Annotated in this window: 115 protein-coding genes (2 of these 115 running past the window's edge); 26 read left to right on the plus strand and 89 right to left on the minus strand. The window is 66.6% G+C overall.

The features are described from left to right. The 7 genes in view from rimI to glmS are tightly spaced (at most 44 nt apart) and all read right to left on the minus strand, a layout consistent with a single transcriptional unit that may run on beyond the window. A protein-coding gene (gene rimI, locus ASE64_RS06795; RefSeq protein WP_055778001.1) for a ribosomal protein S18-alanine N-acetyltransferase crosses the window boundary here: on the minus strand, positions 1–274 show its 5' portion. It extends 248 nt beyond the left edge of the window; the window shows 274 of its 522 coding nt (coding positions 1–274); it begins with the start codon at positions 272–274; the stop codon falls past the left edge of the window. Then, positions 271–888, minus strand: a complete 618-nt coding sequence (gene tsaB / locus ASE64_RS06800; RefSeq protein ID WP_055778003.1) for a tRNA (adenosine(37)-N6)-threonylcarbamoyltransferase complex dimerization subunit type 1 TsaB — start codon at positions 886–888, stop codon at positions 271–273. The genes rimI and tsaB overlap by 4 nt, the downstream gene beginning before the upstream one ends. 44 nt (positions 889–932) lie before the next feature. Then, on the minus strand, positions 933–1,427 hold the full coding sequence (tsaE, locus tag ASE64_RS06805) for a tRNA (adenosine(37)-N6)-threonylcarbamoyltransferase complex ATPase subunit type 1 TsaE (protein ID WP_055778005.1): 495 nt from the start codon (positions 1,425–1,427) through the stop codon (positions 933–935). Continuing rightward, complete coding sequence (locus ASE64_RS06810) at positions 1,424–2,200, minus strand: alanine racemase (RefSeq protein WP_055778009.1); 777 nt, start codon at positions 2,198–2,200, stop codon at positions 1,424–1,426. The genes tsaE and ASE64_RS06810 overlap by 4 nt, the downstream gene beginning before the upstream one ends. Further along, the gene (alr, locus tag ASE64_RS06815) at positions 2,197–3,309 is read right to left on the minus strand and encodes an alanine racemase (RefSeq protein WP_055778011.1); all 1,113 of its coding nucleotides are present in this window, start codon (positions 3,307–3,309) and stop codon (positions 2,197–2,199) included. The genes ASE64_RS06810 and alr overlap by 4 nt, the downstream gene beginning before the upstream one ends. Next, a complete protein-coding gene (locus ASE64_RS06820) occupies positions 3,306–3,692 on the minus strand; it encodes a holo-ACP synthase (protein WP_055778014.1) in 387 nt (128 codons plus the stop codon). Before ASE64_RS06820 ends, alr begins: the two co-directional genes overlap by 4 nt. Positions 3,693–3,701: 9 nt before the next feature. Beyond that, on the minus strand, positions 3,702–5,552 hold the full coding sequence (glmS, locus tag ASE64_RS06825; protein WP_055778017.1) for a glutamine--fructose-6-phosphate transaminase (isomerizing): 1,851 nt from the start codon (positions 5,550–5,552) through the stop codon (positions 3,702–3,704). A gap of 48 nt (positions 5,553–5,600) precedes the next feature. Between glmS and coaA the strand changes: the two genes are divergently transcribed. Then, positions 5,601–6,557: a type I pantothenate kinase gene (coaA, locus tag ASE64_RS06830; RefSeq protein WP_055778020.1), complete on the plus strand. Its 957-nt coding sequence runs from the start codon at positions 5,601–5,603 to the stop codon at positions 6,555–6,557. 12 nt (positions 6,558–6,569) lie between these two features. Here coaA and ASE64_RS06835 read toward each other — a convergent pair whose 3' ends face one another. The 11 genes from ASE64_RS06835 to infA all read right to left on the minus strand — a co-directional run bounded on the left by ASE64_RS06835 (position 6,570) and on the right by infA (position 14,165). Continuing rightward, entirely contained in the window at positions 6,570–7,436 is an 867-nt protein-coding gene (locus ASE64_RS06835) for an SDR family oxidoreductase (protein WP_055778023.1), read from the minus strand. Positions 7,437–7,473: 37 nt separating this feature from the next. Further along, on the minus strand, positions 7,474–8,838 hold the full coding sequence (gene glmM / locus ASE64_RS06840; protein WP_055778026.1) for a phosphoglucosamine mutase: 1,365 nt from the start codon (positions 8,836–8,838) through the stop codon (positions 7,474–7,476). A gap of 40 nt (positions 8,839–8,878) precedes the next feature. After that, entirely contained in the window at positions 8,879–9,379 is a 501-nt protein-coding gene (rpsI, locus tag ASE64_RS06845) for a 30S ribosomal protein S9 (RefSeq protein ID WP_044440056.1), read from the minus strand. A gap of 50 nt (positions 9,380–9,429) precedes the next feature. Continuing rightward, entirely contained in the window at positions 9,430–9,876 is a 447-nt protein-coding gene (rplM, locus tag ASE64_RS06850) for a 50S ribosomal protein L13 (RefSeq protein WP_044440054.1), read from the minus strand. Positions 9,877–10,083: 207 nt separating this feature from the next. Further along, positions 10,084–10,929 (minus strand): tRNA pseudouridine(38-40) synthase TruA, encoded by an 846-nt coding sequence (truA, locus tag ASE64_RS06855; protein WP_055779709.1) that lies wholly within the window; start codon positions 10,927–10,929, stop codon positions 10,084–10,086. A 92-nt stretch (positions 10,930–11,021) separates the two neighbouring features. After that, the gene (rplQ, locus tag ASE64_RS06860) at positions 11,022–11,570 is read right to left on the minus strand and encodes a 50S ribosomal protein L17 (RefSeq protein WP_055778029.1); all 549 of its coding nucleotides are present in this window, start codon (positions 11,568–11,570) and stop codon (positions 11,022–11,024) included. 57 nt (positions 11,571–11,627) lie between these two features. After that, positions 11,628–12,617: a DNA-directed RNA polymerase subunit alpha gene (locus ASE64_RS06865; protein WP_044440049.1), complete on the minus strand. Its 990-nt coding sequence runs from the start codon at positions 12,615–12,617 to the stop codon at positions 11,628–11,630. Between the two features lie 154 nt (positions 12,618–12,771). Further along, positions 12,772–13,170 (minus strand): 30S ribosomal protein S11, encoded by a 399-nt coding sequence (gene rpsK / locus ASE64_RS06870; RefSeq protein ID WP_044440047.1) that lies wholly within the window; start codon positions 13,168–13,170, stop codon positions 12,772–12,774. A 51-nt stretch (positions 13,171–13,221) separates the two neighbouring features. Then, on the minus strand, positions 13,222–13,596 hold the full coding sequence (gene rpsM, locus ASE64_RS06875; RefSeq protein ID WP_055778034.1) for a 30S ribosomal protein S13: 375 nt from the start codon (positions 13,594–13,596) through the stop codon (positions 13,222–13,224). Between the two features lie 145 nt (positions 13,597–13,741). Beyond that, positions 13,742–13,858, minus strand: coding sequence for a 50S ribosomal protein L36 (rpmJ, locus tag ASE64_RS06880; protein WP_044440044.1), 117 nt, complete (start codon positions 13,856–13,858; stop codon positions 13,742–13,744). Between the two features lie 85 nt (positions 13,859–13,943). Continuing rightward, positions 13,944–14,165: a translation initiation factor IF-1 gene (gene infA, locus ASE64_RS06885; protein ID WP_022883252.1), complete on the minus strand. Its 222-nt coding sequence runs from the start codon at positions 14,163–14,165 to the stop codon at positions 13,944–13,946. A 165-nt stretch (positions 14,166–14,330) separates the two neighbouring features. On the opposite strand from infA, the gene ASE64_RS06890 reads away from it, so the two are divergent. Further along, positions 14,331–14,894 (plus strand): CDP-archaeol synthase, encoded by a 564-nt coding sequence (locus ASE64_RS06890; protein WP_055778037.1) that lies wholly within the window; start codon positions 14,331–14,333, stop codon positions 14,892–14,894. Between the two features lie 29 nt (positions 14,895–14,923). Here ASE64_RS06890 and ASE64_RS06895 read toward each other — a convergent pair whose 3' ends face one another. Genes ASE64_RS06895 through ASE64_RS06915 form a run of 5 tightly spaced genes read right to left on the minus strand, consistent with a single transcriptional unit; the run spans position 14,924 to position 19,892 of the window. Next, positions 14,924–15,532 carry a hypothetical protein gene (locus tag ASE64_RS06895; protein ID WP_055778040.1) on the minus strand — a complete coding sequence of 203 codons (609 nt, stop codon included), beginning with the start codon at positions 15,530–15,532 and terminating at the stop codon, positions 14,924–14,926. Continuing rightward, the gene (locus ASE64_RS06900) at positions 15,529–16,035 is read right to left on the minus strand and encodes a hypothetical protein (RefSeq protein WP_055778043.1); all 507 of its coding nucleotides are present in this window, start codon (positions 16,033–16,035) and stop codon (positions 15,529–15,531) included. The genes ASE64_RS06895 and ASE64_RS06900 overlap by 4 nt, the downstream gene beginning before the upstream one ends. Beyond that, positions 16,023–16,637, minus strand: a complete 615-nt coding sequence (locus ASE64_RS06905; protein WP_055778046.1) for a CDP-alcohol phosphatidyltransferase family protein — start codon at positions 16,635–16,637, stop codon at positions 16,023–16,025. The genes ASE64_RS06900 and ASE64_RS06905 overlap by 13 nt, the downstream gene beginning before the upstream one ends. After that, positions 16,624–19,056 carry a PEP/pyruvate-binding domain-containing protein gene (locus ASE64_RS06910; RefSeq protein ID WP_055778049.1) on the minus strand — a complete coding sequence of 811 codons (2,433 nt, stop codon included), beginning with the start codon at positions 19,054–19,056 and terminating at the stop codon, positions 16,624–16,626. Before ASE64_RS06910 ends, ASE64_RS06905 begins: the two co-directional genes overlap by 14 nt. Continuing rightward, complete coding sequence (locus ASE64_RS06915; protein WP_156351688.1) at positions 19,053–19,892, minus strand: hypothetical protein; 840 nt, start codon at positions 19,890–19,892, stop codon at positions 19,053–19,055. Before ASE64_RS06915 ends, ASE64_RS06910 begins: the two co-directional genes overlap by 4 nt. A 12-nt stretch (positions 19,893–19,904) precedes the next feature. On the opposite strand from ASE64_RS06915, the gene ASE64_RS06920 reads away from it, so the two are divergent. Continuing rightward, on the plus strand, positions 19,905–20,393 hold the full coding sequence (locus ASE64_RS06920; RefSeq protein WP_055778054.1) for a hypothetical protein: 489 nt from the start codon (positions 19,905–19,907) through the stop codon (positions 20,391–20,393). 24 nt (positions 20,394–20,417) lie between these two features. Continuing rightward, positions 20,418–20,864 carry an SRPBCC family protein gene (locus ASE64_RS06925; protein WP_055778057.1) on the plus strand — a complete coding sequence of 149 codons (447 nt, stop codon included), beginning with the start codon at positions 20,418–20,420 and terminating at the stop codon, positions 20,862–20,864. Positions 20,865–20,869: 5 nt separating this feature from the next. Here ASE64_RS06925 and ASE64_RS06930 read toward each other — a convergent pair whose 3' ends face one another. The 6 genes from ASE64_RS06930 to ASE64_RS06955 all read right to left on the minus strand — a co-directional run bounded on the left by ASE64_RS06930 (position 20,870) and on the right by ASE64_RS06955 (position 26,474). Beyond that, complete coding sequence (locus ASE64_RS06930; protein ID WP_055778060.1) at positions 20,870–22,018, minus strand: mannitol-1-phosphate 5-dehydrogenase; 1,149 nt, start codon at positions 22,016–22,018, stop codon at positions 20,870–20,872. Further along, positions 22,015–22,452 carry a PTS sugar transporter subunit IIA gene (locus ASE64_RS06935; RefSeq protein WP_055778063.1) on the minus strand — a complete coding sequence of 146 codons (438 nt, stop codon included), beginning with the start codon at positions 22,450–22,452 and terminating at the stop codon, positions 22,015–22,017. Before ASE64_RS06935 ends, ASE64_RS06930 begins: the two co-directional genes overlap by 4 nt. Before the next feature lie 104 nt (positions 22,453–22,556). Next, complete coding sequence (locus tag ASE64_RS06940; RefSeq protein ID WP_055778066.1) at positions 22,557–24,125, minus strand: PTS mannitol transporter subunit IICB; 1,569 nt, start codon at positions 24,123–24,125, stop codon at positions 22,557–22,559. 65 nt (positions 24,126–24,190) lie between these two features. Further along, positions 24,191–25,843, minus strand: coding sequence for a phosphoenolpyruvate--protein phosphotransferase (gene ptsP, locus ASE64_RS06945; RefSeq protein WP_055779712.1), 1,653 nt, complete (start codon positions 25,841–25,843; stop codon positions 24,191–24,193). Positions 25,844–25,848: 5 nt separating this feature from the next. Continuing rightward, complete coding sequence (locus ASE64_RS06950) at positions 25,849–26,115, minus strand: HPr family phosphocarrier protein (protein WP_055778069.1); 267 nt, start codon at positions 26,113–26,115, stop codon at positions 25,849–25,851. 35 nt (positions 26,116–26,150) lie between these two features. Beyond that, entirely contained in the window at positions 26,151–26,474 is a 324-nt protein-coding gene (locus ASE64_RS06955; protein WP_055778072.1) for a PTS sugar transporter subunit IIB, read from the minus strand. A 159-nt stretch (positions 26,475–26,633) separates the two neighbouring features. Between ASE64_RS06955 and ASE64_RS06960 the strand changes: the two genes are divergently transcribed. Further along, entirely contained in the window at positions 26,634–28,544 is a 1,911-nt protein-coding gene (locus tag ASE64_RS06960) for a BglG family transcription antiterminator (RefSeq protein WP_055778074.1), read from the plus strand. Positions 28,545–28,615: 71 nt separating this feature from the next. On the opposite strand, the gene ASE64_RS06965 is transcribed toward ASE64_RS06960, so the two are convergent. The 42 genes from ASE64_RS06965 to ASE64_RS07170 form a co-directional block, all read right to left on the minus strand. Further along, positions 28,616–28,903 (minus strand): GIY-YIG nuclease family protein, encoded by a 288-nt coding sequence (locus ASE64_RS06965; protein ID WP_055779716.1) that lies wholly within the window; start codon positions 28,901–28,903, stop codon positions 28,616–28,618. 168 nt (positions 28,904–29,071) lie between these two features. After that, positions 29,072–29,902 (minus strand): type I methionyl aminopeptidase, encoded by an 831-nt coding sequence (map, locus tag ASE64_RS06970; protein ID WP_055778076.1) that lies wholly within the window; start codon positions 29,900–29,902, stop codon positions 29,072–29,074. Beyond that, positions 29,899–30,495 carry an adenylate kinase gene (locus ASE64_RS06975; RefSeq protein WP_181035740.1) on the minus strand — a complete coding sequence of 199 codons (597 nt, stop codon included), beginning with the start codon at positions 30,493–30,495 and terminating at the stop codon, positions 29,899–29,901. Before ASE64_RS06975 ends, map begins: the two co-directional genes overlap by 4 nt. Then, positions 30,492–31,814 (minus strand): preprotein translocase subunit SecY, encoded by a 1,323-nt coding sequence (secY, locus tag ASE64_RS06980; protein ID WP_055778078.1) that lies wholly within the window; start codon positions 31,812–31,814, stop codon positions 30,492–30,494. Before secY ends, ASE64_RS06975 begins: the two co-directional genes overlap by 4 nt. A 129-nt stretch (positions 31,815–31,943) precedes the next feature. Continuing rightward, entirely contained in the window at positions 31,944–32,633 is a 690-nt protein-coding gene (gene rplO / locus ASE64_RS06985) for a 50S ribosomal protein L15 (protein WP_055778079.1), read from the minus strand. Beyond that, entirely contained in the window at positions 32,633–32,818 is a 186-nt protein-coding gene (gene rpmD / locus ASE64_RS06990) for a 50S ribosomal protein L30 (protein WP_044440029.1), read from the minus strand. The genes rplO and rpmD overlap by 1 nt, the downstream gene beginning before the upstream one ends. Further along, positions 32,818–33,489: a 30S ribosomal protein S5 gene (gene rpsE / locus ASE64_RS06995; RefSeq protein ID WP_268750572.1), complete on the minus strand. Its 672-nt coding sequence runs from the start codon at positions 33,487–33,489 to the stop codon at positions 32,818–32,820. Before rpsE ends, rpmD begins: the two co-directional genes overlap by 1 nt. A 29-nt stretch (positions 33,490–33,518) precedes the next feature. After that, a complete protein-coding gene (gene rplR / locus ASE64_RS07000; RefSeq protein WP_055778086.1) occupies positions 33,519–33,890 on the minus strand; it encodes a 50S ribosomal protein L18 in 372 nt (123 codons plus the stop codon). Positions 33,891–33,892: 2 nt separating this feature from the next. Then, positions 33,893–34,429 (minus strand): 50S ribosomal protein L6, encoded by a 537-nt coding sequence (rplF, locus tag ASE64_RS07005; RefSeq protein ID WP_055778089.1) that lies wholly within the window; start codon positions 34,427–34,429, stop codon positions 33,893–33,895. A 6-nt stretch (positions 34,430–34,435) separates the two neighbouring features. After that, positions 34,436–34,834, minus strand: coding sequence for a 30S ribosomal protein S8 (gene rpsH / locus ASE64_RS07010; protein ID WP_044440024.1), 399 nt, complete (start codon positions 34,832–34,834; stop codon positions 34,436–34,438). Between the two features lie 183 nt (positions 34,835–35,017). Continuing rightward, complete coding sequence (rplE, locus tag ASE64_RS07015) at positions 35,018–35,608, minus strand: 50S ribosomal protein L5 (protein WP_055778093.1); 591 nt, start codon at positions 35,606–35,608, stop codon at positions 35,018–35,020. Next, positions 35,608–35,967: a 50S ribosomal protein L24 gene (gene rplX / locus ASE64_RS07020; RefSeq protein WP_044440022.1), complete on the minus strand. Its 360-nt coding sequence runs from the start codon at positions 35,965–35,967 to the stop codon at positions 35,608–35,610. The genes rplE and rplX overlap by 1 nt, the downstream gene beginning before the upstream one ends. Positions 35,968–35,970: 3 nt before the next feature. Beyond that, positions 35,971–36,339 carry a 50S ribosomal protein L14 gene (gene rplN / locus ASE64_RS07025; protein ID WP_044440021.1) on the minus strand — a complete coding sequence of 123 codons (369 nt, stop codon included), beginning with the start codon at positions 36,337–36,339 and terminating at the stop codon, positions 35,971–35,973. Between the two features lie 35 nt (positions 36,340–36,374). Beyond that, entirely contained in the window at positions 36,375–36,680 is a 306-nt protein-coding gene (gene rpsQ / locus ASE64_RS07030) for a 30S ribosomal protein S17 (protein ID WP_055778097.1), read from the minus strand. After that, the gene (gene rpmC, locus ASE64_RS07035) at positions 36,680–37,009 is read right to left on the minus strand and encodes a 50S ribosomal protein L29 (protein WP_055778099.1); all 330 of its coding nucleotides are present in this window, start codon (positions 37,007–37,009) and stop codon (positions 36,680–36,682) included. Before rpmC ends, rpsQ begins: the two co-directional genes overlap by 1 nt. Then, positions 37,009–37,428 (minus strand): 50S ribosomal protein L16, encoded by a 420-nt coding sequence (rplP, locus tag ASE64_RS07040; RefSeq protein WP_044440018.1) that lies wholly within the window; start codon positions 37,426–37,428, stop codon positions 37,009–37,011. The genes rpmC and rplP overlap by 1 nt, the downstream gene beginning before the upstream one ends. Positions 37,429–37,430: 2 nt before the next feature. Beyond that, positions 37,431–38,240 (minus strand): 30S ribosomal protein S3, encoded by an 810-nt coding sequence (gene rpsC, locus ASE64_RS07045; RefSeq protein WP_044440017.1) that lies wholly within the window; start codon positions 38,238–38,240, stop codon positions 37,431–37,433. Next, entirely contained in the window at positions 38,240–38,635 is a 396-nt protein-coding gene (rplV, locus tag ASE64_RS07050; RefSeq protein ID WP_055778102.1) for a 50S ribosomal protein L22, read from the minus strand. The genes rpsC and rplV overlap by 1 nt, the downstream gene beginning before the upstream one ends. Before the next feature lie 24 nt (positions 38,636–38,659). Continuing rightward, positions 38,660–38,941, minus strand: a complete 282-nt coding sequence (gene rpsS / locus ASE64_RS07055; RefSeq protein WP_044440015.1) for a 30S ribosomal protein S19 — start codon at positions 38,939–38,941, stop codon at positions 38,660–38,662. A gap of 12 nt (positions 38,942–38,953) precedes the next feature. Beyond that, the gene (gene rplB, locus ASE64_RS07060) at positions 38,954–39,793 is read right to left on the minus strand and encodes a 50S ribosomal protein L2 (RefSeq protein WP_055778105.1); all 840 of its coding nucleotides are present in this window, start codon (positions 39,791–39,793) and stop codon (positions 38,954–38,956) included. 18 nt (positions 39,794–39,811) lie between these two features. Next, a complete protein-coding gene (gene rplW / locus ASE64_RS07065; protein ID WP_044440011.1) occupies positions 39,812–40,117 on the minus strand; it encodes a 50S ribosomal protein L23 in 306 nt (101 codons plus the stop codon). 2 nt (positions 40,118–40,119) lie between these two features. Next, entirely contained in the window at positions 40,120–40,782 is a 663-nt protein-coding gene (gene rplD / locus ASE64_RS07070) for a 50S ribosomal protein L4 (RefSeq protein WP_055778108.1), read from the minus strand. A gap of 3 nt (positions 40,783–40,785) precedes the next feature. Continuing rightward, the gene (gene rplC / locus ASE64_RS07075) at positions 40,786–41,457 is read right to left on the minus strand and encodes a 50S ribosomal protein L3 (protein WP_044440007.1); all 672 of its coding nucleotides are present in this window, start codon (positions 41,455–41,457) and stop codon (positions 40,786–40,788) included. 17 nt (positions 41,458–41,474) lie between these two features. After that, on the minus strand, positions 41,475–41,783 hold the full coding sequence (gene rpsJ / locus ASE64_RS07080; RefSeq protein WP_018171443.1) for a 30S ribosomal protein S10: 309 nt from the start codon (positions 41,781–41,783) through the stop codon (positions 41,475–41,477). Between the two features lie 408 nt (positions 41,784–42,191). Then, positions 42,192–43,163, minus strand: a complete 972-nt coding sequence (locus ASE64_RS07085) for a DNA topoisomerase IB (RefSeq protein ID WP_082465972.1) — start codon at positions 43,161–43,163, stop codon at positions 42,192–42,194. Between the two features lie 67 nt (positions 43,164–43,230). Next, positions 43,231–43,440 carry an Rv0909 family putative TA system antitoxin gene (locus tag ASE64_RS07090; protein ID WP_326939243.1) on the minus strand — a complete coding sequence of 70 codons (210 nt, stop codon included), beginning with the start codon at positions 43,438–43,440 and terminating at the stop codon, positions 43,231–43,233. A gap of 58 nt (positions 43,441–43,498) precedes the next feature. Next, positions 43,499–44,266, minus strand: a complete 768-nt coding sequence (locus ASE64_RS07095) for a fructosamine kinase family protein (protein WP_055778110.1) — start codon at positions 44,264–44,266, stop codon at positions 43,499–43,501. Between the two features lie 81 nt (positions 44,267–44,347). Beyond that, complete coding sequence (gene tuf, locus ASE64_RS07100; protein WP_044440003.1) at positions 44,348–45,541, minus strand: elongation factor Tu; 1,194 nt, start codon at positions 45,539–45,541, stop codon at positions 44,348–44,350. A gap of 133 nt (positions 45,542–45,674) precedes the next feature. Beyond that, a complete protein-coding gene (gene fusA / locus ASE64_RS07105; RefSeq protein ID WP_055778113.1) occupies positions 45,675–47,789 on the minus strand; it encodes an elongation factor G in 2,115 nt (704 codons plus the stop codon). A 102-nt stretch (positions 47,790–47,891) separates the two neighbouring features. Beyond that, positions 47,892–48,362 carry a 30S ribosomal protein S7 gene (rpsG, locus tag ASE64_RS07110; protein WP_044440000.1) on the minus strand — a complete coding sequence of 157 codons (471 nt, stop codon included), beginning with the start codon at positions 48,360–48,362 and terminating at the stop codon, positions 47,892–47,894. Next, positions 48,362–48,736 (minus strand): 30S ribosomal protein S12, encoded by a 375-nt coding sequence (gene rpsL, locus ASE64_RS07115; protein ID WP_044439998.1) that lies wholly within the window; start codon positions 48,734–48,736, stop codon positions 48,362–48,364. Before rpsL ends, rpsG begins: the two co-directional genes overlap by 1 nt. Positions 48,737–49,044: 308 nt before the next feature. Then, the gene (locus tag ASE64_RS07120) at positions 49,045–50,262 is read right to left on the minus strand and encodes a hypothetical protein (RefSeq protein ID WP_055778116.1); all 1,218 of its coding nucleotides are present in this window, start codon (positions 50,260–50,262) and stop codon (positions 49,045–49,047) included. Between the two features lie 87 nt (positions 50,263–50,349). Further along, positions 50,350–50,826, minus strand: a complete 477-nt coding sequence (locus ASE64_RS07125) for a hypothetical protein (protein ID WP_055778119.1) — start codon at positions 50,824–50,826, stop codon at positions 50,350–50,352. Positions 50,827–50,831: 5 nt separating this feature from the next. Beyond that, positions 50,832–51,800, minus strand: coding sequence for a hypothetical protein (locus ASE64_RS07130; RefSeq protein WP_055778122.1), 969 nt, complete (start codon positions 51,798–51,800; stop codon positions 50,832–50,834). 85 nt (positions 51,801–51,885) lie between these two features. Continuing rightward, complete coding sequence (locus tag ASE64_RS07135; RefSeq protein ID WP_055778125.1) at positions 51,886–52,344, minus strand: FHA domain-containing protein; 459 nt, start codon at positions 52,342–52,344, stop codon at positions 51,886–51,888. After that, positions 52,337–54,652: a transglutaminase-like domain-containing protein gene (locus ASE64_RS07140; RefSeq protein ID WP_156351689.1), complete on the minus strand. Its 2,316-nt coding sequence runs from the start codon at positions 54,650–54,652 to the stop codon at positions 52,337–52,339. Before ASE64_RS07140 ends, ASE64_RS07135 begins: the two co-directional genes overlap by 8 nt. Next, complete coding sequence (locus ASE64_RS07145; protein ID WP_156351690.1) at positions 54,649–56,139, minus strand: DUF58 domain-containing protein; 1,491 nt, start codon at positions 56,137–56,139, stop codon at positions 54,649–54,651. The genes ASE64_RS07140 and ASE64_RS07145 overlap by 4 nt, the downstream gene beginning before the upstream one ends. Continuing rightward, a complete protein-coding gene (locus tag ASE64_RS07150) occupies positions 56,136–57,110 on the minus strand; it encodes an AAA family ATPase (RefSeq protein WP_055778131.1) in 975 nt (324 codons plus the stop codon). The genes ASE64_RS07145 and ASE64_RS07150 overlap by 4 nt, the downstream gene beginning before the upstream one ends. 33 nt (positions 57,111–57,143) lie before the next feature. Then, the gene (locus ASE64_RS07155) at positions 57,144–63,020 is read right to left on the minus strand and encodes an Ig-like domain-containing protein (protein ID WP_055778133.1); all 5,877 of its coding nucleotides are present in this window, start codon (positions 63,018–63,020) and stop codon (positions 57,144–57,146) included. After that, on the minus strand, positions 62,996–64,417 hold the full coding sequence (locus ASE64_RS07160) for a serine/threonine-protein kinase (RefSeq protein ID WP_055778136.1): 1,422 nt from the start codon (positions 64,415–64,417) through the stop codon (positions 62,996–62,998). Before ASE64_RS07160 ends, ASE64_RS07155 begins: the two co-directional genes overlap by 25 nt. 148 nt (positions 64,418–64,565) lie before the next feature. Next, on the minus strand, positions 64,566–65,393 hold the full coding sequence (locus ASE64_RS07165) for a PP2C family protein-serine/threonine phosphatase (RefSeq protein ID WP_235480528.1): 828 nt from the start codon (positions 65,391–65,393) through the stop codon (positions 64,566–64,568). Next, positions 65,387–66,391, minus strand: coding sequence for an FHA domain-containing protein (locus tag ASE64_RS07170; protein WP_162234550.1), 1,005 nt, complete (start codon positions 66,389–66,391; stop codon positions 65,387–65,389). The genes ASE64_RS07165 and ASE64_RS07170 overlap by 7 nt, the downstream gene beginning before the upstream one ends. Positions 66,392–66,534: 143 nt before the next feature. On the opposite strand from ASE64_RS07170, the gene ASE64_RS07175 reads away from it, so the two are divergent. Then, on the plus strand, positions 66,535–67,308 hold the full coding sequence (locus tag ASE64_RS07175; protein ID WP_055778142.1) for a spermidine synthase: 774 nt from the start codon (positions 66,535–66,537) through the stop codon (positions 67,306–67,308). Positions 67,309–67,402: 94 nt separating this feature from the next. After that, entirely contained in the window at positions 67,403–67,906 is a 504-nt protein-coding gene (locus tag ASE64_RS07180; protein ID WP_055778145.1) for a TetR/AcrR family transcriptional regulator, read from the plus strand. 10 nt (positions 67,907–67,916) lie between these two features. On the opposite strand, the gene ASE64_RS07185 is transcribed toward ASE64_RS07180, so the two are convergent. The 3 genes from ASE64_RS07185 to rpoB all read right to left on the minus strand — a co-directional run bounded on the left by ASE64_RS07185 (position 67,917) and on the right by rpoB (position 77,355). Continuing rightward, positions 67,917–69,767 carry a dienelactone hydrolase family protein gene (locus tag ASE64_RS07185; RefSeq protein WP_156351691.1) on the minus strand — a complete coding sequence of 617 codons (1,851 nt, stop codon included), beginning with the start codon at positions 69,765–69,767 and terminating at the stop codon, positions 67,917–67,919. A gap of 172 nt (positions 69,768–69,939) precedes the next feature. Continuing rightward, positions 69,940–73,818, minus strand: coding sequence for a DNA-directed RNA polymerase subunit beta' (locus tag ASE64_RS07190; protein WP_055778148.1), 3,879 nt, complete (start codon positions 73,816–73,818; stop codon positions 69,940–69,942). A 48-nt stretch (positions 73,819–73,866) separates the two neighbouring features. Continuing rightward, positions 73,867–77,355 carry a DNA-directed RNA polymerase subunit beta gene (gene rpoB, locus ASE64_RS07195; RefSeq protein ID WP_055778151.1) on the minus strand — a complete coding sequence of 1,163 codons (3,489 nt, stop codon included), beginning with the start codon at positions 77,353–77,355 and terminating at the stop codon, positions 73,867–73,869. Between the two features lie 287 nt (positions 77,356–77,642). Here rpoB and ASE64_RS07200 point away from each other — a divergent pair, with 287 nt between their 5' ends. From ASE64_RS07200 to ASE64_RS07215, 4 genes are all read left to right on the plus strand, one after another. Next, positions 77,643–78,533 carry a spermidine synthase gene (locus tag ASE64_RS07200; RefSeq protein ID WP_055778154.1) on the plus strand — a complete coding sequence of 297 codons (891 nt, stop codon included), beginning with the start codon at positions 77,643–77,645 and terminating at the stop codon, positions 78,531–78,533. A gap of 25 nt (positions 78,534–78,558) precedes the next feature. Then, positions 78,559–79,725: a PQQ-dependent sugar dehydrogenase gene (locus tag ASE64_RS07205; RefSeq protein ID WP_055778157.1), complete on the plus strand. Its 1,167-nt coding sequence runs from the start codon at positions 78,559–78,561 to the stop codon at positions 79,723–79,725. Positions 79,726–79,802: 77 nt separating this feature from the next. Beyond that, the gene (locus tag ASE64_RS07210) at positions 79,803–80,318 is read left to right on the plus strand and encodes a hypothetical protein (RefSeq protein ID WP_235480529.1); all 516 of its coding nucleotides are present in this window, start codon (positions 79,803–79,805) and stop codon (positions 80,316–80,318) included. Positions 80,319–80,374: 56 nt separating this feature from the next. Further along, positions 80,375–80,866 carry a SprT-like domain-containing protein gene (locus ASE64_RS07215; RefSeq protein WP_055778160.1) on the plus strand — a complete coding sequence of 164 codons (492 nt, stop codon included), beginning with the start codon at positions 80,375–80,377 and terminating at the stop codon, positions 80,864–80,866. Positions 80,867–80,874: 8 nt separating this feature from the next. Here the strand turns inward: ASE64_RS07215 and ASE64_RS07220 are convergent, their stop codons facing one another. From ASE64_RS07220 to ASE64_RS07240, 5 genes are all read right to left on the minus strand, one after another. Then, positions 80,875–81,465: a DJ-1/PfpI family protein gene (locus ASE64_RS07220; protein WP_055778163.1), complete on the minus strand. Its 591-nt coding sequence runs from the start codon at positions 81,463–81,465 to the stop codon at positions 80,875–80,877. Positions 81,466–81,511: 46 nt separating this feature from the next. Beyond that, a complete protein-coding gene (locus tag ASE64_RS07225) occupies positions 81,512–82,123 on the minus strand; it encodes an HD domain-containing protein (RefSeq protein WP_055778165.1) in 612 nt (203 codons plus the stop codon). A gap of 140 nt (positions 82,124–82,263) precedes the next feature. Further along, the gene (locus tag ASE64_RS07230) at positions 82,264–82,566 is read right to left on the minus strand and encodes a DUF427 domain-containing protein (protein WP_055778169.1); all 303 of its coding nucleotides are present in this window, start codon (positions 82,564–82,566) and stop codon (positions 82,264–82,266) included. Positions 82,567–82,602: 36 nt separating this feature from the next. Beyond that, positions 82,603–83,691 (minus strand): AI-2E family transporter, encoded by a 1,089-nt coding sequence (locus ASE64_RS07235; protein ID WP_162234551.1) that lies wholly within the window; start codon positions 83,689–83,691, stop codon positions 82,603–82,605. Between the two features lie 126 nt (positions 83,692–83,817). Further along, complete coding sequence (locus ASE64_RS07240; RefSeq protein ID WP_235480574.1) at positions 83,818–84,825, minus strand: isopenicillin N synthase family dioxygenase; 1,008 nt, start codon at positions 84,823–84,825, stop codon at positions 83,818–83,820. A 126-nt stretch (positions 84,826–84,951) separates the two neighbouring features. Here ASE64_RS07240 and ASE64_RS07245 point away from each other — a divergent pair, with 126 nt between their 5' ends. The 3 genes from ASE64_RS07245 to ASE64_RS07255 are packed head-to-tail and all read left to right on the plus strand — an operon-like array spanning position 84,952 to position 86,840. Then, positions 84,952–85,485 carry a hypothetical protein gene (locus ASE64_RS07245; RefSeq protein ID WP_055778177.1) on the plus strand — a complete coding sequence of 178 codons (534 nt, stop codon included), beginning with the start codon at positions 84,952–84,954 and terminating at the stop codon, positions 85,483–85,485. 9 nt (positions 85,486–85,494) lie between these two features. After that, the gene (locus ASE64_RS07250; RefSeq protein WP_055778179.1) at positions 85,495–86,130 is read left to right on the plus strand and encodes a DUF1684 domain-containing protein; all 636 of its coding nucleotides are present in this window, start codon (positions 85,495–85,497) and stop codon (positions 86,128–86,130) included. 20 nt (positions 86,131–86,150) lie between these two features. Continuing rightward, positions 86,151–86,840, plus strand: coding sequence for a GntR family transcriptional regulator (locus ASE64_RS07255; protein WP_055778182.1), 690 nt, complete (start codon positions 86,151–86,153; stop codon positions 86,838–86,840). Here ASE64_RS07255 and ASE64_RS07260 read toward each other — a convergent pair. Together ASE64_RS07260 and ASE64_RS07265 are read right to left on the minus strand one after the other, a co-directional pair. Continuing rightward, positions 86,825–87,508, minus strand: coding sequence for an aspartate/glutamate racemase family protein (locus ASE64_RS07260; RefSeq protein WP_156351692.1), 684 nt, complete (start codon positions 87,506–87,508; stop codon positions 86,825–86,827). The genes ASE64_RS07255 and ASE64_RS07260 overlap by 16 nt on opposite strands. Before the next feature lie 3 nt (positions 87,509–87,511). Next, entirely contained in the window at positions 87,512–88,897 is a 1,386-nt protein-coding gene (locus ASE64_RS07265) for an MFS transporter (RefSeq protein WP_055778188.1), read from the minus strand. Between the two features lie 438 nt (positions 88,898–89,335). Here ASE64_RS07265 and ASE64_RS07270 point away from each other — a divergent pair, with 438 nt between their 5' ends. Then, positions 89,336–90,877 carry a DEAD/DEAH box helicase gene (locus tag ASE64_RS07270; RefSeq protein WP_055778191.1) on the plus strand — a complete coding sequence of 514 codons (1,542 nt, stop codon included), beginning with the start codon at positions 89,336–89,338 and terminating at the stop codon, positions 90,875–90,877. Between the two features lie 96 nt (positions 90,878–90,973). Here ASE64_RS07270 and ASE64_RS07275 read toward each other — a convergent pair whose 3' ends face one another. Further along, positions 90,974–91,570, minus strand: a complete 597-nt coding sequence (locus tag ASE64_RS07275; RefSeq protein WP_055778194.1) for an NUDIX hydrolase family protein — start codon at positions 91,568–91,570, stop codon at positions 90,974–90,976. Between the two features lie 77 nt (positions 91,571–91,647). On the opposite strand from ASE64_RS07275, the gene ASE64_RS07280 reads away from it, so the two are divergent. Next, positions 91,648–96,405, plus strand: a complete 4,758-nt coding sequence (locus ASE64_RS07280; protein WP_055778197.1) for an ATP-dependent helicase — start codon at positions 91,648–91,650, stop codon at positions 96,403–96,405. 63 nt (positions 96,406–96,468) lie between these two features. Here the strand turns inward: ASE64_RS07280 and ASE64_RS07285 are convergent, their stop codons facing one another. Beyond that, on the minus strand, positions 96,469–101,385 hold the full coding sequence (locus tag ASE64_RS07285; protein ID WP_055778200.1) for a DUF5979 domain-containing protein: 4,917 nt from the start codon (positions 101,383–101,385) through the stop codon (positions 96,469–96,471). Between the two features lie 214 nt (positions 101,386–101,599). Here ASE64_RS07285 and ASE64_RS07290 point away from each other — a divergent pair, with 214 nt between their 5' ends. The 4 genes from ASE64_RS07290 to ybaK are packed head-to-tail and all read left to right on the plus strand — an operon-like array spanning position 101,600 to position 103,957. Beyond that, positions 101,600–102,385 (plus strand): DNA-formamidopyrimidine glycosylase family protein, encoded by a 786-nt coding sequence (locus tag ASE64_RS07290; protein WP_055778203.1) that lies wholly within the window; start codon positions 101,600–101,602, stop codon positions 102,383–102,385. 52 nt (positions 102,386–102,437) lie between these two features. Continuing rightward, positions 102,438–102,716 (plus strand): metal-sensitive transcriptional regulator, encoded by a 279-nt coding sequence (locus tag ASE64_RS07295; protein WP_044439959.1) that lies wholly within the window; start codon positions 102,438–102,440, stop codon positions 102,714–102,716. Between the two features lie 39 nt (positions 102,717–102,755). Next, entirely contained in the window at positions 102,756–103,454 is a 699-nt protein-coding gene (locus ASE64_RS07300) for an alpha/beta hydrolase (protein WP_055778205.1), read from the plus strand. A gap of 5 nt (positions 103,455–103,459) precedes the next feature. Continuing rightward, positions 103,460–103,957 (plus strand): Cys-tRNA(Pro) deacylase, encoded by a 498-nt coding sequence (gene ybaK, locus ASE64_RS07305; protein ID WP_055778208.1) that lies wholly within the window; start codon positions 103,460–103,462, stop codon positions 103,955–103,957. A gap of 12 nt (positions 103,958–103,969) precedes the next feature. On the opposite strand, the gene ASE64_RS07310 is transcribed toward ybaK, so the two are convergent. Further along, positions 103,970–104,869: a hypothetical protein gene (locus ASE64_RS07310; protein ID WP_156351693.1), complete on the minus strand. Its 900-nt coding sequence runs from the start codon at positions 104,867–104,869 to the stop codon at positions 103,970–103,972. Between the two features lie 38 nt (positions 104,870–104,907). Beyond that, positions 104,908–105,981 (minus strand): LysR family transcriptional regulator, encoded by a 1,074-nt coding sequence (locus ASE64_RS07315; protein WP_055778214.1) that lies wholly within the window; start codon positions 105,979–105,981, stop codon positions 104,908–104,910. A 60-nt stretch (positions 105,982–106,041) separates the two neighbouring features. Between ASE64_RS07315 and ASE64_RS07320 the strand changes: the two genes are divergently transcribed. The 4 genes from ASE64_RS07320 to ASE64_RS07335 all read left to right on the plus strand — a co-directional run bounded on the left by ASE64_RS07320 (position 106,042) and on the right by ASE64_RS07335 (position 110,180). Continuing rightward, the gene (locus ASE64_RS07320; protein ID WP_055779739.1) at positions 106,042–106,479 is read left to right on the plus strand and encodes a DUF5997 family protein; all 438 of its coding nucleotides are present in this window, start codon (positions 106,042–106,044) and stop codon (positions 106,477–106,479) included. Positions 106,480–106,485: 6 nt separating this feature from the next. Further along, positions 106,486–107,604 (plus strand): VIT1/CCC1 transporter family protein, encoded by a 1,119-nt coding sequence (locus ASE64_RS07325; protein ID WP_082465976.1) that lies wholly within the window; start codon positions 106,486–106,488, stop codon positions 107,602–107,604. A gap of 69 nt (positions 107,605–107,673) precedes the next feature. After that, positions 107,674–108,999: a right-handed parallel beta-helix repeat-containing protein gene (locus ASE64_RS07330; RefSeq protein WP_082465977.1), complete on the plus strand. Its 1,326-nt coding sequence runs from the start codon at positions 107,674–107,676 to the stop codon at positions 108,997–108,999. Further along, positions 108,996–110,180 (plus strand): Dyp-type peroxidase, encoded by a 1,185-nt coding sequence (locus ASE64_RS07335; protein WP_055778218.1) that lies wholly within the window; start codon positions 108,996–108,998, stop codon positions 110,178–110,180. Before ASE64_RS07330 ends, ASE64_RS07335 begins: the two co-directional genes overlap by 4 nt. 8 nt (positions 110,181–110,188) lie before the next feature. On the opposite strand, the gene ASE64_RS17645 is transcribed toward ASE64_RS07335, so the two are convergent. From ASE64_RS17645 to ASE64_RS07345, 3 genes are all read right to left on the minus strand, one after another. Continuing rightward, entirely contained in the window at positions 110,189–110,326 is a 138-nt protein-coding gene (locus ASE64_RS17645) for a hypothetical protein (protein WP_181035743.1), read from the minus strand. A gap of 100 nt (positions 110,327–110,426) precedes the next feature. Then, positions 110,427–111,047, minus strand: coding sequence for a DUF2510 domain-containing protein (locus tag ASE64_RS07340; protein ID WP_055778220.1), 621 nt, complete (start codon positions 111,045–111,047; stop codon positions 110,427–110,429). Beyond that, positions 111,044–111,487 carry a nitroreductase family deazaflavin-dependent oxidoreductase gene (locus ASE64_RS07345; RefSeq protein ID WP_055778223.1) on the minus strand — a complete coding sequence of 148 codons (444 nt, stop codon included), beginning with the start codon at positions 111,485–111,487 and terminating at the stop codon, positions 111,044–111,046. The genes ASE64_RS07340 and ASE64_RS07345 overlap by 4 nt, the downstream gene beginning before the upstream one ends. A 77-nt stretch (positions 111,488–111,564) precedes the next feature. On the opposite strand from ASE64_RS07345, the gene ASE64_RS07350 reads away from it, so the two are divergent. After that, positions 111,565–112,212, plus strand: a complete 648-nt coding sequence (locus tag ASE64_RS07350) for a hypothetical protein (protein WP_082465978.1) — start codon at positions 111,565–111,567, stop codon at positions 112,210–112,212. Then, entirely contained in the window at positions 112,209–112,883 is a 675-nt protein-coding gene (locus ASE64_RS07355) for a DUF4166 domain-containing protein (RefSeq protein ID WP_055778226.1), read from the plus strand. The genes ASE64_RS07350 and ASE64_RS07355 overlap by 4 nt, the downstream gene beginning before the upstream one ends. On the opposite strand, the gene ASE64_RS07360 is transcribed toward ASE64_RS07355, so the two are convergent. Beyond that, on the minus strand, positions 112,852–113,442 hold the 3' portion of the coding sequence (locus tag ASE64_RS07360) for an EamA family transporter (RefSeq protein WP_055778230.1). Its footprint extends 294 nt past the window's final position; 591 of the gene's 885 nt are visible here — the last part of the coding sequence; its start codon lies off the right edge, out of view; the stop codon is at positions 112,852–112,854. The two genes, ASE64_RS07355 and ASE64_RS07360, sit on opposite strands and share 32 nt — an antisense overlap.

Here is a 113,442-nt window from a genome sequence, read left to right on the forward strand (position 1 = left end):
CGAGGCCTGAGCGCCGGGCTTCGGGAGCCACGGCGATCGTCTGGATGTCGCCCTCCTTCGCCCCGCGAGGCGCGAGCAGCCCCGCGTAGCCCGCGATCCGAGCGGTGCCCGGCGAATCGTCGGCGGCACGGGCGACGAGGTAGTAGCAGTGCGGGCTCGACAGGTCGGCGCGCATCGCGTCGGAGGTCCAGGCATCGGTCGTGAACACACTCGTCTCGATCTGCATGATCGCGTCGAGATCCTCGATACCGGCTCTCCGCAGCTGCCAGCTCACTGGGTCACCCGTTTGATCCCGGATGGCATCGTCACGTCGGGCGAACGGAGATAGAGCGCCTCGTCGGATGCGAGCGGCAGCCCGGCGGCGAGGAGGGCCGCGGCCGCCAGCGCGAGCTGAGCACCGGGGATCTCTGCGGCGTCGACCCTGCGGGCATCGGAGTGCGGAAGCGCATCCGGCTTGGACAGACCAGGACCATCGATGCGCACCGGCTCGGCACCCGAGAGGTCGTACAGCGACCAGAAGACCTCCTTGCGGCGGGCATCGGTGACGACGATGATCGTGTCGGACCTTCCCGCCACCTTCTCCTGGCGCGCGACGGCATCGGCGCTGACCATGGGGTGAAGCGGAAGCCCGGCTCCGAGGGCGAACGTGCGGGCGGCGGCGATACCGACCCGGAGGCCGGTGAAGGGACCCGGGCCCATCCCCACGACCACGCCGTCGAGCGACGAGGGCCGCACACCCGCGGCTGAGAGGGCTTCGGCGAGGAGCGTGCCGATGACCTCGGCGTGCCTCATGGTGTCGGGCGTCGATCGCAGGGCGACGATCGAGCCTGTCGACGGGTCGACGATGGCGACGGAGGTACCCGCGGAAGTGTCGATGGCCAGAAGCACGAGTTATAGGTTAGTCGCCCGCGAGCGCACCGGCGCCCGTCCGCTCACTGCCAGCGTGGACCGACCCCGCCGATGGTGACCCGCCGCGGTTCGATCGGCTCCTCGTCGTCGCGCCCCTCGGCATCCGGGTCATCGGATGCGCCGCGCGGCCGCTCGATCGTGATCGAGAGCCACGAGTCGGTGAGATCCTCGACGAGGCCCGCGCCCCACTCGATGACGACGATGGAACGGTCGAAGTCGATGTCGAGGTCGTCGAGCTCCACCGCGCTCGACAAGCGGTACGCATCGACATGCACGAGCGGCGGCTGGGCTGCATCGAGACGCGGATGCGTTCGGGCGAGCACGAAGGTCGGGCTCGTCACCGCGCCGCGAACCCCGAGCGCCTGGCCGAGGCCCCGCGTGAACGTGGTCTTGCCCGCGCCGAGCTCGCCCGTGAGAAGAATGACGTCGCCGGCAGAGAGCGACGCCGCGACCTCCTGTGCGAGGGCCGCCATCTGTTCGGGATCGGCGATGACGAGCTCCCTGTGCAGCGGGGTCATCGGGAAACCTCTCGATCGATGTAGCGACGGGGAACGCGGCGGCCGATGCGCGCGAGGATCTCGCCCGCGGTCGACGCGGAGTGCGCGGCCCAATCGGCCGCGGTTGGCTCTGCCTCGACACCCGGCCCGAATGCGACGGCGCGATCGCCCGGCTCGACAGCCGCGTCACCCACGTCGAGCACCACCTGATCCATGGCGATGCGGCCGGCGATCGGGTATTGCCGGCCGTTGATCGCCATCCAGCCCGAGCCCGTCGCACCCCGGGGAATGCCATCGGCGTATCCGAGCGGCACGAGGGCGAGAGACGTCTCCCGTGCAGCTCGATACACGAGTCCGTAGGAGACCCCGTGCCCCTCCGGCACCCTCTTCACCGAGAGCACGGGGGCGGACAGTGTCATCACGGGAACGATTCCGGCCGGCGCACCGTCGGTGAGTTCCCACCCGAATCCGAACGCGGCGATCCCCGATCCGGCCGGGGGGATGGCGAACCGCGACGTGTGCCAGCAGTGCACGTCGATGCTGATGCCGGCATCGGCGATGCTCTCGACATCGCTTCGATCGCGCACGCTCAGGATGTCTGCACCCGACTCCGCCGCGACTCGGGCGAGTGGAACGAGTCCGTGGCCATAGGCATCCGCGGTCATGTCGATCACCAGCGGGCCGCCGACGGCCCGAGCGGCGAGGATGGAGACGTTGGTGCGGAAGACGCCGAGGTCGATCGCCGCGTCGCGCCCGGTGGGCGTCGGATCAGCGGCGGGATCGAGCGCGCTCATGAGGCGTACTCCCTGGGCACCCGGGCACCCAGTCGAGTGACGATCTCGTAATTGATCGTGTCTGCCGCTCGCGCCCAGTCGTCGGCGGAAGTCACTCCAGCCGCCGGATCTCCGAAGAGGGTGACGGCGTCTCCGCGCGCGGCATCGGCCCCGGCCGAGACCGGCTCGACGACGAGATGGTCTGATTCGATGCGCGTCACGAGAAGACGCCCGCCGTCGCCTGTCACATGGATGCGACCTGCGGCCTGAGGAGGCACGCCGTCGCCGTAGCCCAGGGGCACGATGCCGGATCGGGCCGAGAAATCCGCGTCGGACGAGGGTGCGACCGCCACGATGGTGCTGCGCAGCGTCATCGCCGGGCGAAGACCGAGTTCGACGGACGGTACGTCGTCGAGCGGCGAGAGCCCGTAGGCGCCGATGCCGACCCGCAGGAGATCGAGCCACGTGGCAGGCAGCCGGAGTGCGGCGGCGGTCGAGGCCAGGTGGCGCACCTGCGGCTGCAGCCCGGCCAGGCGCGCGGACTCGATTCCGCGGTGCAGGCGCTCGAGCTGACGCGCATCCTCGTCGTCGTTCGCGTTGGAGAGGTGACTGAAGACACCTCTCACCGTCAGGTGACCCGCGAGCTCGAGTCGTCGCGCCTCATCGAAGAGGGCACCCCAGCTCGGCTCCCCTGCCCCGTTGCGCCCCAGACCGGTATCGAGCTTCAGGTGGACCGAGGCGGGGGCACCCACGGCAAGACGCTGTGCCCGAGACAGCGAGGCAAGCTGGCCGATGTCGCTCACGCCGATGTCGATTCCGGCCTCGAGCGCCGCCACGAAGTTCTCGTCGGTCTCGTGCAGCCAGGCGAGCACGGGCTGCGTGATTCCCGCGTTCCGCAATTCCAAGGCTTCGGCAAGGTCGGCCACGCCCAGCCACGTGGCGCCGCCCTCGAGCGCGGCGCGCGCGACCTGCACGGCGCCGTGACCGTAGCCGTTCGCTTTGACGACCGTCATCACTCGAACTCCGTCGGCGAGGGAGACGAATCGAGCGACGTTCTGGCGCACAGCTACGAGATCGATCAGAGCGACCGAGTCGTGCTCCGCGCGCGATGCCGCGTCGGATGCGCTCATCGTGCGATTCCCCCGGACTCCTCGGCGCGCTCGGCGCGCTCGGCGACGACGAAGGCGAACGCCGAATCACCGTCGTGACTCAGCGAGAGGTGAATGTGCCCGACTCCTCGGGCACGCGCCGTCTGCGCGACCTGGCCGGCGAGCAGGAACGAGGGCTTGCCGTCCGAGTCGGTCACCACCTCCATGTCGTGCCACCGAAAGCCGGACGAGTCGCCGAGCGCCTTGATCAGCGCCTCTTTGGCGGCGAAACGGGCAGCGAGCGACCGAGCCGGCCGACCGCGTTCGCCCTCAGCGAACAACCGCTCGACGAGTCCGGGGGTGCGATCGATGGATCGCACGAATCGAGGCACGTCGACGAGGTCGACGCCGATGCCCACGATCATGGACGAGTCCTATTCGACGGTGACCGACTTGGCCAGGTTGCGTGGCTGGTCGACGTCGAGACCCTTCGCCGTCGCGAGCTCCATAGCGAAGATCTGCAACGGAATGACGGCGAGGAGCGGCTCGAACAGCGGGCCGGCCAGCGGAATGCGGAACACGTCTGATGCGTACGGGAGCACGGCCACGTCGCCCTCTTCGGCGATCGCGAGGACCTTCGCGCCGCGAGCCTTGATCTCCTGGATGTTCGACACGACCTTGGCGTGCAGCGAGTTGGGGTGACGCGGGCTCGGCACGACCACGAACACGGGCTGGCCCGGCTCGATCAGCGCGATCGGTCCGTGCTTGAGTTCGCCCGCCGCGAAGCCCTCGGCGTGGATGTACGCCAGCTCCTTGAGCTTCAACGCACCCTCCAGGGCTACGGGGAACCCGACGTGGCGGCCGAGGAAGAGGACGGCACGGGAGTCGCTCATCCAATTCGCCAGCTCGGTGATCTCGCCGTGCTGCTCGAGCACCCAGCGGATCTTGTCGGGAATGGCCTGGAGTTCGACGATGGACGTGGCGATCGTCTCCTCATCGAGCGAGGCGCGCACGCGGGCGAGATGCAGACCGAAGAGGTAGAGCGCCGTGATCTGCGCGATGAACGCCTTCGTCGACGCGACGGCCACCTCGGGGCCGGCGTGGGTGTAGATCACCGCGTCGGACTCTCGCGGAATCGTCGCGCCCTGGGTGTTGCAGATCGACAGCGTGCGGGCGCCCTTGGCCTTCGCCTCTTGAACGGCGACGAGGGTGTCCATCGTCTCACCGGACTGGCTGATGGAGATCACCAGGGTGGACTCGTTGACCACCGGGTCGCGGTAGCGGAACTCGTGCGAGAGCTCGACCTCGACGGGGATGCGGGCCCACTTCTCGATGGCGTACTTGCCGAGCATCGCCGAGTACGCCGCGGTGCCGCAGCCGAGGATCACGATGCGGTCGATCGAGGTGAGCAGCTCGTCGATGCCTTCGAGTTCGCCCAGAACGACGTGGTCGTTGTGGATGCGACCGAGGAGCGTATTGGAGACAGCCTCGGGCTGCTCGCTGATCTCCTTCGCCATGAAGCTCGACCAGCCGCCCTTCTCCACGGCGGAGGCATCCCACGACACCTCGTACTCGTGCGCCTCGACGCCGTTGCCCGCGAAGTCGGTGACGGAGACCGAGTCGGGTGTGATCGTGACGATCTGGTCCTGTCCGATCTCCATGGCACGGCGGGTGTGCTCGATGAAGGCGGCGACGTCTGATCCGAGGAAGTTCTCGCCGTCGCCCAGGCCGATGACCAGCGGCGAGTTGCGGCGCGCGCCGACGACGACGCCGGGCTCGTCCTGGTGCAGCGCCAGAAGCGTGAAGGCACCCTCGAGGCGCGCCACGACGCGGCCGAGCGCGGCGGCGAGGCCTCCCTCGCCCTCGAGGTACTCGCGACCGAGGAGCTTGGCGGCGACCTCGGTGTCTGTCTCGCTCTCGAAGGTGTAGCCGTCGGCGAGCAGCTCGTCGCGGAGTCCCGCGAAGTTCTCGATGATGCCGTTGTGGATGAGGGCAATGCGACCGTCCGCGCTCAGGTGCGGGTGCGCGTTGACGTCGGTGGGACCACCGTGCGTGGCCCAGCGTGTGTGACCGATGCCGGTACTGCCGTCGGTCAAGGCGGATGCCTCGAGGTCGGCCGCGAGGACGGCCAGCTTGCCGGCCCGCTTGCGCGTGACGAGCTCGCCCGACTCGGTGATGATCGCGACGCCGGCGGAGTCGTATCCGCGGTACTCGAGACGACCCAACCCGCCCATCAGAACATCGAGACTGGAGTTGTTACCGACATAACCTACGATTCCACACATCCCTCGAGTTTACGGCCTGGATGAGGCGTGGGGCACAATAGGTGATCTATGGCTGACACCGGGCACTCCCCCCAATCCACGGGCCACCCGACTCCCTTCCGCGACATCGCCCGCAGCGAATGGGCTGATCTGGCGCCCTCGACTCCCCAACCGCTCTCCGAGACAGAGATCGTTCAGCTGCGCGGACTCGGAGAGCCGCTCGACATGACCGAGGTCGCCGAGGTCTACCTGCCGCTCAGCCGTCTGCTCAACCTGTACGCGGCGGGAGCCAAGCGGCTGCACGCCTCGACCAGCGATTATCTCGGCGAGCGACAGACGGCCACACCGTTCGTCATCGGCGTCGCCGGCTCGGTGGCGGTCGGCAAGTCGACGATCGCTCGCCTGCTGCGCGAACTCCTGGCCCGGTGGTCGGACACACCCCGGGTCGAGCTGGTCGCCACCGACGGATTCCTGTACCCGAACGCCGAACTGAACCGTCGCGGCATCATGCACCGCAAGGGATTTCCCGAGTCGTACGACAGGCGCGCACTGCTGCGCTTCATCAGCGCCGTCAAGAGTGGGGTGCCCGAGGTACGCGCGCCGTTCTACTCGCACCTCGCATACGACATCGTGCCCGAGGCCCAGATCGTGGTGCGTCAGCCTGACATCCTCATCGTCGAGGGCCTGAACGTGCTGCAACCTCCCCAGCCCGGCCAGGGCCTTGCTGTGAGTGACCTGTTCGACTTCTCAATCTACGTGGATGCCCGCACCAGCGACATCGCCGCGTGGTACGTCGATCGCTTCCTGGCTCTCAAACGCGGGGCGTTCGCGAACCCGAACTCGTTCTTCCACCGCTACGCCGAGCTCAGCGACGACGACGCGCGTGCGACGGCGGCCGAGATCTGGCGCTCGATCAACGAACCGAATCTGGTGGAGAACATCCAGCCCACGAAGTCCCGCGCCACTCTGGTGCTGCGCAAGTCGTCGACGCACGCCGTCGACCGCGTGCTGCTGCGCAAGATCTGAGCGTCGCCGCGGTCACCTCAGCGAGAAGCCGCCGTCGCTCGTGAGCACCTGGCCGACCATCCATCGGCCCTCCTCCGAGACGAGCCACGCGATCAGGCGCGCGGGGTCGCTCGGCAGTCCGAAACGACCGAGCGGCATCGACCGCAGCACCTCCTGCTTGACCTCGGCCGGCCGGTCGGTCGGTTCCTCGTCGAGGTAGCCGGTGTTCACGGGGCCCGGATTCACGGTGTTCAGCAGAATCCCTCGAGCGAGGAGCTCGGCGGCGACCGTGGGGGTGATGCCCGCGAGAGCCGCCTTGCTCGTGGCATAAGCCACCTCGCCAGGCATCGGCCCTTCGTGCTGACCTGACGTCATCCAGATCACCCGGCCCGTGGATCGCTCGTCGATCGGTTCGGTCAGGTGAGGCCCGGACGGGATAGGGCCGAACTGCTCGGCGAAGTACCGGGTCAGCAGTAGTGTCGAGCGCGCGTTGACCGCCCAGTGGGCGTCGAGGCTCTCCGCCGTCATGTCGAAGATGGAGCCGTCTCCACCGCTCTGCGCGTGATTGCAGATGAGGATATCGAGATGACCGAAGGCATCGACCGCGGCCTCGATCAGGCGCCGAGGCGCCGTAGGCTCGGCGAGGTCGAGGCCCCAGTCACCGAAGTCCGCACTCGGAGTCAGGGCGGAACGGATCGCCGCCCGGACGGAGTCGATGTCGTCTGCACCCCACGGCTGATCGGCATCGTGGGCCGAGTAGTGCTGCACGAAGACACTCGCGCCGAGCTCCGCGAGCCGCCGACTCACCCCGAGCCCGATGCCGCGGTGACGCGACACCCCGGTGATCAGAGCCGTGCGACCTGCGAGCGGAAAAGAAGACGGATCGACGGTCGTGTTCATCACGCCAGGCTACGCCGGGCGCGGGTTCAGCGGGAAGTCAGAGACCGAGGCGGTCGCGAACGACGTCGGCCAGCGAGTGCGCGATGCGATCTGCCGTGCCTTGATCGGCAGCCTCGACCATCACACGGACGAGCGGCTCCGTGCCGGACTTCCGAAGCAGCACCCGACCCGTGTCGCCGAGTTCGGCCTCTGCGCTGCGCACGGCCTCGGCGAGCACCTCGTCTGTGTGCACGGCGTGGTGGTCGACATTCTTGACGTTGACCATGATCTGCGGGAACACAGTCATGACCTCGGCCAGTTCGGCGAGCGTCTTGCCGCGCCACGCCATCTCGGCGACGAGATGGAGGCCGGTGAGGATGCCGTCGCCCGTCGTGCCGAAGTCGCTCATGATCACGTGACCGGACTGCTCGCCACCCAGCGAGTAGTTGTGGGCGTTCATCTCTTCGAGGACGTAGCGATCGCCGACACTCGTCTGGATGACCTCGATGCCGTTCTGGCGCATGGCCACCAGCAGGCCCAGATTGCTCATGACCGTGGCCACGAGGGTGCTGTCGCGCAGCGCGCCCCGTTCGTTCATGCCGATCGCGAGGATCGCCATGATCTGGTCGCCGTCGACGATCTTTCCGTCGCGGTCGACCGCCAGGCAGCGGTCTGCGTCGCCATCGTGAGCGATACCCACGTCGGCGCCGTGCAGAAGAACCGCTTCGGCGAGCTTGTCGAGGTGGGTCGAGCCCACACCGTCGTTGATGTTGAGGCCGTCGGGATCGTCACCGATCACGGTGACGCGAGCACCCGCATCCGTGAAGACCTGGGGCGAGACGCCCGCTGCGGCGCCGTTGGCGCAGTCGAGAACGACGTGCAGCCCGTCGAGGCGATGCGGGAGGCTGGCAAGCAGGTGGACCACGTAGCGGTCCTCGGCATCGGCGAATCGGCGGATGCGGCCGACATCTTTGCCCGTGGGAGCTTTCTTGGGGCCTGACATCGCCGCCTCGATGCGGTCTTCGACCTCGTCGGGCAGCTTGGTGCCGCCGCGAGCGAAGATCTTGATGCCGTTGTCGGGAGCCGGGTTGTGCGAGGCCGACACCATGAAGCCGAAGTCGGCATCGATGTCGGCGATGAGGAACGCGATCGCGGGCGTCGGGATGACCCCCGCGTCGAGCACGTCGACGCCGGAACTCGCCAGACCGGCCGCTACGGCCGCGGAGATGAATTCGCCCGAGATGCGGGGGTCGCGAGCGACCACCGCAACAGGACGCCTCCCCGTCGCCGCGCGAGCGGCCGCACTGCGCCCTTGGCCGAGAACCACCGCGGTGGCTTGAGCGAGAGAGAGTGCGAGGTCGGCGGTGAGATCGGCGTTCGCGAGTCCGCGAACGCCGTCTGTGCCGAACAGACGGGGAGGCATTGTGGTGCTGTCTTTTAGAGCAGTCGACGGACGACTGCGATTAGCGCTTCGAGAACTGAGGAGCCTTGCGGGCCTTCTTGAGACCGGCCTTCTTGCGCTCCTTGACGCGAGCATCGCGGCTGAGGAAGCCCGCCTTCTTCAGCGTCGCGCGGTTGTTCTCTTCGTCGATCTCGTTGAGCGCACGAGCGATGCCCAGGCGCAGTGCGCCGGCCTGGCCCGAGGGGCCACCGCCGGAGATCTTCGCGACGACGTCGTAGCTGCCCAGGAGGTCGAGCACCTTGAACGGGTCGGTGATCAGCTGCTGGTGCAGCTTGTTCGGGAAGAAGTCGGCGAACTCACGGCTGTTGACCGTGATGGTGCCGGCACCGGGAACGAGGCGCACGCGGGCGATGGCCTGCTTGCGGCGGCCGACGGCCGCGCCCGAAACGGTGAGCGCGGGGCGCGGGGCGGCCTGTGCGGCTGCCTCGGCGGGCGTCTCGGTGGAATAGCTCTGCTGCTCCTCGGTGGGAGCAACGTCAATCTGGTCTGCGATCTTCGCCACGATGGTTACGAATCCTTAGCTTGTCTTAGAAGAAGTGTCTGGGCCGGTCGCTACTGGGCGACCTGGTCGAGGGTGTACGGCGTCGGCTGCTGGGCAGCGTGAGGGTGCTCGGAGCCGGTGTACACCTTGAGCTTCGTCAGCTGGGCGCGACCGATCGAGTTCTTCGGGAGCATTCCACGAACAGCCTTCTCGATTGCGCGAGTCGGGTTCTTCTCGAGGAGCTCGGCGTACGTCACCGACGACAGTCCGCCCGGGTAACCCGAGTGGCGGTATGCCAACTTCTGCGCGAGCTTCTTACCCGTGAGGGCGACCTTCTCGGCGTTGATGATGATGACGAAGTCACCCATGTCCATGTGGGGGGTGAAGGTGGCCTTGTTCTTGCCGCGGAGGATGACCGCTGCGTGGCTGGCGAGGCGGCCGAGGACTACGTCTTCGGCGTCGATGATGACCCAGTTACGGGTGACCTCGCTGATCTTGGGGGAATAAGTGCGCGTCACAGTATTACTGCTTTCTTTGTCGAAATGAGGAGTCCGTGAAATCCCACTCCGGTGGCGTGTTCCTCAATCGACTGAAGTCGACCACGGGCAAGAAGCCCGGGAACGCGGCCCGTGGAGGGCTCAAGTTCGGGCGCCACACGAAGCTGCGTGGACACCAAGAATCGACACTAGCCTATTTGTGCCCTCGCCGCGACTCCTCGGCCCGGTTCACGCCCGTCTGGCGCGAGTCTGAACGGCACGGTCTGCGAGACCGGATGCCTCGGGGTAGCCCACTTCACGCAGGATCAGGCCGCGCGCCGGCATGACTTTGAACGCACTCGTGCGCTCGAGGGCGTCGCTCAGCGAGACGAGCTCGCTCGTGTCGAAACGCCCCTCCCCCACTGCGACACACGCCCCCACCAGGGCCCGCACCATGCTGTGGCAGAACGCGTCGGCCTGCAGCCTCGACACCAGTACCCCCTCGTCGTCGCGCTGCCAGGTGAAGGACTGCAGGGAACGGATCGTCGTCGCGCCCTCTCTCGGCTTGCAGAACGAGGCGAAGTCACGCAGCCCGAGCAGGCTCTGCGCGGCAGCGTGCATCAGATCTACGTCGAGGGAGCCCGTGTACGCGGCGGTGAACGTGCGCTCCAGCGGATTGCGCTCGGTCGACGCGTCGGCAAGACGGTACTCGTAACGACGCCACGTCGCCGCGAACCGCGCGTCGAAGTGCTCGTCGGCCGGCGCGCTCGAGGTGACCACGACATCCGATGTCGAACCGAGCACGCCGTTGATACGACGAGCCAGAGCCGCTGGCGCAACCCGACCGGCCTGGGCCGGCGTCAGGTCGAGGTGGGCGACCTGCCCCGTGGCGTGCACCCCGGCATCCGTTCGACCGGCCACCACGAGCAGAGGTGCGGGCCCGTGGCGGTGGTAGATGGTGTCGAGAGCGTCTTCGAGAACACCCTGCACCGTGCGCAGAGTGGGCTGCTTCGCCCAACCGGAGAATGCCGTGCCGTCGTAGGCGATGCCCAGGCGAACACGAATGAGTTCATCGGCACTCGGGATGAGCGTCATATCGGTTCTCCGGTCGGTCGTGTCTACGAGCATAGAACGCGAGAACGCCCCGTCATCCGAGTGGATGGCGGGGCGTTCTCAGCTGGTGCTGACTACTTGGTGTCGTCGGCCTTGTCGGCGGCGTCGGCCTCGACCTCGGCGGCGGCGTCGGTGACGACCTCGTCTTCGATCGGTGCGCTCTGCTCGACGGTATCGGTCTCATCGACCGGTGCGTCTTCGACAGGGGCTGCGACGGGAGCGTCGGCAACCTTCTTCGACTTGGACTTCGACGGCGTCTTCACGACGGGCTCGAGTACGAGCTCGATCTGGACCATCGAAGCGTTGTCGCCCTTGCGGAATCCGAGCTTCGTGATGCGGGTGTAGCCACCCTCGCGCTCGGCGACGAGCGGAGCGATCTCGGTGAAGAGCTCGTGCACGACGCTCTTGTCGCCGATGACGCCGAGGACGCGACGACGAGCGTGCAGGTCTCCGCGCTTGGCGAACGTGATCAGGCGCTCGGCGACCGGACGAAGGCGCTTGGCCTTGGTCTCGGTGGTCTTGATGCTCTTGTGGGTGAAGAGGGCGGCAGCCAGGTTGGCGAGCAGCAGGCGCTCGTGCGCCGGTCCGCCACCGAGACGGGGTCCCTTGGTGGGCTTAGGCATGGTGTTTCTCCAGAATCAGTTCAGGTAAGTAGGTTCGTGTCGACGTACAGCGCGCGACTAGATGTTCTCGTCGTCGTAGCCGCCGTAGAAGTGGGCTCCGTCGAAACCGGGAACCGTGTCCTTCAGCGACAGGCCAAGCTCAACGAGCTTGTCCTTGACCTCATCCACCGACTTCTGTCCGAAGTTGCGGATGTTCATGAGCTGGGTCTCACTCAGGGCGACCAGTTCGCTCACCGTGTTGATTCCCTCACGCTTGAGGCAGTTGTACGAACGCACGCTCAGGTCGAGGTCTTCGATCGGAACAGCGAGCTCGCTGGAGAGGACGGCGTCGACCGGCGCGGGGCCGATCTCGATGCCCTCTGCGGCGGTGTTCAGCTCGCGGGCGAGGCCGAAGAGCTCGGTCAGCGTGCGGCCGGCCGATGCGATGGCGTCGCGCGGCGTGATGGCGTTCTTCGTCTCGACGTCGACGACCAGACGGTCGAAGTCGGTGCGCTCACCGGCACGAGTCGCCTCGACGCGGTAGGTCACCTTGAGCACGGGCGAGTAGATCGAGTCGACCGGGATCTGGCCGGCTTCGGAGAACTCGCTGCGGTTCTGAGTGGCGGAGACGTAGCCGCGACCGCGCTCGATGATGAGCTCGAGCTCGAACTTCGCCTTCTCGTTGAGCGTCGCGATGACGAGCTCGGGGTTGTGGATCTCGACACCGGCCGGGGCCGAGATGTCTGCAGCCGTGACCTGGCCCGACGCGTGCTTGCGCAGGTAGGCGGTGATCGGCTCGTCGTGCTCGCTCGAGACGACCAGTCCCTTGATGTTCAGGATGATCTCGGTGACGTCTTCTTTCACACCGGGGATCGTCGAGAACTCGTGCAGAACGCCGTCGAGACGGATGCTGGTGACAGCGGCTCCGGGGATCGACGAGAGCAGGGTGCGACGAAGCGAGTTGCCGAGCGTGTAACCGAAACCGGGTTCCAGGGGCTCGATGACGAACCGCGAGCGGAATTCGGAGATGTTTTCTTCGGTGAGCGTGGGGCGCTGTGCAATAAGCACTATTGATTCCTTTCGGCCAGATGTCCGCTATATGACACCTTGCAGTGACAACCGGGTGGCGGGCCCGGCTGGTTATTGAGTTATGAAACCACGTACAACCCGGAGATCGGAGAACGAGGCACAAGCCTCGTTCTCCGATCAGCGGTTGGCTTAGCTAGACGCGACGGCGCTTCGGCGGGCGGCAACCGTTGTGCGCCTGCGGGGTGACGTCGTTGATCGATCCGACCTCGAGGCCAGCGGCCTGCAGCGAGCGGATGGCGGTCTCGCGACCCGATCCCGGTCCCTTGACGAAGACGTCGACCTTCTTGACGCCGTGCTCCTGAGCCTGGCGCGCGGCCGACTCGGCGGAGAGCTGCGCGGCGAAGGGAGTCGACTTACGCGATCCCTTGAAGCCGACGGTTCCCGACGAAGCCCAGCTCAGCACAGCACCCTGGGGGTCGGTGATGGTGACGATGGTGTTGTTGAACGTCGACTTGATGTGGGCCTGGCCCACGGCGATGTTCTTCTTCTCTTTACGACGCGGCTTACGAGCGGCCGATTTTGGTGCTGCCATTGTTTTCTCCTAAAACGTTTATGGCGATGCGTGAGGCTCTGGGGCCTCTCGCTATCGGGCCTTCTTCTTGCCGGCGACGGTGCGCTTCGGGCCCTTGCGGGTGCGAGCGTTGGTCTTGGTGCGCTGTCCGTGAACGGGCAGGCCACGACGGTGACGGACACCCTGGTAGCTTCCGATCTCGACCTTGCGGCGGATGTCTGCTGCGACCTCGCGACGAAGGTCACCTTCTACCTTGAAGTTGCCTTCGATGTAGTCGCGCAGCGCGATGAGCTGGTCATCGCTGAGATCCTTGACTCGGATGTCGCCCGAGATGTCGGTGTCGGCCAGAGTCTTCAGCGCACTGGTGCGGCCGACTCCGTAGATGTAGGTGAGTGCGACTTCCACGCGCTTGTCGCGCGGAATGTCTACGCCTGCTAGACGTGCCATGGTGGTGGCTCCTGTTGGTGAGTGGAGGTCTGCAGCAGAACCGGTGCCGCGGCCTCCGACCGCGGGTGTCCCCGATCAGCCTCTCGGCCGATCGGATCTGGTTCTGCTGTTGTGTTGTGAGGGTGAAACGGGTGGAGCTGGCTGCTTAGCCCTGGCGCTGCTTGTGGCGCGGGTTGCTCTTGCAGATGACCATCACGTTGCCGTTGCGACGAATGACACGGCAGTGCTCGCACATCGGCTTGACGCTGGGGTTGACCTTCATGGTGATTCCTTGCTTTCGCTGTCTTCGTACCCGGGGGATGCCCCGGGCCGTTACTTTCCAGCGATCAACATCGCTCGAATGAGCGTTACTTGTAGCGGTAGACGATCCGACCGCGGGTCAGGTCGTATGGGCTCAGCTCTACGATCACCCGGTCCTCAGGGAGGATTCGGATGTAGTGCTGACGCATCTTGCCCGAAATGTGGGCGAGTACTTTGTGTCCGTTGGTCAGCTCAACACGAAACATCGCGTTGGGCAGAGCCTCGACCACTGCGCCTTCGATCTCGATGACACCGTCTTTTTTGGCCATTACTCACTATCGCTAAAGTTATTGATTGCTGGTCGTGCGTTTGGATGGGTGATCGCGCCGAGAAATACCCGAACGCGGCACGCCGAAAAGGGCGTACAAACACCAAAGATCGAGCTTAGGTGATATGAGCCTTTCTGGCAAGTCGCTCCCGGTACGATTCAGGGGATGCCCGCCCTCGTCTTCGCCTCCCAACTCGCCTCGCTGCTCGCCATCGTCCTCGTGCCCGGAGTGATGCTCATCGTCGTGCTGAAGAAGGGGTGGATGCGACGGCTCGCCGTTCCACTCGATGCCGACGCGACGTGGCGCGACGGCCGCCCGCTCTTCGGCCCCACGAAGACCTGGCTCGGCGTCGTCATCTACGTCGGTGGCGCGATGATCGTTGCGGGAATCCTGGGCCATCCCGACCTGGGCGAATGGGTCGCGCCGGTCTTGCGAGGGTCTCGATCCGTCGCGATCGGATTCCTGCTCGGCCTCGTCTATGTCGTCGGCGAACTGCTGAACAGTTTCGTCAAGAGACGCGTCGGCATCGCATCGAGCACCGAGACGACGTCGAGGTGGCGACCGGTGCAGCGGGCGGCCGACCTCGCCGATGGAATCGTCGCGGTGTCGGTGCTTCTCATCGCTCTGGGCTCCTCTCCCCTGCTCGTCGCGGCCACTGCATTGGTCGGTGTCGCGGTGCACGCGGGCACCGACGTCGTGATGCACCGGCTGCGACTCAAGTCGCGCTGATCCGCGCCGGCCCTCAATCACCGCGCGAGTCACAGAACGGCGAGAAGTGCCGCCGCGACGAGCGGGATGCTGATGTTGTCGGTGCCCAGCGGCGAGTAGCGCTCCGTCGCCGTGGCGAGGAGGGCGACGACGATCACGGGAACGAGGCCGAACCCGCAGAGAGCGAGCACGATGACACTCACTCCGAGAAAAGCCCCAGACCCCCACCACGTCTTGCGACTCGAGCGCAGGTAGTCGCCGACCAGCCCGGCGGCGACATCCGCCAGGCCCAGAATGAGCACCGCCGCCACGAAGACCGCGGCGTCGCTCCCGCCGAGGAGGGCGGCGACGCCGATTCCCAGGGGCAGGTAGACGTCACCGAGCGATCTGCGGCGAACCTTGTGGATCGAGGTGAAGACATGGAAATGCCGCGAGAGCCACATGAGCGCCGCGAAGACGACCGAGCACACGATGAAGAGCCAGAACGGCAGGACGGCGTGCACGAGGAGAGCGAAGAGACAGGCGAGAACGTGGGCGACGCGACGAGTGATCTCCGTCGGAACGTTCCGGGTTCGCACGAGGCGCTCGAGCACGACGAACGACGCGGCGAGCCCCACGGTGGCCGCGCCGAAGATCAGGGCGCCAGACAGCCCGCTCACAGTCCGGGCCTCGTCCAAGTGAGATAGATGGGCGTGGCCTCGCTGGTGTGCCGAGCCACAGCCGCGAGTCGCATGGGGCTGAGTCGACGAAGCAGAAAAGTACCGTGCGACAGAGCGATCACGCGCCCGAGGCTCGCCCGCTCGAACCCGTACGACCGCTGAAGCCAGTCGGCGAAGCCGGGCCTGAACGTCACGGCGACGGCGTGCCTGTCGATCTCGAGAAGCTGCGCCAGCATCCGGTCGAAGATCTCGCCCGTGCGCAACCGGCTCTCGACGAAGAGATAGCCGAGCTCGTGCGCGCCCCCCGCGCCCGGCTCGGAGAGGAACCAGCCCACCACGCGCCCGTCATCCGTCGCGACGGCGAGGCGTCGCCCGCGCAACGCACGACGGAGCTGCCGGGCGCTCCGCTCCGACACCTCGGGATGCGCACGGGCGATCGATCGGATCTCGTCGGCGAGGGCACCGTGGCGCTCTGCCGCGAACGACGTGGCTACGTCAACCACAGGAGCGAGCCGACGGCCAACGGCACGACGAGGGCCGCCCACCAGATCTGCCGCCCGGTCTTGCGGATGCGGATCAACGAGAGCTGCAGGATCGAGAGCACGATCAGCGCCGCCGCCGCCACCCACGGCAGCCACCCGGCGTCGGGCCAGAGCTCCGTGAGAATGAGGAAGACGATCGCGCAGAGCGATAGATGGCACACCACGATGCCCCGGTAGTACTTGATGAGCTCGTCGTCGGTGAATCCTTCGATGTTGAACCGGATGAGCCGCAGGATTCCGGTGGCCACGATCACGAAGCCGAGAGCCCAGCCCGCCACGCCCGGAATGATGTGGAAGCCGACGAGCACGGCGGCGTAGAGCGAGTAGTTGATGACGTCGATGAAGCTGTCGAGCTGTCGCCCGAACTCGCTCGAGACCCCGAGACGGCGGGCGACGAAGCCGTCGAGCATGTCGAGCAGGAACGCCCCCAGGGCGAACAGAACACTCACGCGGAGTGAGCCCGATACGGCGAGGCCGATCGCCACCCAGGCCGCGAGGAGGCTGGCGAGAGACACGGCACCGGCGGGCCCGATGGCCTTCAGCCAGTAACTAGAGCGCGGCATCGATGTCCCCCGTCGTTCCGTTGATCGTGATGACCTGCCCCGTGCTCAGCGCGTCGACGGCGCCCATTGCAGCGACGACCGCGGGCATGCCCAGTTCTCGGGCGATGATCGCGACGTGGGACAGCGCGTTGCCTCGCTCTGTCACGACACCGGCGGCCTGCACGAACAGAAGTGTCCAGCCCGGGTCGATATGACTCGTCACGAGGATCTTGCCGCGCACGTCGATGGTCGGATCGAACGCGTGCACGACGATCACTTCCGCGGTGAGCATTCCGGGGGACACACCCATGCCCGCTGCCATGCCCGAGGCCGACCGCTGCTCGTCGTCGCGCAGCTCGGCAGGCGCGATGAGACCAGAGCCCACGACCCGACGCGCCAGCGAGCGCTGCTCGAACGCCCCGAATTCCCCCCTGCGCCGGGCAACCGTCGCGCGGGGATCCGAGTTCCACGCGTGGCCGAATACGGCCTCGTCGAGCTCCTGCTCGGTGAGCCAGAACACATCGTCGGCCGCCTCGAGCATCTCGGCGTCGACCAGCCGCTGCCCCAGCGCCAGATACGCCGCGCGTGCGAGACCGTAGACCTGGGCCCTGTTGAACCGGAACCGTTCCCGCCAGTCGATGGCCTGGCGGGTGTTGCGGCCGATGAACCGCGTGCCGAACCGGCCCTTGATCGACCGGGCCGAGGCATCCACGGGCGGCCGCCCGGCGGGGTCGGTGCCGAGCGCCAGCGCGAGAAGCGAGCCGTAGTCGTCGGCGAGGCGCGGGTTCTCGAGCTGCAGCTCGTCGGGCGCCCGCCCGCCGAAGCGCGCGAGATAGTCGTCGACCAGCGCGCGCGTCGCCGTCCAGTCGGGCGATGACAGGATGCCGTCGGCCGTCGCCGTGGCGCCGTGGCGTTCGCGCAGCTGGTTGCCGAGAACGCCGAGCGCCGTGAGGGGCGCGATCGACGCCCTGTCGCTGAGCCCGTGCAGATAGCCGAGGTAGTCGGCGTGCTGCTCCGGCCCGAAACTGTAGGTCTTGAGCAGCCCGTGGAAGATCATGACGCGCAGGTCGTTGAACACGGGCGTCGCCCACAGGGTGAGCAGTTCACTGCGCATCGTCTCGAGTGTCGAGAGGATCGCGTCGGCGTGCAACGTGTTCCAGTCGACGGCCTCGAACCTCTTCAGACGCTTCTGAAAGGTGCGACGGAATCCGTGCGACATCGAATTCGACCGCAGGAGAAGGAACCCGAGCCTGCCCACGAGCGGGGCCATGGTGATCGCACCCCTCAGGCCCAGGCGACGCCGCGGGGCGTCGCCGGGAGTGCGCTGAGGCTGCAGCATCGCGGAGAAGAACGCCTGATTACTACTCGGCCCGGGAATCAGTCGCACCATCTCGTACCAGTTGTCGATCTGGTAGTAGACGTGCCCGCCGAGGTAGCCGAGGGTGTTGCGAAAGACCTGCTGCTTCGCATCCAGAACCTTCTGGTTCACGCCGAGCTTGCGGAAGAACGCGGGATAGACGCGTGAGTAGAGGCCTCGGATGAACGAATAGGTGAGCGGCAGCGTGATGCCGGGATAGTTCTCGGCGATATTCGTGCAGTCCCACGCCAGCTCGTAGTCGAGCGCGACCGTGGTCTGAGGGCGCAGCTGAAGCAGGGCGAGTCGGTTTCCGCACGCAGCCCACTCGATGTCGACCGGTCGACGGTTGCGCGCCTCGCTCTCGTTCGCGATGTCGAGCAGCCGCACGGGTGCGGGAAGACCGGTCGGCCAGTCGGCGACTTTGGACGCGCGCAGTTCGAGAGCGTTCTCACCCTCGACGGTGGTGTTGCGGGCGGTCGGGGTCCAGGCGAGAGTGAGCTCGCCGCGGCCGTTCTCGCTGAACAGCACTCCGCTGGTCGTCCCGACGAACATCTGCTGCACGACGATCGATCCGCCGATGTCGAGAGATTCGATCCCCCGGGCCCGCGCATAGGCGGCAACACGCGCAGAGAACAGGCTGGCGACCGACGTGACGATCGCGTCGCCGATGGCATTCCGCTGCACCGGCACATCGAGCGAGGTCTCGTACTGACCCGCGAACGAGTGTTCCGCCCCGTCCTCCGCGAGCGCCGAGGTGCGCACGCTGACCGAACCCCAGCCTCCGCACGACGCGAGGCCTGCGTCGACGACATCGTCGACGAGGGCGATGGATGCGACGAGTCGCGCCGATCGCTCGGCGTACGTCGCGTCGTCGACGCCACCGGCGCAGTACTCGGCGACGAGCGCGTGCGCCGCGGCACGCAATCCCGGCCAGTTCCCGACGAGGTCGCCGAGAGGGAGCACGATGAACGGGGGCACGAGACCCGGGTAGAGACGGTCGAGCTCGACCAAGCCGAGGGCCTTGCTGCCGATCGAGGGGCCGGATACCGCGGCCGAGTCGGTCACGATGGTCGACGCGCTCACGCGAGCATCGCCGCCGCCTGCAGCGGGAGGTGAATGGCGACGACGGCGGTGACCCAGCGATCCGACCCAGGACGCACCAACAGGGCGACAGCGGAGACGGCGGCGACCACGGGCGAGGCGACACCCGCACCGGCTGCCAGCGCGAGGATTCCACTCAGAACGACCAGCATGACCATCGCCCCCAGCGTACGGCCCCTCCCCCAGACGGCAGAATACGTGTCGAGCACCACCGACCCGCTGGTGTCGAAACGCGGGCTGAACTTACGCGCCAGCTCGACCGAGACGAACAGCGCGGTGCACGCGAGTATGCCGGCGACCGTCTGCCAGCTCGCGGCCGCGCCCAGCACCACGGCGACCCAGGCGAACACGGGCAGGTAGATCGCCTCGTGCAGGAGGAACGACAGGGTGAAGTGCCGCTCGAGCCAAGCGCCCGCGAAGAACTCAAATACGGTGAGAGCCGAGTAGGCGAGAACCGCGAGATAGAGCAGAAAACCGACAGCACCGCCGAGCAGCATCGCGCAGAGCACTTCGGCCAGGAAAGCGCCGATGCCGATGCCGAGGAGGGTGCGAGGCGAGATGACTCCGCGCTGCACTGGCCGGTCGGGATAGACGGCACTGTCGTGCGCGAAGTCCTTCCATTCGTCGGTCACCCGATAGCGCAGCAGGAGCGCGAGGTACATCACGAAGAGCAGGATCGCGGTCGTCCACACGTCGTTGGCGTACGCGCCGGCTGAACGGCCGAACATGCCGAGGGCCGCCGCGGCGAAGGCGGCCGACATCAGGGCGACGAGGGCAAGAGGAAAACGCTCGCGTAGATAAATCCACGCGCCCCTCATAGTGTTGTGCCGATGGTCATCGTCTCCGTATGTGCGTTCGGCGCCGTTGTGGCGATCCTGGCGCACCTCGTGATTCTCCCCCTGGCGAAGCGCCGACCCGTTCTCCTCCGCGGGGCGGAGGCCTACGCGCTGGGAGCCTTGGCCATTGTAGCCGTGGCGTTTCTCAGCATCGGAACGCTGCCGGTGCTGCTGTTGCTCGTCGCGCAGCTGGTCGTCGCCCGCATCTGGAGGCCCTGGCTGGTGATCGGACTCGCGACCGAGCAGGTGCTGGCGGCCGTGGTCAAGGCATCCACGATGGTGCGCGTCAAACGTCTGGTCGTCGACGACCGCACCTTCGTGATGGGCGAGCGATCGACTCTGATCGTGCGCACCGTCGCGCCCCGCATCCAGGCGGTCACGGTTCGCGTGAGCGCCTCGAACGACACCGGCCTCAAAAAGATCGCCCTCTTCCGCAACGTGTTACGCAAGACTGTTCAGAACTACTCCCTCGGTCGAAGCTGACCGGCAACGAAGGAAGGAACCGCAATGGCCAGCGCCAAAGCACTCATCGTCATCCGCAAGCCCGTCTCCGAGGTGTTCGAGTACACCGCGAGCGCAGAGAACGGCCCGGCGTTCATCCCGAATCTCAACGAGAACACGAACATCACGCCCGAGAAGGCCGGCGTCGACCAGACGTTCGACTGGCGCTTCAACATGGCGGGCGCAGATCTTCGAGGCAAGGCCGAGGGCATCGCGTTCGACGTCGACAAGAAGGTCACCCTGCGCCTCACCGGCGATGTGAACGCCACGTGGGACTACACGTTCGAGGACCTCGGCGATGGCACCACGCGCATCACCACCGAGATCCTCTACGAGATCGAGCCGACCGTGTTGCAGAAGGTGGTGAACGCCGCTCTGCTCGACCGCATCAACCAGAACACGATCGAGCAGATGTTCGACAACCTCAAGCTGATCCTCGAGAGCGACGACTGAGGCGACTAGCTCTTCTGCACCCGCTCGACGACGCGCACGACGTGGGCGTAGAGGGGGTGGGATGCGTCGAGCCCGGTCAGGTGTGACGTCGCCTCTTCGGCCGACGACGTGGCGAGCAGCTCCTTCAGCTCCACACTCTGCGCGTCTTCGGGCAGATCGAAGCGCAGCGCGGCGCCGATCGCGCCCAGCAGGGCCTCCGGCACGAGGCCGCGCTCGGCGAGCTCGGCCGCCGGGCCGATGAAGCGCTCGTGCCGGCCGAGCTTGCGCACGGGCTGCCGCCCGACGCGGGCAGGGGTGTCCGGCAAGAACGGGTTCGCGAAGCGTGTGAGATTCTTCTGCACATACGCCTCCTGCGCCTCGGGATCGAAGTCGTACTTGGCGATGAGCAGGGTCTTGGTCTCGTCGAGCACCGCGGCGACCCGGGCGAATACCTCCGGGCTGCGCATGGCGTCGGCCAGAGTGGACGCGCCCTCGAGGAACCCGAAGTACGCCGTCGTGGCGTGGCCCGTGTTCACGGTGAACAGCTTGCGCTCGATGTAGGGCGCCAGGTCGTCCACGAAGTGGGCTTCGGGGATCTCGGGCAGGTCGTCGCCGAACGGCGTCGCCTCGATGGCCCACTCGAAGAAGTCCTCGACGGTGACGTCGAGACCGGCGTCGGCCGCCTGTCCCGGAACGATGCGATCGACGGCCGTGTTGGCGAACACGGCTCTCGAGTCGAGTGCTGTCAGAGCCTCGTCATCGAGACCCGCGACGATCTCCTGCTTCAACAGGTCGGTGGCGTTGATGGCGTTCTCGCAGGCAATCACCGCCAGCGGCTTCAGGGCGTCATCGCGCTCGTTGATCGCACGGGCGATCAGCGGGGCGACGAAGCGCAGGATATTCGGGCCCACGGCCGTGGTGACGATGTCGGCCGACGCGATCTCGGACACGACGTCGGATTCGTTCGTCGCGGAGTTGAGTGCGCGGTAGTTGTCGACCGTCCAGGTCTTCGATGCCGCACCCACCTCGTGCACGCGATAACTCGGCGTCTCGGAGAGCGCGTCGATGAGCTCGGCGTTCACATCGGCGAAGACGACCTCGTAACCGGCATTGTGAAGGATGAGTCCAACGAATCCTCGGCCGATGTTGCCGGCACCGAAGTGGACCGCCTTCATTCGTTGACCTCGGAGAGCAGAGCGAAGAGTGCAGGGCCGTCAGGCGCATCCAGAAGCTTCTGGACCTCGTCGTCGTCGGAGAAGATGATGGCGATCTTCGAGAGGATGTCGAGGTGGCCGTTGTCCTTGCCGGCGATACCGACGACGAAGCGCACCTCGCTGCCCTCCCAGTCGAGCGGCGTCGCGTAGCGCACGAACGACAGACCCGAGTTCAGGATCGTGTCCTTGCCCTCGTTTGTTCCGTGGGGAATGGCCAGGAAGTTGCCCATGTAGGTCGAGACGCTCTTCTCGCGCTCGAGCATGTAGTCGACGTAGCCGTCGGTCACGGCGCCGGCGGCCACGAGAATGGATGCCGCTTCGCGGATCGCCTCCTCCTGCGTGGTGGCGGTGCCGTTGACGCTGATTGATTCGGGATCCAGTACTTTGTCGCTCATGACGTCCTCTTCGCTCGCTTCGTAACGCTTCGATTGTGTGGTTCCGGGTCCTCGTCCGCCGGAGCTGGGCTCCGACGGACGAGGACCCGGGATGAAGAAACAGGCTACGCCTGGTCCTGCGGGTGCTGGGCGGCGACCTGGTTCACGACCTCGTCGTACTTCGGGCTGTTCATGAAGTTGTCGACCGAGACGTGCTGGGCGTTCGGCGTCTTCTGCCGGGCCCTGTCGGTGAGCTCCTTCTGCGTGATCACGAGGTCGACGTCGTCGGTCAGGTTCGCGATGGCGAGGTTCTTGACCGATACGTCGGTGATGCCCGCCTTCTTGAGCTTGTTCCGCAGAACGGAGGCTCCCATGGCGCTCGATCCCATTCCCGCGTCGCAGGCGAACACGATGTTCTCCAGCTTCGCGGCAGTCGCCACTCCACCGGCCGTGGTCGCGGAGGTGCTCGCGTCCGTGCCCAGGAGGGATCCGACGCGGCTCTCGCCGCCCTTGTTCGCAGCGTTCGCCGCGAGGGCTGCGCCCAGGGCGTCCTCACCTGCGGCCTCAGCTGCGAGGTCCTTCTTGCGGCTCGCCCGGAGGATGATCATCGAGACGAAGAACGTGACCGCCGCCGACAGGATGACCGACAGCGCGACGCCGAGGTAGCTGTCCGATGCGGTCTGCGCGAAGATCGCGATGATGCTTCCCGGGGCCGCAGGAGCACGGAGGCCCGAGTCCATCAGCATGTTGGTGGTGACACCGGTCATGCCACCCGCGATGAGGGCGATGATCAGGGTCGGCTTCATCAGGGCGTACGGGAAGTAGATCTCGTGGATGCCGCCGAAGAACTGGATGATCGCGGCTCCGGGAGCGGAGGCGCGAGCCGCGCCGATTCCGAAGACGACGAACGCGAGCAGCAGGCCGACACCGGGGCCGGGGTTCGCCTCGAGCAGGAACAGGATCGACTTGTGGCTCTCGCCGGCGGCCTGTTCGATGCCGAGCGGGGTCAGGACCCCGTGGTTGATCGCGTTGTTCAGGAAGAACACCTTGGCCGGCTCGATGATGATGCTCGTGAGCGGCAGCAGGTTCGTGTCGACGAGCCATCCGACGGCGCCGCTCAGCAGCGACATGATGCCGTTGATGACGTAGGCCACCGGGTAGAACCCGATGATCAGCAGGATGAAGCCCCAGATTCCGGCCGAGAACATGTTGACCAGCATCTCGAAGCCGGGACGGATCTTGCCTTCCCACAGGCCGTCGAGCCACTTCATCGAGTACGCGGCGATCGGAGCCATGATCATTGCGCCGATGAACATGTGCACCTGTCCGAGCTCGGATGCATCCGGGTTCTCAGCCAGTGCGGCGGCGTTGATCTGCGCGATCAGGTAGTCCGATCCGCCGATGACACCCATCAGGGCGATCGAGGCGACGACACCACCGCGAACCTGGTAGATCATGTGGCCGCCCGTGTAGGCGATCAGGATCGGCAGGAGGTAGTGGATGAACGGCCCGACGATGGTCGCGAGCTGTTCGTTCGGAAGCCAGCCGACATCGATGAAGAGGGCCGTCAGCAGGCCCCACGCGATGAGTGCGGGAATGTTGGGCATGATCATGCCCGAGAGGAATGTGCCGAACCGCTGAACGCGGACGCGGGCACCTCCCGAGGTAGCGGCGGGGGCTGACGTCGTCGTCATGAGTGTTTCTCCTTGTTTCTGTGTTGAGGGAGTGTGATCAGGTGGGGTGTGGTGCGGGTGTTACGTCAGGAGGACGCGCTGGCGGACACCGCGGCGCGGGCCTCCATCGCGCTGTTCGCCTTGAGAGCGAGTTCGGCGAAGTGCTGCGCCTGCTCGATCGTGTAGAGACGCAGTTCGGCGCGCACGTCCGCGAGCGCGGCGGGCGACATCGAGAGGCTCGTGGCTCCGAGGCCGACGAGGACGACCGCGAGGAGCGGGTCGGCCGCGGCCTCACCGCAGATCCCGACGGGCTTGCCCAGCGCGGCTCCGGCCTTGCCGACCTCGCCCACGAGCCGCAGCACAGCGGGATGCCACGGGTCCTGGAACGAGGCGACGCTCCCGAGGAGACGGTCGGCGGCCAGTGTGTACTGCGTCAGGTCGTTCGTTCCGATCGACGCGAAGTCGGCGTCGACGAGGATGCGATCGGCCAGCAGGGCAGACGACGGCACCTCGATCATGACACCGGCCGTCTTCAGACCGATCTCTCGCGCGATGCTCGTGAAGTACCGGGTCTCCTCGAGGGTCGACACCATCGGCGCCATCACCCAGACGTCGGCGGTGTTCTCGGCTTCGGCATTGCGGATGGCGGTGAGCTGGTCGCGCAGGATCTGCTCATTCGCCCGCAGAGCTCGCAGACCACGAAGGCCGAGCGCCGGGTTCTCTTCCGGAGCGTCGTTCAAGAAGCTGAGCGGCTTGTCGGCTCCCGCGTCCAGCGCGCGGACCACGACCTTCTTGCCCGGGAACGCGGCGAAGAGCGCGGAGTACTGAGACTGTTGCTCCTCGACGGTCGGCGCCTGCGCCGAGTCGAGGAACAGGAACTCGGTGCGGAACAGGCCGACGCCCTCGGCGCCGAGCTCCACGGCTTCTTCCGCTCCACCCGCCGATCCGAGGTTCGCCAGCAGAGGGATCTCGGTATCGTCGGCGAGGCGCCCGGGACCCACCGGCGCGTTGGCCAGGGAGGCGCGCTCCTGAATGGCCATCTTTGCCGCGAAGCGCTCGTCCTCGTCCGGGTCGACCGTGATGATTCCGGTCGACGCGTCCACGATGACGGTCGTGCCGTTGGCGATGTCGAGAGCCCCTGCCACACCGACCGCGGCGACGATCGACTTCTCACGAGCGAGGATCGCCGTGTGCGACGTGGGGCCGCCGTCGCTCGTGATCAGACCCAGCACCTTGTCGAGATTGAGAAGGGCGGTATCGGCCGGAGCGAGGTCGCGCGCGACGAGAACGAACTGGTGATCGGGGTCCGGCACGCCGGGCGCCTCGACTCCCTGAAGCTGAGCGACGACGCGCTGAGAGACGTCGTCGAGGTCGGTCGCGCGCTCGCCCATGTAGCCGCCCATGCTCACGAGCAGATCGCGGAAGCTCGCGAAGGCCTCGAACACCGCGCGCTCGGCGGTCTTGCCCGAGTCGATACGGGCCTTGACATCGTCGCTGAGCGTCGGGTCCTCGGCCATGAACGCCTGGGCCTCGAGCACGTCTTTGGCGGATCCGCCGGCACGCTCTCCACGAGCCCGGATACCTGCGGCCGTCGCGGCCAGCGCGACCGCGGCGCGCTCCTTCTCGGCATCGACGCTCAACGTCGACGGCGCATCCTGCGGCTCGGGCAGCGGAGCCGGCATCTGCAGCACCGTTCCCATCGCCATGCCGCGGCCGATTCCGACTCCCTGGTACGTCATGGCGCTCACGCGGCGTCGTGGTCGGTGGTGAGCAGCGCGGCGAGTTCGTCGAGAACCGCATCGGCGTCGTCGCCCTCGACAGACAGCACAACGTCGTCGTTGTGGTCGATGCCGAGCGAGATCACGCCGAGGATGCTGGCGGCGTTCACGGACTTGTCGCCCTTGGACAGCTGCACGGGAACTCCGGCCTTGGCCGCAGCCTGCGTGAAGATCGACGCCGGACGCGCGTGCAGCCCGTGGGTCGAGGCGATGGTGACAGTGCGTTCAGCCATGATTTCTCCTTGATATTTCGTGGTTCGGTGGTGGGTCACGACGAGCGGGTGCGAAGCGCAGGACTGCTCAGCACGAGGTCGAGCGCCGTGTCTTCTCCGCCCGCGCCGAAGACGGTGTCGGGCAGGAGGGCACTTGCCGCGCCCTGCGTTTCGGCGAGGATCGAGAGTTCATCGAACTGCGCCGCGAGGTGGGGGCCCACCAGCAGCACGTCGATGTCGTCGAGGCGTTCCGAGAGCCCTATGGTGCTGGATGCCGACAGGGTCACATCGATGTCACGACCGCGTGCGGCGGCCCGAATGCGATGGGCCAGAAAAGTACTCGATGCACCGGCACCGCAGACAACCAGAACTCTGTGCATCTCTCGCCTCCTTGCGATCTACGTCCAATACTCTCGGAGAAGTCGCGGCTTCGCGCCCGGTTGCGCCGCAGAAAAGTTTCCGCAGGGGAGGAAGCGAGCCCGTGGCAATTAGTCTGGAGGGGCCCGGGATGGTTGACTCAGGTCGGGAGCGACCAGCACATGAATGAGAAGTACGAACGGCTTTTGGACTATCTGTCCCAAGCCGACGGCTGGGTGACCGCCGCGGAGCTGGCCGACAAGCTCGGCGTCACGAGCCGAAGCGTGCGCAGTTACGTCACGGCCGCTAAGAGCGCATCCCACCCGCACGAGACGATCCAGTCGGGCGTGCTCGGGTATCGTGTCGACCGCGACGCCCTGAGTGTCTTCCGTGCTGAGGGTCGGCCTGCCGAGCCCGAGACGCCCCGCGATCGCATCTACCAGCTCGTGCGTCTGCTCGGCAACGCGCCGGAGGGCCTCGACGCCCGCAGCATGGCGACTCGTCTCTTCGTCAGCGACTCGACCCTGGAGCAGGACCTGCGCAAGGTCAAGCTGCTCGTCGAGGCAGATGACCTGTCACTGGTGAGGCGCGACAATCTCGTATCGATCGTGGGCTCGGAGGCGAACCATCGTCGGCTGCTCAGCCGCATGTTCCGCGAGGAGAGCGCGCAGGGATTTCTCGAACTCGAGCGAGTGCAACGCGAGTTCGAGTCCGAGGACCTGGGCAGCTTCAAGACCGAGTTGATCGAGATGCTCGATGCACACGGGTACTTCGTCAACGAGTACGGCGTGAACAACGTGCTTCTGCACCTGATGATCGCTCTCGAGAGGCAGGACCGTGAGCAGCCGGACCTGCCACTCGTTGCGGCCGGCCCGCGCGTAGCAGAGATCGCCTCGGCGCTCTCGGGTCTCGTCGTGGAGCATTTCGCGGTGTCGCTCAGTGCCCCCGATCTCGACTACCTCGCCGTGCTCCTGACCACCAGGGTCGTGACGCCCGGACATGACGAGTCGACGAAGCAGGTGGTCGAGAACTACGTCGACGCGGATGTGCTCGCCACCGTGCGCGATATCGTCGCGCTCGTGCACCAGGAGTACCTCATCGACCTCGCCGATGAGGAGTTCATGGTGCGGCTCTCGCTCCACGTGCGCAACCTCGTCGCCCGGGCGAACGACAACGCGTACTCGGTGAATCCCCTGACCCGCTCCATGAAGACGTCCTATCCGATGACCTACGAGCTCTCGGTGTTCATCGCGAGCCAGCTTCAGCGTCGAGCGGGAATCCACATCAACGACGACGAGATCGCGTTCATCGCGCTGCACGTCGGTTCCTTCTTGGAACGCAAGCAGCGTCGGGGCGACCGACTGCGCTGTGCAGTGGTCTGCCCCAACTACTACGACATGCACGAGATGTTGGCCGAGCGCGTCACGAGGGCGCTGGGCGACGAGCTCGACGTCGCGATCGTCATCACCCGCACCGATGTCGATTGGGCGGAACTCGACGCCGATATCGTGCTCTCCACGATCGCCTCTCGTACTCCGCGCGAGAACGAGGTCGTCATCCAGCCGTTCTTGACCGACGGCGATGTCGAGAACGTGCGCCGAGCCATCAGCCGCGTGCGCCGCCATGCCCGTCGCATCAAGATCAAAGACGACCTGCTGCTGTACTTCGACGAGGCGCTCTTCTTCAGGGAACTGCACGTGTCGGGCGAGGTGGAGATGATCGAGACGCTCGGCCGCCGCATGATGGAGCACGGCGTGATCGATCGCTCCTACGTCGACGGGGCCATCGAACGCGAACTCATGTCGTCGACCGCGTTCACCGACAGCATCGCGGTGCCCCACGCCATGGCGATGACGGCCAACCGCACCTCGATCGCCATCGTCGTCAACGACTCGGCGATGGCATGGGGCGAGAACCGAGTGAACGTCATCGCGTTCATCGCCTTCGCCGCCACGGGTCGGACCTCGTTCCAGGAGGTCTTCGATCAGTTCGTCGAGGTCTTCTCCGACAGGGAGGACGTGCAGCGCATCATCAAGCGCGCCGTCGACTTCCCGAGCTTCATCGACGAGCTCGTGCACATCATGGACAAGTAGCGGCAGCTACGTCCGAGCCCGTCGAAGGTACACCGTTCCCTGAGCCTGTCGAAGGGACAACGTGCTCCTCATCACTTGGCGGGTCGGCTTCCGCGGGCAAGCCCCGGCAAATGGCCCCACCTTCCCTCGATCAAAGCCTTCTTCTTCGCTCGGCTCCAACCCTGCACTTGCTTCTCCCGCGCAAAAGCAACGCTGACTTCGTCTGAATACTCCGAGTGAACCAGCCGCACAGGAAGACGCTTGCGAGTGAAGTTCGCGCCGAGGCCGTTGTTATGTTCCCAGATCCGCTTCTCCAGATCCCACGTACTGCCAACGTAGTAGGCACCATCGGCGCACTCGAGGATGTAGATGTATGGCATGCGAGCGAGTCTGGCGCAACTGCGATGGGGCTCGCAGAAGTTCTCCACAGGCCCCCTGGCTGAGTTCCTGGACGAGAGCGTCATTCAAGCCCCCGAGTGCCCAGGCGACGAACGCCCTTCGACAGGCTCAGGGAGCGGATCGTTCTACGCTCCCTAGCCGACCGGCAGCTACGGGATGGGGACGGGCGTGACTCCGAACGGTGCCAGGCCTGCTGCGCCGCCATCGTGTGCCGTCGTCACCCAGATGCCGTCGGCGTGCACGGCGACGGAGTGCTCCCAGTGCGCAGCCACGCTGGCATCGTCGGTCGCCACGGTCCAGTCGTCATCTCGCACATAGGTCTCGATCGATCCGAGGGTCACCATCGGCTCGATGGCGACGACCAGGCCGGGCTTGACATCCGGGCCCTTGGCTCGCACCCGGTAGTTGAAGACGGGAGGGGCCTCGTGCATGCTGCGCCCGATGCCGTGACCGATGTAATCCGTGACGATTCCGAACGTGCCCTGAGCCTCGATGTACTCCTCGATCGCCTCGCCGACCTCGTTCAGGTGGCGTGCCGTGCTGAGACGAGCGATACCCGCCCACAGCGAGCCCTCCGTCACATCGGAGAGGCGCTGGCGCTCGGCGACGAGTTCGGGCCGCGACTCGTCGGGGATCACCACGGTGAACGCAGAATCGCCGTTCCAGCCCTCTACCTCTGCACCGTTGTCGATCGACACGATGTCACCCGGCTGCAGGATGCGATCGCCCGGTATCCCGTGGACCACATCGTCGTTGACCGACGCGCAGATCGTGTGACGGTACCCCGGCACGAGCTTGAAGTTCGACACTCCCCCGGCCTCGACGATCACACGCTCGGCGATCGTGTCGAGCTCGAGCGTGCTGATGCCCGGGCGGATCGCCGCGCGGACCGCATCGAGCGACGAAGCCGTGACCAGGCCCGGACGCACCATGAGCCGAAGCTCTTCGGGCGTCTTGTAGATGTTCTTGCGAAAACTCATCGAGAGGCGAGTGCCGTGACGATGCGCTCGGTGACCTCGTCGACCTCGCCCAACGCATCGACGGCGACGACGAGCCCGCGGCCCGCATAGACATCGATCAACGGAGCGGTCTGGTCGGCGTAGACCTCTTGGCGGTGTCGCAGGACCTCTTCGGTGTCGTCTGCACGACCTTCGACGAGGGCGCGCTTGCGAAGACGCTCCACCACCTCGTCGACATCGGCGACGAGCTGAACGACCGCGTCGAGCCGTGCGTGCGCTTTGTCGAGGATGCGGTCGAGCTCATCGACCTGCTCCGTCGTACGAGGGTAGCCGTCGAGCAGGAATCCGCCCTCGACATCGGGCTGCAGAAGCCGGTCTCGCACCAGGTCATTGGTCAGCGAGTCGGGAACATACGAGCCCGCCTCGACCAACGCCTGCACCTTCTTGCCCAGTTCGGTGCCCTCTTTGATGTTGGCTCGGAAGATGTCGCCGGTCGAGATCGCAGGAATACCGTAGATCTGCGCGAGCTTGGCCGCCTGAGTGCCCTTGCCTGCCCCGGGAGGACCTATGATCAACAGCCGCACGGTTCCCGCGAGCGTGTCGACCGAGGTCATCGCAGCAGGCCTTCGTAGTGACGTTGCTGCAGCTGCGAGTCGATCTGCTTGACCGTCTCGAGTCCGACGCCGACCACGATCAGGATCGAAGCTCCACCGAAGGGGAAGTTCGATGTGGCGCCGACCAGGGCGAGCGCCACCAAGGGAATCAGGGCGATCAGACCCAGGTAGATCGAGCCGGGCAGGGTGACACGGGTCAGCACATAGTCGAGGTACTCGGCGGTGGGACGACCGGCGCGGATGCCGGGGATGAAGCCGCCGTACTTCTTCATGTTGTCGGCGACCTCTTCAGGGTTGAAGGTGATCGCAACATAGAAGTAGGTGAATCCGACGATGAGCAGGAAGTACAGGATCATGTAGAGCGGGTGATCGCCCTTGGTGAGGTAGTTCGTGACCCACGTGACCCAGGGAGCAGGCGACTGGCCGGCCGCCGGCTGGTTGAACTGGGCGATAAGCGCCGGCAGGTACAACAGCGACGAAGCGAAGATGACCGGCACGACACCCGCCATGTTGACCTTGATCGGGATGTACGTGTTGTTGCCGCCGTAGGTTCGCCTGCCGACCATGCGTTTGGCGTACTGCACGGGGATGCGCCTCTGCGATTGCTCGACGAAGACGACCGCCGCGACGATCACTAGACCGACGGCTATCACGAGGAGGAACGTCTCGAAGCCCTTCGCCTGCGCGATGCTCCACAGCGACGTGGGGAACTGAGCGGCGATCGACGTGAAGATGAGCAGCGACATGCCGTTGCCGATGCCGCGCTCGGTGATGAGCTCGCCCATCCACATGATGAGGCCGGTACCGGCGGTCATGGTGATGACCATCAGCATGATCGCGTACCAGGCGTCGTCGGTGATGAGTTGAGTACACTCCGCCACCGTCGTCGTGCCGAAGAGAGCGCCGGAACGAGCGACGGTGATCAGCGTCGTCGATTGCAGCACAGCCAGTGCGATGGTCAGGTAGCGCGTGTACTGCGTGAGCTTGGACTGTCCGGCCTGACCCTCCTTGTGGAGTGTCTCGAAGTGCGGGATGACCACGCGGAGCAGCTGGGTGATGATCGATGCCGTGATGTACGGCATGATGCCCAGCGCGAAGATGCTCAATTGCAGGAGTGCGCCACCCGAGAAGAGGTTGACGAGCTCGTAGAGGCCCGAGGTGTTTTGGTTCGCAGCGAGGCACAACTGCACGTTTCCGAAGTCCACGAATGGAGCGGGGATGAAAGATCCCAGACGGAACAGCGCGACGATGCCGAGCGTGAACCCGATCTTCCGGCGGAGATCCGGGGTGCGGAAGATCCGCGCGACGGCTCTAAACAAAAAATGCCTCCTGCTATTTGGCGAAAGTGATGGCGAGAAAGCCCCCGGCAGACTCAGGGAGTCTATCGGGGGCTCTCGTCGAAACCGTAGCGCGTGAGCGAGGTATCACTCACCGCACCGGAAGGTGCGTTACTTTACGGAGCCACCGGCGGCAACGATCTTCTGTTCGGCTGAACCGGAGACCTTGTCGACTGCAACGTTCAGCTTAACCGTAATGTCGCCCTGTCCGAGAACTTTGACCTTCTCGTTGTTGCGTACGGCACCCTTGGCGACGAGGTCGCTGATGGTGACCTCTCCGCCGGACGGGTAGAGCTCGGCGAGCTTCTCGAGGTTGACGACCTGGTACTCGACGCGGAACGGGTTCTTGAACCCGCGCAGCTTCGGCGTACGCATGTGCAGAGGCATCTGCCCACCTTCGAACCCGACGCGCACCTGGTAACGAGCCTTCGTTCCCTTGGTTCCACGACCGGCGGTCTTACCCTTCGATCCCTCACCACGGCCGACGCGCGTGCGCGCCTTCTTGGCGCCGGGCGCGGGGCGGAGGTGATGGACCTTGAGAACCTGCTCGCGGGGAGCGGCTTCCTCGGTCTTCTCAGCCTTCGGTGCGGCCTTCGCCGTTGCCTTGGGAGCGGCTGCAGCCGATTCGGCCTTCTCAGCCTTGGGGGCTGCGGCCTTCTTCGGAGCAGCAGCCTTCTCCGCCTTGGGGGCGGCCTCGGACTTCGCGGCCTTGGGGGCCTTCGCTGCGGTCTCTGCCTTGGGAGCAGCGGCCTTCTTCGGAGCAGCCTTGGCGGCTGTCTCCTTCTTAGCTTCTTCAGCCATTAGTCAATCTCCTCAACCTTCACCAGGTGAGCGACGGTGTTGACGTAGCCACGGTTCTGCGAGTTGTCCTCGCGGATCGTGACATCGCCGATGCGCTTGAGTCCCAGGCTGCGAAGGGTATCGCGCTGGTACTGCTTCTCACTGACTTTGGACTTGATCTGGGTTACCTTGAGGCGCGCGGCCATCATGCACCTGCCTTCGCAGTTGCCGCGGCCTCGCGAAGCGCTGCCTCGGTGCGGAGCAGACGGGCCGGAGCCACGTCTTCGTAGGAAAGGCCACGACGTGCTGCGACGGCGCGGGGCTCCTCGAGCATCTTCAGAGCCTCGACGGTCGCGTGCACGATGTTGATCGTGTTCGACGAACCGAGCGACTTCGAGAGGACGTCGTGGATGCCGGCGCACTCGAGCACGGCGCGAACGGGACCACCTGCGATAACACCGGTACCTGCGGCCGCGGGACGAAGGAGAACGACGCCTGCGGCAGCCTCTCCCTGAACCGGGTGCGGGATGGTGTTGCCGACGCGGGGAACGCGGAAGAAGTTCTTCTTGGCTTCTTCGACGCCCTTCGAGATGGCGGTGGGAACCTCGCGTGCCTTGCCGTAGCCGACGCCGACGAGTCCGTTGCCGTCTCCGACGACGACCAGAGCGGTGAAGCTGAAGCGACGACCACCCTTGACGACCTTCGAGACACGGTTGATCGTGACGACACGCTCGAGGAACTGGCTCTTGTCGGCGTCACGGCTGCCGCGGTCTCCGCGGTTGGGGTTGCGCTCACGGCCTCCGCGACGAGCCTCGCGGGGCTCGGTCTGGTTTGCCTCCGTCGATGCGGCGGTCTCTACCGGGGCTTCAACAGCCACAGCGTTCTCCTTAGTAGTGTTTTCGGTGCTCACAGGTTCAGCCCACCTTCACGAGCGCCCTCGGCGATAGCCGCAACGCGTCCTGCGTAACGGTTTCCGCCGCGGTCGAAGACGACTGCTTCGATGCCGGCTGACTTGGCACGCTCGGCGACGAGCTCGCCGACCTTGCGGGCCTTGGCCGTCTTGTCGCCATCGAACGAACGCATGTCGACCTCGAGGGTCGATGCCGACGCCAGGGTGTGACCCAGTGCGTCATCGACGACCTGCACGAAGACGTGACGAGCCGATCGAGACACGACGAGACGGGGGCGGAGGGCAGTGCCCTCGACCTTCTTGCGGAGACGGTCGTGCCGGCGCGAACGCGCAGCAGACTTGCTCTTTCCTCTAGTTCCGAGACCCATGGTTACTTACCACTCTTTCCGGCCTTGCGGCGAACGACCTCGCCGGCGTAACGCACACCCTTGCCCTTGTAGGGCTCAGGCTTGCGCAACTTACGAATGTTTGCGGCAACCTCACCGACGGCCTGCTTGTCGATTCCGGTGACCGTGAGCTTGTTGACGCCTTCGACCGAGAAGCTGATGCCCGCGGGCGGCTCGACGGTGATGGGGTGCGAGTAGCCGAGCGCGAACTCGACGCCAGCGCCCTTGGCTGCAACGCGGTAACCGGTTCCGACGACCTCGAGGCTCTTGGAGTAGCCCTCGGTGACACCGATGATCTGGTTGGCGATCAGGGTACGGGTAAGACCGTGCAGCGAACGCGACTCGCGCTCGTCGTCGGGACGGGTGACCAGAACCTGGCCATCCTCGATCTTGACCTCGATGGGACTTGCAACGGTGAGCGCGAGCTCACCCTTCGGTCCCTTGACGGCGACGGCCTGGCCGTCGATCTTTACTTCGACCCCCGTGGGGATCTCAATGGGAAGTCGTCCAATACGTGACATCAGTGATCACCAAACGTAGGCGAGGACTTCCCCACCTACGCCCTTCTTGGAAGCCTGGCGGTCTGTGAGCAGACCGGAGGAAGTCGAGAGGATTGCAACGCCGAGGCCGCCGAGAACCGTGGGGATCTCCGTCGACTTCGCGTAGACCCGGAGGCCCGGCTTCGACACGCGCTTGATGCCCGCAATGGAGCGTTCGCGGTTCGGTCCGAACTTCAGGGAGAGCGTCAGGGTCTTGCCGACCTCTGCGTCTTTGACGTCCCACGCCGAGATGTAACCTTCGGCTTTGAGGATGTCTGCGATGTGAGACTTGAGCTTCGAGTGCGGCATGGACACGGTGTCGTGATATGCCGAGTTCGCGTTGCGCAGTCTGGTCAGCATGTCTGCGACCGGATCTGTCATTGTCATTGTGTGGTGCCTTTCGCCTGGTTTCGACACCCTTTACGAAGGTGCCGACCTTTGGTGGTGAACTCCGCAAAACCTGCGGAGCTTTTCGCTGCATGCGTTACGCCTGGGCCGTGAGACACGGCCCAGGCGAAACGGCAAACAACAAAGCTTATCCCACGCGGTCGGAAACCGCGCGGGACGAGACTATGCGCGGGTGTTGTCCGCGTTACGGAACGGGAAACCGAGCGCCTTGAGCAGCGCGCGACCCTCGTCATCGTTCTTGGCGGTCGTGACGACGGTGATGTCGAAGCCACGAACGCGGTCGATCTTGTCCTGGTCGATCTCGTGGAACATCGACTGCTCGGTCAGACCGAACGTGTAGTTGCCGCGTCCGTCGAACTGCTTGTCGCTGAGACCACGGAAGTCGCGGATACGGGGAAGCGCGAGCGACAGCAGGCGGTCGAGGAACTCCCAGGCGCGGTCGCCACGAAGCGTGACGTGTGCACCGATGGGCTGGCCCTCGCGCAGCTTGAACTGAGCGATCGACTTGCGGGCGAGCGTGACCTGCGGCTTCTGGCCGGTGATCGCGGTGAGGTCCTTGACGGCCCCATCGATGATCTTGCCGTCGCGGGCGGCCTCGCCGACACCGGTGTTGACCACGATCTTCACGAGCCCGGGCACCTGGTGCACGTTCGTGAAGCCGAACTCCTCCTGGAGCTGCTTCGAGATCTCGGAGCGGTACTTCTGCTTGAGACGGGGCTGGATTTTGCCAGACACCACTGCAGTATCGGTCATTACAGGTCCTTACCTGACTTCTTGGCGTAACGGATGCGGACCGTCTTGGTGACGCCGTCCTTCGTTACCTCTTCGGTGCGGAAACCGACGCGGGTCGGCTTCTTGGTCTCGGGATCGACGATCGCGACGTTCGACACGTGGATCGGGGCCTCGTGGGTCTCGATGCCGCCGGTCTTCGTGCCGCGCTGCGTCTGTCCGACGCGGACGTGCTTCGTGATGAAGTTCACGCCCTCGACGACGACGCGGTTCTTCTCGACGAGTACCTCGAGAACGCGACCCTGCTTGCCGCGGTCTCCGCCGCGGGCCTGGGTCGCGCCCGTGATGACCTGAACCAGGTCACCCTTCTTGATGTTTGCCATGACTTAGATAACCTCCGGTGCCAGCGAGATGATCTTCATGAACTTCTTGTCGCGAAGCTCGCGGCCGACGGGGCCGAAGATACGGGTACCACGGGGGTCACCGTCGGTCTTCAAGATCACTGCGGCGTTCTCGTCGAACTTGATGTACGAACCGTCGGGACGACGGGTCTGCTTCTTCACGCGAACGATGACGGCCTTGACCACATCGCCCTTCTTGACGTTTCCGCCGGGGATCGCGTCTTTGACGGTGGCGACGATGACGTCACCGAGACCGGCGTACCGGCGGCCTGAGCCACCGAGAACGCGGATCGTGAGGAGCTCCTTGGCGCCGGTGTTATCGGCGACCTTGACTCTGGATTCCTGCTGCAGCATTTTCTACTCTTCCTTAGGCGAAGTAAGCGCGAGGCCTACTTGGCCTTCTCGAGGATCTCGACCAGGCGCCAGCGCTTGGTGGCGCTGAGGGGACGGGTCTCGCTGATGAGGACGAGGTCGCCGATGCCGGCGGAGTTCGCCTCGTCGTGGACCTTGACCTTGGACGTGCGGCGGATGACCTTGCCGTACAGGGGGTGCTTCACGCGGTCTTCGACCTCGACGACGATGGTCTTCTCCATCTTGTCGCTCGTGACGTATCCACGACGTGACTTGCGGTAGCCGCGAACGACTGCCTTGGTCTCGTCGGCCGGCGTTGCAGCCGCCTCGTTAACCTTTGCCATTACTTGGCCTCCTCAGCCTCAGCGGCCGGGGCGTCCGCCGGAGCGGCCGCATCCTTCTTGGCCTTGCTTTTCTTTTCTGCCTTGGGAGCCACGGCAACCGGAGCGGGCGTGGCACGGATGCCCAGCTCACGCTCACGGATGATCGTGTAGATGCGCGAGATGTCGCGCTTCACGGCGCGCAGGCGTCCGTGGCTCTCGAGCTGGCCGGTAGCCGACTGGAAGCGAAGGTTGAACAGCTCTTCCTTCGCCTTCCGCAGCTCTTCGACCAGGCGGGCGTCTTCGAATGTGTCGAGCTCGACAGGGGCGAGCTCCTTGGAACCGATCGCCATTATGCGTCGCCCTCCTCGCGCTTGATGATGCGTGCCTTGAGTGGCAGCTTGTGGATGGCCCGGGTGAGGGCTTCGCGTGCGATCGTGTCGCTGACGCCGCTGAGCTCGAAGAGCACGCGACCCGGCTTGACGTTCGCAATCCACCACTCGGGTGAACCCTTACCGGAACCCATGCGGGTTTCGGCGGGCTTCTTGGTGAGCGGGCGGTCGGGGTAGATGTTGATCCACACCTTTCCGCCGCGCTTGATGTGACGCGTCATGGCGATACGAGCGGACTCGATCTGGCGGTTCGTCACATATGCAGGAGTAAGGGCCTGGATGCCGTACTCGCCGAAGCTCACCGTCGTGCCGCCGGTGGCGTGGCCACTGCGTCCGGGGTGGTGCTGCTTACGGTGCTTGACTCTGCGTGGAATCAACATGGTTATGCCTCAACTCCTGCTGCAACGGGAGCCTCTGCCTTGGGGGCGGAGGCGCCAGCGCCTGAATTCGTGCCGGCAGCTCCACGACGGGGACGGTCGCCATCGCGGCGGTCGTCACGACGGTCGGGGCGCGTCGACTTCTGGTTGGCCTGCTCGCGGGCAAGCTCCTTGTTGGTGATGTCACCCTTGTAGATCCAGACCTTCACGCCGATGCGGCCGAAGGTGGTCTTGGCCTCGTAGAAGCCGTAATCGATGTTCGCGCGAAGCGTGTGCAGCGGCACGCGACCCTCGCGGTAGAACTCCGAACGGCTCATCTCGGCGCCGCCGAGACGGCCGGAGACCTGGATACGAACACCCTTGACCGACGCGGTGCGCTGAGCGCCCTGCATTCCCTTGCGCATGGCACGGCGGAACGCGACGCGAGCGGTGAGCTGCTCCGCGATTCCCTGGGCCACGAGCTGGGCTTCGGCCTCGGGGTTCTTGACCTCGAGGATGTTGAGCTGGATCTGCTTGCCCGTGAGCTTCTCGAGGTCGGTGCGGATGCGCTCGGCCTCGGCGCCACGACGACCGATCACGATGCCCGGACGGGCGGTGTGAATGTCGACGCGAACGCGGTCACGGGTGCGCTCGATCTCGATGCGGGCGACGCCGGCACGGTCGAGCGAGGTGCTGAGCAGCCTGCGGATCTTGACGTCTTCTGCCACGAAGTCCGCGTAGCGCTGTCCCGGCTTCGTCGAGTCGGAGAACCAACGCGACACGTGGTCGGTGGTGATACCGAGACGGAAGCCGTACGGGTTAACTTTCTGTCCCATTACTTCTTACCTGCCTTCTTCGTGGACGGTGCCACTGCTGCCTCGTCGGGCGTGTTCAGCACGACCGTGATGTGGCTCGTGCGCTTCAGAATCTGGAACGCGCGACCCTGTGCACGGGGCTGGAAACGCTTGAGGGTGGTTCCCTCATCGACGAACGCAGCCGAGACGAACAGGTCCTGCTCGTCGAGGTAGCTGTTCGACGCGTCGGCCTTGACCCGAGCGTTCGCCATGGCGGACGCGACGAGCTTGTAGACCGGGTCGGACGCACCCTGCGGGGCGAACTTCAGGATCGCCAGAGCTTCGACTGCCTGCTTGCCGCGGATCATGTTGACGACGCGACGAGCCTTCATGGGGGTGACGCGGATGTGTCGCACACGTGCGATTGACTCCACCATTTCTCTCCTCCTTTCGCCACCGCGTTAGCGGCGACGGCCCTTCTTGTCGTCCTTCACGTGACCACGGAAGGTGCGGGTGGGAGCAAACTCGCCGAGTTTGTGCCCAACCATGGTTTCGGTGACGAACACCGGGATGTGCTTACGACCGTCGTGGACGGCGATCGTGTGGCCGAGGAACGCGGGGATGATCATCGATCGGCGCGACCAGGTCTTGATGACGTTCTTGGAACCGGCTTCGTTCTGAGTGACAACCTTGCGATACAGGTGGTCGTCAACGAAGGGGCCCTTCTTGAGACTGCGTGGCATCTTCTACAACTCCTACTTACGCTTCTTGCCGACGGTACGGCGACGAACGATGAGCTTGTCGCTTTCCTTGTTGATGTGCCGGGTGCGGCCTTCCTTCTGGCCCCAGGGGCTCACAGGATGACGTCCACCGGAGGTCTTTCCCTCACCACCACCGTGCGGGTGGTCGACCGGGTTCATGGCGACACCACGCACGGTCGGGCGAACGCCCTTCCAACGCATGCGGCCGGCCTTTCCCCAGTTGATGTTCGACTGCTCGGCGTTGCCGACCTCGCCGATCGTTGCACGGCAACGGGCGTCGACGTTGCGGATCTCACCGCTGGGAAGACGAAGCTGCGCATAGGGACCGTCTTTTGCGACGAGACGAACCGATGCTCCGGCGGAGCGGGCCATCTTGGCGCCACCGCCCGGCTTCAGCTCGATCGCGTGGATGACGGTACCGGTGGGGATGTTCTTGAGCGGCAGGTTGTTGCCGGGCTTGATGTCGGCAGACGCTCCCGACTCGACGATGTCACCCTGCGACAGCTTGTTCGGAGCCAGGATGTAGCGCTTGGTTCCGTCGAGGTAGTGCAGCAGAGCGATGCGCGCCGTGCGGTTGGGGTCGTACTCGATGTGAGCGACCTTGGCGTTGACGCCGTCTTTGTCGTTGCGACGGAAGTCGATGACACGGTACTGGCGCTTGTGGCCACCACCGATGTGACGCGTCGTGATGCGACCTGCGTTGTTACGTCCACCGGTCTTCGAGAGCGGACGCAGCAGCGACTTCTCGGGCGTCGACCGGGTGATCTCCGCGAAGTCGGCGACGGACGAACCGCGACGACCCGGGGTGGTGGGCTTGTACTTGCGAATAGCCATTTCTATATCCCTCTGGCCCTAGCCGACAGCGGTGAAGATGTCGATGGTGCCGGACTTGAGCGTGACGATGGCGCGCTTGGTGTCTTTGCGCTTGCCGATGCCGAACTTGGTGCGACGGGTCTTGCCGACACGGTTGAGCGTGTTGATCGACGCGACCTCGACCTTGAAGATCTTCTCGATAGCGAGCTTGATCTCGGTCTTGTTCGAACGGGGGTCGACGATGAACGTGTACTTGCCCTCGTCGATCAGGCCGTAGCTCTTCTCGGAGACGACCGGCGACAGGATGATGTCGCGCGGATCCTTGTTGAATGCAGCGTTGCTCATGTCTAGACCTCTTCCTGAGCAGTGTTCTTCGACTTGGCTGCGACGAACGCGTCGAACGAAGCCTTGGTGAAGATGATGTCGTCGGAGACGAGCACGTCGTATGCGTTCAGCTGGTCGGCCGGCAGCACGTGCACGGTCGGGAGGTTGCGAACGCTCTTCAAGCTCAGAACATCGTCGCGCTCGAGCACGATCAGAACGTGCTTCGAGGTCGCGACCTGGCTGAGCAGCTCGAGAACACCCTTGGTCGAGGGCACATCGCCCTGAGCAAGCGACTCGACGACGTGAACGCGTCCACCGCGTGCGCGGTCGGACAGCGAACCGAGCAGAGCTGCGGCGATCATCTTCTTGGGGGTGCGCTGGTCGTAGCTGCGCGGGGTCGGTCCGTGGACGATGCCACCACCGGTCATCTGAGGAGCGCGGATCGAGCCCTGACGAGCGCGACCGGTTCCCTTCTGCTTGAACGGCTTGCGACCGGCACCGGAAACCTCACCACGACGCTTGGTCTTGTGAGTTCCCTGGCGGGCGGCGGCGAGCTGAGCGACGACGACCTGGTGGATGAGCGGGACATTGGTCTGGACGTCGAACAGCTCGGCGGGAAGGTCGACGGTGCCGGCCTTCTTGCCCGTGACGTCGACGACGTCAACCGTGGTAGTTGCGGTAGCCATGAACTAGGCCCCCTTCACTGCGGTACGAACGAAAACGAGACGGCCACGCGCTCCGGGAACGGCACCCTTGATGAGGATGACGTTCTTCTCGGCGTCGATGGAGTGCACGGCGAGGTTGAGCACGGTGACGCGCTCTCCACCCATGCGACCAGCCATCCGCATGCCCTTGAAGACACGCGACGGGGTCGAGGATGCGCCGATGGAGCCGGGCTTGCGGTGGTTGCGGTGCGCACCGTGCGAGGCGTTGTCGCCTCGGAAGTTGTGACGCTTCATGACACCGGCGAAACCCTTGCCCTTGGAAGTGCCGACGACGTCGACCTTCTTGCCGGCTTCGAAGACTGCGTCGACGGTGAGCTCCTGGCCCACCGTGTAGTCAGCCGCGTCGGCGGTGCGGATCTCGGTGATGTGACGACGGGGCGTGACACCGGCGGCGTCGAAGTGACCCGTGGCAGGCTTGTTCACCTTGCGGGGGTCGATCTGGCCCGCGGCGATCTGAACGGCCACGTAGCCGTCGCGCTCGACGGTGCGGATCTGAGTGACCACGTTCGGCGTGATCTCGACGACCGTGACGGGGATGAGACGGTTGTTCTCGTCCCAGACCTGGGTCATGCCGAGCTTCTTGCCGAGGAGACCCTTGCTGGTCTTGGTGGCGGCTGCTTGTGTAGGCGTAGACATAGTGTTCAGTCCCCCGCTTAGAGCTTGATCTCGATGTTGACGTCAGCCGGCAGGTCGAGACGCATGAGCGAGTCGACGGCCTTGGGCGTGGGATCGATGATGTCGATCAGACGCTTGTGCGTGCGCATTTCGAAGTGCTCGCGGCTGTCCTTGTACTTGTGGGGCGAACGGATCACTGCGATCACGTTCTTCTCGGTCGGCAGCGGCACCGGACCGACGACGGTTGCACCCGCGCGGGTCACCGTGTCGACGATCTTGCGCGCCGAGGAGTCGATGACCTCGTGGTCGTACGACTTAAGTCGAATGCGGATCTTCTGTCCCGCCATGTGTGACTCACTCTCTTGTCTTGCGTCTTACCGCCTGTGGGCAGCATTGGACGCGCTTGCTTGCCCGGGCCTTCCAGCCCGTGCTCGATACGCCCGCAGTCGGTCGCACCACTGTTCTTCTGTCAATGTCCTCTCGGACTCAACCCGTCTCGCCTCGCGCGCAGGACATGCCTGAACACCGAAGAAATAGGATTGAAGTGTGTTCTGCTGCCCGCGGCCCAGCTCTCAACCTCGGATCACGGGGACCCAGTGGGCTAGCTGTGCACTGCCTGGCAGTGATTCCGCGCACGCGAGGTGACACGAAAATGTTGAACTAGACGAGTTTGCCACACCCGAGGGGCATCGTGCAACCCGGGCGTGTCGCGTTGGGCGTGTCGCGCCGTTCCCCGGAGACACGCGGCGAAACGGTCATTCGAAGAGGAGTGCTCTCAGTTCCGATTCCGCCGACCCCAGTCGGCGGGGGTCGATCGTCGTTCCCTCGATGTAGTGATCGACGACCCTCGGGTCGACGTAGCTCTTTTTCGCGATGGATGGCGTGTTCCCGAGCACCTCGGCCGCGTCGCGCATCGCCTGAACGAGTGCCCTCGTCCGCGCCGTGCTGCGCTGTTCCGGTCCGTGCTTGGCGAGGCTGATCGCAGCCGCCACGGTGCCGTGAAGAGTACGGAAATCCTTTGCCGTGAACTTCCCTCCGGTCTTCTGTCTCACGTAGTCGTTGATCTCGTCCGCAGCGATCGGATGCCAGTTGCCGGCTCCCGCACGCCAGGCCAGCAGTCGCGCACGCGGGCCCCGATGCTTCAGCGCCCTGACGACCGCTGCGAGATCGCTATCGGTGATGTCGCTCTCCCAAGCCTGCCCGCTTTTCGCGGGGAAGGCGAGATGCACGGTGTCTCCGCTGACTCGGGCGTGCGCACCCAGAAGAGTCGACAGCCCGTGGCTGCCATTCGACTCGGCGTATCGCTCGCTGCCGACGCGTAATGATCCGGTGTCGAGCATGCGGAAAGCCGCGGCCAGCGCCCGCTCCTTCGTGGGCTCGCCGCTCCGAAGGTCGATGGTGACGGCCCGCCGAGCGGAAGGCAGCGACTCGGCCAGGGCGAGGGCACGGTCGAATTTGATGCGGTCTTTCTGTTCGCGCCACGTCGGGTGGTAGATGTACTGACGCCGACCCGCAGTGTCGATTCCCGTGGCCTGGATGTGGCCGTTCGCGTAGGGGGCGATCCAGACGTCGGTCCAGGCGGGCGGTATAGCGAGTTTCTCGATGCGCTCTCTCAACTCCGTGTCCGCCACGACCGTGCCGTCGTGGTTGCGGTACGAGAATCCCCGTCCAGCACGAACTCTGTGCAGGCCCGCGCCCGCCGAGTTGCTTCGCCTCAGCCTCACCATCACCCCATTGTGAATCCCCCGGGGCCGGCCACACGCATCCGGCCCCGGGGCTTGACAGACGAGGCGCCTACTCGGTGCCGACGGCCTTGTCGGCTGCCGCCCGCGCGCCCTCGACCTGCTCGTCGAACTTCTCCCCCGTGACCTTGTTGACGGCCCCGGCGACGCCGTCGAGCAGCTTGTCGCTGAGATCTTCGGCTTTCTCGCTCTTCAGTGCTTCCTGCACCTTGTTGTCGCCCAGGAATTCCTGCGCCTTCTTGGTGATGTCTTCGAGTCCCACGATTCTCCCTTGATCGGGCCTCGTATGCGAGGCGGTCCCCTCATTCTGCTCCCACGCATCAGAACAAGTCGAGGGTCTTCCGCGCTGCCTCACCGAGAGCGCGACCGTATGAAGGCCCATGACCGGCCGCGTGCACCGCGAGCGGATGAAGCTGATGCATCGCGACCCGTTCACGCCATCCGCCGCCCAGGGCGAACTCGTCGTCGTATGACTCGAGCACGACGTCGAGATAAGCCACACCGAAGAGGTCCAGCATGGCCAGGTCGGTCTCCCGGTGTCCGCCGTGCGCGGCCGGATCGATGAGCACCACCCCGTCGTTCGTCCAGACCACGTTGCCGTTCCAGAGATCGCCGTGGATGCGCCGCGCGGGTTCTCCGTCATCGGCCGCACCCGACTCCAACAGCTCGCAGACGGACATCGCGTCCGCCGCGTCCGGCCCTTCGATCGATCCCACCGCGAGTGCGATATCGAGATACGGCCGGACCCTCTGTTGCGCGTAGAACCTGCCCCACGACGGGTCGGGGCGGCACTCCATCGGCCGCGACCCGATGAAGTTCGGGCCGTTCCAGCCTGCCGGCGGCGACCCGAACGCGTCGGCTCCCGTTCTGTGCGTGACCGCCAGCGCACGACCGAAGTCGGCAGCGGCATCCGGTGTCGGGCGGCCCGACACGAGTTGCTCGAGCTCGATCGAATGGCGGCCCACCGCCTCGACGCGCACGATCCTGGCCCCGCCGAGCTCATGGGACTCCGCGAGCCAGGCCAGACCGGCAGCCTCCGCCTCGAAGAACGCCCCGGGCGCATGAAGGTTGGTCTTGACGAAAGTCATGCTTCATTGTGCGGCTTTAACCAGGAGCAGGGCCCCACCCGAAGGTGAGGCCCTGCTCGTGTACTACTGGTGAAGAATCGACTACTTGGTGATCTTCGTGACGGTACCGGCACCGACGGTGCGGCCACCCTCACGGATCGCGAAGCCGAGGCCCTCTTCCATGGCGATGGGCTGGATCAGCTCGACGCTGATGTCAGTCGTGTCGCCGGGCATGACCATCTCGGTGCCCTCGGGGAGGGTGATGACGCCGGTCACGTCCGTGGTGCGGAAGTAGAACTGCGGGCGGTAGTTCGTGTAGAACGGGTTGTGACGGCCACCCTCATCCTTGGACAGGATGTAGGCGGTTCCATCGAAACCGGTGTGCGGCGTGACCGAACCCGGCTTGACGATGACCTGGCCGCGCTCGACGTCTTCGCGCTTCGTGCCGCGGAGCAGCAGTCCACAGTTCTCGCCGGCCCATGCCTCGTCGAGCTGCTTGTGGAACATCTCGATACCCGTGACCGTGGTCTTGACGGTCGGGCGGATGCCGACGATCTCGACCTCGGAGTTGATGGCGAGGGTTCCGCGCTCGGCGCGACCGGTGACGACCGTTCCACGACCGGTGATCGTGAAGACGTCCTCAACGGGCATCAGGAAGGGCTTGTCCTTGTCGCGGACGGGCTCCGGGATGGAGTCGTCGACGGCCTGCATGAGCTCGAGGATCGCGTCGACCCACTTCTCGTCGCCCTCGAGAGCCTTGAGGCCCGAGACGCGAACGACGGGAGCGTTGTCGCCATCGAAGTCCTGGCTCGAGAGCAGCTCGCGAACCTCGAGCTCGACGAGCTCCAGGATCTCCTCGTCGTCGACCATGTCGGACTTGTTGAGTGCGACCAGCAGGTAGGGAACGCCGACCTGCTTGGCGAGCAGAACGTGCTCACGGGTCTGAGCCATCGGGCCGTCGGTAGCGGCGACCACGAGGATCGCGCCGTCCATCTGAGCAGCACCGGTGATCATGTTCTTGATGTAGTCAGCGTGACCCGGGGCGTCGACGTGCGCGTAGTGGCGCTTCTCGGTCTCGTACTCGACGTGCGAGATGTTGATCGTGATACCGCGCTGGCGCTCCTCGGGAGCGGAGTCGATCGACGCGAAGTCGCGCTGAACGTTGGTCTTGGACGGGAACTTGTCGGCAAGGACCTTGGAGATCGCTGCAGTCAGCGTGGTCTTTCCGTGGTCGACGTGACCGATCGTTCCGATGTTTACGTGCGGCTTGGTCCGCTCGAACTTGGCCTTGGCCACTGGGTCCTCCTCAGGACTCTCTTGCTCCGCATCCGGACAAAAAGCTACCGGGTGAAGAGCGGGGGTGTTTGTGTATTGATGTTACGCGCTCCGGTGCTCGCAACAATATTGAGCACCGGAACACGATACAGGACTATTCGCCCTTGTTTTTGTTGATGATCTCTTCGGCGACAGCCTTGGGGACCTCGGCGTAGCTGTCGAAAGTCATCGAGTACACCGCGCGGCCCGAGGTCTTCGACCTCAGGTCACCGATGTAGCCGAACATCTCCGAAAGCGGAACATGGGCACGGATGACCTTGATACCGGTCGCGTCCTCCATGGACTGGATCTGGCCACGGCGCGAGTTGATATCGCCGATGACGTCACCCATGTATTCCTCAGGGGTGCGCACCTCGACGGCCATCAACGGCTCAAGGATGACCGGGTCCGCCTTGCGGGCGGCTTCCTTGAACGCCATGGAACCAGCGATCTTGAACGCCATCTCCGAGGAGTCGACGTCGTGGAACTGACCATCGAGCAGGGCAGCCCGGACACCCACCATGGGGTAGCCGGCGAGAACGCCGACCTGGAGGGCATCCTGGATTCCCGCGTCGACCGAAGGGATGTACTCGCGCGGAACGCGACCACCGGTGACCTTGTTCTCGAACTCGTAGATCTTCTCCGCGGTCACCTCCATGGGCTCGATCGAAATCTGCACCTTGGCGAACTGACCCGAACCACCGGTCTGCTTCTTGTGGGTGTAGTCGTGCTTCGGAACCACGCGACGGATCGTCTCGCGGTACGCGACCTGCGGCTTGCCCACGTTGGCCTCGACGTTGAACTCGCGACGCATGCGGTCGACCAGGATGTCGAGGTGAAGCTCACCCATACCCTTGATGACCGTCTGGCCCGTGTCCTGGTTCTGCTCGGTGCGGAACGTCGGGTCTTCCTCAGCGAGCTTCTGGATGGCGACACCCAGCTTCTCCTGGTCGGCCTTCGTCTTCGGCTCGATCGCGACCTCGATGACCGGCTCCGGGAACGTCATCGACTCGAGAACGACCTGGTCGTTCGAATCGCTGAGCGTGTCTCCCGTTGTCGTGCCCTTCAGGCCGATGACAGCGTAGATGTGACCTGCGGTCACGCTGTCGACGGGGATCTCCTTGTTGGCGTGCATCTGGAAGATCTTGCCGATGCGCTCCTTCTTGCTCTTGGTCGAGTTCGTGACCTGTCCACCGGAGTCGAGACGACCCGAGTAGACGCGGATGAACGTCAGACGACCGAAGAAGGGGTGAACGGCGACCTTGAACGCGAGGGCGGCGAAAGGCTCCGAGGCGTCGGGGTGACGCTCGACCTTCACCTCCTCGTCGCGGGGGTCCGTTCCCACGGTGGCGGGAACGTCGAGCGGGCTGGGCAGGTAGTCGACGACCGCATCGAGCATCGGCTGAACGCCACGGTTCTTGAAGGCGGAGCCACAGAGAACCGGGTAGATCTCGCTGGCGACCGTCAGCTTGCGGATACCAGCCTTGATCTCGGCGACCGTCAGCTCTTCGCCGGCAAAGAACTTCTCGAGCAGAGCGTCGTCGGTCTCGGCGACGGTCTCGAGGAGCAGCTGGCGGTACTCGTCAGCCTTCTCCTTGAGGTCGTCCGGGATCTCCTGGACTTCGTACTTGGCTCCCATGGTGACGTCACCCTTGGAGTCGGAAGGCCAGACGAGCGCGCGCATCTCGACGAGGTCGACGACACCCACGAATCCGTTCTCGGCTCCGATGGGCAGCTGGATGACCAGCGGCTTCGCTCCGAGCTTGTTGATGATGGTGTCGACCGTGAAGTAGAAGTCGGCTCCGAGCTTGTCCATCTTGTTGATGAAGCAGATGCGGGGGACTTCGTACTTGTCGGCCTGGCGCCAGACGGTCTCCGACTGGGGCTCGACGCCCTCTTTACCGTCGAAGACAGCGACGGCACCGTCGAGGACGCGGAGCGAACGCTCCACCTCGACCGTGAAGTCGACGTGACCCGGGGTGTCGATGATGTTGATCTGGTTCTTGTCCCAGAAGCAGGTGACGGCAGCAGAGGTGATCGTGATGCCACGCTCCTGCTCCTGCTCCATCCAGTCCGTCGTCGATGCGCCGTCGTGGGTCTCACCGATCTTGTGGTTGACACCCGTGTAGAACAGGATGCGCTCGGTGGTGGTGGTCTTGCCGGCATCGATGTGAGCCATGATGCCGATGTTGCGGACCTTGTTCAGGTCGGTGAGCACGTCCTGTGCCACAGATTGCCTCCGGTTGTTTACTAAGGGGTTTGTCGAACGATGGCGGCACCGATCGAGGGGCCGGTTCGCGGGGCGAACCGGCCTCTCGACCAGCACACGCGATTACCAGCGGTAGTGAGCGAATGCCTTGTTCGACTCGGCCATCTTGTGGGTGTCTTCGCGGCGCTTGACCGCGGCACCCAGGCCGTTCGACGCGTCGAGGATCTCGTTGGTGAGACGCTCGGTCATCGTCTTCTCGCGACGGCTCTTCGCGTAGCTCGTGAGCCAGCGGAGTGCGAGAGTGTTGGCACGGTGAGGCTTGACCTCGACCGGAACCTGGTAGGTCGATCCGCCGACGCGGCGCGACTTGACCTCAAGAGTGGGGCGCACGTTGTCGAGCGCCTTCTTCAGGGTGACGACGGCGTCTGCGCCGTTCTTGGCCGCGACGCCTTCGAGTGCGTCGTAGACGATGCGCTCGGCGAGGCCCTTCTTGCCATCAAGAAGGATCTTGTTGACGAGCTGGCTGACGATCGGTGCGCCGTAGACGGGGTCTGCGACGACGGGGCGCTTGGGTGCTGGTCCCTTACGAGGCATTACTTCTTCTCCATCTTCGCGCCGTAACGGCTGCGAGCCTGCTTGCGGCCCTTGACGGCCTGGGTGTCCAGTGCGCCACGGACGATCTTGTAACGCACACCGGGCAGGTCCTTCACACGACCGCCACGCACGAGCACCATCGAGTGCTCCTGCAGGTTGTGGCCCTCACCGGGAATGTACGCGGTGACCTCGGTGCCGTTGGACAGCTTGACGCGGGCGACCTTGCGAAGAGCCGAGTTGGGCTTCTTGGGCGTGGTCGTGTAGACGCGGGTGCAGACGCCGCGCTGCTGCGGGTTGGCCTTCAGAGCCGGCGTCTTGGTCTTGGTGACCTTCGGAGTTCGGCCCTTGCGGACCAACTGCTGAATGGTTGGCACTACTTCTCCTATTTTCTACTGCACGGTGACAGCTTGCTTTCGCGTAGCAATCGGCGGCGCCCGCGTGCGGGATTCGACCGATGTTCTTGTGGACCCGCCGACTGCACACGCGAGCGTCTGCAGAGATTGTGATGGTGGGTATGCCGTGGGGGCCTGCCCCAGAGAGGGGCTGCCCTTGTCTTGCATCAGACTGGTCTGTCGCAAGAATCTCGTCCCGGACGAATCCGAGTTGAAAAGTGGGCGTGCAAGAATGCACACACCCGGCAATATTAGCCCGAACCGGGGCTTCGGTCAAGCGAGCCAGACCGCTAGAACGGGAGCACCGACGAGGAGAACGTGATCGCTCCGTCGGCGACCGAGACGGTGCCTGCGGGCCGGTAATTCGGCAGGCTCGTGCCCGACGGGCCGGAGCGACCGGCGCTGTCGACGGAGTCCGCGAGCACGTCGAGCGTTCCTGCCGTCGCGGTCGAGACGACCCAGCCGCTGCCGACCCAGTCGCCGATGGAGTAGGTGGGCCTGACCGTGAGAGTCCAGCGGATATTCGAATAGCTGACTCCGTCCTGTGCTCGCGCCTCGAACCCGCAGCCGGTGGGCGCGAGACTCTGTTGCGCCACGCATCCGTCGACGTAGGCGTCGACAGCGGCCTGGGCGGCGGAGGTTCCGGCCTCGGTGAGCGTCGTGGTGACGGCCGCCGTCGCGATGCTTCCCGCCGCATCGTCGGAGAGGCCGACGACGTTGGCCGTTGCCGGCGCGGCATCGAACAGATCGCTGTCATCGACGACCGAGACCTCGTAGTCGCCGGGAAAGGCCCGGAGGCTCGACTCGTCGGCGTCGCCCTCGAGGGCGTTGTCGTCGACCTGCACGGCAAGACCAGACGGCCCCTGGACCTGCACGTCCACCACGCCGAGCGGCAGGGGCTGCAGCTGCCATGTGTCGAAGACGACGAACGTCTTTCCCGCCTTCGCCAGTTCGAACTCCTGGGTATAGCTCGTTCCGCCCTGGGTGATCTTGGCCGTGACCGTGGAGGTCTCCCCGATCGTCTTGGGCTTGCCCACGCTGAAGTCGGTGATGTGGTTGGTCGACGCGTTGTAGGCCTCGTCGGTGAGTAGACCCGATGGCTTCTCCCCCATCGCCTGGAGTGCCGACTCCGCTCGGCCGTCAACCAGATCCTGCAGGAACGCCTTCACCTGAGTGTCCGGTGCAACGCTCGACGAGATGGAGGAGCCGGCCACGGCGAGGCCGACGCCGCCGAGAATGACGACGGCGGCGCCGATGGAGAGGCCGATGATCAGACCCTTGCGCGATCTGGGTGCTCGCGGCTGGGGCTGGGGCTGAAACTGCGGTTGCTGGGGCTGCTGAAACTGGGGCTGCTGGAACTGCGGCCCGCCCAGATATCCCTGCGCCGACGCGGCGGATGGCACCGGGGGAACCGGGGGAACGGGAGCGGACGACGCGGGAGGAACGGGCGGCACCGGGGGTACGGACGATGCGCCCTGCGGCACAGGGGGAAGGCTGTTGTCAGACATCGGCGGCTCCTCGCTTCGAATCCCGGATTCCCATCCAAGCAGAGATCGCCGTGGGGCAGGCCGCCTACCCGGTAGCGGCCGGCCCGTTCACTCGCCCTCTTTCTCCCAGGGCCAGGACGCCCTGCCCTGCCCGGCGCCGAGAATCGCCAGACCGACGGCCGACACGAACGCGGCCCCGATCACCACGATCGTGTACGCCGTGGGTGCCTGGGCCGCGATGACCAAGAGGAGGGCCGTCATCCGGCCTGTCGCCACGAACTGGAGGATTCCCAGGGCAGCGAGTTGCACGGCGACCGCCCCCAGCGCGAGAACGGCGGCTGATCCGAGCACAGCGCCCAGCCCCCTCCCGCTCACCGTCGACCAGCTCGGCGAGGCGAGGGCGATCATGACGGCAATGGCACTGACCGCCACGGACACCGGCACCACGATCGGTCCCACCTCGGGATCGACCACGACATCTGTCTCGCCCAGAAGGCTGACGAATCCCCAGCCCGCGACGACGAGGGCGACGTAGAGCGCGGTCGCGAAGACCGACCGTCCGTAGCGGAGACCTCGACTCGGCACAGCGTCTACCAGGCTGGTGAACCCTGAGGCGCCGTGGCGGGCGCCTCGGCCATCGTCTTGTCGTAATCCTCACGTGCGGCCTGATTGCGCTCCTTGACCTTGCGGCCCCTGGAGGAGACCCAGGCCCCTGTCCACACGGAGACCTCTCGCGCGACGATCGCCGCGACGATCGGCAGCGGGTCCATCAGAAGCGAGCGCAGGAACTCTCCGAGGGCTTCCTGGCTCATCGTCCAGCCCTGCACGGCGAGGTAGGCGCCGACGATGGAGCCCGCGTAGACGACGGCGGCCACGACGAAGCCGCCGATGATGTAGGCCCACCAGCCTGCTCGGTTGAGGATCAGCACGAGGAGGATGAACGCGATGGCGAAGAAGAGCACCGGAACGATGAAGGCGAAGTTGACGAGGAACCGCGTCAGCGTCGACACCGCGTTCTCGACCGCGGGATTGAAGGCGAAGAACAGCGACGCCACGGCCGCGTACACGACGGCGAAGGCCACCGTTCCCAACAGCGCGATGACGGTGCCGAAGAGCCGGTTGCCACGGCGGGCGGGCTGCGCGGGGCGGGCCACGTAGACCGGCGTCGGTGCCTGCGAGTAGATCTCTCCACCCGGGATGCCCGAGGCCGGAGCCGGAGGAGCGGTCGGGGCTGCAGTCTCGTTCTGCTGGGCGAGCGGCGCGCCCGTGGTGTGAGGGTTCATCGGCGGAACGGTGGTGCGGACGACATAGGGGTTGGCTTCTTCCGCCTCACGATTCTCGGCCGGGCTCGTCCAGCCCGTCGACTCGCGCGCACCCTGCTCTCGCTCGCCGCCGGGGCGCACGACCACGGGCTCGAGGGTGCCCGGCTCGACGCTCGAGGGTTCGGCTACGACGAACTCCCGGGCGGATTCGGTCGGCGGCTCGGCCTGATGCTCTCGCCGGCGCTCGGGGCCGTCCGGGGAAAGCTGGTCGCGGTCGGGATCGTTGTCGGTGCTCATAAGGCCATCCTGCCTCCCGGCATGCCGGTTCGCCAGGAGGCGCGGCGCGTAGCTTCTGCGCGAACGAACGTGCAGCAGGCCCGTGTCAGCGCACGGTGAACGACTGACGCCCGAGGCGTACGACGGCTCCGACCTCCACCCGATTCCGCTCACCGGGCCGGAGGGCGACAGGCGACCCGCCGGGCTGCACGATCACCGTGCCGTTGCCGGAGTCGAGGTCCTCGATCCACAGGCCGAGAGCGTCGATCTCGAAACGGGCGTGCACCTTGGAGACCGAACGCGCCGGGTCGTCGATGCTCACCAGCTGAAGCGCGCCGTCGGCTCCCCCGTCGCGCGGAGCCCGTCCGATGACTCCCGTACCCGCGATCGTGACGAGCCGTCCGGAGGTGAACTCCAGAACGAACGACGCCGGATGCTTTGCTGGCGCCGATTCGTCCCGCGCGTCAACCGGCCACGGTTCGACGTAGGGGATCCGGGGTGACCGGGCATTCCAGAGTCCGGCGTCGGCGCTGTGCGGGAACGGAGGCAGTGCCGACTCACCCACGCCGGCCTCCCGCTCGAACGGCTGATCGCGACGGCGTCGACAGCGATCGGAGGCGTACGGCTGCCCGGATACGTTGCCACAGCGTGAACTCCCGTGCCCACGCGGCCCTCAGGGTGACCAGGTCGGACCAGTACTGGTCTGCCTCGCGCGCGTCGAGCCGTTCATCCGCGAACACGGCCGCGTCGGCCCGCCTCGCGAGCGTCTCCAGGTCGACCCCGTCGACCACGCGCGAAGCCTCGAGCCGGGTCGCCGACGCCGGCACGTCGTACCCGTAATCGAGACCGGCATCGACGAGCTCCTGCCATCCCCCGGCGATGCGGGATGCGGCATCCGGCTGTCGTCTCCGCCGTCTCCGCCGCACCGCTTTGGTTCCGGCTATCAGAATCGCCGGCGCGCATACGACCAGCAGAGCCAGCGCGACGACACCGACGACGCGCACGATACCGAGCAGCACAGGCCAGAACGCATCAGGGTCGTCGGCCTTCTTCTCGTCGGCCTCCGGCCTGTTGGGCTCGACGGGAGTGTCGTCGGCGGCAGGGGGCGGCGGGATGACCACCTGCGGCCTCGAGACCTGCTGCTTCGTGTCCGGAAGTTTCTCGGGTATCGGCCGGTCCTCGGGCGTCGGATCGATCGCGACCCACCCGTAGCCGGCGAGATCCACCTCGACCCAGGCCGACACATCCGACCCCGTCACCGTGGTGCTGCCGGCCTGGGGCGCGAAGCCCAGAACGACCCGAGACGGAAAACCGATCTCGTGCGCCATCAGCGCGACAGTGGCGGCGTACTGCTCGGCGTCGCCCAGCATCAAGGGCGCGGTCAAGAGCTCGGCGATGCGATCGGCCCCGTGGCCGGAGCGGCTGTACGGCCTGCCGTCGTCTGCTCCGTGGCTGATGTACCCGGATGCTTTGATCGCCTCGACGACGGCCGCCAGCTTCTCGCCGGGAGCGTCGAGTCCCTGCGTGTCAGCGGCGACCGCGGTCGCGACCGCGTCGGGCACATTCGTCGGCTGCGGCACGGATGCGTCGCCCGGCTGAGCCGCTCGGAGCTCGTCGTCGTCGGGAACCGAGGGAACGATCGCGTCGACGGTGTAGCTGTCGCCCTCGCGGACTCCGCCCAGCACAGCCGCCGTGTTCGACGTGCGGTTGTAGTAGAACGCATCGGTCAGTTGCGACGCGCGAGCCCCGTCGAACGACACCCGTTCCACGGCGCCCGTCGTCGGAAGCCATACCCCCCGGTACCCCGACACGACGACCCGAGCCGAGACGGGCATCCCCGCCTCGCTCGTTCTGTCGATCGTCGATGGCACCCGGGCGAAGAAGCCGGATGCGCTGTCGTTCGCTGCGTCGCCGACGCTGTAGACGACGCCGTTGTACGTGTCGAGGGCCGCGAGTCGGATGCGCGCGCCGTCGGGGAGCCCCTCCACGTCGAAGAGCGACTCACCCACCGCGTCTGAGCTCCAATAGGAACGGAATCCGCTCAGCGGGCTGGCGTAGTCACGGGGATCGAAGGGCCGCTCGACCGCGGTCCGCACGACGTTGCGAGCCCCCTGAGGCGCGAGCGCTCCGGCGCCGGATACTCCGGCAGCGACGGCCACGGAGAGTACGACAACCGCCGCGATCACTGGGCGCACCAATCCCCGTCGATCGGACACCGGCTCGGGCGAGCGGGCATCCGGTTCTGTCTGGTCTGCCAGCAACGCGATCGCCCGTCGTCGAGCCCGCCGCGCCCGCCAGGTCATCCAGGTGATCGCCACGACGAGAAACGTGACCGCCGGGGCGAAGGGCGACCAGGCGACCGCGGGACCGAGTGCGAGGCCCGTGACGGCGACGGCGATCGGAATGAGCACCGCGACACCGCCGCGGCGCATTCGCAGGACGAGCGACAGCCCCAGGACGGTTCCGCCCAGGAGTAGCACGAGCGCGGGCGCGAGCAGGGACTGGTAGCTCGAGACAGGGAGGTCGACCGTGACGAGCTGTTTCCACCCGAGTGCCGTTCCCGTCACGAGGTCACGCAGGCCGTCGAAGCTCGGCAGCAGACCGAAGATGGCCCGGCCGGGAACGGCCAGGGCCACGCCGGAGACCAGGAACACGGCGATGGATACGCCGAAAACGACGTAGCCCGGCCAGCGCAGGAGCGCCCCCGCCCAGGCCGCCGCCGCACCGAGAACGAACGCCGCTGCGGCCAAGACGATGAGCCGCGGCGTCTGGTAGATGGGCCACAGGGTCGACGCAGCAACGGCCATCAGCGCCACGAAGAACACGGTGTCGGCCGCTGCGGATCGTAATTCGACGGCGCGTGCCCGTCTCACGAGGCCGCCCTCGCGAGAGCCTTCTGCACGTCGTCGAGATACCCGACGGTGAGAACACGGAGCTCGCCGACCCGACGCAGGCTGGGAACGATCCCCGGGTTGCAGACGATGGCGAGCACCTCGACTCCGGGAGGGAAGGCGGCCGAGGCGGTGCGCAGCTGCGCCGCCGTCGCCTCCGATCCGCAGACGAGGATGGCGACCGACGCCCCGGAGACGGATTCCGCGCTCCCCCGCGCGAGGGCCACGAGCCCCGACGCCAACGGGCTGTGGTCGATGCGCGCGAGATCGTCGAGCAGCCGTGCCCGGCTGAGCGAGCTCAGCCGCTTCGGAGCGGTCACGACCCTCCGGGCGAACTCGGGGGTCTCCTCGCTGGCGAGAACCGACACGTCGCGTGCGTCGCGGATCGCGCGGATTCCGATCGAGCCTGCCACGCTCACCGCGAGCTCGAACTCCTCTTCGGAGTGGTAGTCGGCGCTGGCCAGGGACAGCGCGATCACCAGGTGACTGCGCCGCGTCTCCTCGAATTGGCGCACCATGAGCTGGCCGGTCCTGGCCGTGCTCTTCCAGTGGATGTGGCGACGATCGTCACCCGGCGCGTATTCGCGGAGGGCGTGGAACGACACGTCCGAATCGGTGAGATCGCGCGTGGGATTGCCCTCGAGATCGCGGATGAGCCCCGTGCTGGTGGCGGGAATCGGAATGGTGAGGGGATGCACGAACAGGTCGAGGTGCGAGGTCCACACGTATTCCCGGCGGAGGAGGCCGACGGGATCCGCCCTGACCGTTCTCACGGGCCCGATTCGCACGACCCCTCGCCGCGAGGTGGGCACGGAGAAGTCCCTGCTCGTGCTGCCCCCTCGCAAGATGCCGCCGAGGTAGAACTCGGCCAGGCCGCGGCCGACAGGAACCTCCGACTTGGCGGGCGGCAGGCGAAAGCGGCTCGGATTGCGCACCGTCAGAGTCGCTCTCGCCGCATCGCCGACGACGACGCGGTCTCGGTCGATCGAGAGTCCGATGTCGTACGAGTTGCGGCCGAGGAGAAAGAAGACCCCGACAACGAGCAGCGCGAACCCGGTGAACGCGACGGCGACGAGTTCGATCCAGCCGAGAAGATAGCCGAAGACGGCGCCGATCACGACGGCGGCCGCGACCGATAGGCCGAGACCGGTCACCGTGGCGGAGACCCAGCGCCACGCGCGCTCGATCGACGCACGGACGGTACGCAACACGCGGCGCAGCCGAACACGCGCGGTCAGATGGATCTCATTGTCGTCGGCGCCCGACGCACGTGTCCTGGTGTAGGCGTGCGTTCCGGTCAGGCCGGTGAGATCGCGTTGCGTCTCGGTCGCTCCGGATGCCGCCTGCTCGCGCGAACGGCGCGCGGCTCGGCGGCCGAACGCCGTTCTCTTCGCGCGCACCGCGCGCCTCGGGCGCTCCGGCGCGCCAGGACCGTCGGCCCCGGCCGTGCGCCGCGCTTCGTCGCTCACCCCGCCTGCGCCCTGTCGGTGGGCGGCGGGGTCTCGAGCAGGATCTGACCGATGACGCTGGCCGCCGTGACGCCGTCGAACTCGGCCTCGGGATCGAGGACCAGCCGATGGGCCAGGACGTTCTCCGCGAGGATCTTCACATCATCCGGCGTCACGAAATGCCGCCCCTCGGCGGCCGCCCAGGTCTTCGAGGCGCGCACGAGCGCCACCGCGCCGCGCACGCTGGCGCCGAGACGCACCTCGACGGCGCTCCTCGTCGCATCCACGATGTCGGCGACATAGTCGAGCACCGCGTGACCGACGTGCACGGTGCGGGCGAGATCGGCCATCTCGACGATATTGGCGCTCGTGACCACGGCGGGAATGGTGCTGTCGTGAGTGCGCGTGGCCGCGCCCTCGAGGATCGCGATGGTCGACGATCGGTCGGGGTATCCGAGCGAGGCCTTCATCATGAATCGGTCGAGCTGGGCCTCCGGCAGTCGGTAGGTTCCCGCCTGCTCGATGGGGTTCTGTGTCGCCACAACCATGAAGGGGCGGCCCACCCCGTGCGTGGCGCCGTCGATCGTCACGCGGCCCTCCTCCATGACCTCGAGCAGAGCGGACTGGGTCTTCGGGCTCGCCCGGTTGATCTCGTCGGCCAGAACGATCGATGCGAAGATCGGCCCCCGGTGGAACTCGAAGACGCCCTGCTTCTGGTCGTAGATGCTCATGCCGGTGACGTCGCCCGGCAGCAGATCGGGGGTGAACTGGATGCGGCTCGATGTGCCCTGCACGGTCTGCGCCATGGCGCGAGCCAACGACGTCTTTCCCGTGCCCGGCGAGTCTTCGAGCAGCAGGTGACCCTCGCTCAACAGGGTGGCGAAGGCCAGCTTCACGACGTGGGTCTTGCCGAAGACGACGCGCTCGACGTTCGTGACGAGCCGGCCGAACACATCGGCGAACCAGACGGCCTGCTCACGGTTCATGGTCATGGTCGTACTCCTGATGTCATGGTCGCCGGCGCCTCAGCCGCACGACTTGCCGCTGCCGCGCTGACGCAGCTCGTTCTGGTCGATACCGTTCGTAAAGTCTCCCCCATTGCCGATCGTGCGCACGACCACTTCTTGAGCGTCCGCCAGGGCACCCAGCGGCGGCACGGTGGGATCGTCGGACCAGGCCGACCAGAATCCCGGGATGCCTGCGAGCGACGATCGGAAGGAGTACTGGAACTCCCACGACACGGAGCCGGGACTCTCGAGCACCGCCGAGACGGGGCTGCCTGCCACGCAGGACACCACCGTCGCGTTCGCGTTCACAGGGCTCACCGAGGTGGTGGGGGCCGCCGCCTCGCTGCATCGAGTGGTGCCGTCGCTCGTGATGCACGACGTGAAGGTCCACGGGCCCGGCCCGGAGAGCGGCGACCCTGCCGAAACCGCGCCGCCACCCGAGACCTGGACGGTGTACTCGGACTCTGCGGTGTTGGGCAAGGTGGTCGGCGTCGCGGTGTCGACGGCCACTCCGTAGCGACCGTCGACCGGCTGCTGGTGTGTCAGGGTGACCGTCGGTGGCGCCGGAGGAATCAGCACACGGACACTGCCGGTCTGCGCCGACGCGCAGCCCCAGCCGTTGTCCGCGTAGACCACGTACACGAAGCGCGAGCCGACATCGCCGCCGGCTGACGGGATGACGACGCCGGGCGAGACGACGGGCGTACCGGATGCCTGACTGCAGCCGGGCACGGACGCCGCCGCCCCGTAGCGCACCACGGAGTACGTCACGCCCGATGCGCCGTTCGCGCCGAACGGCGACCAGTCCACGCGAACGGACCCGGCATTGTCGACGATCGTCGCGGTGACCGCGGTCGCGGCTGGCCGACCGGCAGCGGTGACCGCACCCGAACTCGACCTGTTCCACGGGATCTGACCGGGGTACAGCGCGTCGGCACCGTTCTCTGCCCAGACCTCGGCCGTGTATTCGGTGCCGGGAACGCCCTTGAATCGCAGCGACGTGGCCGAACGGTCGAGCGTGATCGTCGATCCACCGATCTGCACCTGCACGCGCTGCACCGCGCTTCCCGGTGTCGGGTCGGCGATCGGCTTCCACGACACCACGACGTATCCCTCGTTCGACTGCGTCTGATCGGCAGCCTCGCGGGCGATCGAGACCTGCTGCGGAGGCGCGGGAATGTAGTCGCTGCGCATCGGCGCGCTGCGGCCGCTGGGTGCGGATTGACCGTACTGGTTCACCGCGATCGAGTAGAACGTGTAGTTCTTTCCCGCCTGCAGATCGGTGAGCAGACAGGTCGCCGATGCACCGCAGTCTTTCGAGTACCCGCCGTTGTCATCGCTGCGGATGATGAACGAGGTGATGGCGGCTCCGTTGGGATACGGAAGCGGCGCGGCAGACACGCTGAGCTGACCGTTGACGAACCCGGCACCGGAGAGCACGGGCGCAGCGGGCTGATCCGGCACGTCGACGATCGTGATCGTCACCGTTCCCCAGGTGGCGCGCGTCGGATCCTTGGTCGCGTCGGCGACCTGGTACTGCATCGAGACCTGACCCGTCGCCTTGAGATCGAGCTGGGGCGACACCGTGACGGAGAGGGTGCTCTTGTCGGCGCTCGGGGTCACCTGCACGCCGGCCGGGACAGCTCCCTGCACGGCGACCACGCTCAGAGGCTTGTCGGGGAACGGGTTGGTGGCCGCGTCGTTCTCGAGAACAGGGATGGTGGCGGTCTCGCCTCGACGGATCGTGAGGCTGTCGGCTCCTGGACTCACGAGAGGTCGTGTCGACGTGACGACAGAGACCCTGACGATACCGGCCTTTCCTTCCGTCTTCGCATCGCGCACACCCACCGTGAACTCCGACGCGCTGCCGACCTTGGCATCGGCGGCCGCCGCGACCGTGAGCTGGGTGCCCGAGAGCGAGGTCGTGAATCCTGAGCCCGGTTGAGACGTGAGCACGTACACGAGCTGATCCACATCGGCCGGATACGGGTACTTGGTGAGGTCGCGCAGTTCGATCACCCGGGCGTCGCCCGGCTGCAGCCCGAGTTGGGCGCCAGAGAAGACGGGAGGCTGGTTGTCGCGGGGCGTGACCGTGATCGCGAGCACGATCACCGCCTTGCGGCCGTTCGGATCATCCGCGCTGGATCCGTCGGTGACCTCGAACGACAGCGACGCCGGGCCCCAGTATCCGTCGCGACTCGTGAACGTCAGGGTGCGGGAATCGACCACCAGATTCGAGCCGTCGGCATTGCTCGCCTTCACGGTCGCCTCGTCGGTCAGACGCACCTGCCTGCCGCCGGCGGCGACCACGTAGTCATTGATGTCGATAGACAGGGCATCGCCGCTCAAAACCTGCAGAGGCTTGGCGGTCGTGCGCAACTCGGGCAATGCGTCCTCGAGGCCGGGCAACCAGATGAACGCGGTGGCGCTCACAGCGGGATCGTCGGATCTCGAGACCACGAACGGAATGATCTGACTCTTCTGCTGCACCGTCACGCGCACCCGGTCGTTCGGCAGCACCGAGGCCGTCGTGTCGTACCCCGGCACGAGCGACAGCGTGAGCGAATCGAGATCGCCCTCGGCATAGAAGACCTTGCGCATCACGTCGACCGTGACCTCGTCGCGTCCTTGGATGTCGCTGAGGTTGAGCACGGTGTCGTCGGCCTCCGGCCGCACCGGAGGCGCGTCGGCATCGACGCGGACGCGAAGCCAGGCGGATGCCTGCTGCCCGCCGTCGTTCTGAATCGTGTAGAGCACCGCGTAGTCACCCTCGGCGTCTGGTGCGTGGAACGTGATGCGGTCGGCCGATTTGGGCACATCGACGACGGCGACGGCGGATTCCGCTCCCTCGATGTGGAGCGGGCTCGCGTTCGGATCGGAGTCGTTCTCGAGCACCCGCACGGTGAGAGCGGTGCCCGGAGTGGTGACGACGACGTCGTCGACCGCGACAGGGAGGCTGGCCGTATCGAAGCTCGGACTGATGCCCACCCGCACGACGCCGGTCGCGCGCGCTCCGAGACTGTCGACCACCTCGTAGGAGAAGGCATCCGTGCCCTGCGAGGCGGCACCCGCCGTGTAGGTCAGCACCTCGCCCGCGACGGTCACGTTTCCCTGAGTCGGATTCGACGCGGCGCCGACCAGTCTCACGGAGTCGCCGTCGGCATCCATGTCGCCCAGCGGCACCGGGATCGTGACGGTGTCGCCCGCGAGCACTCGAGCCGACAGGGTGGGCGGCACCGGCGCCGTGTTGGTCGCGGCGTCGGCCTCCCTCACCGCGATCGTCACCGGGGCCGTGTCGAATTGCACGTCGGCCGTCGTGCCCAGCCGATAGATGGCCGTGTAGTCCCCCGGCTCATCCGGCGCCAGGTAACGCAGGCGGTTGCCGGAGACGAACAGCAGCCCGCCGCCCGCCGGCACGTTCTGCACGAGCTGCGGGTCGAGCACGAGGGGCTTGCGATTCGGATGCTCGTCGTTGGCCACCACGGGGATGTCGACGACCTCTCCCACGCGCACGGAGACGCTGTCGGCCACCGCGACGGGCGCCTGCAGCCGCTTCGGCTCGGGAACCTGGTAGACGGTGACGACACCGTCGGCACTCGAGAATCCGTTCGTGGCCGTGTACGTGAACGTGACGGGGGCAGCGAGAGGATTGTTGAGCCGGACCCGCAGGATGCGGTGCTCGATGACCTCGACGACGACGCCGGACCCGGTGGGGACACCGCTCACGCCCGCAATGCTCAGCACTCCCCCGGCGGGGTCGATGTCGGACGCGAGCACGTCGACCATGTCTGTCTGCTGCTGGTAGAGAAACGCCACCGTCGGAACGGTGATCGGCTTGGTCGATGCGTCGGGCGCCGCGTCGATGTCGACCCGGATGATGCCCGTGGCCGTCTGCTGCGCCGCGTCGGTCACCGAGTACGACAGGTAGTGCACTCCCGCCTTCTGCGCCTGGAAGCGGAAGGTGCCCTTGGAGTAATTGGGCGTGATCTTCGTCTCCGGGTAGTCGGCGACGTTGCTGAGGCGGATGACGCCCGTGCCCCCTCGCACATGCGGGAGGGGTGAGATCTGCAGCTCCTGGCCCGTGTAGCCCTGCACGAGGAATCCGTCGGTGAGGATCGGAACGGAACCCGGGTCGGACACGGCTACCCGCACCTGGCCCGTTCCCGACAGCGTGAAGTCGGAGACCTGCAGCCCGATGTCCTTCTCGGCTGCTGCTGTGCCGCCGTCACGGAAGTCGAGCTCGCCGGCGGGCGAGAACGACACACGGTCGGGCTCGGCCGTCTGCGCGTCCTCCAGGTACATCGGGTCGCCGTCGGGGTCGTACCAGTCGCCGAGCACATTCGCCGTGAAGGAGCCCCCGGCGGCTACGGTCGCCTTCGTCGTCCTCGCTTGGACGGGAGCCGAGTTCTCGCCCGGGGCGCGCACTGTCACCGAGACCGTGCTCGTTGCCGTGCCGCCCCGGCCGTCGGAGATGGTGTAGTCGAACGAGAATGTTCCGGATGCCTGCGGCGTCAGCGTGACCTGCAGTTGCTGCGCGGTGCTGACGAGGTCGACCTTCGCGATCGCAGGATCGATCTCGGAGGTCGCCGTGATCGAGAGGACGTCGCCGTTCGGGTCGTAGTCGTTGAGCAGCACGGGAAGGATGCTGGAGACGCCCGGGCGAGCGCCGAAGTCGTCGGGGGTGGCGACGGGCGGCTGCTGGTCTTTGACGAGCTCGGGCGGGGTGTCGTCGTCGACCTCGTCGTCTTGTTGGGGATCGTCGTCATCGTCGATCAGCTGATCCCAGTTGTCGATGAGCCGGTTCTCGTGCTGCACCGCCCACACGCGTCCTGCACCGCGCTCGTTGAGGACGACGTAGCGTCCGTTGCTCCGGAATGCCAGGTCGTCCTCGGCCGAGACGCCGGCCAGCCGGCCGCGCACGGCATCCGCCGAGCCGCAGCGCTGCCAGGTGGTTCCGTCTGCCCAGGCCGCGTACGCGCATCCGTCGTCGACGAGCGGCTGTGTCGGTCGCCCGTCGGCACCGTCGACCAGTTGCTCGACGTCGCCCGTCGACGTGTCGATGCTCAGCAGGCCACCCGTGTAGGCGAGCAGCAGGGGCCCGTCCGTCGTGGTCGGCGCCGCGAGCCGGAGCTCCGCCGACGAGGCGATGCGGTCGGACAGATCGATCCGCGATCCGCCCACCAGCACGGCGCGACTCGTCACGTCGAGAACGGATGCGACGCCGCCCGTGCGTGTGATCTGCAGCTCGTCGGACTCCTCGACATCGAGGCCCGACACAGGCTCGGAACGCGGCTCGGCGCCGGACGAGAGATCCGCTGTCACGAGCCGCTGAGACTGGCGGTCGAATCCCACCAGCGTTCCGGTGTCGTCGACGGCTACGACGCTGCCCGCATCGAGACTCAGCAACGGCTGGGCCGAGTCGTCGAAGGCCTCGAGATTGGCCTGGCGCACGACCCACACCTCGCCCGTGGCGCCCGAATGGATGACGATCTGGCCCTCGACGAGCATCACGTCGGGGTCACCCGCCGGAAGCGGGGTGGTGGAGGTCACCTGCGACGAAGCGGGATCGATCACCTGGAGTGTGTTGCTCGTGTGATTGTGGGCGAGCACGGTGTCTCCCCGCTGCAGCACGTCGATGTCGCTGCCCTCGCTCGTCACCACCGTGTTGAGTTCGAAGACATCGGTGTTCGCCCGCCCCACGACCTGGCGCGCACCGTTCGTCACCCAGACCGACGCGTCGTCGAGCTCGAGTTTCTGCTCGGTGTAACCCGTCGACACGAGTGCGATCACGAGAACCACGGCCGTGACGACGAGCACGCTCACCGTGGTGATCGCCTGGGAAGCGTGGGCGCGGAGCCAGCGGAAGATCATCAGCCGGCCCCGGCCGATGCGCACTTCTCGGCCGATGGATCGCCGAGTCGGCCGTCTCTCGAGACGCGCACCGTGATGCACTCGGGAACGAGAGGGTCGGCCTGAACGGTGAATTCGGTCGTGGACTGGGTCGATGTCGAACCGTCTGCCGAACGGATCACATAGAGGTCACCGTCTGCGACCCCGGGGTCGCGCCACGAGAACACGATGGTGTCTGCGCCGGAGCTGGCGCGGATGTCGCTGACGGCAGGAATCGAGGTGTTGAGTGCACCCAGCACGAGCACGACCGCAGCGACGACCGCAGCGACCAGCACCAAGGCGCTGCCGACGACCGCGGCGATCACTCCGGGCCTGCGCAGCGGCTTCGCCCTGGCCGTCGTGGCCTGCCTGATGACGGTGACGCTCGAGTCGGTCGAGTCATGAGCCGACTCGCCCCGTCGACCACGATGACGCGTGCGAGCACCGCCCGCACCGCGTACCGAGACGCCGCCCTGCGCCGCCCTCGTGAGCGGTGTGGCGGACGCTCTCTGAGCTGCAGATGGGAACGCTTCGTTCGAGATATCGGCCGAGGTCTGCGGGAGCGAGAGGGTCGACTCGATGAGCTGGAGCCCGCGGACGACTTCGAGAACGCTCGCGGGGCGCGCGGCAGGGCTCTTCGACATGCATGACGCGAGGAGCGTCTCGAGCTCGGCCGGAACATCCGGTCGACCCGTGGGCGGCACGCGGTCGCGGCCGACGATGCGGCGTTGCAGGTCATCGCGCGTGTTGCTCTTACCCGGATACTCGAAAGGGCTGCGACCCGCGAGCATCGAGTAGAGGGTCGCCGCCAACGACCACACCTCGCTGCGCACCGTTCCGCGCGTCTCGGACTGCAGCACCTCCGGTGCAGACCAGGGAACGCTCATGCCCTCGGCCTCATCGCGATCGGCCTCGGCCACGGTCGCCGCGATTCCGAAGTCGGCGAGCACCGGGTGGTTGTACTGCGTGATGAGGATGTTCGACGGCTTGATGTCGCGATGCAGAAAGCCGAGCCGGTGGGCGCTCTCGAGCGCGCTGCCGATCTTGACGCCCGCGGTGAGCACCTCAGCCAAAGGGATGCGCTCGGTCTTGTACCTCGTGCCGAACGACGAGGGGCAGTACTCCATCACGAGGTACGGGCGTCCGTCCGGTGCGATGCTCGCGGCGTGCACCGTCACGACGGACGGATGCGTCGCCAGCTGCGACATCAGATTCGCCTCGGAGAGGAACATCGCACGCACGCTGTTGCTGGCCACGCCGGGCAGCAGGACCTTGACGGCGACGTCGGCCCGGGGCAGCGCCTGCTCGTAGAGGAAGACGTCCGCGAATCCACCCTTGCCCAATGCACGCAGGTGCGTGTAGCCCGCGAGAACCGGCGGCTGTGACGGCAGCCTGCGAGCCATGGGCGTTCCTCTTTCGAGACGGGTACGTGGGGCGGGGCGAGAACCTCTTGACTGTCCCCCGAAAGCCGTCCCTCCACTGTACATATGCCATCCCCGGCATCGTGCACCTGGAGCCTCCAGTGGGGTGCCCCCAATCAGGGTCACACGATCAGTCGTACCGGGGAAGAGTGGTGTCGGCGTCGGCCACGTCGTCGCTCCGCAGCACCTCGACGACGAGCGTGGTCACGTTGTCTCGCCCCCCGGCCGCGAGCGCCGCCTCGAGAAGCAGACCGGCCGCATCGTCGGCGTCGGTGGCCTCGGCCAGCAGAAGGCGGATGAGGTCGACGTCGACCTCTTTCGTCAGGCCATCGGAGCAGATCAGGAGCCTGGCACCCTCCGATACAGGGATGAACCAGAGATCGGGAACGGGGTTCTTGCCGAATCCCACCGCCCTCGTGATGATGTTCCGGTTCGGGTGCGACTCGGCCTCGAGCGCCGTGATCCGGCCCGAGTCGACCATCGCCTGCACGGCGGAATGGTCGACGGTCACCTGCGTCAGCACACCGTCGACCAGCGAGTACACGCGCGAGTCGCCGATGTTGAACACCGCCCAGTACGGTCTCCGGCCCTGGATGGTCAGAGCGATTCCGGTGACGGTCGTCCCGGATCCGGCTCGATCATGGCTGCCGGCGATCTCTCCGATGTCGTCGCTCGCCTGGCGGAGAGCCCGGGCGATGTCGTCGGTCGACGCGAAGTCGCCTGACATGTATTCCGCGAGCCGCATGACGACGGCTGCGCTCGCCTCGTCGCCCGCGGCGTGTCCTCCCATGCCGTCGGCGACAGCGAAGACCGGTGCAGCCGCGAGGTAACTGTCCTGGTTGCCCGAGCGTTTGAGCCCCGTGTTCGTCTGTGCCGCCCACGAGAGAGCCAACTGCCCACCGTCATCGGGCAGCGCCACCGTGACTGCCCCCACGGTCGAGGCGGCGACGTTCACCACGACGCCCCCTCGGCGGGCAGAGCGCCCGATCGCTCGACGATCTGGAGCACGACGTCGTCACCCAGGTCGAGCAGGGTTCCGGCCGCGACGACCCGACTCGCACCGGGACTGAGCAACGACGGAGCCGCTCCGGGCGCACGCACACGCGTTCCATTCGTCGAGCCGAGATCGCGAACCACGACCGCGCGGCCCTCCTGCAGGATCTCGACGTGAGTCGAACTGACCTCACGGCGAGGCGACGGCACAGCCACGAGTTCGGGCACGAGGCCGGATGTGATGCGCGGGCTCTTCGGCGATCGCCCGACATAGACGGCGCGGTCGAGCGCGACCGTGCGACCGTCGGGAAAGGCCACGGCCATACCGTGTGAGGCGCCGGCGGCAGCCGTCGGATCTATGCGCGTTCGCCGACCGCTCGTGGAGGGAGCCCCTGCGTTGACGTGGGCGCTGGCGGGGATGCTCGGGATCGCCGGAAGCGAGGGCGGCAGGAGCGGGGCGGCGGCCGTGTCTGCTGTGGGGCGTGGCGAGGAGGCGCCTGTCGACGATTCGGGGCGCGAACGGCCCGGGCCGATGACGGTATCGGCGGAGGCATCCGGATCATCGGTCGGGTCCGTCATCGCGGGCGGCTGTCCCAGGATGGTCTGATCGTCGGTGATGGCGTGCCTGCCTTCGGCAGCGGCGAGGGCGGGCTGGCCGATGATCGTGTCGTCGACATCGTTGCCTGTTCGTGTCAGCGATTCGGGAACCGTGTCTTCGACAGCCACGATTGCGCTCCGACGAATGATGGTGTCGTCGTCGATGCCGCCCCCGTCCTCCAACTCGAGCCTCGCGACGTCGCCGATGACATCTCCGACATGCGCGGAGGCAGGCGCACTGGCGTCGCGGACCCAGACCAGCACGGACACGTCGGCTCCGACCAGCAGTTGCACGGCACCGTCGGCCGAGCGTCGAAGCTGGCACGCTTTCGGATCGATGACATCGGGGTGAATGTGAAGAGTCACCGGCTCAGGCCATTCGACGCGCATCAACCCAGCACCCACCTGAACTCCCGCCCTGCCGTCGACGGTCGTCGTCGCCTGTCGCGGCCCAGTTTATTACGCCGGAGCTCGCCTCCGTTCCTGCCCGACGGCTTAGGCTCGAGCCTGTGGCAGAGGCTGTGATGAAGACGCTCCCGTCGAAGACGGTCGCCCGGCTGACACCCGATCCGTTCGTCGCCGGGGCGCTGACCTTGCACCTCGATTCAGCGCCGCAATCGCACATCTCCCTGCGCGATCCACGCGATCTCTTCTACGACTACGTGCGACGCATGGGAACCGCCATCGATCTCGCCGCTCCGGCCGGCGAGCCGATCGATGTCCTGCACCTCGGTGCGGGGGCGCTCACCCTCGCCCGCTATGTCGCCGAGACGCGACCGGGATCCCTCCAGCTCGCCGTGGAGAGCGAGAAGGGGCTCGTTCCGTTCGTGCTGGCTGCGGCTCCCCTGCCACGATCTTCGACGATCGATCTCATCGAGGGCGACGCTCTCGACTCGCTCGGCGCGCTCGCCGCTGCGGATTCGGCCTGGAGAGAGCGGGCGGACGTCGTGATCTGCGACGTGTACGCGGGGGTCGAGACCCCCACGCACCTCGTGACGCCGGCGTTTTTCGAGGCCGTCGCCAGAGTTCTGGCTCCGGCTGGGGTTGTTCTGGTGAACGTGGCGGACGACGCCGATCTCTCGCGGAGCGAAGCTCAGCTCGCGGCCCTCAGAGCGGTCTTTCCCGTCATCGCGGTGATCGGCCCGTCCGCTGTGCTCGCCGGCCGCGAGGGGGGAAACATCGTCTTTCTCGCCGGAGCGGACCCGGCCATCCTCGATCGGATGCCGGCCCTCGCGGCGGCCGGGCCGCATCCGGTCGCCTGGCACGTCGCCATGAACGAGTGAGGCGGGGCACGTACGCTCGTGCCTCGTCGCCTCGCTCTGACGATCTCGACGGATTCGTGAGAGCTCATCGCGCAAAGCGCGGTACGGTCACCTCATGAGAAGTACCGCCGTCGAACGCCGTTCCGATGCCGCGAGAGTCGCTCTCTCCCACTTCGCCAGAGGCGGCTACGACGGCACCGCGGTGAGCGCCATCGCGTCAGAACTCGGAGTGTCTCAGCCGTATCTCTTCAAGCTGTTCACCAGCAAGTCGGCTCTCTTCCTGGAGTGCGTCAACCTCTGCTACGACATGATCGAGCGGAATGCGATCTCCGCGCTCGAGGCCGCATCGGAGCACGGCCGCGTGCCGTCCCTCGACGATATCGGGGACGCCTATCGACAGAGCATCGCCGATACGGATCTGCTGATGTTCCAGCTTCAGGCCTGGGCAGCATCGGGGGCTCATCCCGAGATCAAGGCGGTGGTGGCCGCGCGCTTCGTGCGATCTCTCGAGCTGGGCCGGGAGATGACCGGCTCCAGCGCCGACGAGATGAACGAACTGTTCGCCCGGGGGGCTCGGCTCGTCGTCACGTCGGCGCTGGGAATCGGCCTTCTCACCTGAACTCAGCCGGTTATCCCGTGACCGTCAGTGTGTTGCTCACGGACACGAGCGCCACCGTGGCGGCCATGATGAACCCTCCGATGTACGGATTGTTCGTCGCCCGGTAGATCTTGCGCGACACCACGGCGGCCACCGCGAGGATGACGATGACGGGGAAGAGCCAGATGCTGTTGATACCGGGGAATCCGGGCACCAGTTCACCGGTGACGAAGAACGTCGTGTACTGCACCACCACGAGCACCAGCGGAGCGAGCGCATTGAACAACGCGAGGATCGCCGTGTTCACCCATTCCTTGCCACGGATCGCGAAGCGGCTGAAGACATTGATCGCGATGGAATTCGAGACGAAGTACACCAGGAAGAACGGCAGGTAGAGGAACGACCACCAGATCTTGTCCGGCGTGAACCACTTGACCGCCAGCACCCAGATGCGGAAGTCGGTCTTGAAGAAGTAGTCGACGATCGCGACGATCGCGAATGCGGCGACGACGACGACCGCGCCGAGACCGATGCCCTGGAAGAACTTCTTCCAGCCTGGCAGCAGCCCGGTGGCACGCAGATCGACACCGGTACGCCGTCCGTAGGCGAAATACGAGATCGCCGCGATCAGCAGGGTCACCACGCCGTTGATCGCCGCCCAGAGAGCGATGAAGAACACGGCGCCCTGCGGGAACGCCGACGGCACGGAGTTGAAGGAGAGAGCTCCGATGGTGGCGTTCTGCGCGAGAAGGATGTAGCTCACGCCCGACACGATCGCAGAGACGATCAAGCCGCCCCAGAACCAGGCGAGGCCGGCACGGTTTCGGCCTTCGAGCGGTGCCTGCTCCGTGCGACGAAGCCCGGCGAAGGCGCGCGTGCTCAAGAGGGCCTTGGCGAAGGCGACCAGGAAGATTCCGAAACCGACCAGGCCCAGCGCGTTGAACGCCTCCTTCCACTGCCAGACCTGCGAGTCGGCGGAAACAGGGTTCGGGCTTCCGAGGGTCTTCTCGAAATACGCCACCGTGTCGGCGACGGTCTGCTTCGAGAAGGGCCCCCACGGGTGGGTCTGGGCCGGCGTATACAAGACGCGCGACGCATCCGTGCCGTCGATCGTGTCGCTGTAGAACTCGCCTGCAACCCGCTTCTCGGTGAGGCTGCTCGGGTCTTGGCCGAAGTTGAGGAACGACTGGGCATTGGGCGTCGTGACGAAGTCGCGGGGCTTCGTGATGGCGACGCCGTTCGCGTCGTAGCTGCGGAAGAAGAACTCGTCGTACTGGTCGGCCACGAGTCCGACGTCACGCGAGCCGTAGAGGTTGTAGTACGAGCCGTCCTCCTGCGCGTAGAACGCCTCGTTGTCGACCAGCAGCACGGACGAGATGAGCTGGGTGTCGGCCGAGTTGTCGGCGATCACGCTGTAGTTGGCGGCGCGGGCTCCATTGGAGTGCCCCTCGACACCGATGCTGTCGACATCGACGTAGGGCAGCTGGGCCACGAGCTTCACGGCGTCGTACATGCCCGTGCCGTTGACGGGGATGTCCTTCTGATCGAGCGGGCCTGAGTTGCCGTGGCCGTAGAGGTCGACGGAGACGACGACGAATCCGCGGCGCGCGAGCTCGACGTACACGGCGTCCTGCATCTCGCGGTTGTTCCACCAGCCGTGCGACACCACGACGGCCGGGGCCTTGCTGTCGGCTGTCGCCGTGTCGGGCTTGAACAGGAGGGCGCTGAGCGTCTCGCCGGACGAGGTCTCCCACTCCATGTCCTTGGTGGTCACGTGGCCGCCGTCGTTCTGAACGAAGAAGGCGCCGATCGCTGAGACGAGGCAGAGTGCCAGGGCGAGCACCAGCATGAAGGCATTGGTGCGCAGGAATGTGCGTTTCATATTTCCCCTTTGAAGTATGCGGTAGTGACCGCTCGCTAACTTTACTCACCGCCCCGGCCGCTGACGCCCCGTCTGACGTGCACATCTGTGCACATCCGTGCACCGGGCTACCACAACGACAAAGAGCCCCTCACCGCGAACGGTGAGGGGCTCTGTGTCGTGCGGAACCTGCTTAGTTGTAGGTTCCCGGGGTGTAGTCGTCGCTCGAGAAGCTGTCGAAGTCGACGAACGACAGGTCGGCCTCTGAGAACGACGCGTCATCGGTGAAGATGCGGTTCGGGTAACGCTCCGCCTTCGCCTCATCGGTCGCCTCGACGGCGACGTCGCGGTAACGCGGCAGTCCCGTTCCGGCGGGGATGAGCTTACCGATGATGACGTTCTCCTTCAGACCCATCAGCGGGTCGGACTTGCCCTCCATGGCGGCCTGCGTGAGAACACGCGTGGTCTCCTGGAACGACGCGGCCGACAGCCACGACTCGGTCGCGAGGGACGCCTTGGTGATACCCATGACCTCCTGACGAGCGGATGCCGTCTTCTTGCCCTGGGTGAGCGCCTCGCGGTTGAGCGTGTTGTAACGCGCCCGGTCGACGAGCTCGCCCGGCAGCAGATCGGTGTCACCGTGCTCGACGACAGTCACCTTGCGGAGCATCTGACGAACGATGACCTCGATGTGCTTGTCGTGGATGGGAACACCCTGCGAGCGGTAGACGCCCTGCACGCCGCCCACGAGGTGCTTCTGCACCTCGCGGACACCCTTGACGCGCAGAACCTCCTTCGGGTCGACGGCACCGATGATGATCTGCTGTCCGAGCTCGACGTGCTGACCGTCTTCGATGAGAAGCGTCGAACGCTTCAGCACCGGGTAGGCGATCGGCTCGTCGCCGTTGTCGGGCGTCAGGATGACCTTGCGGCTGCGATCGGTGTCTTCGATGTGCACGCGGCCTGCGGCTTCGGCGATCGGGGACGCACCCTTGGGGGTACGAGCCTCGAACAGCTCCTGCACACGGGGCAGACCCTGCGTGATGTCATCTGCGGATGCCGAACCGCCGGTGTGGAAGGTACGCATCGTCAGCTGGGTTCCGGGCTCACCGATCGACTGGGCCGCGATGATACCGACGGCCTCGCCGATGTCGACGAGCAGACCCGTGGCGAGCGAGCGGCCGTAGCAGGCAGCACACACACCGACAGCCGACTCACACGTGAGAACGGAGCGCACCTTGATGATGTTGACTCCGGCCGCAACCAGCTTGTCGATCAGAACGTCTCCGACGTCGTCTCCGGCCTCGGCCACGACAGTGCCCTTGGCGTCGACTGCATCGGCCGCGAGCGACCGGGCGAACACCGAGTTCTCGACGTTCGGGTCCTTGGTCCACTTGCCGTCTGCACCCTCGATCGCGATCGGGAGATCGAGCCCCTTGGAGGTACCACAGTCGTCTTCACGGATGATGACGTCCTGCGACACATCGACGAGACGACGCGTGAGGTATCCCGAGTCGGCCGTACGGAGGGCCGTGTCGGCCAGACCCTTACGGGCACCGTGCGTCGCGATGAAGTACTCGGCGACCGAGAGTCCTTCGCGGTAGCTCGAGATGATCGGGCGAGGGATGATCTCACCCTTCGGGTTGTTCACCAGGCCTCGCATACCGGCGATGTTGCGCACCTGCAGCCAGTTACCACGAGCACCGGAGGTCACCATGCGGTTGATGGTGTTGTCCTTCGGGAAGTTGTCGCGCATGGCCTGCGCGACCTCTTCGGTTGCCTTGGTCCAGATCTGGATGAGCTCCTGGCGACGCTCGAGGTCGGTCGTGAGACCCTTCTCGAACTGGCCCTGCACCTTGGCGGCCTGCTTCTCGTAACCCTGCACGATCTCGCGCTTGTTCGGCGGAGTCAGGATGTCGGAGAGCGCCACGGTCACACCGGAACGGCTGGCCCAGTAGAAACCGGCGTCCTTGATGCGGTCGAGCGATGCAGCGACCTCGACCTTGGGGTAGCGCTCGGCGAGGTCGTTGACGATCTCCGAGAGCTGACCCTTGTCGGCCACAGCCTGGATGTAGGGGTAGTCGACCGGAAGCGCCTCGTTGAAGAGGGCGCGACCCAGCGTGGTCTCGACGATGACGGGACCGTCGACGTAGTCGGCCGGACCCTCGTTCTCGCCGAAGTGCACGTCGTGCAGACGAATCTTGACGGGTGCGTTCAGGTCGAGCGACTTCTGGTCGTGCGCCAGGATCGCCTCGGCGACGGAGGAGAACGCACGGCCTTCGCCGATCGCACCCTCTTTCACCGTGGTGAGGTGGTGCAGACCGATGATCATGTCCTGGGTGGGCAGGGTCACCGGGCGACCGTCGGACGGCTTCAGGATGTTGTTCGATGCGAGCATCAGGATGCGCGCCTCGGCCTGGGCCTCGACACTCAGCGGCAGGTGAACGGCCATCTGGTCACCGTCGAAGTCGGCGTTGAACGCCGCGCAGACGAGGGGGTGAAGCTGAATCGCCTTGCCCTCGACGAGCTGAGGCTCGAAAGCCTGGATGCCCAGTCGGTGAAGCGTAGGTGCACGGTTCAGCAGCACAGGACGCTCGCGGATGATCTCCTCGAGCACGTCCCAGACCTGCGGACGGCTGCGCTCGACCATGCGCTTCGCGGCCTTGATGTTCTGAGCGTGGCTCAGATCGATCAGGCGCTTGATCACGAACGGCTTGAACAGCTCGAGTGCCATCTGCTTGGGCAGACCACACTGGTGCAGCTTGAGCTGCGGACCGACGATGATGACCGAACGACCGGAGTAGTCGACACGCTTTCCGAGCAGGTTCTGGCGGAACCGACCCTGCTTTCCCTTGAGCATGTCGCTCAGGGACTTGAGGGCGCGGTTGCCGGTACCGGTGACGGGGCGTCCACGACGACCGTTGTCGAACAGAGCGTCGACGGCCTCCTGCAGCATGCGCTTCTCGTTGTTCACGATGATCTCGGGAGCACCGAGGTCGAGCAGGCGGCGGAGACGGTTGTTGCGGTTGATCACGCGACGGTAGAGGTCGTTCAGGTCGCTTGTTGCGAAGCGGCCACCGTCGAGCTGCACCATCGGGCGCAGCTCCGGCGGGATCACGGGAACGACGTCGAGCACCATGGCTGCCGGCGAGTTGCCGGTCGCGAGGAAGGAGGACACCACGCGCAGGCGCTTGATGGCACGGATCTTCTTCTGGCCCTTGCCTTCGGCGATCTGAAGGTGAAGGTTCTCACCCTCGGTCACCAGGTCGAAGGCCTCGAGGCGCTTCTTGATGGCCTCGGCACCCATGTAGGCGCTGAAGTACTGGCCGTAGCGGTCCTGGAGCTCGTGGAAGACGGCGTCCTCGGGCTTGAGCTCGCCGACCTTGAGGCTGCGGAAGTCCTCCCACACGCGCTCGAGCTGACCGATCTGCTCGTCGTACGCCTTGCGGGTCTGTCCCATCTCCTTCTCGGCGGAGTCCTTCGTACGACGCTTCTGGTCGCTCTTCGCGCCTTCGGCCTCGAGGGCTGCCAGGTCGGTCTCGAGCCGCTGGAGGCGGTTCGCGATCGTGGAGTCGCGCTGGTCGGACAGGGTCTTGATCTCGAGGCGGAGCTCGTTCTCGAGGCCGGGCATGTCTTCGTGGCGAGCATCTTCGTCGACCGAGATGATCATGTAGGCGGCGAAGTAGATGACCTTCTCGAGGTCTTTCGGCGCCATGTCGAGCAGGTAGCCCAAGCGCGACGGAACGCCCTTGAAGTACCAGATGTGGGTGACGGGAGCGGCGAGCTCGATGTGGCCCATGCGCTCACGACGAACCGAGGACTTGGTGACCTCGACGCCGCAGCGCTCGCAGACGATTCCCTTGAATCGCACCCGCTTGTACTTACCGCAGGAACACTCCCAGTCACGGCTCGGCCCGAAGATCTGCTCTCCGAAGAGGCCGTCCTTCTCGGGCTTCAGCGTGCGGTAGTTGATCGTCTCCGGCTTCTTTACCTCACCGTGTGACCACTTGCGGATATCGTCTGCCGTGGCAAGACCGATACGCAGTTCGTCAAATGTTGTAACGTCCAGCAATGTTTTCTCTTCTCCTGAAGGTTGCGTCAGCTAAGTAACTAAGCCGGATCAGATGTCGTCGATGGACGACGACTCGAACCGGGTGGAGATGTTGATGCCGAGCTCTTCAGCTGCACGGAAGACCTCGTCATCCGTGTCGCGCAGGCTCACTGCTGTTCCGTCGGCCGAGAGAACCTCGACGTTCAGACACAGCGACTGCATCTCCTTGATGAGCACCTTGAAGCTCTCGGGAATACCGGGCTCCTGGATGTTCTCGCCCTTGACGATCGCCTCGTAGACCTTGACGCGGCCGAGGATGTCGTCGGACTTGATGGTCAGGAGTTCCTGGAGCGCGTACGCGGCTCCATAGGCCTCGAGGGCCCAGACCTCCATCTCACCGAAACGCTGTCCACCGAACTGTGCCTTACCACCCAGCGGCTGCTGCGTGATCATGGAGTACGGACCCGTCGAACGCGCGTGGATCTTGTCGTCGACGAGGTGGTGCAGCTTCAGGATGTACATGTAACCGACCGAGATGGGCTCGGGGTACGGCTCACCGGAGCGGCCGTCGAACAGACGGGCCTTTCCGGAAGAACCGATGAGGCGGTCGCCGTCGCGGGTCGGAGTCGTCGAGTCGAGCAGACCGGCGATCTCCTCCTCGAACGCACCGTCGAACACGGGGGTCGCGACCTTCGTGTTCGGAGCGGCCTTGCGGGCCTGCTCGGGCAGCTCGGCAGCCCACTTGGGCTTGCCTTCGACCTCCCAGCCCTGCTTGGCGATCCAGCCGAGGTGCGTCTCGAGAACCTGGCCGAAGTTCATTCGACCGGGGATTCCCAGCGGGTTCAGCACGATGTCGACGGGGGTTCCGTCGGCGAGGAACGGCATGTCTTCGACCGGGAGGATCTTGGAGATGACGCCCTTGTTGCCGTGACGGCCGGCGAGCTTGTCGCCCTCGGTGATCTTGCGCTTCTGGGCGATGTAGACGACAACACGCTGGTTGACGCCCGAGCCCAGCTCGTCGTCGTTCTCGGCAGAGAACTCCTTGACGGCGATGATCGTGCCCTGCTCACCGTGGGGAACCTTCAGCGACGTGTCGCGAACCTCGCGGCTCTTCTCGTTGAAGATGGCGCGCAGCAGGCGCTCCTCGGCGCTGAGCTCGGTCTCGCCCTTGGGCGTGACCTTGCCGACGAGGATGTCGCCGGGGCGGACCTCGGCACCGATGCGGATGATGCCGCGCTCGTCGAGGTCTGCGAGCAGCTCGGGCGAGACGTTGGGGAGGTCACGGGTGATCTCCTCTTTACCCAGCTTCGTGTCGCGCGCGTCGACCTCGTACTCCTCGATGTGGATCGAGGAGAGCACGTCGTCTTTCACCAGGTTCTGGCTCAGGATCATCGCGTCTTCGAAGTTGTAGCCTTCCCACGGCATGAATGCCACGAGCAGGTTCTTTCCGAGCGCGAGCTCGCCGTTCTCGGTGGCGGGACCATCGGCCAGGACCTGGCCGACCTCGACCCGCTCACCTTCGGCGACGATCACACGGTGGTTGTAGCTGGTGCCCTGGTTCGAGCGGTCGAACTTGCGCAGGTAGTAGTCCTGCGTTCCGCCCTCGTCGAGCTGGATGGTGACGACGTCTGCCGAGACCTCGGAGACGACACCGGCCTTGAGCGTGGTGACCACGTCTCCGGCGTCGATGGCCGCGTAGCCCTCCATACCGGTACCCACGAGCGGGCTCTCGCTGCGCAGCAGCGGAACAGCCTGGCGCTGCATGTTGGCACCCATGAGGGCGCGGTTCGCATCGTCGTGCTCGAGGAAGGGGATGAGGCTGGTCGCGACCGACACCATCTGGCGCGGCGAGACGTCCATGTAGCCGATGTCCTCGGCCGGGAACAGGTCGACCTCTCCGCCCTTGCGGCGGGCGAGAACGCGCGTCTCGGCGAAGCGGGCCTCGCCGGTGAGCGGGGCGTTGGCCTGGGCGACGATGTACTCGTCTTCTTCGCTGGCGGTGAGGTAGTCGATGGTCGCCGTGACCACGCCGTCGACAACGCGACGGTACGGGGTCTCGATGAAACCGAACGAGTTGATGCGCGCGAACGATGCGAGCGATCCGATCAGACCGATGTTCGGGCCTTCAGGGGTCTCGATGGGGCACATGCGGCCGTAGTGCGACGGGTGAACGTCTCGCACCTCGACGCCGGCGCGCTCACGGCTCAGACCACCCGGGCCCAGCGCGGAAAGTCGACGCTTGTGCGTCAGACCCGCGAGGGGGTTGTTCTGGTCCATGAACTGCGACAGCTGGCTGGTTCCGAAGAACTCCTTGATCGCGGCGACGACGGGGCGCACGTTGATCAGGGTCTGCGGGGTGATGGCCTCGATGTCCTGAGTGGTCATACGCTCGCGGACGACGCGCTCCATACGAGACAGACCCGTGCGGACCTGGTTCTGGATGAGCTCGCCGACGGCGCGGATACGACGGTTTCCGAAGTGGTCGATGTCATCGACGTCGAGACGGATGTCGACCTTCTTGCCCTCGCGGGTGCCGGGGATCGTGGTCTGGTTGTCGTGAAGAGCGACCAGGTACTTGATCGTGGCGATGATGTCCTCGACCGTGAGCACGGAGTTGCTCAGTGCGCTCTCGATGCCGAGCTTGCGGTTGATCTTGTACCGACCGACCTTCGCGAGGTCGTAGCGCTTCGAGTTGAAGTAGAAGTTGTCGAGGAGCGCACGCGCAGCCTCGGCAGCGACCTGCTCGCCCGGACGCAGCTTGCGGTAGATGTCCTTGAGCGCCTCTTCTTTCGTGAGGATCGTGTCCTTTTCGAGGGTGGCCTCGATAGACGCGTATCCCTTGAACTCGGAGAGGATCTCTTCACTCGTGAGACCGAGGGCCTTCAGGAAGACGGTGACGCTCTGCTTGCGCTTGCGGTCGATGCGAACGCCGACCTGGTCGCGCTTGTCGATCTCGAACTCGAGCCATGCACCACGGCTCGGGATGATGCGCGAGGAGTAGATGTCCTTATCGGACGTCTTCTCCTGGGCGCGCTCGAAGTAGACACCGGGGCTGCGCACGAGCTGCGAGACGACGACGCGCTCGGTGCCGTTGATGATGAACGTGCCGCGCTCGGTCATGAGTGGGAAGTCGCCCATGAAGACGGTCTGCGTCTTGATCTCACCGGTCTGGTGGTTCATGAACTCGGCCTCGACGTAGAGCGGAGCCGCGTAGGTCTTGCCACGCTCCTTGCACTCGTCGATCGTGTACTTCTCAGGCTCGAGGAACGGAGCGGTGAAGCTCAGCTGCATCGTTTCGCCGAGGTCCTCGATCGGAGAGATCTCTTCGAAGATCTCCTCGAGTCCCGAGTTGTTGGCGAGGTCCTGACGACCGGCCTTCTTCGCCTCGGCGACGCGCTCTTTCCAGATGTCGTTGCCGACGAGCCAGTCGAAGCTCTCGGTCTGCAGAGCGAGCAGATCCGGGACCGTCAGAGTGTCTGTGATCTTCGCGAACGAGAGACGCGATGCGTTTCTCCCGGTCTTGGGTGAGTTGGTGGTTGCGTTGCGCGCAGCAGCCAAGGAAATAACCTCCGTGGACCCCGTCGGGTCTCAGTACTGTCGGTTGACTAATAAGGATGTTTCGTTTGCGATCGCACCCGGCTTCGACCTACATTTGTCAAGAAGTTCGGGGATGTAAGACCATGGCTGCCGACCGCGATATGAGGGCATGGTTTTACTGGGAGCGCAAAGGTCAACTATATGCGCATCCGACGCGCCTGTCCACCGCTTTTCTTGATTAGTTTCTGAATCTCCGGTATAACCGCCATCGCCGCGGTCCCCGAGCCCGTCGAGGGGATACTGGAACCATGAGCAGATCCACGCGAGGCGCCGATCGGGCCGAGCCCGAGCATCCATCGGCGACGCTCTCGAAGAGCGGCTTCCACGCCCGGATCGAGTCGGATCGCTACTCCCCCGGCAGCTTCCTGCTCGTGGTCGACGGCACTCCGCAGTCGCACGTCGACATCGACGACCCGACACACCTGAACTTCGAATACGTACGCCGCATCGGTCACGGCATCGACCTGCTGAGGCCCGCGGGCGACGCGATCACGGCGGTGCACCTGGGCGGCGGCGGTCTCACTCTCCCCCGCTACGTCGCCGCGACCCGAGCGGGTTCGCGCCAGCAGGTCGTGGAGTACGAGAGCGAACTCGTCGAGCTCGTTCGCCGGGAGCTGCCCCTTCCTCGTGACGCGCAGATCCGCATCCGGCACGGCGACGCCCGCGAGCAGCTCGCGGCCTTCCCACCCGGGTTGGTGGGCAACGTCGATCTGCTGGTCGTGGATGTCTTCTCGGGCGCCCGAACGCCGGCCCACGTCACGAGCGCCGAGTTCTACACGCTGGGTCGTACACTCCTCGCAGACGACGGCATGATCGCTGTGAATGTCGCCGACGGCGCCGGCCTCGCGTTCGCCCGGGGGCAGGCGGCGACGCTGTCGAGTGTCTTCGAGCACGTGTCGATCGTCCTCGACTCGCAGATGCTGAAGGCGAAGCGTTTCGGCAACGTGGTCATGTTCGGCTCGACCTCCCCTCTGCCGTTCGAGCGCATGCCACGGCTCGTCGCCGGCGACCCCGTCGCATCCAAGGTCGTCACCGGAGCCGAGCTGCGCAACTTCATCGCCGGCGCAGCGATCGTCACCGATCAGACGGCCGTCAAGTCGCCTCCCCCGGGGCGCAGCATCTTCCAGATCAAGCCCTGACCGGGCAGCAGACAGGAGCATCACCATGAGCGTCCGCCGCACCGCCACCGCACTGGCCGCCGCCGCGGTCTCGATGCTCGTGCTCAGCGGATGCGATTCGCCGAGACCCGAACGCACGGTCTCGACCGCGACGCCGCCGGTCGTCGCGACCGCCTCGCCCTCCCCCACTCCGACAGAGAGCGCGAACCCGCTCGCCGGGCCGTACTCGCCCACCGGCGACCTCACGGCCCTGGCCAACGACCTCGACGCCCCCTGGTCGATCGCGCCCGTCGGTGCCGACGGCATCCTGATCTCTGAGCGGGACTCGGCTCAGATCGTTCTGATCGACACCGCCGGGCAGAAGCGCGTCATCGGTGGCGTGGGCGGAGTTACGGCGACGGGCGAGGGAGGCCTCCTCGGCATCGCGGTGCAGAGCGCGGGTACCGAGCGCCGACTCTTCGCCTATTTCACCACCGCCGACGACAACCGGGTCGTGTCGTTTCCGCTCACCGGAACCGGCGCTTCCCTCGCTCTCGGCGCGGCCGCGGAGGTGATCACGGGTCTGCCCAAGGCGTCCAACCACAACGGTGGACGCATCGCCTTCGGTCCCGATGGCCTGCTCTACATCACCACGGGCGACGCCAACCAGCGCGATCGCGCGCAAGACGTGGCGTATCTCGGCGGCAAGATCCTGCGCCTGGATGCCTCGGGCTCGGTTCCCGCCGACAATCCGTTCGCCGGTTCCCCGGTCTACAGCCTCGGCCATCGCAACCCGCAGGGCATCGCCTGGCGTGCCGACGGCACCATGTTCGCCGCGGAATTCGGGCAGGACACGTGGGACGAACTCAACGTCATCGACCCCGGCGCCAACTACGGCTGGCCTGATGTGGAGGGGACCGACTCCTCCGACACCCGCTTCGTCGCCCCGATCGCACAGTGGGCGACCGACGATGCCAGCCCCAGCGGCATCGCGGTGATCGGCGACACGGTCTTCATGGCGGGTCTCGGTGGCGAGAGGCTGTGGACGATCGATCCTGCATCGGGAGCGCAGACGAGGGAGTTCTTCTCCGGTCAACTCGGACGGATTCGCGACGTCTACTCAGCCGGCGATGGAAGTCTGTTGCTGATAACCAACAACACCGACGGCCGCGGAGAACCCCGCCCCGGGGACGACACGCTGTACCGAGTCACGCTGGCGCCGACCTCCGGATAGGGTTGTTCGCAGCCCGCGAGACTTCAGAACGTCGAACGCGGCAGCACCGCGTGCCAATCAACGGAGTACCTGACCTAGTGAGCATCATCACCGGCTACGACCCTCGCAATCTCAGGGAGAAGATCGACGTCCAAGCGGCATCCGCTCGACTCGGCGAGCTGGGCCAATTGCGCAGCCTCTCGGCCCTCAACGAGAAGGTCGGTCTCTACCGCCTGCTCGGCCGTCTCGACGAGGCCTGGACCGTGGCGAACGAGGCCGTCAGGCACACCCGCTTCTCCGGAGACCGGGAGCAGCTGCTCGGGGCACGGATCCGCCGCGCCCAGGTGCAGCAGTACCAGGGAAAACTGCAGGCGGCTCTCTCCGAGCTGTCGCTGTGCGTCGACGAGGCGAGGGTGCACGAGTGGGGCCCGCTCGAGGCCGCCTCGCAGCTCACCCGGGGCAAGGTGCTCTTCGACATGGGCGACTACGAGGCCGCCCTGGTCGACTTCAAGGCCACCGTCTTCCTCTACGAGAAGATGGGCGCGTCGCTCGACCAGCTCGAGAGCTCACTCGTCGCCGTGGCCGTCACGGAGTCCTTTCTCACCGAGTCCTGAGTAGCTCGAGCCCGCTCTCGGGTCACGATATCGCACGGTCGGGTTAGTGTCTTCCCGTGGCTGATCTTGCAAAAGTACGCGTCTGGGCAGACGCGCTCATTTCGCTGCACCTCGATCCCCAGCTGTGGTCGTTCGGCTTCGACAATGCCAAGACACGCGCGGGGCTCTGCAGCTTCACCACGAAGCGCATCACGGTCTCGCGCTACCTTGCCGCCACATTCGACGACGACGAGATCCACCAGGTGCTGTTGCACGAGGTGGCGCACGCCATGGCGGGTCACCGAGCGGGGCACGGTCCCTCGTGGCAGCGCATCGCCGCATCCATCGGGTACGTCGGCTCGCGCACCCACAGCGGTTCCGTCGCCGACGAACTGGCGCCGTGGGTGGGCGTCTGCCCTGCGGGCCACGAGCACTTCCGCTATCGAAAGCCCGCTCGTACGCTCGCGTGCGGCACCTGCTCCAAGCGTTTCGATCCGGCCAACGTGATCGCCTGGCAACGCCGCGACATCGCCCCGGCACGACGTCGTCAGGCGGCCTTCCGCGGCTGAGGCGCCCGCTAGACGGGCGGTTGCGGGTCGTACTGGATGCCGCGGCGCACCTCACGTGCGCGCTCGACCCCCGCGAGTCGCGCGACGAGATGCAGGGCCATGTCGATGCCGGCGGAGACACCCGCTGCCGTGATCACATCACCGTCGTCGACGAAGCGGTCGTCGGGCCGTACCTCGATGGTCGGGTCGAGCTCACCGAGCCGGTCGAGAGTGCTCCAGTGCGTCGTCGCCGGCCTCCCGTTCAGGATGCCCGCCGCGGCGTAGACGAGCGATCCGGTGCAGACGCTCGTCATCAGCGGCACGGTCTCGCGCTGCCCGCGCACCCACGCGAGACGCCGCTCGTCGGTCAGGTGCCCGCGGGTGCCGCGACCGCCCGGATAGATGAGCACGTCGAGAGGCTGTGCGGCATCCACTCTCACGTCGGGCAGGATGCGCAGGCCCTTGGCGCAGGTCACCGGGTCGAGCGAGTCGGCCATCGTGAACACGTCGTACCCGTCGTCGGGACTCGTCCGGGTCCACCACGAGAGCACCTCCCAGGGGCCCACGGCGTCGAGCTCTTCGACGCCGTCGAACAGGAGGATTCCGATGTGCTTCGTCATGGAACAAACCCTATCCGCGCCACGCCGTCGGGTATCGCGGCACTACTCAGAACGCCTCGCTGACTCCGGTGTTGTGCGGGTCGTCGTGATGAGCACGCACCAGGCTCGCCGGCCATGAATTCCGCGGGGCCTTCTCCGGGGTGCGAAGCGCCTGCTCCAGCACCGCGTCGCCCAGATGCTTCTCCACGTCGAGCCGCGGGTAGGCATCCTCGATCGCCTGGCGCTCGGCATCGGTGACCGTCTCGAGGCCGAAGTCGCCACGCACACCGAGCCGCGTCAGCTTCGTGATAGGGCCCCTGCGCTCCGCGATCTGCGGCGAGGTGTGCAACGCGATGGCCTCCCATACGACGTCGATCTCGGCGGGGTTCCTGCCCTCGGCGGCGAGAAAGCGAGCGGCGGCATCGGCGCCGTCGACCTCGAAACGGAGCTCGCCGTCGGCATCATCCGTCGTGCCGATGTCGTGCAGAACACACGCGAGAAAGAGCACCTCGGCGTCGTAGTCCTGACCCGCGACAAGACCGTCGGATGCCGCGACCACGCGGGCATGCAGAAAGGTGCGAACGCTGTGGTTGGCGATCGAGAGCTCCTCGGTGCGCTGCACCCAGTCGAGCGCGCGACGCGCGGTGTCTGCGGTGGGCAGCAGCAGAAGTTCCGTCATGCTCTCGACGCTAGCCCTGGGCGCTTGAGGTCGATGCTCTGCAACCGGCCAATCTGGCACGAGATTCCGCCGAGTTGCACGAAAACGCCGCCTCACCCAACGGGGAGGCGGCGTTTTCAGGCAACTCGATGAGACGAGAACTACTCGGTGACCTGGACTTCTTTCCAGAACGCCACGTAGTTGCTGTAGTCCTGGCCGACGCGATCGAACGACGCCGGATACGGCTTCGGGTAGCTCCACGCGCGATCCTTGAGACTCACGCCGCTGTCGCTCACGCTGAAGTACTGGCACTCGCCCTTCCACGGGCAGGTGTAGGGCGTGTCCGTGGGCGTGAGCAGATCGAAGTTCACGCTCGACGGGGGAAAGTACCAGTTCCCTTCGATGGCGATCAGATCTTCCTTGGGTGCCTCGGCGATGACGGTGCCGTTGACGACTGCTTTCATGATGAAACCTCCTGCAGTCACGCTACGCCTTGGAGGCTACCTGGCGTCCTGAATCGGACGGATCACACGCTGGAAGATCAGGATTCCCGCAGCCACGACCGGAACAGCGACGAGCGCACCGAGGATGCCGCCGAGAGCCGCGCCTCCGATGGCGGCCACGATCACCAGTACTCCGGGCACGGCGACGGCCTTGGCCATCACGCGCGGCGTCAGCACGTACGCCTCGACCTGCAGATAGACCAACATGATGATCGCGAAGATCAGGGCACCGATCGGGTTGACGGTGAGGATCGACACGGCACCGATCGACGTACCGAGGATCGGCCCGACCACGGGGATGAGAGCGCAGACGAACGCGACGAGGGCGAGCAGAAGCGGCGCGGGGCCGCCCACGATGGTGACGAGGATCAGCGTGATCGTCGCGTTGGCCAACGCAAGCACGAATTGACCCGCCACGTACTTGCCGACCGACTCGAGGATCTCCTCCGTGATGTCCATGAAGCCGTCTCGCCGGGATCGGGGCACGGCCTGGTAGACGGTCGCCATCACGCCACGCAGGGTGAGGGTCAGGTAGATCGTGAGCACGGTCACGACGATCACGGCAGTCACACTCTCGAAGACCCCCGATCCGACAGAGAGGAGCCCTCCGCCGATCGAGAGCAGCTTGTCGGGGTCGGAGAGGAACGACGTGATGTCTTTGATGATCGAATCGAGATCGAGCGAGGTGCCGAGCTGCTCGCTGATCCAGGTCACCCACGGCTGGGCGAGAAGACGGTCGGTGAGTTCGCTCGCGTGGGTGATGAGGTAGTTCACCTGGCGTACGAGGTTCGGAACGATGGCGAGGGCCACGCCGCCGATGACCGCGAGCGCGAGGAGGGCGACTCCGAGCGATGCCGCCCAGCGCGGGATCCTGTGCCGCTCCGCCAGCTTCATCAGCGGCTCGAGTGCCAGCGCGATGAAGTAGGCGATACCCATGTAGACGAACACGGTCGAGAGCGATCCGATGGCGCCCCAGAGTCCGAGACCCACGCAGGCTCCGAGTGCGCCGAGCAGCCCGATCAGAAAGGGGTTGAACCGGATGCGCCGCTGGGGCACACGGTCTTCCTCGGCTCGTCGACTGGGCACCCTGCCGAGGGTAGAGCGGATTCGCGGCGAGGTGGTCGGTCGCCGGCCCGGCGAACGCATGTCGGCTCGTGTCATTGCTCGAGGCTAGTGGACGGAGCCGTCTCCGCAGGGCGGAGATTCATGGCCTCAGAGCAGGTCGGAGTGATGGATGGCTGCCACGTCGGGGTGCGCCCGCAGCCGATAGCGCAGCACGTTCTCGCCGTAGACCTGCAGGATCGGGCTGTCGTCGGGATCCGGCGTGATGCCCGTCGCTTCAGACTGCAGTGCCTCGGGCAGCGGGATCGACGGGATCGACGCATCCAATGCCGGGTTGAAGAAGAACGGGATCGAGATGCGGTCGCTGCCGATCGACGGCGAGATGACCCGGTGCACCGTGGCCTTGAGGTAGCCGTTCGTGGCGTACTCGAGCAGCTCTCCGATGTTCACGACGAAGGCTCCCGGCACGGGAGGAGCGTCGATCCACTCGTCTCCATAAGCGACCTGCAGGCCGCCCTTGCCTTCTTCGACGAGCAGCAGTGTCAGGGCGCCGCCGTCACGATGAGCTCCGACGCCCTGCTTCGGGGTCGGGTCGCTCTTGCCGGGATAGCGCACGATCTTGATCAGCGTCGAGGGTCGCTCGGCGAACGCCGCGTCGAAGACGTGCGGGTCGGCGCCGAGAGACTGCGCCCACGCCTGAAGAAGACGGATGCTGATGGCCGAGAGCTCGTCGTGCCACCGGGTGACGACATCCTGCAGCTCGGGCAGCGCTTCGGGCCAGAGGTTGGGCCCCTCGAGCCGCCAGTAGTCCGGAACACCCTCGCCGCGCTCGACAGTCTCGCGTTCGCTTCCGACGTCGATCTGCTCACGCCAGTCGACCAGGCCCTGCGTGAGTTCGCCACCGACACGGGTATAACCGCGGAACTGGGGGCTCAGCACGTTCTCGATCGAGAGCTTGTCGGCCTCGGGCAGCTCGAAGAAGCGCCGCGACGTCTCGAGGATGCCGCTCACCAGAGACTCGGGAACTCCGTGGCCCGTGAGATAGAAGAAGCCGTAATCGTGTGTTGCGCGACGGAGATCCTCACGGAATCCGGCGGCCTCCTCCGGGGAGGCATCGAGGCGAGAGAAGTCGAGTACGGGAAGGCTCTGGGTCATGATTTCCACGGTGTCACCTCGCCGCGGGGAACACCAATTGCATTACGGCGTATTGAGCCGACACGCAATGCCGGGCCCACGACTTGTCGTCGCTTGCCTCACCACCCAGACTGAGGCGTGGAGGCCCACATGAGAGTTCTGCTGAAGTTCGTGCTCGACACCGACCCGGATGCCGCGTGGCGGGCGATCCGCAGCCCCGCCGTCTTTCGCGAGGTGTCGAGTCCCTTCCTGAAGATCCGTTCGTTGAGCGCCGACGGATTCCCCACGATCTGGCAGCCGGGTGAACACCCGGTCGAGATCGAGGGAGGCGGACTGGTTCCCCTGGGCAAGCAGATCATCAGGCTCTCCTTCCTCGAGCGCCCCGACGGCGTGCGCATCGTGCGCGACTCCGGGCGCGGCGTCTCGGGCGCCGTCGCCATCCCCACCACCTGGGATCACCAGATGGCGATCTCGCCAGACCCCGCGGGAACCGGCAAGACGCTCTATCGCGACAGACTCATCATCGGCGCCGGGGCGCTGACCCCCGCCGCCTGGTACGGCATGTGGGCGTTCTGGCAGTGGCGGGGCGCGCGACTGCGCCAGCTCGCCCCGAACTGGGCGTTCGATCCCGAGCCGACCCCAGAGTCCGGCGCACAGGGCGTCGACCCCGACATCGCCGCGTAGCCTGAACTCGTGACGAACGCGCAATCAGCAATCCAGGTCGCCGACTGGCGCCAGCGCGTCTTCGCGCTCTACGACGAGGTGCGGATGCTCGCCCTCGTCGATCCCGAATCGGCTCACGGAGCGTGGCGCGACGGTCGCGACGACCTGTTCCGCACGCATCCCCAGACTCCGCTGCTGGCGGAGGACCGGCCGGGCTTCACGGGCTTGCCCGTCGCGCCCTACGACCCGGCGTGGCGGTTCGAGGTCGAGATCACTGCCCCGGATGCGCCGGGCGGCTTCGACTTCGAGACCGGCACCGACGGCATCGTGCCCTTCGAACTCGTCGGTCACGCCAGCATCGACGAGGTGGGCCGCCTCGATGTGTGGCGGCTGCGCTCGTACGGCGGCGGCCTCTTCATCCCCGTGCGCGATGGCCTCGCCGGCACGTCCGGCGGAACCTACGGCGGCGGCCGCTACCTCATCGATTCGATTAAAGGGGCGCACCTCGGCCTCGGCGCGACCGCCGGCTCGCTGGTACTGGACTTCAATTTCGCCTACAACCCGTCGTGCGCCTACGACCCGGCGTGGGCCTGCCCGCTGGCCCCTCTGGGAAACCGCGTGACCGGCGCCATCCCGGTCGGCGAGCTGTACTCCGGGGCGCACTGACCCGCACTACTGTCGTGGGTGTGGACAACGAGGGCGGCGCCGAGACGAACGACGAATCGAAGGCGCTGTCGCAGTTCGTCTACGAGCGCCTGCGCGAGGGCATCATCAGCGGGCGCTATGCCGCCGGTGAGCCCCTCCGCGAGCGCGATATCGCGAGCGAGTTCAACGTCTCGCGCATTCCCATCCGCACGGCGCTGCCCCGTCTCGAAGTGGGCGGCTTCGTACGCGTGCTGCCGAGGCGAACGGCCGTGGTCACGCACATCACCAGTCGCGAGGTCGGCGAGCTCTACGATCTGCGCGCCGTGCTCGAGCCCCTGATCGCGCGAACGGCCGCCGAGCGAGTCTCGAACGGCGCCGACTCCGACGACGTGGAACGCGCACTCGCTGCCGCTGCCGAGGCCCTGCACCGCTCGGATTTCGCGGAACTGGACCGGCTCAACACGGCGCTCCACGCGTCGATCGTCGAGCTTGCCGACACCCGGCTGCTCAACAAGACCTTCGCTCCCCTGCAGGATCGAATCGACAGGCTGAGCGGCGTGACGATCGCCAGCGACCCGGTCACGCGACACAGCGAACACGCCGCCCTGGTCGACGCGATCGTGAGCGGCCACGCCGAACTCGCGGCCGCGACCGCGTACACCCACACGGAACGCGGACGCTCTCGCACCCTCGCGGTGCTACCCGAGCATCCGCACTACGCCGCAGAATAGGCGAGGAGCCGGGCGATCGCGCTCGGGACGGGTTCGATGATCGGCACGCTGGATGCCGCCGCGATCCGGCGGGCCGACTCGCTCAGCGGGCCTCCTCCGATGATCACGGCTTCAGCCCCGTCGAACACCGCCGAGTCGTGCACAGCGCGCTGGAGCTCGACGAACTGCTGCTCGGGGTCGGCCGCGAGGTCGTCGGCCAGAGTCGGGGTGAATCGGATGCCGGTGAATCGGCCGGCCGCGGAATGTCGCGCCACCAGCTGCTCGAGGCGCAGAGAGAGCAGCCCGGTGCTCGTCGCCATGCCGAAGCGTCGCCCGCCCTCAGCCGCCGCGCGCACGGACGCCTCGCCGATTCCGATCACCGGGATGTCGTAGAGCCGGCGGAGCTCGTCGACTCCCGGATCGCCGATGGCTCCGACGATGACTCCCCGTGTCTGCTCGGTGACGGCGCGGCGGGTGCGCTCGACGACATAGGAGACGCTCGCATCGAGGGCCGCCGGCTCGACGATCATGCGGGGCCCCTCGTCGACCGTCACACCGCGGACCGCGAGATGCGTACCCTCGAGCTGCTGGCGAGCCACCGTCTCGAGCAGGCGAGTCGTTGCCGCGTTGGTATTCGGGTTCACGATCAGCAGGTGACCGTCGTCGGCGCGCACGGCACATCTGGGCACCAGCTAGACCTCCTCGACCATCGGGCGTCCGACGGTCTCACGGGGAAACTGTACGGCGATTCCGCAGAGCACGAAGAGGGTGGCGAGCACAGCGAACATGGCGCCAACGCCCTGGTTCTCGAGGACGGCTCCCGCGATGAGCGGGAACAGCCCGCCGGAGAGCGAACCGATGGCGAGGATGATCGACGTTCCTAGCCCTCGGATCCGCGTGGGGTACTGCTCTGGAGCGAACAGCCAGATCGTGGTGTTGAGCACGATGACAGAGAAGTTGAAGAGGGCGCCGAAGACCAGGACGAGCGGGATGCTCGTGGCCACGAATCCGAATCCGAGGGCGGCGGCCAGCCCGAGCACGGCGGCGACGCTCATCACGGCCTTGCGTGGCAGATTCCGCGCGATGAAGGCGGCGACGATGGCTCCGAGCAGGCTTCCCGACTGCATGATGAGTGTGTACCAGAGCGCGCTCGTGATGCTGAAGCCTCGATCCGTGAGAATCACCGGGATGAGGGTCAGCATCGAGATCTGGGCGGCATACGACATGGTGACCGCGACACCCAGGGAGACAGTCGTGCGCAGGTAGCGCCCCCGGAAGACGGCCGTCCACGAGACGCGGGGAGCAGCCGGGCCGGTGGCGAGAGAACCGGCGTCGAGGTAGGACTCCTCGAAGGAGAGTTTTCCGGTGAGCTTGCCCTGAGCCAGTCTGTTGATCACGGTGTTGGCTTCGGCGAACCGGCCCTGCGAGGCGAGGTATCGCGGCGTCTCGGGCAACGCGCGCCGGTAGACGACCACGAGGAGGGCGGGAACGATCAGGATGCCGAAGAGGTATCGCCACTGATCCTGGCCGGTGAAGACCGCGAAGACCAGCACACCGACGAGAGGGGCGAGCATGTTGCCGAGGCCTGCGGCGGCCACGTTGATGAGACCGACCGCCGTTCCCCGGTGCTTGGCCGAGAAGAACTCGCTCATCATGATGACGGCCGTCGCGATCTCTCCGCCCAGGCCGAGCCCGACGAGGAACCGTGCGAAGACGAGCACGCCGTAGTCGGGTGCGAGAGCGCACAGCAGCGAACCGGCGCTGAAGACCAGCAGGTTCAGGCCGAGCAGCTTTCGGCGTCCGATCCTGTCCATCATGAATCCTGCGAAGAGGCGGCCGAGGGCGACAGCGGTGAACGTCGCCGTGTTGAGGAGGCCGATCTCGGTTGCTCCGATTCCCCAGTCGGCCTTCAGCAGGGGGCCGGCGATGCCGACCGTGTTCTGCTCGATCGCGTCGAAGAATGCGCCGAGCAGGATCATCGCGATGATTCCGAGGTGCGCACCCGAAAGGCCGATCCTCGAGTACGCGGATTCGATCTGACTGCTGAGCGTCTTCGGTGGTTCGAGAACCGAGGTCATGGCCGCGCCTTTCGATGGTGTTCGGGGAGGATGAGGACAACGCTAGGAAGCAGCGAGGCCCGGCAGGTTTCCCGCACGTTTCTGGATTGTAAAAAATGCGCAATCTGGGATACCGAGATGCACTCTGAGTCGTGTTGGGGGCCGGTGGAGCATCCTTGGGGATACCCGGGAGCTTTCCCGGGGCATGTGCGCTAGGCTTTAATCACTTGCGAGCGCGATCGTGCGCTCCCTGCGTCGTAGAACGCACCTTGCGGTTCGGGCCTCGTGTCTGGATTTTGCGAAAACTTTCTCACGGCGAACGGAAGTGCCTACTGGCACCTTCGCCATCATTTCCGCACAGTCGCGGCATTGCCGAGAGAGTCTGTGCGAATCAGAAGCTCTGTGCGATGCCGTCGTGTCACACTGCGGATCCGATGCCTGAAAGGCACCGAAACAGCTATGTCAACACCCACCTTCTCCTCGCTCGGCGTTCCCGCGCCCGTCGTGGCCGCGCTCACCAACGCCGGCATCACCGAGCCCTTCCCCATCCAGCTCGACACCCTTCCCGACACCCTCGCCGGACGCGACGTGCTCGGCCGCGGAAAGACGGGCTCGGGCAAGACGCTCGCGTTCTCCATTCCGATGGTCGCCCGCCTCGGCGGCGCCCTGTCCGGCGGACAGCGCCGCTCCGGCCGTCCCCTCGGGCTGGTGCTCGCGCCGACCCGTGAGCTCGCCACGCAGATCTCGGCGGTGCTCCAGCCGCTCGCCGACGCGTACGGCCTGAAGTCGACCACCATCTTCGGTGGTGTGTCGCAGCAGCGCCAGGTCGCCGCCCTCAAGGCCGGCGTCGACATCATCGTCGCCTGCCCGGGCCGCCTCGAAGACCTCATGAAGCAGGGCTTCGTCTCGCTCGACGCGATCGAGATCACGGTTCTCGACGAGGCCGACCACATGGCCGACCTGGGCTTCCTGCCCGTCGTGACCCGCATCCTCGACAAGACCCCTCGCGGCGGACAGCGCCTGCTGTTCTCGGCCACGCTCGACAACGGCGTGGACAAGCTGGTGCGCAAGTTCCTGCAGAACGAGGTGCTGCACTCGGTCGACGAGGCCACCAGCCACGTCGAGCTCATGACGCACCACGTGTTCGAGGTCGACGGCGCCACCGCCAAGACCGAACTCGTTCAGAAGCTCGCCTCCGGAACCGGCCGTCGCATCCTGTTCATGCGCACCAAGCACCACGCCAAGAAGCTGGCCCGCCAGCTGATCGATGCCGGCATCCCCGCCGTCGACCTGCACGGAAACCTCTCGCAGGTCGCCCGTGACCGCAACCTCGCCGCGTTCAGCGCCGGCGACGTGAAGGTCCTCGTCGCCACCGACGTCGCCGCCCGCGGTGTGCACGTCGATGACATCGAACTCGTCATCCACGTCGACCCGCCGGCCGAGCACAAGGCGTACCTGCACCGCTCGGGCCGCACCGCCCGCGCCGGCAGCGCCGGAGACGTCGTCACCGTGATGCTGCCGACCCAGAAGAAGGACACGGCGGATCTGCTCCGCAAGGCGGCCATCCAGGTCACACCTCAGCGGGTCACCGCCAACTCCCCCGCGGTCACCGAACTCGTCGGCGAGCTGGCCGAGTGGGTCAAGCCCGCTCCCCGTGCCGCCGTGCAGGTTCAGGGAACCCCGCGCCGCCAGGGTGGATCGCAGGGTGCCAACGCTCAGCGCAAGCGCGCCCAGCGCGACGGTTCGCCCGCGGCCGGAGGCGGCGAAGGCCGTCCCCGTCGCGATCGCTCGGGTCGCCCCGCTGCAGCAGGCGCCCCGGCGTCGGCGAGCGGCGCTCGTCGCGGCGGCGCCGGTGGAGGTCGCACCGCGGCTCCCGCCGGAGGCTCCTCGCGCACCTACTCGACGTCGACCGGCGGACAGGGCGGCTACGCTGCCGGCGCCGCCGCATCCGGTGGCAATGGATCTGGCGCACGTCGCCAGGGTCGCCGAGCCCAGGGCTAGTCACCCCCGCTTCGCCTGAACGGGCGGAGATTCCTGCACACCGATGCGCTCTGCGCCCCGGTGCTGCGGAATCTCCGCCCGTTCGTGCGTGAGGCGTCAGATCAGACGGCCGACAGAGGCCAATGCAGCTCGCAGCAGCGACCCGCGCCCGCCCTCGAACTCGGCGGACAGCTCGTCTGACGCTGCCTCCTGCGGCGACATCCACGTGACCTCCAGAGCGTCCTGGCGAGGCTCGCAGGTACCGGTGACCGGAACGACGTAGGCGAGCGAGACCGCGTGCTGACGCTCGTCGTAGAACTGGGTGACGCCCGGCAGCGGAAAGTACTCGGCCACGGAGAAGGGGATGGGGCTCGCGGGAAGCTGGGGAAACGCCATCGGCCCGAGGTCCTTCTCGAGGTGGCGGAAGAGGGCGTCCCGGAGCGTCTCGCCGTACATGACGCGGCCGGAGACCAACGTTCGCGTGATCGACCCCGTGGGCGTTGCTCGAAGCAGCATGCCCACCTCGGTCACCTGACCGAGGCCGTCGACGCGCACCGGAACCGCCTCGACGTAGAGCAGCGGCAGACGCCGTCTGATCTCGGCGAGTTCGACATCGCTGAGCCAGCCCGGGTTGGAACTCTGCGACGGTGTGGGCGGGATGTTGCTGCCCTCGGGGGTCCACTCGGGATCGGGGTCTGGAGTTCTCACGCTCATAGTCCATTCTTACCCCACGTGGCCAGCCACCGGCGCCGCAGGACACACTGTCGGCGGTATGCGTGAGGATGGAGCCTATGGGCGATGTGCTCGACAGATTCTCCCCCGCGACGCAGCAATGGTTCCGCGGGGCGTTCAGCGCGCCCACACCCGCACAGCTCGGCGCATGGGAGGCCGTGTCATCCGGGTCGAACGCCCTGGTGGTGGCACCGACCGGCTCCGGCAAGACGCTGTCTGCCTTCCTGTGGTCGATCGACAGGCTCACCTCCGAGCCGCCGCCCGAGAAGGCCGGCGTGCGCGTCCTCTACATCTCCCCTCTCAAGGCGCTGGCCGTCGACGTCGAGCGCAACCTCCGCTCCCCCCTGGTCGGCATCACCCAGACGGCCAAGCGTCTCGGCACCGAACCTCCGAACATCCAGGTCGGGGTGCGAAGCGGCGATACGACGCAGGCCGACCGACGCAACCAGTCGAAGAATCCTCCCGACATCCTCATCACGACGCCCGAGTCGCTCTTTCTCATGCTCACCTCGGCGGCCAGGGAGTCGCTCTCGACGGTCGAGACGGTCATCATCGACGAGGTGCACGCCGTCGCGGCCACCAAGCGTGGAGCGCATCTCGCGGTGTCGCTCGAGCGACTCGACGGGCTCTTAGAGAAGCCCGCCCAGCGCATCGGGCTCTCGGCCACGGTGCGACCGCGCGAAGAGGTGGCGCGCTTTCTGGCCGGGGGCCGCCCCGTCGCCATCGTGGCCCCCACCTCGACCAAGAAGTTCGATCTGCGGGTCGTCGTTCCCGTCGACGACATGACCGCGCTGCCCTCGGCCGGCGAGCGTGAGGGCTCCGCAGCGGGGGCTCTCAGAGAAGACGACGGCTCCGGGGGCGGGCAGGGCTCGATCTGGCCTCATGTCGAAGAGAGCATCGTCGATCGCATTCTCGCCCACCGCTCGTCCATCGTCTTCGCCAACTCCCGCAGACTGGCCGAGCGGCTCACCGCCCGACTCAACGAGATCTACCTCGAGCGGCTCGAGCAGGCGGCCTCGACGCCCGCACTCCCCGAGGCCGTCGACGAGGCTGGTTCCGTTTCAGAGGGTCAGGCGCCGACGGGCTCGAAGCGGCCCCCCGCGGCCATCATGGGCCAGGCCGGCCAGACCAAGGGCCTTCCCGCCAGCGTCAGCGCCCGAGCCGGCGACGGTGCCGATGAGCCGATCCTCGCGCGTGCGCACCACGGCTCCGTCTCGAAAGAGCAGCGAGCCGTCATCGAAGACGATCTCAAGACGGGTCGTCTGCGTTGCGTCGTCGCCACGTCGAGTCTCGAGCTCGGCATCGACATGGGCGCCGTCGACCTCGTGGTCCAGGTGGAGTCTCCCCCGAGCGTCGCCAGCGGTCTGCAGCGCGTGGGTCGTGCCGGTCACCAGGTGGGCGAGATCTCGCGCGGCATCCTGTACCCCAAGCACCGGGCCGACCTGTTGCATTCTGCGGTCGCCTCGCTGCGCATGACAGAGGGGCTCATCGAGTCGCTCTCCGTGCCGACGAACCCGCTCGACATCCTCGCTCAGCAGACCGTTGCCGCCTGCGCGCTCGAGCCGATCGATGTCGAGGAGTGGTTCGACACCGTGCGGCGCAGCGCTCCCTTCGCGGGGCTCCCCCGCTCGGCCTACGAGGCGACGCTCGACCTGCTCGCGGGCAGGTACCCCTCCGACGAGTTCGCCGAGCTGCGCCCGCGCCTGGTGTGGGATCGAGACGAGGGAACGCTCACGGGGCGGCCCGGCGCCCAGCGCCTCGCCGTCACGAGCGGAGGCACCATTCCCGATCGCGGCCTCTTCGGGGTCTTCATGGTCGGCGGAGCCGCATCAGAACAGGCGTCGGGCACGGCGTCCACCGCCAAGGGCGGCAATCGCGTGGGCGAGCTCGACGAAGAGATGGTCTACGAATCGCGCGTCGGCGATGTCTTCGCGCTGGGCGCCACGAGTTGGCGCATCCAAGAGATCACCCACGACCGCGTGCTCGTCACTCCGGCATTCGGCGAACCGGGTCGCCTGCCGTTCTGGCGCGGAGACGGTCAGGGGCGGCCCGCAGAACTCGGCCGGGCGATCGGCGAGTTCACCCGCAAGCTCGCAGGGGCGGATGCCGAGGAGTCCGCGCGCATGACCGCGAGCGCGGGGCTCGACGAGCGCGCCGCGAACAACCTCGTCACCTTCGTGACGGAGCAGCGCGAGGCCACCGGGCACGTGCCGAGCGACAAGACGTTGGTCATCGAGCGCTTCCGCGATGAGCTGGGCGACTGGCGCGTTATTCTGCACTCGCCCTTCGGCATGCAGGTGCACTCGCCCTGGTCTCTGGCGATCGGCGCACGCCTGCGCGAGCGCTTCGGCATCGATGGGGCGTCCGTCGCGAACGACGACGGCATCATCTTGCGGTTGCCCGACACCGAGAGCGAGCCGCCCGGCGCCGAGCTCTTTCTGTTCGAGGCAGACGAACTCGAGCAGATCGTCACCCAGGAGGTCGGCGGGTCTGCCCTGTTCGCCTCGCGTTTCCGCGAGAACGCGGCGCGCGCGCTGCTGCTGCCGCGGCAGAACCCGGGCAAGCGCTCGCCGCTCTGGCAGCAGCGTCAGCGCAGCGCTCAGCTGCTCGATGTCGCCCGAAAGTTCCCGAGCTTCCCGATCATCCTCGAGACGATCCGCGAGTGTCTGCAAGACGTCTACGATCTGCCCGCGCTCATCGGCCTGGCCCGAGACCTCGACGCGCGGCGCATCCGTGTGGTCGAAGCCGAGACGCACGACCCCTCGCCGTTCGCCAAGTCGCTGCTGTTCGGCTACGTCGCGTCGTTCGTCTACGAGGGAGACAGCCCCCTGGCCGAGCGCCGGGCGGCCGCGCTCTCGCTCGACCCGACGCTGCTGTCAGAGCTGCTGGGCCGCGCCGAACTGCGCGAACTGCTCGACCCCGGTGTCATCGCACAGACCGAACTCGAACTGCAGCGACTCGCGCCCGACCGCAAGGCCCGCGACCTCGAGGGCGTGGCCGATCTCATCCGGGTGCTCGGCCCTCTGTCTCTCGCCGAGGTCACGGCGAGGCTCGTCGACGAGGCCGCGCCCCACGCATCCGATCTGCTCGCCGGCCTCGTCGACTCTCGCCGCGCCCTCGTCGTCACCATCGCGGGCGACGAGCGCTGGGCAGCCATCGAAGACGCCGGTCGGCTTCGCGACGCGCTCGGCACGCCCATTCCCTATGGCGTTCCCGACGCGTTCATCGAGCCCGTTCCCGATCCTGTCGCCGACCTCGTGGCGCGCTACGCTCGCACCCACACGCCCTTCACCGTTGCCGAGGCGGCGACTCGGTATGGCCTCGGCTCCGCCGTCGTTCTGGATGCGCTGCGCCGGCTCGAGAGCGCGCGGCGCGTGCTCGAGGGCGAGTTCCGGCCCCTGGGTGCAGACTCTCCCGCCGCTGCGCGAACCGAGTGGAGCGACGCCGAGGTTCTGCGTCGACTCAGGCGGCGTTCGCTCGCCGCCCTCAGGCACGAGGTCGAGCCCGTCGACACCACCACCCTCGCGCGCTTCCTGCCGTCGTGGCAGCACGTCGGCGGCAATCTGCGTGGCGTCGACGGCGTGGCCACGGTCATCGACCAGCTCGCCGGAGTCCCCATTCCCGCCTCTGCGTGGGAGACTCTGATTCTGCCCAGTCGCGTGCGCGAGTACAGCCCTGCCATGCTCGACGAGCTCACGGCGACGGGCGAGGTCGTCTGGTCGGGCGTCGGCTCGCTGCCCGGCAACGACGGCTGGGTGGCGATGCATCTCGCCGAGACCGCGCCTCTCACCATTCCCCTGGCCGAGCCGCTCGAACCGACGACGCTGCAGCATGCCGTGCTCGGCGCGCTCGAGGGAGGGGGCGCGTTCTTCTTCCGCACCCTCTCCGATACGGTCGGCACCGCGCTGGGCTCGGCCGTCGATGATGCCGAGCTGGTGACCGCACTGTGGGATCTGGTGTGGGCGGGGCGCATCACCAACGACACGCTGGCTCCGCTGCGCTCTCTCACCGGCGGGGGCAAGACGGCCCACAGCACCAAACGCAGTGCGCCCCGGTCGAAGCTCTACAGGGGGCGCTCCTACGCTCGGCCCACCATGGTCACCCGCGTCGGACCGCCCACCGCGGGCGGCCGCTGGTCGCTGCTGCCCGCTCCCGAGACCGATGCGACCGTTCGCGGTCACGCGCTGGGCGACATGCTGCTCGAGCGGTACGGAGTGGTCACCAAGGGCGCCGTCGTGGCCGAGCGCATCGTGGGCGGCTTCGCCCTCGCCTACCGCCTGCTCTCCGGCTTCGAAGAGACGGGCCGCGCACGACGCGGCTACTTCGTCGAGACCCTCGGCGCATCCCAATTCGCCACCGGCGGCACGATCGATCGTCTGCGATCATTCACCTCCGAGGCGATGGCAGAGAGGCGGTCGGGCCCGACCGACGCGGGCGCCGAGAACGCGGCGGCACTCAAGGCTGTGACCCTGGCCGCGACAGACCCGGCCAACCCCTATGGTGCGGCGCTCCCGTGGCCAGCAGGAACGGGCCACCGCCCCGGCCGCAAGGCCGGCGCGCTCGTGGTTCTCGTCGACGGACGACTCGTGCTCTACGTCGAACGGGGCGGCAAGACCCTGCTCTCGTTCGCCGAGAACGAGGGCGAGCTCGCGAGCGCGAGTGCGAGCCTAGCCACCACCGTGATCAGCGGTCGAGTGGCCAAGCTCACCGTCGAGAAAGTCAACGGAGACTACGCCGTGGGCACCGACATCGGTCGCGCCCTCGAGACAGCCGGCTTCGGCGCGACTCCGCAAGGGCTCCGGCTCCGCGCCTCGTGACGTGAGAAGGCCCAGGCAACGTGTCGTTCCCTGGGCCCCTCGCCGTTCCGCTAGGTCAGTCCGCTACTCCGAGGAGCGTCGGCGACGCACCAGAAGCAGCGCTCCGAGGCCGGCGACCGCCGTGACCAGTGCCAGCAGGGCGACCCGCAGGCTGGAACCCGCGTCGAGGCCCGTGTTCGGCAGCGCCGAGACGGAGGACGCAGCCGGCGTGACCGCGTGGAACGGGTCGTGATCGGTCAACGTGCGCGGCGTTCCGTCAGGGTTTCGCGACAGAACGGGCTTGCCGTCGTCGTCGAGCTGTGGCTTGCCGGTGGGCACGCCGTTTTCGTCGACCTCCGGCACGATCGGCGTTCCGACGACAGTCACGTCGTCGGCGTGCGAGTCGGCGACGCCCAGGGTCAGGGTGCCGTCCGAGAAGAACGACGCTCCGGGCGGCAGCATGCCGTGCCAGGTTCCGTCCTTCACGAAGCTGTACGAACTCGGTCCACCGAACGCGCTGAGATCGCTCGTCCAGTCGGTGACGTTCGGGCCCGACAGGGTCGCATCGGCGAGGTCGATCTCGGTGAGCCAGGTGTTTCCGGTGTTGGTCACGACCCAGCGCACGTGCTTCGCCTTGCCCGACTCATAGGTCACCGCGTGATCGGCGTCGTTCGCGTCCTGCGCGGCGGAGACGAGCGGCTTGGTGGGTACGATCCAGTTTCCTGCCGCATCCTTGACCGCGGGGTCGGCCACCGAGCCGTCGTACTTGATCACCTGGATCGCCGCCGTGTAGGCGTTGTAGTCGTTCCGATCGGTCACCGGAGTGCCGGTGGCGGAGCCCTTCGCGTCGACCGTCACGCGGTCGACGTGAGCGGCCACATCCGAGTTGGCGATCGTCAGCGTCGCCGTACCTGTGATGGTCGCTCCGGGCATCCACTCGGCGGTGCCGGGTTCGAATGTCGCGTCCCAGCGGGCCGTCAGTTCACCGTCGACGATGCTGGCCGCGGCCGAGCTTCCGTCGGGGAAAGACCAGACCAGCGACTGGATCGCCGCACCCGAGAGGGTGTCGTCGTGCAGCACGACCTCGCGCAGCCTGTCGGTTCCCGTGTTCGTCGCCGTGATGCTGATCTGGCGGGTCTCCCCCGGCGCGTAGAACTCCGCGTCGATCATCGTGTCGGCGTTGTGGAAGACGCCGGCGACGACATCACCCTTGACGATGGAGACCTTCGGCGTCACCGTCGTGGGATTCTCGAGCGTCACGGCCAGCGTGGAGTTCTGGCCGATCGTGATCGTGACCACTCCATCGGTACCGATCGGTTGGCCGTCGACCAGGAAGATCGGCTTCGCCCAGCCCGACAACTCCGGCAGACCGCCCTTGGGGGCGTCCTCCGTGAGGGTCACGACCCTGCCGGCCGGCAATTGCGGGCTCGTGAAGGTCGAACCGTTCGTCAGTGAGAACGGTGCGGGCACCGTCTCGCCCGCCGGCAGGTACGTGCCGGTGAACGAGAAGCCGGGCGTCAGCGTGTCCGCGGCGGGACCGGTGACCTGCTTCGTGATCGAGAACGATCCGAGCACGAGTTCCGTAGGGTTCGTGAGCACGACCTGCACGGGCTCGGCGCCGATCGTGAAGCTCGCGGTGCCATCGGTGTTCGGTGTGACCCCCACTCCGGAGAACACGGGGGTGCCCCACTTCACATCGGGAGCCGCAGCGCCGGGTGTCGCCTCGGAGAGCGTCACCAGGGTGCCGACAGGAAGGCCCGTCACCGTCTTGACCGAATCGGCCTTGGTCAGCGTCAGCTGCTTGGCCGCCTGACCGGGCGTCGTGTAGCTGACCGTGTAGGCGAAGTCATCGGGAACAGACTCCGATGCATCGCCCGTGACGAGCTTCGTCACAGAGAAGCCGTTGACCAGCTGCGTCGTGGGATTCTCCAGTCCGACAGCAATCGTCGAGCCGTCGCCGATGGTCAGCGTCGTCGAGGCGCCCGGGCTCGCGGCACCGTCACCGACCGTCCAGATCGGCGTCTGCCAGAGGACGTCCGCCGGAGCACCGGTGGGGACCGCCTCACTGACGGTGACGACGGTGCCGTATGCAATGGCATCCGACTTCACCGTCTCGCCGGGCGTGACGACGAGCGTCTTGGGCTCCTCCAGACCGGGGTAGGTGTAGCTCACGGTGAATTGCTGCTGCGCAGAGACAGACGCAGCGGCGTCGCCCGTCACCGATTTGGTCACCTCGAAGAAGCCGTCGGCGAAGAGGGTGTTCGTCACCGTGATGAGGGTCGGCGCGGCACGGGTTCCCGTGACCTTCACCGCACCCTTCGGACTCACGGAGTAGCTCTTCACCGTGGCATCCGCACCCTCGGTGATGGTGGCCGACGAGCCCACCGGCAGGGTGACCGTCTTGCCGACCGGGTCGCTCGGGTCGACGATGATCTTCGCGTTCGTGCCCACGTCGATCGTGTCGCCGCGGAAGTCGGTGGCGGCCAGGTCGACCGTGTACCTGGCTCCCGACGGGGCCACGCCTCCGTCTTCCGAGATCTTCTTGACCACGGCCAGCGTGCCGTCGGCGACGAGCCCCGCATCGAATGTGTGGTTGTTCTCGCCCGGCGCTCCAATCGTCGGGATCGAGATCGACGCGGAGGAGTTGTCTTCGACGGGCACGGCGTCGGAGTCGACGGTGTCGTCACCTCCCGCATCCGGGGTCGTGAACCCCACCTGGTTCCAGCCGACCGTGCCGAAGCGCGGGTCGTCTGTGAAGGCGTTGCCCGTCGTCGGCTTGATGAAGCGAACCGCGTAGCTTCCGCTGCCGGGAACGAAGCCCTCGGCTTCGAGCGCCGGGTCGGTGGTGGAGAAGTAGTACTGCCCGCCATCCTTGGTCGTCGTGGTTCCGATGACCTTGCCGTCGGCGTTCACGAGTTCGACCTCGACGCCGTCGAAAGCCGGCTCATCGGCATCCTGGACGCCGTCCTGGTCGGCATCGAACCAGACGCGGTTGCCGATCTCGACCGGGGCGAGCTGGGCGAGCGCCTGCACGACGGCGAGACCGCCGCCCTTCTGGAACGTGCCCGCGGTGCTCGGGGTGGCGCTGTCTCCCGCGTCGGCGATCTGCTGGTAGCCGCGCACGACGGCTCCCGTCGACGACTGGAACCAATTCAATCCGGTGACGCGCACCGGAGTGAGCGGGTCGTAGGTGGTGGCGACGATCGAGTCGACTCCGGCCAGGGTGGCGAGACCGCCGAGAGCGATCTCGCGGTGGCTGCCTCCGGCGCCGAGCGCCTGACGATCGTTGTAGTACTCGCCCCCTCCGGGGCCCTCGTTGTTTCCCGCATTCGCGGAGGCGGGCCGGTTGCCGACCTTGCCGTTGCTCTCGAGCGCGTAGCCCGTGGCGGTGGGGGCGGCGACGAGGAGGTCGCCGCTCGCGACCGTCTGGTAGTACGCGGTATCGCCGGTGTTGGTGCCGAAGTTGCGGTTTCCGCCCTGGATGCTCGTACGGTCGGCCAGCGCCAGGTTCATATACCCGTCGGTGTCGAAGTCGATGTCGGTGAGCATGGGCTGCGGGTAGTCCTGCAGAGGGCTGTTCCACGCCGTGCGAGAGACCGATCCCCAGGCGCCCGACCAGACGTCGACCCAGGAGTTCCAGCGGAGGATGGGAGGTCGCTGCGCGTCCGGCACGTTGGCTCCGGAGAGGGTATCGCCCTTCGCGTAGCCGAGCGAGCCGTCGAGCACGGTCGTCCAGACGCCGAGGTCGGACTCGGACGCGCTCTTCACGTGCAGCTGCAGAGTCGCCGCCGTCGAACCCACGGGAAGCTGTTCGCCGCTGTCGACGTACCCCACGAAGAGCTGATTGCGGTGCACGCTCAGCGCCCAGGGGCGCTCGCCGCCTCCGAGTCCGAGATCGATGACGTCGGCGACGGTCGGCGCCGCGTTCGGGTCACTGATGTCGAGCTGGTAGATCTTCTTGTCGAAGAGGTTCACGAAGTACAGCGACTTCTGGTCTGTGCTCACGGCGATGGAACCGATGCCGACCTTTCCGGCCTGCGCGAAGGCGTCCGCGTCGACCGCGGGGCTGTTCGGCGTGCCGAGCCCACGCCCTCCCGCAGACGCGGGAGCAGCGTCTGCGGGCACGGCGCCCACGTCGATTCCGAGCGATGTGACGTCGAGCCACGACTGCACGTCGGAGGATCCCGACGCGGCCAGGTCTCCGTCGGACTCGACCGCTCCGGTGATGCGGTAGATACCGCCCAGGCCCAGGGGGCCGAAACCCGCGTGACGCTTGTAGGTCGCCGCGGCGAACAGGCTGCCGGTGCTCGCCTGGAACGACGAACCCCACGTGCTTCCGACCTGCGGCACGGTGGCCAGGACCATACGGTCGGGATAGCTGCCCGTGGGCTGCCCCTGGGTACTCGTGTTGAAGTTCGTGCCCCAGGGCTGCGCGACGATGGCCGGCGTCGACGCCAGCGCCGCCGACGTGCTGAGCCCCGAGTACTGGATCGCCGTGACGATCGGAGGGTTGCCCTGCGAGAAGTCACCCGGCGCGTTGACGCCGTAGTCGACTCCGCTGTCGCCGACCGAGACGAACTGCACGCTGGTGCCGTTGCCGTCTCCGTGGCTGGCCGGCTCGTACTCGTCGGGCACATCGCTGAACTCGACGCGGACAGCGCTTCCCGCTGACCCGTCGACGGAGATCGAGTACGTGCCATCCGCCTGCGTGGTCGTCGACCAGTTCTTGCCGTGACCATCCGTCGCGGTGACGGCAACGCCGGCGAGACCCTTGTCGTTCGCGATGCCGGTCATGGCGCCGTTGCCGGAGTCGAAGGATCCGTTCGAGTTGAAGTCGCGATACACACGACCGGAGACACTGCCGTCGGCAGCAAAGGCGGGAGTACTCGCTCCCGCGAGGATTCCCCCCGCGACGAGCGCGGTGATCACGGAGAACGCGAGAGCCGTCTTTCCGTGCTTCTGGACCCGGATACCGGGGTGTTTCTGGACGCTGAAATGCAAGGCAGTTCTTTCCGTGGGAAGGATGATTCGAAGGCAGCGAGGCCGGGGTGAAAACACGCGAGGTTTTCTCAGTTGAAAGCTGAGAATATGCCGACTTTTGGCCCGGAATCGGGGGTTCTCGCCTCGATCGAGCCGATTTCACCCGGGATTTCACCCTCGCTCGACGCCCTGACGCCCAGACCGGGCGCAGCCCCCGCCCGCGTAGTCTTGAGCCATGCCCGAGGGAGATACCGTTTACCGCACGGCTCGACATCTCGATGCCGCGCTGGCCGGTCAGACACTCCTCAGCTCCGATTTCCGTGTGCCCCGCTATGCGGAGATCGACCTCTCCGGACGCACGGTCGACGGCGTCGTGAGCGCCGGCAAGCATCTGCTCACCCGGGTAGGCGACGTGAGCATCCACAGTCATTTGAAGATGGAGGGCTCCTGGCATCTCTATCGACCGGGGACGAGATGGAAGCGCCCCGCATCGACCGCCCGGCTCATCCTGACCACCGACGACTGGGTCGCCGTGGGGTTCGATCTCGGCACCATCGACGTCGTCGACCGTGACGACGAGGCCTCCGTCGTCGGACATCTGGGTCCGGATGTGCTCGCACCCGACTGGGACGAGTCAGCGGAGGCCGAGGCGGTCGCCCATCTGGCTGCCTCCCCCGACAGGGAGATCCATGTCGCCCTTCTCGACCAGCGCAACCTCGCCGGCCTCGGCAACGTCTACGCCAACGAACTCTGTTTCCTCAGGGGCCTGTTGCCGACCCGGCCCGTGTCGTCGGTCGATCTTGCGCCTCTGGTCGCGCTCGCTCACCGGGTGATTCTGGTGAACCGAGACCGCACCGAGAGATCCACGACCGGAGATCTGCGTACGGGCCGGCAGAGCTGGGTCTATCGCCGCGAGAACCAGCCGTGCCGTCGCTGCGGTACGCGCATCCGGGCCGGCAAACTGGGTGCCGACGAACTGACGCTGCGCGATGTGTACTGGTGCCCGCGCTGCCAGACGTAACGCTTCGGCGTACCCCGGGGAGGTACGTCGTCAACACGGGTATCCTGGCCGGGTGATCGACGACATCAAGAAGCGCGCCCTGCACCGCACCCGCATCCTGGAAGGTCAGCTGCGCGGCCTCGAGAAGATGATCGAGAGCGAGGAGTACTGCCTCGACATCATCACGCAGTCGCTCGCGATTCAGAAGTCGCTCGGCTCGCTCAACAAGCTGATGGTCGAGAACCACCTGAAGACCCACGTGACCGACATGTTCGAGGCCGGCGGCGAGACCCGCGACGGCGCCATCGACGAGCTCGTCAAGATCTACGAGCTCAGTCGCAATCGCTCCTGACCGGCGGCGCCCGCACGGGCATCCGGTAACGTCGTGCCCGTGACCGATTTCTCTCCGACCCAGCCGCAGATCGACGATTCGGCCGTGGTGTGGTCGATCCCCCGCGACGAGCTCGCGACCCGCCTCCCCGGCTCTCCCCTGCTCGTGATCATGCACGGCTACGGATCGCACGAAGCCGACCTCATGTCGCTCGCTCCGTACCTGCCGGGCGGCATCGTCTGCGCCAGCCTCCGCGCCCCCCTCATCGCGCCGGCGCCGATCGAGAACGGCTTCGCCTGGTTCCAGATCGGCGAGCCGGGCAACCCCGAGCCCGCCGGGGTGGATGCCGCGGCCCGTGGGGTGCTCGCCTGGCTCGACGGCCTCGCGGCCGAACACGGCGCCCCCGCAGCCGTCTCCGCTCTCGGCTTCTCGCAGGGCGGCGCCATGGCCCTGCAGTTGTTGCGCCACGCGCCGGAGCGCTTCGCCTCTGCCGTCGTCCTGTCGGGATTCGTCGTCTCTGGCGACGCCCCCGCCGATGCCGCACTCGAGACCCTGCGGCCCCGCGTCTTCTGGGGGCGTGATGAGCGCGACCCGATCATCCCTCCCTCCGCGGTCGCTCGCACGAACACCTGGCTCGAGACGCACGCCGAGGTCGACGCGCGTCTGTACCCGGGCGCGGGGCACGGCATCGTCGGAGACGAGATCACGGCGGTACGCGAGTTCCTCGACCAGACGCTGCTGGTCGCGGCCGAGGCCTGAGAACGGTGGCCAAGAAGTCGTCAACGGCCGGGCCGACGACCGCGGCCACGACAGCGCTGAGCAGAGCCGGCGTCGCGTTCGTTCCGCACGCCTACACGCATGATCCCGCGGTCACGGATTTCGGCAGCGAGGCGGCGGCGGCGCTCGGGATCGACGCCGTGCGGGTGTTCAAGACCCTCATGGTCGACACCGACGCGGGGCTCGGCATCGGCATCGTGCCCGTCAGCGGAATGCTCGACCTCAAAGCGTTGGCCTCGGCCCTGGGCGGCAAGAAGGCCGCCATGGCCGATCTCGTGATCGCCGAGCGCAAGAGCGGCTACGTCGTGGGCGGCATCAGCCCGTTCGGGCAGAGAACCGCGCTGCCGACCGTGCTCGACGATTCCGCGCTGGACTTCGACACGATCCTGGTCTCAGGGGGCCGCCGCGGATTCGACATCGAGATCGCTCCCGCGGACCTGCTGGCGGTGACCCGGGGAAGGGCCGCACGCATCCGTCGCCTCTGACGAGGGTGCGCGCTATGCGGCGATCTCACTGTCGGTGAGCGCCTCGTCGCTGAGCATCTCGACCCAGCGGGCGAGGAAAGCCGCTCCCGCGTCGTCGTGGATCAGCTCACCCGCCGTGAGCACCGGATAGGCGGTCTCGGGGATCCCGTCCTCCGGGCGCACGTCGGCGTGCGCCACGGTCTCGCCGCGTTCGTGCAGCCACGTCGCCATGGCGTAGTCGCCGCGCGAGTCGCCCATCGTGCGCCACTCCGTCGGCATCGGGCCGGTTCCCTCGAGCAGCATGAGCGCGCGCTCCGCCCCGAAATCCTTGCCGACTCTGATCGACTCGAAGTCGGTCGAGATGATCGACGGGTCGGCGCGATACTGCACGGCACCGGATGCGTCGGCATAGTCGACGGCGCCGCGTCGCGCCCCGAAACCGCGAGCGTTGAGCAGAGCGATGGCGGTCTCGTCGATCTCGAGCTGGCGCGCCAGGAACGATTCCTTCGACACGTCGAGGCGCTGCTCGTACGTCACAGTCGCGCGCTTGGTCTCGTCGTAGAAGACCAGGTCGGCGTAGTGCTCCGTGACGAGCGCTCGCACATCGTCGTCGAATCCGGGCGGTGGCGAGAGCGAGGCGTCGATGGACAGCTCCCCCGCACCCTCCGGGGTGATCGCGAACCAGGTCGCTCCCTTCTCGCAGATGGCGAAGACGCGAGCGTGCGCCTCGAGCCCGGCGGCCAGCAACGGCTCGACGACCTCGTCGGCGATGAAGGCATCCGAGCGACCCGTGTTGAAGATCACCGGAACGCCCGCGTTCGCCAATGTGGCGAGATCACGACCGATCGACGGGAGGTTGATGGAGCGGGTCACCGGGCTGGCGATCGGTCCGTCGACGTCGAGAAGAAGTCCGAAGCGGCGAGATGAGGTCACCGACCCATTCTTCCGCACGCCGAGCGCGGAGCCCGCGTCTAGCGGCCCTTCTGGCGGTAGCCACCCGACGGGCGGGGCTTACGCGCCGTTCCCAGAGGGCGTGGCGTCTTCGTCGCCGCACCCTTCGCGCCACCCTTCGCACCCTTCGCTCCCTTGGCCCCGGTGCGGGGCTTCTTGGCCTCGGCCTTGGGCGTCTTCTCGGTGTTGCCCTGGCCCGAGGCCGGGGCGGTCGCCGGGGCACGAGAACTCGTGGCTCGCCGTCCGCGGACGATGCCGATGAACTCCTCGATACGATCGCTCGGGTCACCGGCGAGCCAGCAGAGGGCGATCTGCGTCTCGGGCAGGTCGAGCACGGGCCTGGCGACCACATCTTTGCGCGCGTGCAATCGGGCCACCGAGTGCGGCAACACCACGATGCCGGTTCCCGCGGCCACGAGGTCGAGTGCATCCTCAACCGAGGCGGGCTCGGGCAGGTCGGGACGAGTACCCTCGAGCATCTCGGTCGCCACGTCGGCCCATCCCTCCACCTCGTCGGGGTGCTGGATCAGATGCTCGCCCGCGAGCTCGGTGAGGCGGACTTCCTCGAGAATCGAGAGCGCATTGTCTTTCGCGACGACGACGACGGGCACCTCGTCGTAGAGCCGGATGGCGCTGAGCCCGTCGCGGTCGATGGGCAGGCGCACGAACGCCACGTCGACCGAGTTCTCGCGCAAGACGGACACCGCCTCATCTCCGGGCGTCGGCAGCACCACGAGCGGAATGTCGGGGAAGCGCGTTTCCCATTCCGTCGTCCACTTGGTGATCGTGACGCCGGGAACGAACGAGATGCGGAAGGGAACGGGCCGCGCCGCCTCTTCCGCCGCGATGGCCGCCCGCTCGTCTGCCGCCACGATCAGCTCGGGAGCCGCCTCGAGAAGCGAGCGACCCGCATCCGTGAGCTGTGTGCCGGGCTGTTCGCGGTCGAACAGCGGGTAGCCGAGCTGCGCCTCGAGCTCGACGACGGCCTTGCTCAATCGCGTGCGGGCGATGCCCAACGACGTCGCGGCCCGGCCGAAATGCAGCTCCGTGGCGACGGCGGAAAACCATCTCAGGGTGGTCGGGTCGATGTCCACTGGGCTCCTCGAAGGCTTGTGACCGGGCAACCGGTGCGGTCTCAGGCTACCCTTGGCATCATGACGCCCGCGAAAACCCCCCAGACAATGAAGCCCGCCACCGCGGCCAAGAAGCTCGGCGTGCTTCTGGATGCGACGCCCGCCGACTTCCAGCAGGGCACGGTGTCGCGCACAGAGCTCGACGAACTGCTCGCCACGCCCCCGGAGTGGGTCGTGCAGCTGCGACTCAACGGCCCGCATCCGCGCCAGATCGTGGCCTCGAAGCTGGGAGTGACCATCTCGGGCCTGGCCCGCGGCGGAGTGACCGAGCCGCTCACCACAGCCGAGATTCAGGACTTGCTGGCGAACCGCCCTGAGTGGCTCGTGCGCGAGCGCGCGACGCAGGCCGAGGTGCGCCGCGAGGCCGCCCGCGTCAAGCAGCTGAACGAGGAGAAAGCCCGCAAAGCAGCCCATCTCGCGCGCCAGGAGAGCCAGCGCGCCGCCGCAGCCTCCAACTGATCCGCGGTGAACGCATCGGCGCCTGACCGACCGGTCGCGGCCGAACCGGCCACCTCGGCGCCCCGTGCCGCCGACATCCGGCGGTGGCGGCGCTACCTCGCCGACGAACAGCTCGAGGCAGCGGTCTACCGCGACCTGGCCCAGCGACGCACGGGCGAGGAACGCGAGATCCTGCTGGCTCTCGCCGATGCCGAGGCCCGGCACGAGCAGCACTGGCGCCGCCTGCTGGGAGATGACGTCGGGCGCACGCTGCGGGGGGCCACCCGCACTCGAATCCTCGGCTTTCTGGCCCGACGCTTCGGCTCGGTCTTCGTTCTCGCCCTCGCGCAGAGAGCCGAGGGTCGCTCGCCTTACGACACCGACACCGACGCGACGGCCGCGATGGCCGCAGACGAGCGCATCCACCAGGAGGTCGTGCGAGGTCTCGCGACGCGGGGGCGCATGCGTCTCTCGGGAACGTTCAGGGCCGCGGTCTTCGGCGCGAACGACGGCCTCGTCTCGAATCTCGCCCTCGTCATCGGAATCTCCGCGAGCGGGGTGCCGACGCACGTCGTTCTGCTGACCGGCATCGCAGGCCTCTTGGCGGGTGCCCTGTCGATGGGCGCCGGCGAGTACGTCTCCGTTCGGTCACAGCGCGAGTTGCTCGAGTCGTCGACTCCCGATCCCGAGGCGCGTTCGGCCGTCGCCGACCTCGACGTGGATGCCAATGAGCTCGCACTCGTGTACCGAGCGCGGGGCATGAGCGAGGCAGAGGCAGAGGAGCACGCGCGCGAGGTGCTGCGCACCCACGACCTCGCTCTCACAGCCGACCCCGCCGTGCACGCGGAGAGCGACGAGCACGAGGCCGTCGGCACGGGACTGAGCGCGGCCCTGTCGAGCTTCTGCTTCTTCGCGTCGGGTGCGATCATCCCGATTCTGCCCTATCTGTTCGGCGTCGAAGGTCTGCCGGCCGTGCTGATAGCCGCCCTGCTCGTGGGCCTGGCGCTGCTCGGAACGGGCGCCATCGTGGGCATTCTCTCCGGCGCTTCTCCGCTGAAGCGCGGGCTGCGCCAGCTCGCCATCGGCTACGGCGCGGCCGCCGTCACGTACCTGCTCGGGCTCCTCTTCGGCACGACCGGCGTCTAGGACTCGCTCCGGGCTGACCGCGGCGGCCGGCGAACAGTATCGTCGCCTCTGTGACGATAAACTCGCTCTGTGAGTTATCGCTTCCTCCCCGCAGTACTGGCACTCGCCCTGGTCGCCACCCTCAGCGGCTGTGCCGTCGACGGGAGCCCGTCCGGCCCCACGACCGCCTCGTCGTCGACTGTGCGCGTGCCGGCCGACGCCGCCACGATCCAACAGGCGGTCGACGAGGTGCCCGAGGGCGGCCTGGTGCTCGTCTCGCCCGGCACCTACACCGAAGAGGTCACGGTGGCGACGAAGAACATCACCCTGCGCGGGCTCGATCGCGATGGCGTGATCATCGACGGCGAGGGGCTCCGAGCCAACGGGATCCAGGTGATCGCCGACGGCGTTCGCGTGCAGAACCTCACGGTGACCAGGCACACGTTCAACGGCGTCCTCGTCACGGGGATGCACGACGAGAACGGCCCCCAGGCCCACAACCTCACGGGCTACCAGAAGCTCGACCCCGAGAAGTTCCCTCCCCTGCAGCGGTTCGAGGTCGACCATGTCACGGCCAGCAACAACGGGCTCTACGGCATCTACGCCTTCAACTCGCAGAACGGCGTGCTCAGCAACAACTACGCCTCCGGTTCCGCGGATTCCGGCTTCTACGTCGGCCAATGCCAGAACTGCGCGATCCTCGTCTCGGGCAACGTGGCCGAACGCAACGCCATCGGCTACGAGAACGCGAACGCCTCCGACTCCGTCGTGGTCACCGGCAACCGGTTCTCGGGCAATCGCGTGGGCCTCACCCTGCTCAGCTGGTACCAGGAGGCCTTCGTTCCCCAGCGCGGCGCAACGGTGGTCGGCAACGTGATCTCAGACAACAACTCCGCCGACTCGCCCGCCCAGGCGCAGGGCGGCTTCGGCATCGGCGTGGGGCTCTCGGGCGCACAGAGCGACACCCTCGAGCGCAACATCATCGCCGGCAACAGCGTCTCGGGCGTGCAGCTCTCGAACACCGAGGACATCGCGACGACGGGAACGCGCCTCACCGACAACGCCCTCTCCGGCAACGGAGTCGACGTCGCCGACGTCGCCGCACCCCGAAGCCCCACGAGCACCACGTGCATCACCCCCGACACCGGCCTCGGTCTGCTGCCGGCCGACCTGGCCGCCTCCTGCTCGGCGGGCGCCTCAGCGGGTGTGCCCACCTCGGCCCTGCCCCAGGTGCAGGCGCCCGCGGGAGTGTCGTTCCTCAAGGTCGGCCGGCCCGTGCCTCAGCCGAACCTCGACGGCGACCTGACCGCTGTTCCCGACGCCCTGCCGAAGAGCGGCCCGGCGGGCTCGTTCGACACCTCTGGCGTCGCGCTCCCCGCCGCGGAGCTGCTGGCCGGCAGCGCGGGCACGCGATGACCGACGCAGAACCGCGCACGGGTCCCAGCCGGCGCGCACTCCTCGGCGCGCTCGGCGTCGCGGTGGGCGCGGGCGCCGCGGGCGCTGCTGGCGCGCTGACCGCTACGGGCTCATGGCCGGGTGAGACACAGAGACCGGATGCCGCTGTCACGCCCGCGGGCTCGGCCGGTCAGCCGGTGCCCGCCGCCGGTCGGTATCAGGCGGGAATAGCCAGGCCCGCGACTCCTCAGCATTTCGGCCTGCTGCTCGTCTGCGACCTCGACGGCACCGACACCCCGTGGCTCGGCGCGCTCAGCGAGCGGATCCTCGAGCTGACGACAACGTCGACGCCGACAGACGTCTTGCCCGACGGTCCGGGCGATCTCACGGTCACCGTCGGTCTCGGACCGCGAATCGTGGCCGCACGGGATGCGACGCTGCCCGGCGCCGAGGATCTTCCCGCATTCGCCGGTGACGACGCGATCGAACCGCACCGCCGCGGCGGAGACCTTCTGCTCGCGCTCTACTCCGACGATCCGAGCGTGCTCGCCGCCGTGGGCGATGATCTGCTCACTCTCGTGCCGGGTGCCACCCCACGCTGGCGTCAGCGCCTGTTCCGCGGTCACGGCGAGCGGGGTGTGGTGCGCAACCCCTTCGGATTCCTCGACGGCGTGATCGTGCCGCACGGCGACGAGGAACTCGCCGAGAATGTCTGGATCGGAGCCGCCGACGCCGCGCTGGGCGCGGGCACCGTATGCGTCATCCGGCGGCTGCGTCTCGACACCGCTCGCTTCGCGGCGCTCGGCACACCCGCACAGGAGCGGGTCATCGGCCGCCAACGCATCGATGGGACGCCATTGTCTGGTGGACCGAAAGACGGCGAGGTCAACCTGAACGCGAAGACGCCGGAGGGCGAATTCATCACCCCGCTGCGCAGCCACGCGCGCGCCGCGCATCCGTCGTTCACAGGCTCATCGCTGATGCTGCGGCGCGGTTACGCTTTCGACGACGGGCTGCTGCCGAACGGCGAGGCCGACGCGGGCCTGGCGTTCATCTGCTTTCAGAACACCCTGCGCACATTCGTCGTCACGCAGCAGCGGCTCGACGAGAACGACGATCTGATGACGTATGCCACCCCCACCGGCAGCGCGACGTTCCTGATCCTGCCGGGGTTCTCGGCGAGCTCGCCGCTGAGGTTCTGAACCTGACGCTACTTCTTCTTGACGTTGGTCACGGCGTCGGAGGAGTGGTTCGCGGTACCGCTCTTCGTCTTCTTGTCTGCCCGCTTCTCTTTCAGAGAGCGTGCTGCCGGCTTGGCGACGGCCTTGCGTGCTGATTTCTCGCCCATGGTGCATCCTCGTTTCGAGAGCCCGGATGACCCTTGACTCGACGATATGCCCTGCGGGTGTTCACGCTCGACCATCCAGGCGACTTGGGAGGATGACCGGTCAGTAGGAGGTCACGTACGAGAACGCCGCAGACATGATGTCGACGACCTTGACGACCACGACGATCATCGACAGAACGAAGACGCCGATGGTGATCCAGATCGGCACCATCGCGCCGCCGCCCGCCCGGCGCCGAACGACGACCGTTCGGCCGATGATGTACACGGTGCTGCCGAGGAAAGTCCAGGCCCAGTGGAACGGTCGGTCGAATCCGCGCGCGTGCAGGGTCTTCCAGTCGAAGTAGGCCAACAGCACCGAGACGCCGTAGATGACGAATCCGAGTGCCTGCACGAGGAGGTACCCCGGGTCACGGAACTGCCCCAGGGGGTCGTTCGCCGAGTCGAGCGAGACGCGCATGTAGGCATCGGTGTCCCACAGGGCGACCCCGAGGATCGAGAGCAGCGGCAGCAGCGTGATCAGCCAGATGAAGGGCGTGTACACCGGCGTTCCCTGCGCCACCCGTCGCGGCGTTCCGGCCGGAGCGTAGGCCTGAAGCGTGGGGTCGGAGACGTGCTCCGTCCAGTTCTGGCCGTCCCACCACCGGCTTCCCGGTCCGCCGGAGGGATCCGGGAACCATCCCGCAGCCGGTGGGACGTTGTCGAAACGGGGTGGGTTCGTCATTCGACGCCCTTCTCGGTCAGCACGAACAGCGGAATCTCGCGCTCGGTCTTCTTCTGGTAGTCGGCGTAGTCAGAATAGGCCGCGACCGCACGCTCCCACCACACGGCTTTCTCATCGTCGGTCACCTCGCGAGCGATGTAGTCCTTCTTCACCGCACCGTCTTGCAGTTCGACATGCGGGTGGGCGAGCAGGTTGTAGTACCAGACAGGATGCTTCGGGGCGCCTCCCAGAGACGCGACGACGGCGTACTCGCTCTCGTGCTCCACCCGCATCAGGGCGGTCTTGCGCAGCTTGCCCGACTTGGCACCGACAGAGGTGAGCACGATCACCGGCATGCCGCGCATGGTGGTGCCGCGGGTGCCACCCGACGACTCGTACTCCTCGACCTGCTCACGCGCCCAGTCAGACGTGCTCGGCTCGTAGTCACCTGTCAGTGGCATCAGGGTTCTCCTCGTGTCTATGGTCTGCTGCACCGACACTACGCTGGCAGACGGAACGATTCCCAAAGGAGCACGCTATGGTTCGGCAGAACCGCGCACTGTATGTCGAGTCGACGATGAGGGCCGACATCGATGAGGTGTGGCGCCTGACGCAGACCCCGGAGCTGCATTCACGCTGGGATCTGAGATTCAGTGTGATCGCACCCGAAGCCGCGCAGTCCGCGGCCGCCGACTCCCCCTCCCGGTTCCGCTACGAACGGCGGCTTCCGTTCCACACCATTCGGGGCACAGGAGTATCCCTCGGCGAGCGCACGGGAACTCGCGGCGCCCGCACCTCCGCACTCGTCTTCTCGACCCGCGATCCCCTCTCACCGCTCGCCTCCGGCCGTGGCTACTGGCGCTATCTCCCGAACGCAGATGGCTCGACCACATTCATCACGGGCTACGACTACGTGCCTTTCGCCGGTCGGGCCGGAGCACTGCTCGATCGGATCATCCTGCGTCGCGTTGTGTGGTGGATGACCGCGTGGAGCTTCGATCGACTGCGCATCTGGGCAGAGACCGGAACGCCACCGGAATCCTGGCCGCTCGCATCCGCCGCCGCATTCTGGAAGGCCGAGAGGCCGAAGGCCTCGCGCTGCCGCTCTCGCCCAGCGCGCGCTGCTCGCGACCATGACGCGATGTCCGAGGCCCCGGCGTCGTTGGCCGGGCTGGCCCACGAGTGACCGCCGTCTTCGCGCTCGCACTCGGCGAGCAGTTCGAGCGGCTGCACCCGATGATGCAGAAAAGGTTCGGCGTCGGCCTCGAGGCGGGCTACGCGTGCGTGGGAACGGGGGTGATGAGCCGCATCCGTCGCGGACCCTGGTGGACCATCCCGTTCCTGTGGATCGGGCGCATCCGCAACATCCTGGTGCCGATTCAGGGTACCGATGTTCCTTTCACTGTCGAGAACTACCCGTATCTCGATCCGCTGGGCCGCGAGACGATCACGTTCGTGCGCAGCTATGGCAGTGGACCTCGGCCACATCGCTTCGACGCCACCATGATCTACAGCGAGCGCGCTGGGCGGGTGATCGACTACCTCGGCACGCATCAGCACCTCGCCGTCGACCTCGACCTCACGGTGAACGACGACGGCTCCCTGCTCCTTCTCTCAGACGCCCAGCGCTTCTACGAGGGCCCTGTCGCGTTCCGTTTTCCGATGCTGTTCAGCGGTCGCGCCGAGCTGCACGAGAGCTACGACGACGAGGCGCAGCTCTATCGAATAAAGCTCGAGGTACGCAACCGCTGGTTCGGCTTCCTCTTCGGCTACGACGGCACCTTCAGCTGCGACTTCCCGCCTGCTGTGCAAGCTCCGGCCCGGCTCAAACCGGTTCGGCACGAGCGACGGGAGTAGCCCCCGGGCCCGCGCTCCGCACCGCACCGATGCTCGCGGTCACCACGAGAGCGATGGCGAGCACTCCGATGAGCGAGATGTGCTGAGCCAGCAGCACCACACCGGCGAGCGCCGCGATCGCGGGGGCCAGGCTCATGAGGATCGCGAAACTCGACGAGGGGATGCGGCGAAGGGCGAACAACTCGAGCGCGTAGGGAATCGTCGACGACAGAACGGCGACGGCCGCGCCGAGAAGCAGGATGTCCGGCCGCACGATGGCGGGTCCGGCCGTGGCGAGCCCGAGCGGTAGCGTGAGGACGGCGCCGATGGCCATGGCCAGCGCGAGTCCGTCGAGCCGCGCGAAGCGGCTGCCGGTGCGTGACGAGAGCAGGATGTAGCCGGCCCAGCTCGCTCCCGCGCCGGCGGCGAAGAGCACCCCCACGGGGTCGAGTTCGCCGAAGCTGCCCTGGCCCAGCAGAAAGACGCCGATAAAGGCGAGAACCGCCCAGAGCCAACTGGATGCGCGTCGGCTCGTGGCGACCGAGAGCACGAGCGGCCCGAGAACCTCGATGGTCACGGC

Source organism: Agreia sp. Leaf210 (assembly GCF_001421485.1).
Taxonomy (GTDB): Bacteria; Actinomycetota; Actinomycetes; order Actinomycetales; family Microbacteriaceae; genus Agreia.

What these genes read in the sequence shown, in the direction of transcription:
- ASE64_RS07160 (WP_055778136.1), bottom strand. Translation starts at nt 64,417, where the DNA reads ATGGCTCGCAGGCTGCCGTCACAGCCGCCGGTTCTCGCGGGCTACACG.
- tsaE (WP_055778005.1), bottom strand. Translation starts at nt 1,427, where the DNA reads ATGACCCCGCTGCACAGGGAGCTCGTCATCGCCGATCCCGAACAGATG.
- ASE64_RS07275 (WP_055778194.1), bottom strand. Translation starts at nt 91,570, where the DNA reads ATGAGCGTGAGAACTCCAGACCCCGATCCCGAGTGGACCCCCGAGGGC.
- rplD (WP_055778108.1), bottom strand. Translation starts at nt 40,782, where the DNA reads ATGGCTACCGCAACTACCACGGTTGACGTCGTCGACGTCACGGGCAAG.
- rplC (WP_044440007.1), bottom strand. Translation starts at nt 41,457, where the DNA reads ATGTCTACGCCTACACAAGCAGCCGCCACCAAGACCAGCAAGGGTCTC.
- ASE64_RS07225 (WP_055778165.1), bottom strand. Translation starts at nt 82,123, where the DNA reads ATGACGGAACTTCTGCTGCTGCCCACCGCAGACACCGCGCGTCGCGCG.
- rplO (WP_055778079.1), bottom strand. Translation starts at nt 32,633, where the DNA reads ATGGCTGAAGAAGCTAAGAAGGAGACAGCCGCCAAGGCTGCTCCGAAG.
- ASE64_RS07220 (WP_055778163.1), bottom strand. Translation starts at nt 81,465, where the DNA reads ATGACGAAGCACATCGGAATCCTCCTGTTCGACGGCGTCGAAGAGCTC.
- ASE64_RS07290 (WP_055778203.1), top strand. Translation starts at nt 101,600, where the DNA reads ATGCCCGAGGGAGATACCGTTTACCGCACGGCTCGACATCTCGATGCC.
- ptsP (WP_055779712.1), bottom strand. Translation starts at nt 25,843, where the DNA reads ATGACGTACCAGGGAGTCGGAATCGGCCGCGGCATGGCGATGGGAACG.
- ASE64_RS06940 (WP_055778066.1), bottom strand. Translation starts at nt 24,125, where the DNA reads ATGACGACGACGTCAGCCCCCGCCGCTACCTCGGGAGGTGCCCGCGTC.
- ASE64_RS07350 (WP_082465978.1), top strand. Translation starts at nt 111,565, where the DNA reads ATGGTTCGGCAGAACCGCGCACTGTATGTCGAGTCGACGATGAGGGCC.
- ASE64_RS17645 (WP_181035743.1), bottom strand. Translation starts at nt 110,326, where the DNA reads ATGGGCGAGAAATCAGCACGCAAGGCCGTCGCCAAGCCGGCAGCACGC.
- rplE (WP_055778093.1), bottom strand. Translation starts at nt 35,608, where the DNA reads ATGACCGATACTGCAGTGGTGTCTGGCAAAATCCAGCCCCGTCTCAAG.
- ASE64_RS06905 (WP_055778046.1), bottom strand. Translation starts at nt 16,637, where the DNA reads ATGCCGCGCTCTAGTTACTGGCTGAAGGCCATCGGGCCCGCCGGTGCC.
- ASE64_RS07200 (WP_055778154.1), top strand. Translation starts at nt 77,643, where the DNA reads ATGAGCAGATCCACGCGAGGCGCCGATCGGGCCGAGCCCGAGCATCCA.
- ASE64_RS06965 (WP_055779716.1), bottom strand. Translation starts at nt 28,903, where the DNA reads ATGCCATACATCTACATCCTCGAGTGCGCCGATGGTGCCTACTACGTT.
- glmM (WP_055778026.1), bottom strand. Translation starts at nt 8,838, where the DNA reads ATGCCTCCCCGTCTGTTCGGCACAGACGGCGTTCGCGGACTCGCGAAC.
- ASE64_RS07185 (WP_156351691.1), bottom strand. Translation starts at nt 69,767, where the DNA reads ATGAAACGCACATTCCTGCGCACCAATGCCTTCATGCTGGTGCTCGCC.
- rpsH (WP_044440024.1), bottom strand. Translation starts at nt 34,834, where the DNA reads ATGACAATGACAGATCCGGTCGCAGACATGCTGACCAGACTGCGCAAC.
- ASE64_RS07265 (WP_055778188.1), bottom strand. Translation starts at nt 88,897, where the DNA reads ATGACCTCGGTTCTCGAACCACCGAAGACGCTCAGCAGTCAGATCGAA.
- ASE64_RS06810 (WP_055778009.1), bottom strand. Translation starts at nt 2,200, where the DNA reads ATGAGCGCGCTCGATCCCGCCGCTGATCCGACGCCCACCGGGCGCGAC.
- rplB (WP_055778105.1), bottom strand. Translation starts at nt 39,793, where the DNA reads ATGGCTATTCGCAAGTACAAGCCCACCACCCCGGGTCGTCGCGGTTCG.
- rpsK (WP_044440047.1), bottom strand. Translation starts at nt 13,170, where the DNA reads ATGGCAGCACCAAAATCGGCCGCTCGTAAGCCGCGTCGTAAAGAGAAG.
- ASE64_RS07120 (WP_055778116.1), bottom strand. Translation starts at nt 50,262, where the DNA reads ATGTCTGACAACAGCCTTCCCCCTGTGCCGCAGGGCGCATCGTCCGTA.
- ASE64_RS06890 (WP_055778037.1), top strand. Translation starts at nt 14,331, where the DNA reads ATGCCCGCCCTCGTCTTCGCCTCCCAACTCGCCTCGCTGCTCGCCATC.
- rplQ (WP_055778029.1), bottom strand. Translation starts at nt 11,570, where the DNA reads ATGCCTAAGCCCACCAAGGGACCCCGTCTCGGTGGCGGACCGGCGCAC.
- ASE64_RS07280 (WP_055778197.1), top strand. Translation starts at nt 91,648, where the DNA reads ATGGGCGATGTGCTCGACAGATTCTCCCCCGCGACGCAGCAATGGTTC.
- ASE64_RS07130 (WP_055778122.1), bottom strand. Translation starts at nt 51,800, where the DNA reads ATGAGCACCGACAACGATCCCGACCGCGACCAGCTTTCCCCGGACGGC.
- rpsM (WP_055778034.1), bottom strand. Translation starts at nt 13,596, where the DNA reads ATGGCACGTCTAGCAGGCGTAGACATTCCGCGCGACAAGCGCGTGGAA.
- ASE64_RS06835 (WP_055778023.1), bottom strand. Translation starts at nt 7,436, where the DNA reads ATGAACACGACCGTCGATCCGTCTTCTTTTCCGCTCGCAGGTCGCACG.
- rplN (WP_044440021.1), bottom strand. Translation starts at nt 36,339, where the DNA reads ATGCTGCAGCAGGAATCCAGAGTCAAGGTCGCCGATAACACCGGCGCC.
- alr (WP_055778011.1), bottom strand. Translation starts at nt 3,309, where the DNA reads ATGAGCGCATCCGACGCGGCATCGCGCGCGGAGCACGACTCGGTCGCT.
- ASE64_RS07345 (WP_055778223.1), bottom strand. Translation starts at nt 111,487, where the DNA reads ATGCCACTGACAGGTGACTACGAGCCGAGCACGTCTGACTGGGCGCGT.
- ASE64_RS06915 (WP_156351688.1), bottom strand. Translation starts at nt 19,892, where the DNA reads ATGAGGGGCGCGTGGATTTATCTACGCGAGCGTTTTCCTCTTGCCCTC.
- rpsS (WP_044440015.1), bottom strand. Translation starts at nt 38,941, where the DNA reads ATGCCACGCAGTCTCAAGAAGGGCCCCTTCGTTGACGACCACCTGTAT.
- rpsC (WP_044440017.1), bottom strand. Translation starts at nt 38,240, where the DNA reads ATGGGACAGAAAGTTAACCCGTACGGCTTCCGTCTCGGTATCACCACC.
- glmS (WP_055778017.1), bottom strand. Translation starts at nt 5,552, where the DNA reads ATGTGTGGAATCGTAGGTTATGTCGGTAACAACTCCAGTCTCGATGTT.
- ASE64_RS06920 (WP_055778054.1), top strand. Translation starts at nt 19,905, where the DNA reads ATGGTCATCGTCTCCGTATGTGCGTTCGGCGCCGTTGTGGCGATCCTG.
- ASE64_RS07095 (WP_055778110.1), bottom strand. Translation starts at nt 44,266, where the DNA reads ATGACTTTCGTCAAGACCAACCTTCATGCGCCCGGGGCGTTCTTCGAG.
- coaA (WP_055778020.1), top strand. Translation starts at nt 5,601, where the DNA reads ATGGCTGACACCGGGCACTCCCCCCAATCCACGGGCCACCCGACTCCC.
- ASE64_RS07230 (WP_055778169.1), bottom strand. Translation starts at nt 82,566, where the DNA reads ATGAAAGCAGTCGTCAACGGCACCGTCATCGCCGAGGCACCCAAGGAA.
- rpsG (WP_044440000.1), bottom strand. Translation starts at nt 48,362, where the DNA reads ATGCCTCGTAAGGGACCAGCACCCAAGCGCCCCGTCGTCGCAGACCCC.
- truA (WP_055779709.1), bottom strand. Translation starts at nt 10,929, where the DNA reads ATGACGCTCATCCCGAGTGCCGATGAACTCATTCGTGTTCGCCTGGGC.
- rplW (WP_044440011.1), bottom strand. Translation starts at nt 40,117, where the DNA reads ATGAGCAACGCTGCATTCAACAAGGATCCGCGCGACATCATCCTGTCG.
- ASE64_RS06925 (WP_055778057.1), top strand. Translation starts at nt 20,418, where the DNA reads ATGGCCAGCGCCAAAGCACTCATCGTCATCCGCAAGCCCGTCTCCGAG.
- rplX (WP_044440022.1), bottom strand. Translation starts at nt 35,967, where the DNA reads ATGGCAAACATCAAGAAGGGTGACCTGGTTCAGGTCATCACGGGCGCG.
- ASE64_RS07335 (WP_055778218.1), top strand. Translation starts at nt 108,996, where the DNA reads ATGACCGACGCAGAACCGCGCACGGGTCCCAGCCGGCGCGCACTCCTC.
- rpsQ (WP_055778097.1), bottom strand. Translation starts at nt 36,680, where the DNA reads ATGGCAAAGGTTAACGAGGCGGCTGCAACGCCGGCCGACGAGACCAAG.
- ASE64_RS07320 (WP_055779739.1), top strand. Translation starts at nt 106,042, where the DNA reads ATGACGCCCGCGAAAACCCCCCAGACAATGAAGCCCGCCACCGCGGCC.
- rplV (WP_055778102.1), bottom strand. Translation starts at nt 38,635, where the DNA reads ATGGTGGAGTCAATCGCACGTGTGCGACACATCCGCGTCACCCCCATG.
- rplR (WP_055778086.1), bottom strand. Translation starts at nt 33,890, where the DNA reads ATGGGTCTCGGAACTAGAGGAAAGAGCAAGTCTGCTGCGCGTTCGCGC.
- ASE64_RS06935 (WP_055778063.1), bottom strand. Translation starts at nt 22,452, where the DNA reads ATGAGCGACAAAGTACTGGATCCCGAATCAATCAGCGTCAACGGCACC.
- map (WP_055778076.1), bottom strand. Translation starts at nt 29,902, where the DNA reads ATGAGTTTTCGCAAGAACATCTACAAGACGCCCGAAGAGCTTCGGCTC.
- rpmC (WP_055778099.1), bottom strand. Translation starts at nt 37,009, where the DNA reads ATGGCGATCGGTTCCAAGGAGCTCGCCCCTGTCGAGCTCGACACATTC.
- rpmD (WP_044440029.1), bottom strand. Translation starts at nt 32,818, where the DNA reads ATGGCCGCGCGCCTCAAGGTAACCCAGATCAAGTCCAAAGTCAGTGAG.
- ASE64_RS07205 (WP_055778157.1), top strand. Translation starts at nt 78,559, where the DNA reads ATGAGCGTCCGCCGCACCGCCACCGCACTGGCCGCCGCCGCGGTCTCG.
- ASE64_RS07270 (WP_055778191.1), top strand. Translation starts at nt 89,336, where the DNA reads ATGTCAACACCCACCTTCTCCTCGCTCGGCGTTCCCGCGCCCGTCGTG.
- infA (WP_022883252.1), bottom strand. Translation starts at nt 14,165, where the DNA reads ATGGCCAAAAAAGACGGTGTCATCGAGATCGAAGGCGCAGTGGTCGAG.
- ASE64_RS06820 (WP_055778014.1), bottom strand. Translation starts at nt 3,692, where the DNA reads ATGATCGTGGGCATCGGCGTCGACCTCGTCGACGTGCCTCGATTCGTG.
- ASE64_RS06975 (WP_181035740.1), bottom strand. Translation starts at nt 30,495, where the DNA reads ATGACCTCGGTCGACACGCTCGCGGGAACCGTGCGGCTGTTGATCATA.
- rpsJ (WP_018171443.1), bottom strand. Translation starts at nt 41,783, where the DNA reads ATGGCGGGACAGAAGATCCGCATTCGACTTAAGTCGTACGACCACGAG.
- ASE64_RS06960 (WP_055778074.1), top strand. Translation starts at nt 26,634, where the DNA reads ATGAATGAGAAGTACGAACGGCTTTTGGACTATCTGTCCCAAGCCGAC.
- ASE64_RS06950 (WP_055778069.1), bottom strand. Translation starts at nt 26,115, where the DNA reads ATGGCTGAACGCACTGTCACCATCGCCTCGACCCACGGGCTGCACGCG.
- rplF (WP_055778089.1), bottom strand. Translation starts at nt 34,429, where the DNA reads ATGTCACGTATTGGACGACTTCCCATTGAGATCCCCACGGGGGTCGAA.
- rplP (WP_044440018.1), bottom strand. Translation starts at nt 37,428, where the DNA reads ATGTTGATTCCACGCAGAGTCAAGCACCGTAAGCAGCACCACCCCGGA.
- ASE64_RS07150 (WP_055778131.1), bottom strand. Translation starts at nt 57,110, where the DNA reads ATGACCATGAACCGTGAGCAGGCCGTCTGGTTCGCCGATGTGTTCGGC.
- rpmJ (WP_044440044.1), bottom strand. Translation starts at nt 13,858, where the DNA reads ATGAAGGTCAACCCCAGCGTCAAGCCGATGTGCGAGCACTGCCGTGTC.
- ASE64_RS06955 (WP_055778072.1), bottom strand. Translation starts at nt 26,474, where the DNA reads ATGCACAGAGTTCTGGTTGTCTGCGGTGCCGGTGCATCGAGTACTTTT.
- ASE64_RS07245 (WP_055778177.1), top strand. Translation starts at nt 84,952, where the DNA reads ATGAGAGTTCTGCTGAAGTTCGTGCTCGACACCGACCCGGATGCCGCG.
- ASE64_RS07180 (WP_055778145.1), top strand. Translation starts at nt 67,403, where the DNA reads ATGAGAAGTACCGCCGTCGAACGCCGTTCCGATGCCGCGAGAGTCGCT.
- ASE64_RS07085 (WP_082465972.1), bottom strand. Translation starts at nt 43,163, where the DNA reads ATGGTGAGGCTGAGGCGAAGCAACTCGGCGGGCGCGGGCCTGCACAGA.
- ASE64_RS07340 (WP_055778220.1), bottom strand. Translation starts at nt 111,047, where the DNA reads ATGACGAACCCACCCCGTTTCGACAACGTCCCACCGGCTGCGGGATGG.
- ASE64_RS06930 (WP_055778060.1), bottom strand. Translation starts at nt 22,018, where the DNA reads ATGAAGGCGGTCCACTTCGGTGCCGGCAACATCGGCCGAGGATTCGTT.